Annotated in this window: 104 protein-coding genes, 5 tRNA genes, 2 pseudogenes and 2 riboswitches (2 of these 113 running past the window's edge); of the genes and pseudogenes, 70 read left to right on the top strand and 41 right to left on the bottom strand. The window is 66.4% G+C overall.

The features are described from left to right. Window positions 1–107: the 5' end (the start) of a LapA family protein gene (locus AC1DC5_RS08995; RefSeq protein ID WP_441406633.1), read on the bottom strand. Its footprint begins 388 nt before the window's first position; only the first 107 of its 495 coding nucleotides appear in the window; the start codon lies at window positions 105–107; the stop codon falls past the left edge of the window. Between the two features lie 246 nt (window positions 108–353). Between AC1DC5_RS08995 and AC1DC5_RS08990 the strand changes: the two genes are divergently transcribed. Continuing rightward, window positions 354–1,370, top strand: a complete 1,017-nt coding sequence (locus tag AC1DC5_RS08990) for a magnesium and cobalt transport protein CorA (protein WP_441406632.1) — start codon at window positions 354–356, stop codon at window positions 1,368–1,370. Window positions 1,371–1,452: 82 nt separating this feature from the next. On the opposite strand, the gene AC1DC5_RS08985 is transcribed toward AC1DC5_RS08990, so the two are convergent. Continuing rightward, a tRNA-Arg gene (locus AC1DC5_RS08985) sits at window positions 1,453–1,528 on the bottom strand. A gap of 177 nt (window positions 1,529–1,705) precedes the next feature. On the opposite strand from AC1DC5_RS08985, the gene ssb reads away from it, so the two are divergent. Both ssb and ettA read left to right on the top strand, forming a co-directional pair. Then, a complete protein-coding gene (ssb, locus tag AC1DC5_RS08980) occupies window positions 1,706–2,278 on the top strand; it encodes a single-stranded DNA-binding protein (protein ID WP_441406631.1) in 573 nt (190 codons plus the stop codon). Between the two features lie 114 nt (window positions 2,279–2,392). Beyond that, the gene (ettA, locus tag AC1DC5_RS08975) at window positions 2,393–4,075 is read left to right on the top strand and encodes an energy-dependent translational throttle protein EttA (RefSeq protein WP_441406630.1); all 1,683 of its coding nucleotides are present in this window, start codon (window positions 2,393–2,395) and stop codon (window positions 4,073–4,075) included. An 89-nt stretch (window positions 4,076–4,164) separates the two neighbouring features. Here ettA and AC1DC5_RS08970 read toward each other — a convergent pair whose 3' ends face one another. Then, window positions 4,165–5,145: an acyl-CoA thioesterase gene (locus AC1DC5_RS08970; RefSeq protein WP_441406629.1), complete on the bottom strand. Its 981-nt coding sequence runs from the start codon at window positions 5,143–5,145 to the stop codon at window positions 4,165–4,167. Window positions 5,146–5,208: 63 nt separating this feature from the next. Here AC1DC5_RS08970 and AC1DC5_RS08965 point away from each other — a divergent pair, with 63 nt between their 5' ends. Further along, entirely contained in the window at window positions 5,209–5,880 is a 672-nt protein-coding gene (locus AC1DC5_RS08965; RefSeq protein WP_441406628.1) for a DUF8185 domain-containing protein, read from the top strand. A gap of 20 nt (window positions 5,881–5,900) precedes the next feature. On the opposite strand, the gene AC1DC5_RS08960 is transcribed toward AC1DC5_RS08965, so the two are convergent. The 3 genes from AC1DC5_RS08960 to AC1DC5_RS08950 form a co-directional block, all read right to left on the bottom strand. After that, window positions 5,901–6,344 (bottom strand): GNAT family N-acetyltransferase, encoded by a 444-nt coding sequence (locus tag AC1DC5_RS08960; RefSeq protein WP_441406627.1) that lies wholly within the window; start codon window positions 6,342–6,344, stop codon window positions 5,901–5,903. Window positions 6,345–6,492: 148 nt separating this feature from the next. Then, the gene (locus tag AC1DC5_RS08955; RefSeq protein WP_441406626.1) at window positions 6,493–6,951 is read right to left on the bottom strand and encodes a globin; all 459 of its coding nucleotides are present in this window, start codon (window positions 6,949–6,951) and stop codon (window positions 6,493–6,495) included. Between the two features lie 4 nt (window positions 6,952–6,955). After that, on the bottom strand, window positions 6,956–7,621 hold the full coding sequence (locus AC1DC5_RS08950; RefSeq protein WP_441406625.1) for a mechanosensitive ion channel family protein: 666 nt from the start codon (window positions 7,619–7,621) through the stop codon (window positions 6,956–6,958). Between the two features lie 136 nt (window positions 7,622–7,757). Between AC1DC5_RS08950 and AC1DC5_RS08945 the strand changes: the two genes are divergently transcribed. Continuing rightward, window positions 7,758–8,783 carry a Rossmann-fold NAD(P)-binding domain-containing protein gene (locus AC1DC5_RS08945; RefSeq protein ID WP_441406624.1) on the top strand — a complete coding sequence of 342 codons (1,026 nt, stop codon included), beginning with the start codon at window positions 7,758–7,760 and terminating at the stop codon, window positions 8,781–8,783. A 19-nt stretch (window positions 8,784–8,802) separates the two neighbouring features. Here AC1DC5_RS08945 and AC1DC5_RS08940 read toward each other — a convergent pair whose 3' ends face one another. Continuing rightward, window positions 8,803–9,288 carry an OsmC family protein gene (locus AC1DC5_RS08940; protein ID WP_441406623.1) on the bottom strand — a complete coding sequence of 162 codons (486 nt, stop codon included), beginning with the start codon at window positions 9,286–9,288 and terminating at the stop codon, window positions 8,803–8,805. 75 nt (window positions 9,289–9,363) lie between these two features. After that, complete coding sequence (pepN, locus tag AC1DC5_RS08935; RefSeq protein ID WP_476864893.1) at window positions 9,364–11,919, bottom strand: aminopeptidase N; 2,556 nt, start codon at window positions 11,917–11,919, stop codon at window positions 9,364–9,366. Between the two features lie 158 nt (window positions 11,920–12,077). Here pepN and AC1DC5_RS08930 point away from each other — a divergent pair, with 158 nt between their 5' ends. From AC1DC5_RS08930 to AC1DC5_RS08920, 3 genes are all read left to right on the top strand, one after another. Next, the gene (locus AC1DC5_RS08930; protein ID WP_441406622.1) at window positions 12,078–13,079 is read left to right on the top strand and encodes a hypothetical protein; all 1,002 of its coding nucleotides are present in this window, start codon (window positions 12,078–12,080) and stop codon (window positions 13,077–13,079) included. A 120-nt stretch (window positions 13,080–13,199) separates the two neighbouring features. Continuing rightward, window positions 13,200–13,691 (top strand): ribose-5-phosphate isomerase, encoded by a 492-nt coding sequence (locus tag AC1DC5_RS08925; protein ID WP_441406621.1) that lies wholly within the window; start codon window positions 13,200–13,202, stop codon window positions 13,689–13,691. Then, window positions 13,691–14,632, top strand: a complete 942-nt coding sequence (locus tag AC1DC5_RS08920) for an Fpg/Nei family DNA glycosylase (RefSeq protein ID WP_476864892.1) — start codon at window positions 13,691–13,693, stop codon at window positions 14,630–14,632. The genes AC1DC5_RS08925 and AC1DC5_RS08920 overlap by 1 nt, the downstream gene beginning before the upstream one ends. Window positions 14,633–14,847: 215 nt before the next feature. On the opposite strand, the gene AC1DC5_RS08915 is transcribed toward AC1DC5_RS08920, so the two are convergent. Further along, window positions 14,848–14,918 (bottom strand) — tRNA-Gly (locus AC1DC5_RS08915). Window positions 14,919–15,052: 134 nt separating this feature from the next. Here AC1DC5_RS08915 and AC1DC5_RS08910 point away from each other — a divergent pair. The 7 genes from AC1DC5_RS08910 (at window position 15,053) to AC1DC5_RS08880 (ending at window position 21,198) form a co-directional block, all read left to right on the top strand. Further along, window positions 15,053–15,127: transfer RNA gene (locus tag AC1DC5_RS08910), tRNA-Pro, on the top strand. 67 nt (window positions 15,128–15,194) lie between these two features. Then, window positions 15,195–16,598, top strand: a complete 1,404-nt coding sequence (gene tig, locus AC1DC5_RS08905) for a trigger factor (RefSeq protein WP_476864891.1) — start codon at window positions 15,195–15,197, stop codon at window positions 16,596–16,598. A 246-nt stretch (window positions 16,599–16,844) separates the two neighbouring features. After that, a complete protein-coding gene (locus AC1DC5_RS08900; protein ID WP_476864998.1) occupies window positions 16,845–17,474 on the top strand; it encodes an ATP-dependent Clp protease proteolytic subunit in 630 nt (209 codons plus the stop codon). A gap of 38 nt (window positions 17,475–17,512) precedes the next feature. Beyond that, window positions 17,513–18,172: an ATP-dependent Clp protease proteolytic subunit gene (locus AC1DC5_RS08895; protein WP_441406673.1), complete on the top strand. Its 660-nt coding sequence runs from the start codon at window positions 17,513–17,515 to the stop codon at window positions 18,170–18,172. A 149-nt stretch (window positions 18,173–18,321) separates the two neighbouring features. Further along, on the top strand, window positions 18,322–19,602 hold the full coding sequence (gene clpX, locus AC1DC5_RS08890) for an ATP-dependent Clp protease ATP-binding subunit ClpX (protein ID WP_476864890.1): 1,281 nt from the start codon (window positions 18,322–18,324) through the stop codon (window positions 19,600–19,602). 103 nt (window positions 19,603–19,705) lie between these two features. Continuing rightward, the gene (locus AC1DC5_RS08885) at window positions 19,706–20,338 is read left to right on the top strand and encodes a mycothiol-dependent nitroreductase Rv2466c family protein (protein WP_476864889.1); all 633 of its coding nucleotides are present in this window, start codon (window positions 19,706–19,708) and stop codon (window positions 20,336–20,338) included. 566 nt (window positions 20,339–20,904) lie between these two features. Next, window positions 20,905–21,198, top strand: a complete 294-nt coding sequence (locus AC1DC5_RS08880) for a putative quinol monooxygenase (RefSeq protein ID WP_476864888.1) — start codon at window positions 20,905–20,907, stop codon at window positions 21,196–21,198. A gap of 91 nt (window positions 21,199–21,289) precedes the next feature. Here the strand turns inward: AC1DC5_RS08880 and valS are convergent, their stop codons facing one another. Further along, entirely contained in the window at window positions 21,290–23,908 is a 2,619-nt protein-coding gene (valS, locus tag AC1DC5_RS08875) for a valine--tRNA ligase (protein WP_476864887.1), read from the bottom strand. 71 nt (window positions 23,909–23,979) lie between these two features. Here valS and AC1DC5_RS08870 point away from each other — a divergent pair, with 71 nt between their 5' ends. Together AC1DC5_RS08870 and AC1DC5_RS08865 are read left to right on the top strand one after the other, a co-directional pair. Beyond that, complete coding sequence (locus tag AC1DC5_RS08870) at window positions 23,980–24,339, top strand: DUF488 domain-containing protein (protein ID WP_476864886.1); 360 nt, start codon at window positions 23,980–23,982, stop codon at window positions 24,337–24,339. Window positions 24,340–24,357: 18 nt separating this feature from the next. Next, window positions 24,358–25,134 (top strand): SDR family oxidoreductase, encoded by a 777-nt coding sequence (locus AC1DC5_RS08865; RefSeq protein ID WP_441406613.1) that lies wholly within the window; start codon window positions 24,358–24,360, stop codon window positions 25,132–25,134. 104 nt (window positions 25,135–25,238) lie between these two features. Here the strand turns inward: AC1DC5_RS08865 and AC1DC5_RS08860 are convergent, their stop codons facing one another. Then, on the bottom strand, window positions 25,239–26,273 hold the full coding sequence (locus AC1DC5_RS08860; protein WP_476864885.1) for an endonuclease/exonuclease/phosphatase family protein: 1,035 nt from the start codon (window positions 26,271–26,273) through the stop codon (window positions 25,239–25,241). Window positions 26,274–26,609: 336 nt separating this feature from the next. Between AC1DC5_RS08860 and ileS the strand changes: the two genes are divergently transcribed. Genes ileS through ndk form a run of 4 tightly spaced genes read left to right on the top strand, consistent with a single transcriptional unit; the run spans window position 26,610 to window position 32,228 of the window. After that, window positions 26,610–29,960, top strand: coding sequence for an isoleucine--tRNA ligase (ileS, locus tag AC1DC5_RS08855; protein ID WP_476864884.1), 3,351 nt, complete (start codon window positions 26,610–26,612; stop codon window positions 29,958–29,960). A gap of 3 nt (window positions 29,961–29,963) precedes the next feature. Further along, window positions 29,964–31,322: a bifunctional folylpolyglutamate synthase/dihydrofolate synthase gene (locus AC1DC5_RS08850; RefSeq protein ID WP_476864883.1), complete on the top strand. Its 1,359-nt coding sequence runs from the start codon at window positions 29,964–29,966 to the stop codon at window positions 31,320–31,322. 3 nt (window positions 31,323–31,325) lie between these two features. Continuing rightward, a complete protein-coding gene (locus AC1DC5_RS08845) occupies window positions 31,326–31,769 on the top strand; it encodes a DUF4233 domain-containing protein (protein WP_441407200.1) in 444 nt (147 codons plus the stop codon). Window positions 31,770–31,808: 39 nt separating this feature from the next. Next, complete coding sequence (gene ndk / locus AC1DC5_RS08840; RefSeq protein ID WP_476864882.1) at window positions 31,809–32,228, top strand: nucleoside-diphosphate kinase; 420 nt, start codon at window positions 31,809–31,811, stop codon at window positions 32,226–32,228. 108 nt (window positions 32,229–32,336) lie between these two features. Here the strand turns inward: ndk and AC1DC5_RS08835 are convergent, their stop codons facing one another. Beyond that, entirely contained in the window at window positions 32,337–33,008 is a 672-nt protein-coding gene (locus AC1DC5_RS08835) for a vitamin K epoxide reductase family protein (protein WP_476864881.1), read from the bottom strand. Window positions 33,009–33,479: 471 nt separating this feature from the next. Here AC1DC5_RS08835 and AC1DC5_RS08830 point away from each other — a divergent pair, with 471 nt between their 5' ends. The 13 genes from AC1DC5_RS08830 to AC1DC5_RS08770 all read left to right on the top strand — a co-directional run bounded on the left by AC1DC5_RS08830 (window position 33,480) and on the right by AC1DC5_RS08770 (window position 47,329). After that, window positions 33,480–36,734 (top strand): Rne/Rng family ribonuclease, encoded by a 3,255-nt coding sequence (locus AC1DC5_RS08830; RefSeq protein ID WP_476864880.1) that lies wholly within the window; start codon window positions 33,480–33,482, stop codon window positions 36,732–36,734. Window positions 36,735–36,838: 104 nt separating this feature from the next. Beyond that, window positions 36,839–36,936: riboswitch (TPP riboswitch) on the top strand. Continuing rightward, window positions 36,919–38,583 carry a bifunctional hydroxymethylpyrimidine kinase/phosphomethylpyrimidine kinase gene (locus AC1DC5_RS08825; RefSeq protein WP_476864879.1) on the top strand — a complete coding sequence of 555 codons (1,665 nt, stop codon included), beginning with the start codon at window positions 36,919–36,921 and terminating at the stop codon, window positions 38,581–38,583. It overlaps the preceding riboswitch by 18 nt. Window positions 38,584–38,936: 353 nt before the next feature. Continuing rightward, the gene (rplU, locus tag AC1DC5_RS08820; RefSeq protein WP_024368343.1) at window positions 38,937–39,245 is read left to right on the top strand and encodes a 50S ribosomal protein L21; all 309 of its coding nucleotides are present in this window, start codon (window positions 38,937–38,939) and stop codon (window positions 39,243–39,245) included. Window positions 39,246–39,306: 61 nt separating this feature from the next. Further along, window positions 39,307–39,570 (top strand): 50S ribosomal protein L27, encoded by a 264-nt coding sequence (rpmA, locus tag AC1DC5_RS08815; RefSeq protein ID WP_009372867.1) that lies wholly within the window; start codon window positions 39,307–39,309, stop codon window positions 39,568–39,570. A gap of 117 nt (window positions 39,571–39,687) precedes the next feature. Continuing rightward, window positions 39,688–41,277 (top strand): GTPase ObgE, encoded by a 1,590-nt coding sequence (gene obgE / locus AC1DC5_RS08810; RefSeq protein WP_476864878.1) that lies wholly within the window; start codon window positions 39,688–39,690, stop codon window positions 41,275–41,277. After that, complete coding sequence (gene proB, locus AC1DC5_RS08805; RefSeq protein ID WP_476864877.1) at window positions 41,267–42,451, top strand: glutamate 5-kinase; 1,185 nt, start codon at window positions 41,267–41,269, stop codon at window positions 42,449–42,451. The genes obgE and proB overlap by 11 nt, the downstream gene beginning before the upstream one ends. A 26-nt stretch (window positions 42,452–42,477) precedes the next feature. Next, complete coding sequence (locus AC1DC5_RS08800; protein WP_476864876.1) at window positions 42,478–43,881, top strand: glutamate-5-semialdehyde dehydrogenase; 1,404 nt, start codon at window positions 42,478–42,480, stop codon at window positions 43,879–43,881. 80 nt (window positions 43,882–43,961) lie between these two features. Continuing rightward, window positions 43,962–44,201 carry a hypothetical protein gene (locus tag AC1DC5_RS08795; protein ID WP_476864875.1) on the top strand — a complete coding sequence of 80 codons (240 nt, stop codon included), beginning with the start codon at window positions 43,962–43,964 and terminating at the stop codon, window positions 44,199–44,201. Window positions 44,202–44,256: 55 nt separating this feature from the next. Continuing rightward, the gene (gene nadD / locus AC1DC5_RS08790) at window positions 44,257–44,901 is read left to right on the top strand and encodes a nicotinate-nucleotide adenylyltransferase (RefSeq protein ID WP_441407210.1); all 645 of its coding nucleotides are present in this window, start codon (window positions 44,257–44,259) and stop codon (window positions 44,899–44,901) included. Between the two features lie 7 nt (window positions 44,902–44,908). Next, window positions 44,909–46,198: a hypothetical protein gene (locus tag AC1DC5_RS08785; protein ID WP_476864874.1), complete on the top strand. Its 1,290-nt coding sequence runs from the start codon at window positions 44,909–44,911 to the stop codon at window positions 46,196–46,198. An 87-nt stretch (window positions 46,199–46,285) separates the two neighbouring features. Then, entirely contained in the window at window positions 46,286–46,687 is a 402-nt protein-coding gene (gene rsfS / locus AC1DC5_RS08780; protein ID WP_441404307.1) for a ribosome silencing factor, read from the top strand. Window positions 46,688–46,827: 140 nt separating this feature from the next. Beyond that, window positions 46,828–46,900: transfer RNA gene (locus tag AC1DC5_RS08775), tRNA-Ala, on the top strand. Between the two features lie 356 nt (window positions 46,901–47,256). Further along, window positions 47,257–47,329: transfer RNA gene (locus AC1DC5_RS08770), tRNA-Ala, on the top strand. A gap of 61 nt (window positions 47,330–47,390) precedes the next feature. Here the strand turns inward: AC1DC5_RS08770 and AC1DC5_RS08765 are convergent. Beyond that, entirely contained in the window at window positions 47,391–47,906 is a 516-nt protein-coding gene (locus AC1DC5_RS08765) for a DoxX family protein (protein ID WP_476864873.1), read from the bottom strand. Between the two features lie 89 nt (window positions 47,907–47,995). On the opposite strand from AC1DC5_RS08765, the gene AC1DC5_RS08760 reads away from it, so the two are divergent. The 4 genes from AC1DC5_RS08760 (at window position 47,996) to AC1DC5_RS08745 (ending at window position 52,072) form a co-directional block, all read left to right on the top strand. Then, the gene (locus AC1DC5_RS08760) at window positions 47,996–48,349 is read left to right on the top strand and encodes a zinc ribbon domain-containing protein YjdM (protein WP_476864872.1); all 354 of its coding nucleotides are present in this window, start codon (window positions 47,996–47,998) and stop codon (window positions 48,347–48,349) included. 6 nt (window positions 48,350–48,355) lie between these two features. After that, window positions 48,356–49,537 carry an NAD(P)-binding domain-containing protein gene (locus tag AC1DC5_RS08755; protein ID WP_476864871.1) on the top strand — a complete coding sequence of 394 codons (1,182 nt, stop codon included), beginning with the start codon at window positions 48,356–48,358 and terminating at the stop codon, window positions 49,535–49,537. Window positions 49,538–49,561: 24 nt separating this feature from the next. Next, complete coding sequence (locus AC1DC5_RS08750) at window positions 49,562–50,734, top strand: class I SAM-dependent methyltransferase (protein WP_476864870.1); 1,173 nt, start codon at window positions 49,562–49,564, stop codon at window positions 50,732–50,734. An 84-nt stretch (window positions 50,735–50,818) separates the two neighbouring features. Continuing rightward, complete coding sequence (locus AC1DC5_RS08745) at window positions 50,819–52,072, top strand: ROK family transcriptional regulator (protein WP_476864869.1); 1,254 nt, start codon at window positions 50,819–50,821, stop codon at window positions 52,070–52,072. Between the two features lie 49 nt (window positions 52,073–52,121). On the opposite strand, the gene AC1DC5_RS08740 is transcribed toward AC1DC5_RS08745, so the two are convergent. Next, window positions 52,122–52,319: a hypothetical protein gene (locus AC1DC5_RS08740; RefSeq protein WP_441404301.1), complete on the bottom strand. Its 198-nt coding sequence runs from the start codon at window positions 52,317–52,319 to the stop codon at window positions 52,122–52,124. A 434-nt stretch (window positions 52,320–52,753) separates the two neighbouring features. Here AC1DC5_RS08740 and AC1DC5_RS08735 point away from each other — a divergent pair, with 434 nt between their 5' ends. Both AC1DC5_RS08735 and metE read left to right on the top strand, forming a co-directional pair. After that, the gene (locus AC1DC5_RS08735) at window positions 52,754–53,713 is read left to right on the top strand and encodes a methylenetetrahydrofolate reductase (protein WP_476864868.1); all 960 of its coding nucleotides are present in this window, start codon (window positions 52,754–52,756) and stop codon (window positions 53,711–53,713) included. A 27-nt stretch (window positions 53,714–53,740) separates the two neighbouring features. Continuing rightward, on the top strand, window positions 53,741–56,083 hold the full coding sequence (metE, locus tag AC1DC5_RS08730) for a 5-methyltetrahydropteroyltriglutamate--homocysteine S-methyltransferase (RefSeq protein WP_476864867.1): 2,343 nt from the start codon (window positions 53,741–53,743) through the stop codon (window positions 56,081–56,083). A gap of 103 nt (window positions 56,084–56,186) precedes the next feature. Here the strand turns inward: metE and AC1DC5_RS08725 are convergent, their stop codons facing one another. Both AC1DC5_RS08725 and AC1DC5_RS08720 read right to left on the bottom strand, forming a co-directional pair. Then, entirely contained in the window at window positions 56,187–56,954 is a 768-nt protein-coding gene (locus AC1DC5_RS08725) for a hypothetical protein (protein WP_476864866.1), read from the bottom strand. A 38-nt stretch (window positions 56,955–56,992) separates the two neighbouring features. Then, the gene (locus AC1DC5_RS08720) at window positions 56,993–57,499 is read right to left on the bottom strand and encodes a DUF2004 domain-containing protein (RefSeq protein WP_441404297.1); all 507 of its coding nucleotides are present in this window, start codon (window positions 57,497–57,499) and stop codon (window positions 56,993–56,995) included. Window positions 57,500–57,598: 99 nt separating this feature from the next. Here AC1DC5_RS08720 and AC1DC5_RS08715 point away from each other — a divergent pair, with 99 nt between their 5' ends. Beyond that, a complete protein-coding gene (locus tag AC1DC5_RS08715) occupies window positions 57,599–59,005 on the top strand; it encodes an aldehyde dehydrogenase family protein (protein WP_476864865.1) in 1,407 nt (468 codons plus the stop codon). Window positions 59,006–59,024: 19 nt separating this feature from the next. Here the strand turns inward: AC1DC5_RS08715 and AC1DC5_RS08710 are convergent, their stop codons facing one another. Further along, window positions 59,025–59,957 carry a LysR family transcriptional regulator gene (locus AC1DC5_RS08710; protein ID WP_441404295.1) on the bottom strand — a complete coding sequence of 311 codons (933 nt, stop codon included), beginning with the start codon at window positions 59,955–59,957 and terminating at the stop codon, window positions 59,025–59,027. 173 nt (window positions 59,958–60,130) lie between these two features. Between AC1DC5_RS08710 and AC1DC5_RS08705 the strand changes: the two genes are divergently transcribed. The 7 genes and pseudogenes from AC1DC5_RS08705 to nrdF all read left to right on the top strand — a co-directional run. Beyond that, window positions 60,131–61,543, top strand: a complete 1,413-nt coding sequence (locus AC1DC5_RS08705) for an NAD(P)/FAD-dependent oxidoreductase (protein ID WP_476864864.1) — start codon at window positions 60,131–60,133, stop codon at window positions 61,541–61,543. Next, window positions 61,540–62,271, top strand: coding sequence for a DUF1365 domain-containing protein (locus tag AC1DC5_RS08700; RefSeq protein ID WP_476864863.1), 732 nt, complete (start codon window positions 61,540–61,542; stop codon window positions 62,269–62,271). The genes AC1DC5_RS08705 and AC1DC5_RS08700 overlap by 4 nt, the downstream gene beginning before the upstream one ends. 2 nt (window positions 62,272–62,273) lie before the next feature. Then, window positions 62,274–63,629, top strand: coding sequence for a class I SAM-dependent methyltransferase (locus AC1DC5_RS08695; RefSeq protein ID WP_476864997.1), 1,356 nt, complete (start codon window positions 62,274–62,276; stop codon window positions 63,627–63,629). A 537-nt stretch (window positions 63,630–64,166) separates the two neighbouring features. Next, the gene (gene nrdH, locus AC1DC5_RS08690) at window positions 64,167–64,412 is read left to right on the top strand and encodes a glutaredoxin-like protein NrdH (protein ID WP_056429759.1); all 246 of its coding nucleotides are present in this window, start codon (window positions 64,167–64,169) and stop codon (window positions 64,410–64,412) included. A 38-nt stretch (window positions 64,413–64,450) separates the two neighbouring features. After that, a complete protein-coding gene (gene nrdI, locus AC1DC5_RS08685) occupies window positions 64,451–64,957 on the top strand; it encodes a class Ib ribonucleoside-diphosphate reductase assembly flavoprotein NrdI (protein ID WP_476864862.1) in 507 nt (168 codons plus the stop codon). Between the two features lie 77 nt (window positions 64,958–65,034). Continuing rightward, window positions 65,035–67,155 (top strand): class 1b ribonucleoside-diphosphate reductase subunit alpha, encoded by a 2,121-nt coding sequence (gene nrdE, locus AC1DC5_RS08680; RefSeq protein ID WP_441404334.1) that lies wholly within the window; start codon window positions 65,035–65,037, stop codon window positions 67,153–67,155. 96 nt (window positions 67,156–67,251) lie between these two features. After that, window positions 67,252–68,217, top strand: a pseudogene (gene nrdF / locus AC1DC5_RS08675) (class 1b ribonucleoside-diphosphate reductase subunit beta); the annotation flags it as partial. An 828-nt stretch (window positions 68,218–69,045) separates the two neighbouring features. Here nrdF and AC1DC5_RS08670 read toward each other — a convergent pair. Then, a complete protein-coding gene (locus AC1DC5_RS08670; RefSeq protein WP_441404291.1) occupies window positions 69,046–70,053 on the bottom strand; it encodes a hypothetical protein in 1,008 nt (335 codons plus the stop codon). Between the two features lie 947 nt (window positions 70,054–71,000). On the opposite strand from AC1DC5_RS08670, the gene AC1DC5_RS08665 reads away from it, so the two are divergent. Then, entirely contained in the window at window positions 71,001–71,399 is a 399-nt protein-coding gene (locus AC1DC5_RS08665) for a DUF898 family protein (RefSeq protein WP_476864861.1), read from the top strand. 514 nt (window positions 71,400–71,913) lie between these two features. Here the strand turns inward: AC1DC5_RS08665 and AC1DC5_RS08660 are convergent. Then, on the bottom strand, window positions 71,914–73,425 hold the full coding sequence (locus tag AC1DC5_RS08660; protein WP_476864860.1) for a GMC family oxidoreductase: 1,512 nt from the start codon (window positions 73,423–73,425) through the stop codon (window positions 71,914–71,916). Between the two features lie 289 nt (window positions 73,426–73,714). Here AC1DC5_RS08660 and AC1DC5_RS08655 point away from each other — a divergent pair, with 289 nt between their 5' ends. Continuing rightward, entirely contained in the window at window positions 73,715–74,422 is a 708-nt protein-coding gene (locus tag AC1DC5_RS08655) for a hypothetical protein (RefSeq protein ID WP_476864859.1), read from the top strand. 691 nt (window positions 74,423–75,113) lie between these two features. Here AC1DC5_RS08655 and AC1DC5_RS08650 read toward each other — a convergent pair. The 5 genes from AC1DC5_RS08650 to AC1DC5_RS08630 form a co-directional block, all read right to left on the bottom strand. Next, window positions 75,114–75,479 (bottom strand): hypothetical protein, encoded by a 366-nt coding sequence (locus AC1DC5_RS08650; RefSeq protein ID WP_441404287.1) that lies wholly within the window; start codon window positions 75,477–75,479, stop codon window positions 75,114–75,116. A 748-nt stretch (window positions 75,480–76,227) separates the two neighbouring features. Then, complete coding sequence (locus tag AC1DC5_RS08645; protein ID WP_441404285.1) at window positions 76,228–76,371, bottom strand: hypothetical protein; 144 nt, start codon at window positions 76,369–76,371, stop codon at window positions 76,228–76,230. A 43-nt stretch (window positions 76,372–76,414) separates the two neighbouring features. After that, window positions 76,415–77,188 (bottom strand): hypothetical protein, encoded by a 774-nt coding sequence (locus tag AC1DC5_RS08640; protein WP_441404284.1) that lies wholly within the window; start codon window positions 77,186–77,188, stop codon window positions 76,415–76,417. Window positions 77,189–77,357: 169 nt separating this feature from the next. Beyond that, window positions 77,358–78,380, bottom strand: coding sequence for an alpha/beta fold hydrolase (locus tag AC1DC5_RS08635; RefSeq protein ID WP_441404283.1), 1,023 nt, complete (start codon window positions 78,378–78,380; stop codon window positions 77,358–77,360). Continuing rightward, the gene (locus tag AC1DC5_RS08630) at window positions 78,377–79,789 is read right to left on the bottom strand and encodes a DJ-1/PfpI family protein (protein ID WP_476864858.1); all 1,413 of its coding nucleotides are present in this window, start codon (window positions 79,787–79,789) and stop codon (window positions 78,377–78,379) included. Before AC1DC5_RS08630 ends, AC1DC5_RS08635 begins: the two co-directional genes overlap by 4 nt. Window positions 79,790–79,900: 111 nt before the next feature. Between AC1DC5_RS08630 and AC1DC5_RS08625 the strand changes: the two genes are divergently transcribed. Both AC1DC5_RS08625 and AC1DC5_RS08620 read left to right on the top strand, forming a co-directional pair. Further along, window positions 79,901–80,842, top strand: coding sequence for a GlxA family transcriptional regulator (locus AC1DC5_RS08625; RefSeq protein WP_476864857.1), 942 nt, complete (start codon window positions 79,901–79,903; stop codon window positions 80,840–80,842). Window positions 80,843–80,900: 58 nt separating this feature from the next. Beyond that, window positions 80,901–81,698, top strand: a complete 798-nt coding sequence (locus tag AC1DC5_RS08620; protein ID WP_476864856.1) for a dioxygenase family protein — start codon at window positions 80,901–80,903, stop codon at window positions 81,696–81,698. A gap of 104 nt (window positions 81,699–81,802) precedes the next feature. On the opposite strand, the gene AC1DC5_RS08615 is transcribed toward AC1DC5_RS08620, so the two are convergent. After that, window positions 81,803–82,573: a hypothetical protein gene (locus AC1DC5_RS08615; protein ID WP_476864855.1), complete on the bottom strand. Its 771-nt coding sequence runs from the start codon at window positions 82,571–82,573 to the stop codon at window positions 81,803–81,805. A 284-nt stretch (window positions 82,574–82,857) separates the two neighbouring features. Here AC1DC5_RS08615 and AC1DC5_RS08610 point away from each other — a divergent pair, with 284 nt between their 5' ends. Then, the gene (locus tag AC1DC5_RS08610; RefSeq protein ID WP_476864854.1) at window positions 82,858–83,475 is read left to right on the top strand and encodes a hypothetical protein; all 618 of its coding nucleotides are present in this window, start codon (window positions 82,858–82,860) and stop codon (window positions 83,473–83,475) included. An 81-nt stretch (window positions 83,476–83,556) separates the two neighbouring features. Continuing rightward, entirely contained in the window at window positions 83,557–83,901 is a 345-nt protein-coding gene (locus AC1DC5_RS08605; RefSeq protein WP_476864853.1) for a hypothetical protein, read from the top strand. A 31-nt stretch (window positions 83,902–83,932) separates the two neighbouring features. Here AC1DC5_RS08605 and AC1DC5_RS08600 read toward each other — a convergent pair whose 3' ends face one another. Further along, a complete protein-coding gene (locus tag AC1DC5_RS08600; protein WP_476864852.1) occupies window positions 83,933–85,567 on the bottom strand; it encodes a PucR family transcriptional regulator in 1,635 nt (544 codons plus the stop codon). A gap of 148 nt (window positions 85,568–85,715) precedes the next feature. Here AC1DC5_RS08600 and AC1DC5_RS08595 point away from each other — a divergent pair, with 148 nt between their 5' ends. Genes AC1DC5_RS08595 through AC1DC5_RS08575 form a run of 5 tightly spaced genes read left to right on the top strand, consistent with a single transcriptional unit; the run spans window position 85,716 to window position 90,132 of the window. Then, complete coding sequence (locus AC1DC5_RS08595; RefSeq protein ID WP_476864851.1) at window positions 85,716–87,026, top strand: alpha-hydroxy acid oxidase; 1,311 nt, start codon at window positions 85,716–85,718, stop codon at window positions 87,024–87,026. Continuing rightward, entirely contained in the window at window positions 87,026–87,973 is a 948-nt protein-coding gene (locus AC1DC5_RS08590) for an ABC transporter substrate-binding protein (RefSeq protein WP_476864850.1), read from the top strand. Before AC1DC5_RS08595 ends, AC1DC5_RS08590 begins: the two co-directional genes overlap by 1 nt. A gap of 12 nt (window positions 87,974–87,985) precedes the next feature. Then, window positions 87,986–88,933 carry an amino acid ABC transporter permease gene (locus AC1DC5_RS08585; protein WP_476864849.1) on the top strand — a complete coding sequence of 316 codons (948 nt, stop codon included), beginning with the start codon at window positions 87,986–87,988 and terminating at the stop codon, window positions 88,931–88,933. Continuing rightward, window positions 88,933–89,697, top strand: a complete 765-nt coding sequence (locus AC1DC5_RS08580; protein ID WP_476864996.1) for an amino acid ABC transporter ATP-binding protein — start codon at window positions 88,933–88,935, stop codon at window positions 89,695–89,697. The genes AC1DC5_RS08585 and AC1DC5_RS08580 overlap by 1 nt, the downstream gene beginning before the upstream one ends. Before the next feature lie 54 nt (window positions 89,698–89,751). Then, entirely contained in the window at window positions 89,752–90,132 is a 381-nt protein-coding gene (locus AC1DC5_RS08575) for a RidA family protein (RefSeq protein WP_476864848.1), read from the top strand. Between the two features lie 62 nt (window positions 90,133–90,194). On the opposite strand, the gene fmdA is transcribed toward AC1DC5_RS08575, so the two are convergent. From fmdA to AC1DC5_RS08560, 3 genes are all read right to left on the bottom strand, one after another. Then, the gene (gene fmdA / locus AC1DC5_RS08570; RefSeq protein WP_476864847.1) at window positions 90,195–91,451 is read right to left on the bottom strand and encodes a formamidase; all 1,257 of its coding nucleotides are present in this window, start codon (window positions 91,449–91,451) and stop codon (window positions 90,195–90,197) included. Between the two features lie 35 nt (window positions 91,452–91,486). Then, window positions 91,487–91,774 carry an FmdB family zinc ribbon protein gene (locus tag AC1DC5_RS08565; protein WP_476864846.1) on the bottom strand — a complete coding sequence of 96 codons (288 nt, stop codon included), beginning with the start codon at window positions 91,772–91,774 and terminating at the stop codon, window positions 91,487–91,489. Between the two features lie 235 nt (window positions 91,775–92,009). Further along, window positions 92,010–93,524 (bottom strand): M1 family metallopeptidase, encoded by a 1,515-nt coding sequence (locus AC1DC5_RS08560; protein ID WP_476864845.1) that lies wholly within the window; start codon window positions 93,522–93,524, stop codon window positions 92,010–92,012. Between the two features lie 229 nt (window positions 93,525–93,753). Here AC1DC5_RS08560 and AC1DC5_RS08555 point away from each other — a divergent pair, with 229 nt between their 5' ends. Next, the gene (locus tag AC1DC5_RS08555) at window positions 93,754–94,266 is read left to right on the top strand and encodes a mycothiol transferase (RefSeq protein WP_476864844.1); all 513 of its coding nucleotides are present in this window, start codon (window positions 93,754–93,756) and stop codon (window positions 94,264–94,266) included. Here AC1DC5_RS08555 and AC1DC5_RS08550 read toward each other — a convergent pair. The 3 genes from AC1DC5_RS08550 to AC1DC5_RS08540 form a co-directional block, all read right to left on the bottom strand. Further along, the gene (locus AC1DC5_RS08550) at window positions 94,263–94,805 is read right to left on the bottom strand and encodes a hypothetical protein (RefSeq protein WP_476864843.1); all 543 of its coding nucleotides are present in this window, start codon (window positions 94,803–94,805) and stop codon (window positions 94,263–94,265) included. The genes AC1DC5_RS08555 and AC1DC5_RS08550 overlap by 4 nt on opposite strands. Window positions 94,806–94,807: 2 nt before the next feature. After that, the gene (locus tag AC1DC5_RS08545; protein ID WP_476864842.1) at window positions 94,808–95,365 is read right to left on the bottom strand and encodes a hypothetical protein; all 558 of its coding nucleotides are present in this window, start codon (window positions 95,363–95,365) and stop codon (window positions 94,808–94,810) included. Between the two features lie 132 nt (window positions 95,366–95,497). Further along, window positions 95,498–97,678 carry a transglycosylase domain-containing protein gene (locus tag AC1DC5_RS08540; RefSeq protein ID WP_476864995.1) on the bottom strand — a complete coding sequence of 727 codons (2,181 nt, stop codon included), beginning with the start codon at window positions 97,676–97,678 and terminating at the stop codon, window positions 95,498–95,500. Window positions 97,679–97,985: 307 nt separating this feature from the next. Here AC1DC5_RS08540 and AC1DC5_RS08535 point away from each other — a divergent pair, with 307 nt between their 5' ends. The 3 genes from AC1DC5_RS08535 (at window position 97,986) to AC1DC5_RS08525 (ending at window position 99,618) form a co-directional block, all read left to right on the top strand. After that, window positions 97,986–98,444: a universal stress protein gene (locus tag AC1DC5_RS08535; protein ID WP_476864841.1), complete on the top strand. Its 459-nt coding sequence runs from the start codon at window positions 97,986–97,988 to the stop codon at window positions 98,442–98,444. A gap of 224 nt (window positions 98,445–98,668) precedes the next feature. Further along, complete coding sequence (locus AC1DC5_RS08530; RefSeq protein ID WP_476864840.1) at window positions 98,669–98,989, top strand: GYD domain-containing protein; 321 nt, start codon at window positions 98,669–98,671, stop codon at window positions 98,987–98,989. Between the two features lie 122 nt (window positions 98,990–99,111). After that, complete coding sequence (locus AC1DC5_RS08525) at window positions 99,112–99,618, top strand: DNA alkylation repair protein (RefSeq protein ID WP_476864839.1); 507 nt, start codon at window positions 99,112–99,114, stop codon at window positions 99,616–99,618. Window positions 99,619–99,635: 17 nt separating this feature from the next. Here AC1DC5_RS08525 and AC1DC5_RS08520 read toward each other — a convergent pair whose 3' ends face one another. Next, entirely contained in the window at window positions 99,636–99,905 is a 270-nt protein-coding gene (locus AC1DC5_RS08520; RefSeq protein ID WP_476864838.1) for a hypothetical protein, read from the bottom strand. Between the two features lie 200 nt (window positions 99,906–100,105). Further along, window positions 100,106–100,276, top strand: a riboswitch (cyclic di-AMP (ydaO/yuaA leader). A gap of 5 nt (window positions 100,277–100,281) precedes the next feature. Here AC1DC5_RS08520 and AC1DC5_RS08515 point away from each other — a divergent pair. Continuing rightward, the gene (locus tag AC1DC5_RS08515) at window positions 100,282–101,007 is read left to right on the top strand and encodes an NlpC/P60 family protein (RefSeq protein WP_441404262.1); all 726 of its coding nucleotides are present in this window, start codon (window positions 100,282–100,284) and stop codon (window positions 101,005–101,007) included. A 58-nt stretch (window positions 101,008–101,065) separates the two neighbouring features. On the opposite strand, the gene AC1DC5_RS08510 is transcribed toward AC1DC5_RS08515, so the two are convergent. Next, window positions 101,066–101,653, bottom strand: a complete 588-nt coding sequence (locus tag AC1DC5_RS08510; protein ID WP_476864837.1) for a dihydrofolate reductase family protein — start codon at window positions 101,651–101,653, stop codon at window positions 101,066–101,068. A 319-nt stretch (window positions 101,654–101,972) separates the two neighbouring features. On the opposite strand from AC1DC5_RS08510, the gene AC1DC5_RS08505 reads away from it, so the two are divergent. Both AC1DC5_RS08505 and AC1DC5_RS08500 read left to right on the top strand, forming a co-directional pair. Continuing rightward, complete coding sequence (locus AC1DC5_RS08505) at window positions 101,973–103,016, top strand: serine hydrolase (RefSeq protein WP_476864836.1); 1,044 nt, start codon at window positions 101,973–101,975, stop codon at window positions 103,014–103,016. Window positions 103,017–103,108: 92 nt separating this feature from the next. After that, window positions 103,109–103,297 carry a DUF1918 domain-containing protein gene (locus AC1DC5_RS08500; RefSeq protein ID WP_476864835.1) on the top strand — a complete coding sequence of 63 codons (189 nt, stop codon included), beginning with the start codon at window positions 103,109–103,111 and terminating at the stop codon, window positions 103,295–103,297. A 4-nt stretch (window positions 103,298–103,301) separates the two neighbouring features. On the opposite strand, the gene AC1DC5_RS08495 is transcribed toward AC1DC5_RS08500, so the two are convergent. Next, a complete protein-coding gene (locus tag AC1DC5_RS08495; protein ID WP_476864834.1) occupies window positions 103,302–104,759 on the bottom strand; it encodes a DUF5129 domain-containing protein in 1,458 nt (485 codons plus the stop codon). Window positions 104,760–104,898: 139 nt separating this feature from the next. On the opposite strand from AC1DC5_RS08495, the gene AC1DC5_RS08490 reads away from it, so the two are divergent. Together AC1DC5_RS08490 and AC1DC5_RS08485 are read left to right on the top strand one after the other, a co-directional pair. Next, window positions 104,899–105,555, top strand: coding sequence for a DedA family protein (locus AC1DC5_RS08490; protein ID WP_476864833.1), 657 nt, complete (start codon window positions 104,899–104,901; stop codon window positions 105,553–105,555). A gap of 251 nt (window positions 105,556–105,806) precedes the next feature. Continuing rightward, window positions 105,807–106,019: a YegP family protein gene (locus AC1DC5_RS08485; protein WP_441404256.1), complete on the top strand. Its 213-nt coding sequence runs from the start codon at window positions 105,807–105,809 to the stop codon at window positions 106,017–106,019. Between the two features lie 18 nt (window positions 106,020–106,037). Here the strand turns inward: AC1DC5_RS08485 and AC1DC5_RS08480 are convergent, their stop codons facing one another. The 3 genes and pseudogenes from AC1DC5_RS08480 to AC1DC5_RS08470 form a co-directional block, all read right to left on the bottom strand. Further along, entirely contained in the window at window positions 106,038–107,042 is a 1,005-nt protein-coding gene (locus AC1DC5_RS08480; RefSeq protein WP_476864832.1) for a SulP family inorganic anion transporter, read from the bottom strand. A 133-nt stretch (window positions 107,043–107,175) separates the two neighbouring features. After that, window positions 107,176–107,529: pseudogene (locus tag AC1DC5_RS08475) on the bottom strand (SulP family inorganic anion transporter); the annotation flags it as partial. Between the two features lie 138 nt (window positions 107,530–107,667). Further along, window positions 107,668–108,378, bottom strand: coding sequence for an endonuclease/exonuclease/phosphatase family protein (locus AC1DC5_RS08470; RefSeq protein ID WP_476864994.1), 711 nt, complete (start codon window positions 108,376–108,378; stop codon window positions 107,668–107,670). A 258-nt stretch (window positions 108,379–108,636) separates the two neighbouring features. Here AC1DC5_RS08470 and AC1DC5_RS08465 point away from each other — a divergent pair, with 258 nt between their 5' ends. Beyond that, window positions 108,637–109,443 (top strand): thioesterase family protein, encoded by an 807-nt coding sequence (locus AC1DC5_RS08465; protein WP_476864831.1) that lies wholly within the window; start codon window positions 108,637–108,639, stop codon window positions 109,441–109,443. A 30-nt stretch (window positions 109,444–109,473) separates the two neighbouring features. On the opposite strand, the gene AC1DC5_RS08460 is transcribed toward AC1DC5_RS08465, so the two are convergent. Continuing rightward, a complete protein-coding gene (locus AC1DC5_RS08460; protein ID WP_476864830.1) occupies window positions 109,474–109,857 on the bottom strand; it encodes a DUF2177 family protein in 384 nt (127 codons plus the stop codon). On the opposite strand from AC1DC5_RS08460, the gene AC1DC5_RS08455 reads away from it, so the two are divergent. Beyond that, window positions 109,850–110,623, top strand: a complete 774-nt coding sequence (locus AC1DC5_RS08455) for a lipoate--protein ligase family protein (protein WP_476864829.1) — start codon at window positions 109,850–109,852, stop codon at window positions 110,621–110,623. The genes AC1DC5_RS08460 and AC1DC5_RS08455 overlap by 8 nt on opposite strands. A 69-nt stretch (window positions 110,624–110,692) precedes the next feature. Here the strand turns inward: AC1DC5_RS08455 and AC1DC5_RS08450 are convergent, their stop codons facing one another. Both AC1DC5_RS08450 and AC1DC5_RS08445 read right to left on the bottom strand, forming a co-directional pair. After that, window positions 110,693–111,340, bottom strand: coding sequence for an MBL fold metallo-hydrolase (locus AC1DC5_RS08450; protein ID WP_476864828.1), 648 nt, complete (start codon window positions 111,338–111,340; stop codon window positions 110,693–110,695). After that, on the bottom strand, window positions 111,337–111,800 hold the 3' end of the coding sequence (locus AC1DC5_RS08445; RefSeq protein WP_476864827.1) for an S-(hydroxymethyl)mycothiol dehydrogenase. The gene runs 622 nt beyond the window's last position; only the last 464 of its 1,086 coding nucleotides appear in the window; its start codon lies off the right edge, out of view; the stop codon is at window positions 111,337–111,339. Before AC1DC5_RS08445 ends, AC1DC5_RS08450 begins: the two co-directional genes overlap by 4 nt.

Below are 111,800 nucleotides of genomic sequence, written 5' to 3'. Positions count from 1 at the left end.
TGGGGGCTGTAGCCCTCCTCTGCGGTGGCGTCAGCTGCCCCCGGGTGCTGGGTGCTCAAGGCGTTTGTGGGATCGTGGGGATCAAATCCGCGGGGCGTCTGGGTCATGGCGGCCGTACCTTTCGGTTGCGGACAGGCACAGGGGCTTTCCCGGCGGCCTGCCTGTCTGGTCAATACTAAGCGTGCTGATGGCTGACGGCGACATGACGTGCGGGTGCGCTGCACGGGACTCACCGATCGCGCTGGAGGAACCTGCCGGACGGCGATGGCCCACAGGAAGCCGGGGCTGTTGGCACGGGGCGGGCGACGGTATAGCGTCGCAGCCAGGGAATGCCTTGTGGAGGAGGCGCGGGCGTGAGCATTGTCGACAACGCCGTCTACGTGGACGGATACCGGACAGCGGACCCGGAGAGCCTGGACGAGACGTACTTCGTGTTGCGGCAGCGCCAGGGCATGGCCTGGATCGGGCTCTACCGGCCCGATGCCGAAGAGCTGCATTCCGTGGCCGAAGAATTCGATCTCAACCACCTGGCCGTGGACGATGCGCTCGCCGGGCACCAGCGGGCCAAGCTGGAACACTACGGCGAAACACTTTTCCTGGTCCTGCGCCCCGCCCGGTATCTGGACCATCTGGAAAAGGTTGAGTTCGGCGAGATCCATGTCTTCCGCGGGGCGGACTTCGTGGTTACGGTGCGCCGGGCCGAATCGCCGGATCTGGCCCGGGTGCGCCACCGGATGGAGTCCCAGCCCGCATTTCTTGCCCTCGGTCCGGACGCTGTGCTTTACGCGATCCTGGACCAGGTCGTGGATGAGTACGAGCCTGTTGTTGCCGGCCTGGAAAACGACGTCGACGAGATCGAGGACGACCTCTTCGCCGCGGACCCGGGCGTGTCCCGGCGGATCTACGAGCTCTCCCGCCAGGTCATCATGTTCCAGCGGGCGACGGCTCCGCTGATAACCATCCTGCAGTCGCTGATGGCCGAAACGCCGGACCATCAGCCCCTTCCCGAGCTGCAGGACCACTATCGGGACGTCCTGGACCATGTGCTGCGGCTGAGCGAACGCATCGCCGCCTTCCGCGCCCTGCTGCAGAATGCGCTCGCCGTGAATGCGGCGCTGGTGGCGCAGCGGCAGAACGACGAAATGCGGCTGCTGACGGAGTCGAGCTTCGCCCAGAACGAGCAGGTCAAGCGGATATCGTCGTGGGCGGCCATCCTGTTTGCGCCGACGCTGATAGGCACCATCTATGGGATGAATTTCCGCAGCATGCCTGAACTTGACTGGGTTTTCGGCTACCCGATGGCGCTTGGCCTGATGATCGGTATGGGCCTGGTGCTGTACTGGACGTTCAAGCGCAACAAGTGGATCTAGCGGCCGCCGCGATTGCAGGCACCTGGCCCGGGGGATCGCGGCCCTGACCTGCGGAATGTTCCGGCAGGCCAGAGCCGCACTCTGGTGCCCCAGGAGGGAATCGAACCCCCGACCGGCGGATTAGAAGGCCGCTGCTCTATCCCCTGAGCTACTGGGGCATGCCGGCGTACCAGCCCGGCAGCTGCCGGGGGACGCCTCAAAAAGCTTACCGTGCCCTGCGGCTGTCTGATGTCAGGGTTTTCCACATGGCGCGCCCGGGCCCTCGCGCAGGTCCGTCCGCGGCGCGAAGCTGAAGGGGCCTGCTAGGGCACGACATTTCGAGACAGGACATAAGCATGAGTGACAACATCACGGTCCGCGGCTTCGTCGCCACGGAGCCCAAGAGTTCGACGACGCCGGGCGGCGTGGCGACGGCGTCGTTCCGGCTGGGCTCAACCGACCGGCGCTACGACCGCGCCAAGGACGCCTGGGTGGACGGGAACACCAACTGGTTCACCGTCCAGGGCTACCGGCAATTGGCGGGAAACATCGGCTGCAGTATCAAGAAGGGCCAGCGGGTCATCGTTATGGGGCGGCTCAAAATGAGGAGCTGGGAAAATGACGGCCGGATCTACCACGTGGCCGAGATCGCCGCCGAGTCCGTCGGCCACGACCTCATGTGGGGGTCCGCCAACTTCATCCGCACCGCCACCAACGGCCCCCAGGACGCTGCCGGACAGCCCGGGTCGGCCCCGGCCTTCCCAGACAGCGGCCGTGAAAGCCAGGAGGATGACGAGTCGCAGGAAGGACACAGCGACGACAGCGCCGGCGACGGGGCCGGATCCCACACGGTTTTCATCAATGACGTCAGCGGCGAGGCGGAAGAACTCGACCAGGAGACGGGCGAACTGAAAGGGGCAGCCGCCTGACAGGGCACCCGCAGCCGGGGTGCGGCGGCTGAGGCCGCATCCTGTCCGCCGGCGGGTGGACATCAGGACCCCATGAATGTGAGTTATCCCGGCTGAACCACTAGATTTGTACCCATGGCGGAATTTATCTACACAATGACCAAGGCCCGCAAGGCCGTTGGCGAAAAACTTATCCTCGATGACGTAAGCATGTCCTTCTTCCCGGGGGCCAAGATCGGCGTCGTCGGACCGAATGGTGCAGGTAAGTCCACCATTCTCAAGATCATGGCCGGTCTGGACACGCCGTCGAACGGTGAAGCCCGGCTCAGCCCCGGCTACACCGTCGGTATCCTGCTGCAGGAGCCGCCGCTGAACGAGGACAAGACCGTCCTGGGCAACGTCCAAGAGGGCGTCGGCGAGATCTTCGGCAAGATCCAGCGCTTCAACGAGATCTCCGAAGAGATGGCCAGCCCCGACGCTGACTACGATGTCCTCCTTGAGGAAATGGGTCAGCTGCAGGAAGCGATCGACGCGGCCGATGCCTGGGACCTCGATTCCCAGCTTGAGCAGGCCATGGACGCCCTCCGCTGCCCGCCGCCCGAAGCCGACGTCACCTTGCTCTCCGGTGGTGAGCGCCGCCGCGTCGCCCTCTGCAAGCTCCTGCTCCAGAAGCCGGACCTGCTGCTCCTCGACGAGCCCACCAACCACCTCGACGCTGAGAGCGTGCTCTGGCTCGAGCAGCACCTCTCCGCATACCCCGGCGCCGTCCTCGCCGTCACCCACGACCGGTACTTCCTCGACCACGTGGCCGAGTGGATCGCCGAAGTGGACCGCGGCCACCTGTACCCGTACGAGGGCAACTACTCCACGTACCTCGAGAAGAAGCGCGCCCGTCTGGAAGTCCAGGGCAAGAAGGACGCCAAGCAGGCCAAACGGCTCACTGAGGAACTCGAGTGGGTCCGCTCCAACGCCAAGGGACGCCAGACCAAGTCCAAGGCCCGCCTGGCCCGCTATGAGGAGATGGCTGCCGAGGCCGACCGCACCCGCAAGCTGGACTTCGAAGAGATCCAGATTCCGCCGGGACCGCGCCTGGGCGGCCTCGTCCTGGAGGCGAAGAACCTGCAGAAGGGCTTCGAGGACCGCACCCTGATCGACGGGCTGTCCTTCACCCTGCCGCGCAACGGCATCGTCGGCGTCATCGGCCCCAACGGCGTCGGCAAAACCACCCTGTTCAAGACCATCGTCGGGCTCGAGCCCCTCGACGGCGGCGAGCTGAAGATCGGTGACTCCGTCAAGATCTCCTACGCGGACCAGAGCCGCGGCGGCATCGACCCGAACAAGACCCTGTGGGAGGTCGTCTCCGACGGCCTCGACTACATCCAGGTCGGCCACGTCGAAATGCCGTCCCGCGCCTACGTCGCCGCCTTCGGCTTCAAGGGCCCGGATCAGCAGAAGAAGGCCGGTGTTCTCTCCGGTGGTGAGCGCAACCGCCTGAACCTGGCACTGACCCTCAAGCAGGGCGGAAACCTGCTGCTCCTCGACGAGCCGACTAACGACCTCGACGTCGAGACGCTCAGCAGCCTCGAAAACGCCCTGCTCGAATTCCCGGGCTGCGCCGTCGTGGTCTCGCACGACCGCTGGTTCCTGGACCGGGTGGCCACCCACATCCTGGCCTACGAAGGCGACGAGGAGAACCCCTCCAAGTGGTACTGGTTCGAGGGCAACTTCGAATCCTACGAGGAGAACAAGATCGAGCGCCTGGGCCCGGATGCGGCCAAGCCGCACCGCGTGACCCACCGCCGCCTCACCCGCGACTAGTCCGCGAGGCACGAAGTGCAAAACGAAGGCCGGCTCCCGCAAGGGAGCCGGCCTTCCGCATGCCAGCGGCGTGCAGGTGGCGCCGCGGATTAGCCGCGGTCAGCCTTGCGCATCTGGTGCTGCAGGACCTTGGACTGGACGGCGCCCTTGACCTTGTTTTTGAGGTCCGTCGGAATCCGGATCATGCCCTCCTGCGCCACCGTGGCCACGTGGACGCCGTCTCGGCTGAAGATTTTGCCGGTGGCCAGGCCGCGGGCGCCCTGGGCGCTGGGGGACTCCTGCACGTAGAGCAGCCACTCGTCCACGCGGAGGGGACGGTGCCACCACATGGCGTGGTCCAGGCTGGCCACCGACATGCCCGGGGTAATCCAGCTCATCCCGTGCTTGCGGAGGATGGACTCCAAAATCGTGTAATCGCTCGCATAGGCCAGGGCCGCCCGGTGCAGCTCCGGATCATCCGGCATCGGCCCGAACGTCTTCATCCAGACCGCGTTGCGCGGTTCCTTGTCGCCCTTGGCCGAGACGTACAGGGCCGGGTCGACGTGCCGGATATCGAAAGGCCGCTCGTAAGCCCAGTGACGGGCCACCGGGTGGTCGTACTTGCCCAGAAGATCAGCCGTGCTGGGCAGCGACTCCGGCCCGGGAATGCCGGCCGGCATTTCGGTCTGGTGCTCGATCCCCTCGTCCTCGTCCTGGAAGGACGCGATCATGGACAGGATGGGCATGCCCTCCTGGTACGCGTGCACGCGCCGCGCCGAGAACGAGCGGCCGTCCCGGAGCCGCTGGACGCCGAAGGTGATGGGTTGGTTGGCGTCCCCCGGACGCAGGAAATAGCCGTGCATGGAGTGCACGCCGCGACCCTCAGGAACGGTCCGGCTCCCGGCGATCAGCGACTGCGCCAGCACCTGGCCGCCGAACACGCGGTGCCGGGGCTGCTGCTGCGACGGGCCCATAAAAATGTCCTCGTCCGTCCGGGCACCCTCGAGCTCCCCGAGGTTCAGCAATTGGAGGAGTGAGGAGGTGGGGTCCTGTGTCGGCGGCCCCTGCAATCCGGCTTCGGCTTCAGTCATGGTTCGACTCTAGACGTCACTCCGGCGCCGTCCCAAAGAGGCACAGCCGGTAGAGTCGAGATTGTGTCTGACGTCCTCACCCAGCCCCTCCAGTTCACCGATCCCCGCGACCTCGCCGATCTGCGCACTTTCGCCACCCGCGCCAAATCGATCGACGACGGCGCGATCCGCCTCCAGGCGTCCGGCCCCGTGCTCGCCGCCTACGTCTGCGTGTTGCGGCCGCGGCTGCTGGGGGAGTCGACGCCCACCATCCTCGGACTGCGGACCATGGCCCTGGCCCGGCCGGCGGACACGGATGTCACCGTGCCGATCTCTGCGGTGCTGGACCGGCTGGCACGTGCCGGGGAGAACGACGTCGAGCTGCCGCTGCCGCCGGTAACCGTCACCGAATCCTGGGCCGGCGTCGGGGCCCCGCGGGGCGGATGGGAAGCCGTCGGCACGCTGCAGGATTCCGCGCTGCGCCAGTCCGCCGAGGCCGGCATCACAGAGATCGCCGCCATCATTCCGGACAAACCCGGCGCGTTGATCGTCAACAACGCCCGCGCCACGGTCTGGGGGAGGGAGCTGCCGGGAGCCGCCGGGCTCCCGCTGGGGGCGGCCTTCGCGGCCCTCACCCTCGGCTTCCTGGCCGACGGCGAACAGCAGCTCTACCGGGCCGGACGCTGGTTCCGCCTCAGCGGTGACCGCGGGCACGTCCTGGCCCGCACTGGCTCGGGACTCGACCTTCCGCTGTAACGACGGTCTGTGGCACCACGTCAGAACCGGAGGACGCGAAGCTCGTCGGCCGCCTGGAAGCCCAGCCGGGCATAGAAGTTGCGTGAGGCCGGAGACGGCGAAAGCACCATCCGCGCGGCCTTGATGCTCTGCGAGAACTCAATCGCCGCCCGCACCAGCCGGGCTCCGATTCCGGCATTCCGGAAGTCCGGCAGCACATAGACGTTGCCGAGATAGACCCACCGGGAGGGGTGCTTCCCGGGCTTCGGCATCCGCTCGAAGATCATCAGGTTCAGCATCCCGACCAGTTCGCCGTCCACCTCGGCAACAAAGAACTTTCGAGGGTTGGCCTCCAACCAGCCGCTGTAGACGGCGTCGAAGTCCGGATCGTCGTCGAGGCCCGGTTGCTGCTCTGCTGCCCACGTCGCCCTGAGCGCGGCAAGGGCGGCCCGGTCATCTGTGGAGTCCTCGCGAATTATCGGCATGCGACATACCCTACGGCGTTCGCAGACTGCCTCGGCGGGATTCTAACTGCGGGGAACTTGCCGCCCAATACCCTGCCGGGTATTCTGAACGCAGAAAGACCCCGGAGGCATTCCCCCAAGTGCCTCCGGGGTCTTTCCATGTCGGCTGTCAGGCCGTGGACGGGCTGTTCACCATGGACAGCGCCGCACGCTCCATGTAGTCCCAGAGGGTCCCCTCATACAGGGGCGGGAGGTCCAGGGAATCCACCGCGGTACGCATGTGGAGCAGCCAGCGGTCCTTCGCTTCGGGGGTGACCTGGAACGGCATGTGGCGCATCCTCAGCCGGGGATGGCCGCGCTCCTCGCCGTACGTCGTCGGGCCGCCCCAGTACTGCTCGAGAAACATCAGGAAGCGCCGCTTCGCGGGGCCCAGGTCCTCCTCCGGGTACATCGGCCGCAGCAGCGGATCGGCCGCCACGCCGTCGTAGAACACGTCGATGAGCTTCACGAAGGTCTTGTGGCCGCCCACGGCGTCGTAGAAGTTGTCCGTGTAGCCGGGCTGGCTGAACGGGTCGTTCTGCAGGAGCTGCTTGGGCTGGCGGGGTTCGCCGGCGCTGGGAATTGTCATGCCTCTATTCTCCGGCCTTCTGCTGGGGGGCACTGTCCGCCCCGCCCTCCGGCGGTGTTACGGGCGGAATGTAGGTGCCCTGGGAGCGGTTGCCCACGCGCAGGATTTCGCCGTTGCGCAGGTACCAGATGGTGCCGTCCTCCGCCCGGACCCGGGTGATCCGCAGGTTCATGGCCTCCACCGTGCCCACCACCTCGGAGGTTTCGATGACGTCGCCGATGCCGTACTGGTCTTCGATGGTGATGAAGATGCCGGCCAGGAAGTCCCGGATCAGCTGCTGGGCGCCGAAGCCGATGGCGATACCGAGGATCCCGACGCTGGTCAGGATCGGCGCGACGTCCACGTTCAGGTTCTTGAGCACGTACACGCTGGTGAGGACGGAGATGAGGACGCCGACGACGCTCCGGAGCAGCGCTCCGATGGTGTGGGCCCGCTGGACCCGGCGCTCGTGCTCCAGCGCGCGGAGCGCGGGAGCGGCCCAGCGGAAGTACGGCTTCTTGAAGAAAGTGGATCCCGCGGCGATGCGCTTGGTAATGACGGAGATCACGAAGGAGGCCGCCAGCCACAGGGCGATGCCGACCCCCAGGCTGATGAGGACACCCGCCACGTTGATCTCCGACACGGCCGACATGTCGGGCGGGGTGATGGGTTCGGTGGTCATGCTGAACATCGGCGGGGGTACTCCTTGTAGCTGTGTTTCTGTTGCCGGCCGGTAGCGCCGGGCTGTGCGTCCTGAGGGGCGGCCGGCGTTCGCCGGGCGCATAACGCTCTGGTCTCATTCAACATTAGCGCCGTACCGTGGCCCCATGCGCATCCTGGTTCTCGGCGGCACCGCCTTCCTCTCCGCAGAAATTGCCCGGCAGGCCGTGGCCGGCGGGCACGACGTCACCTGCCTGGCGCGCGGAACGGTTTCCGCCCCGCCCGACGGCGCCACCTGGCTGCGGGCGGACCGTTCGCAGGGCGCGGCCGCCTACGCAGCCGCCTCGGAGGGCGCTGCCTCCGGCGGCGCGTGGGACGCCGTCGTCGACGTGTCGCGGGACCCCGGCCAGGCGCGGGAGGCGCTCGAGGCGCTTGCCGGCTCTGCCCGGCACTGGACCTTCGTCTCCAGCTGCTCCGTCTACGCAGACCATTCCGTGGCCGGGGCGGCCGAAGACGCCGGCGTCCTGGCGCCGCTCGCGCCCGGCACGGAGCTCAGCGCCGGGAACTACGGCGAAGCGAAGTCCGCGATCGAGCACTGGACCGCGGAGCTCGCCGGGGACAGGGCCCACCTCTGCCGGGCCGGGCTCATCGGCGGCCCGGGCGACGGTTCGGACCGCTACGGGTACTGGCCGGCGCGCTTCGCCCGGGACGCCGATCCGGTCCTGGTCCCGGACATCCCCACGGACGCCACCCAGATCATCGACGTCCGCGACCTCGCTGCCTGGATCCTCACCGCGGCCGAAGACGGAATCACCGGGGCGCTGAACGCCGTCGGCGAGCCGGTGCCGTTTGCCGCCTACCTCGAGGAATCCCGGCAGCTCGCCGAGGGCGAAGCGGACGTCGTCGTCGCACCGGAGGACTGGCTGGCGGCACACGGTGCGAACTACTGGGCCGGTCCGGACTCGATGCCGTTGTGGCTGCCGCCGGGCCACGACGGTTTCGCGACCCGCAGCAATGCCGCGGCCCGTGCCGCCGGTCTGCGCACGCGGCCCTGGATGGACACGCTGCGGGACACCCTCTCGGATGAGCGCAGCCGCGGGCTCGGCCGCGAACGCAAGGCCGGGATGAGCCCGGAGACGGAAGTCCGGATCCTGGCCGAGTACAGGGCAGGGGCCCCAGCCGGACTCGACTGACCGGGCCTGCGGAACGTGCTCAGCCCGCTGGGCTCTCGACCACAGTGCTCGGCTCGTGCAGCACCGGGAAGTTGACGCTCCGGGCGATGAAGCAGACCGCGTTCGCCCCGGCGTGCAGTTCCTCCATGAGTTCCTCCGCCGCCGGAGCCGCCAGGGTCACCCGGGGCTTGAGCGTCACCGATTCAAACTGCCCGCTGCCGTCCCGGTTGGTCCGCATCAGTCCCTCGGCCCGGTCCTCGTACGCCGTCACCACGACGCCCTGCTTCACGGCGACGTGCAGGAAGGACAGCATGTGGCACTGGGACAGTGCCGCCAGCAGCAGCTGTTCCGGGTTGTAGCGGGTCCGGTCGCCGTGGAAGGTCGGGTCCGCCGAGCCCTGCAGCACGGGCAGCCCGGGGATCTCGATGTCGTGGTCCCGGGAATAGCCGCGGTACGACGCCGTCCCCTCGCCAAGGTTCCCGGTCCAGCGGACTGTCAGCGCATAGCGGTGCTCATCGAGGCTCATGGGTCCAGCCTAGAACGAAGGAACCCCGGCGCCACACAGGGGCGCCGGGGTTCCTTGGGTTCCGGAGGCAGATGCCTACCCGGCGTCGGCCTGGCGGGCGCGCAGGGCGCGGGCCACGCCGTCGCGGTTCTCCAGCATCATCCGCCGCAGGGCCGCGCTGTCCTCCGGCAGGGCGGCCAGGAATTCATCGGTCCGGTCGACGGTCGCCTGCGTGGTCAGCTGCGCAGGGTAGAGCCCGACGACGATCTGCTGCGCCAGCGCGTGGGTGCGTTCCTTGACGATGCCCGGGACGGCGTCGAAGTACTTCTCGGCGTACGGCTCCAGCAGGGACGTGTCCAGCACCCGGGTGAAGCCGGTGACGGCCGAGCCCTGGAGCGCGTTGGACAGATCGCCCTTGACCACAATCGAGGCCCAGGCGGCGGCTTTGGCCTCCGGCGTCGGAATCGCGGCCGTCGCGAGGGCCGCAGCGTTCTGGCCGGTGGCGGTGTTGTCGTGCTCGAGCTCGGCGTCGATCTGCTCCTGCCCGGCGCGGCCGCCGGCCACGAGGGAGGTGATCAGCTCCCACCGCAGGTCCTGGTCCACGGCCAGGCCCTCCAGCGTCAGGCCGCCCTCCAGCAAGCCGGACACGGTGTCCAGCTGGGACGCGCTGCGTGCCAGCAGGGCGTAGGACTTGACGAACTGCAGCTGCGCGTCGGAGCCGGCCGGGACGCTCGACGCGAGGTCCCAGAGCCGGTCCGCGGCGGCGACCGCCGTGGCTTCCTTGTGTTCCGCGGCCACATAAAAATTCAGTGTGGTGGCCAGCTGGCGCAGCTGGACCAGGATCACGGAGGAATCGGATTCCTCGGCGATGTTGGCCAGGATCAGTTCCACGTAGCCGCGGGCAGGGGTTTCGCCGTCGCGGGCCGCATCCCAGGCCGAGCCCCACACCAGGGTGCGGGGAAGGCTCTGGCCGAAGTCCTTCAGATGCGCCGTGGCGGTGGCCAGGGAAGCCGGGTCAAGACGGACCTTGGCGTAGGCGAGGTCGTCGTCGTTCAGCAGGATCAGGTCCGGCTGCGCCAGTCCGGCCAGGGCCGGCACGTCGGTGCGCCCGCCGTCGACGTCGAGCTCCTCGCGGTGGACGCGCTCCAGCTTCCCGGAGCCGTTGAGGTTGTAGAACCCGACGGCGAGCCGGTGCGGGCGGAGGGTGGGCTGGCCCTCGGTGGCGGACTGCAGGATCGCGAAGGAGGTGATTTTGCCGTCCGGGCCCACGGACAGCTCGGGCTTGAGCGTGTTGACGCCGGCGGTCTCCAGCCAGAGCCGGCCCCACTCGTCCAGGTCGCGGCCGCTGGCCTTTTCGAGTTCGGCCATCAGGTCGCTGAGCTCGGTGTTCTGCCAGGCGTGCTTGCGGAAGTACTCGCGGACACCGGACATGAACTCCTCAGGACCCACCCAGGCGACGAGCTGTCGGAGCACTGAGGCGCCCTTGGCGTACGTGATGCCGTCGAAGTTCACCTCGACGTCCTCGAGGTCGTTGATCTCGGCGAAGATCGGGTGCGTGGTGGGGAGCTGGTCCTGGCGGTAGGCCCAGGACTTCTCCACCGAGGCGAAGGTGGTCCAGGCGTGGTCGAATGCGGTGTTTTCCACGGCGGCCAGGTGGGACATGTACTCGGCGAAGGACTCGTTGAGCCAGAGGTCGTTCCACCAGCGCATCGTCACGAGGTCCCCGAACCACATGTGCGCGAGCTCGTGCAGCACGGTGATGGCGCGGCGCTCCACCTGGGCGTCGGTGACCTTGCTGCGGAAGACGTAGCCTTCCAGGATGGTCACGGCCCCGGCGTTTTCCATGGCCCCGGCGTTGAACTCGGGGACGAAGAGCTGGTCGTACTTCTCGAACGGGTACGGGCAGCCGAACTGGGCCTCGAAGAACTCGAAGCCCTGGCGGGTGAGTTCGAAGATGTTGTCCGCGTCCAGGTACTGCATGAGCGATTTGCGGGCGAAGACTCCCAGCGGGGTGACCTTCCCGTCGGCGGAGACCACTTCGCTGCGGACGGACTGGTACGGCCCGGCGATCAGGGCCGTGACGTAGGACGAGAGCCGCGGTGTGGGAGTGAATTCCCAGACGGAGCGGGCGCCGCCGTCGGCGCCGGGGATGGTCTCGACCCGCACCGGGGTGGGGGAGTTGGAGATGACTTCCCAGTGCGAGGGCGCGATGACCGTGAACGTGAAGCTGGCCTTGAGGTCGGGCTGTTCGAACACGGCGAACATCCGCCGGGAATCCGGAACCTCGAACTGCGTGTAGAGGTAGACCTCCTGGTCCACCGGGTCCACGAAGCGGTGGAGCCCTTCGCCCGTGTTCATGTACGGGGCCTCGGCGACGACCAGCAGCTCGTTGTCCGCTGCGAGGTCCGGCAGCTGGATGCGGACGCCGTCGGACACCTCCGCCGGGTCAAGTTCGACGCCGTTCAGGGTCACGCTCTGCACGGCGTCGGTGACGGCGTCGATGAAGGTCGAGGACCCCGGCGTGGCCGTGAACTTCACGGCGGTGGTGGTGCCGAACACTTTTTCCCCGCGGGTCAGGTCGAGTTCGACCTCGTAGGAGTCGACGGCGATCAGGTCGGCGCGCTCGCGTGCTTCGGCGCGCGTCAGGTTCATTCCGGGCAAAGGGGGGCCTCCAAGGATGCTTAGGGGTGGGAACTCGATACTGTGAAATTATTCTTTCACTTCTGCGGCGCTTGGCAAGTTGCCTGGGTCACACCAAGTTACCGGACGCCGGGCCGCCCGGTGCAGGATCCCAGAGTAGCGTTGGGGATATGGGAAAGCTTCGAGACTCCGTCGACGCGAGGGCGCTGCGCTTCGCCGTGGGGTTCCCCCTGATGCTTGCAGCCGGGTTTACGGTGTGCGCTTTCCTGATCCGGCCCGATCTGCCCGAGCCGCTGGCGGTCCGCTGGGCCGGGGGAGCCGCCGTCGACTTTGCGCCGTTCGGGGCTGTCGTGGGGGTCGGTGCGGCCATGATCGTGCTGATCGGCTGGGCCGTGCTGGTGCAGGCGGTCCCGCTCTCCCGGCCGGCCATCATGCGCCGGATCATGATGGGGACCGGACTGTTCGTGACCCTCTTCATCGCCACCGTCCTCGCCGCGGTGCTGGTTGGCCAGCTCGGACTGGAAGACCCCGGCCAGTCGCAGGTGGACGTCGCCGTGCTCGCCATGGGCAGCGGCGCCGCCCTGGGCCTGGGCGTCGTCATGGGCTTCGTCTTCAAAGCCGACGAGCGCTGGTCCACGGACGACGACCGTGCCATGGCGGAAGCCCTGGCCCGTGAACTCGATCCCGACCTGGCCCGCGATTCCGTGAGCCTGTGGGTCCACGCCCGCAGTTCGGTCTTCGTGATGCTGGGGATCGCCACCCTGCTTCCCGCCGCCCTCCTCACGATCGCGGTGCCCTGGCTGGGCGCCCTCCTGGTCGCCCTGGCCCTGCTGGCCGCCGCCTGCCTGTTCGCCCGCATCCGGGTGGACCGCAGCGGCCTGCGGGTCTTCGCCGCGGGGTTCGTCCGGGTCATGGACGTGCCGGCCGCTGCGATCTCGGCGGCGACGCCGAAAGAGGTCAGGGCTGCGGACTACGGCGGCTGGGGCTACCGGAGCCACGGCTCGGCGACCGCCCTGCTGGTCAGCAGCGGGCCCGCCGTCGTCGTCGACCGCTCGGACGGGCGGACCCTGACCGTCAGCGGCGGCAGTGCCACGACCGCGGACAACGTCGCGCAGGTGATCTCGCGGGTGGCCGCCCGGGCGCGCCGGACCGGCGACGCCGCCGACGTGTGAAGCCCGGGACGCCGGCCGAACAAGCCTCCCGGCCCGTGCCCTAGTAGGCTGGGAACAGCCCCCACCCTGCACCAGCAGCCCACGTGACCGCACCGGACTGCCCGACTGAACGGATACGCCGTGACCCCCTCCGACTTCCCGCGCGTGCACATCGCCACCGACCACGCCGGCATGGAACTCAGCGCCCACCTCGTCAGCCACCTCACCGCAAAGGGCTACGACGTGGTCGACCACGGACCCCAGGCCTACGACGCCCTGGATGACTACCCGTCCTTCTGCATCAACGCCGCCCTCGCGGTGGTGGCGGACCAGGAAGCCGGCACCAACGCCCTCGGGATCGTGCTGGGCGGCTCCGGCAACGGCGAGCAGATCGCCGCCAACAAGGTCAAGGGCGCCCGCGCCGCGCTGGCCTGGAACCTGTCCACCGCCAAGCTCGCGCGTGAGCACAACGACGCCAACGTGGTCGCCGTCGGCGGCCGCCAGCACAGCGTTGCCGAGGCCACCGAAATCATCGAAGCGTTCCTGGCCGAACCCTTCAGCAACGACGAACGCCATGTCCGCCGGATCGGCAAGATCGCCGCCTACGAACGCACCGGCGAGGTCATCGAGTAGTGCCGGAAGGGCATTCCGTCCACCGGCTGGCCCGCCAGTTCGGGGACGTTTTCATGGGGGAGCGGCTCGCCGTCTCCAGCCCGCAGGGCCGGTTCACCCAGGGCGCGGCGCTGCTGGACGGCCACACCCTCGTCGGCTCCGTGGCGCACGGTAAACACCTCTTCCTGGAGTTCGAGCACGGGCTGTTCCTGCACGTCCACCTCGGCCTCTACGGCGCCTGGGACTTCGGTGGCGACGACGGCTTCCGTGGCGCGTCCAGCATCGGAGCGCCCCGCAAGGTGGGGGAGCGGGAAGAGTACGACGCCGTCGGTGGGGATGCTGCCGGGCCGGCCGGGGCGTACGCGGGCCCGCCCGCACCGGTCGGGGCCGTCCGCGTCCGGCTCGCAGGCGCCCACGGCTGGGCCGATCTCCGCGGCGCGACCACGTGCGAAACGATCACGGACGCGGAGGCCGGGGCCGTGCTGGCGCGGCTCGGCCCGGACCCGCTGCGGAACCTTCCCGGCGACCGGGACTCCTTCACCGCCGCGGTCCTGGCCAAACGCACGCCGCTCGCCGCCCTGCTGATGGACCAGAAGGTGATTGCCGGCGTCGGGAATGTCTACCGCGCCGAACTGCTGTTCCGGCAGGGCCTGGACCCGTGGCTGCCCGGGAAGGGACTCTCCACGGAGGCGGCCCGGCGGCTCTGGGACGACACGGTCGCCATGATGTCCGACGGCGTCCGCGACGGCCGGATCATCACCACACCGCCAAGCTACTGGACCGCGTCCGACGGCGGCGTGCCCGCGGCCGGCGGACCCCGCGGCCTCCTGCCCGCCCCGGAGCAGTCCCACTTCGTCTACCGGCGGCAGGGACTGGACTGCCGCGACTGCGGCACGCCGGTGGCCCTGACGGATCTCGGCGCCCGGAAGCTCTACTGGTGCCCGTCCTGTCAGCATGGCTGACGCAGGAGGGCATGTGCCGGCGTCCCTCCGGGGCGCCTTTGGCCGCGGTTCCCGGCTTTGGCCCGGCTATCAGCGGCGTGTCCGTGTCAAAGTGGCCCCGGTCCGCGTCCAGGCCGAAGAAGCCTGGGCAGGCGCCGCGGTCCCGGTGCCGGCCGCTGGACCCGGACACAAAAAAAAGCCCCTCCGCGGAGGGGCTTTTTTTCGTCATATTTCGGAGGGGACGACGGGAATCGAACCCGCGTAATCAGTTTGGAAGACTGAGGCTTTACCATTAAGCTACGTCCCCGGGGTATTCGCAGGAACTTTCCTGCAAAACTTCCGGGCGGCTGTTGAAGCCGGATACAACTAAACCCAATTCAGGGCCCCGCTGTCAAATGTGCAAACCGGCACAATATGACCGTAGACTGTTCTGTGCACTTACGGGGTGTAGCTCAGCTTGGCTAGAGCACCTGCTTTGGGAGCAGGAAGTCGCAGGTTCAAATCCTGTCACCCCGACTCTGCGAGTACCGCCAGGCTTTGGCGGTGCAGAACCCCACCCCCTAAAACCAGGAGTACTTAGACTGTGAAGAGCGCTGTCGAGAACCTCACCCCCACGCGGGTCAAGCTCAATGTTGAGGTCCCCTTTGAGGAATTGAAGCCCAGCATCGCAGAGGCATACAAGACTGTTGCTTCGCAGATCCAGGTCCCCGGCTTCCGCAAGGGCAAGGTCCCCTCCAAGCTCATCGACCAGCGCGTTGGCCGCGGCTACGTGCTGGAGACGGCCATCAACGACGGCCTCAACGGCTGGTACCAGGCTGCCGTGCAGGAAACCGGCATCCGCCCGCTGAGCCGTCCCGAGGTCGAAATCACCGAGGTTCCGGACCCCTCCGCCACTGACGGTGAACTCAAGTTCCACGCCGAGGTTGACGTCCGCCCCGAGATCGAACTGCCTGACTACGCCGGCATCAAGGTCGAGGTCGCAGCCGCCGAGTCCACCGACGCCGACGTCGACAAGGCCCTGGACGAACTGCGCGGCCGCTTCGGCACGCTGAAGTCCATCGACCGCCCGGCAGCCGACAAGGACTTCCTGACGATCGACATCACCGCCTCCATCGACGGCGCCGAGGTTGATTCCGCTGCCGGCCTGTCCTACCAGGTCGGCGCCGGCACCATGCTCGAAGGCCTTGACGAAGCCGTCACCGGCCTCAGCGCCGACGAGGACGCCATCTTCGACACCACCCTCGTGGGCGGCGAGCACGCCGGCGAGTCCGCACAGGTCAAGGTTGTGGTCAAGTCCGTCAAGGAGCGCGAGCTTCCCGAGGCTGACGACGACTTCGCCCAGCTGGCCTCCGAATTCGACACGCTGGCCGAGCTGCGCGAGGACCTCGCCAAGCAGGCCGCAGAGTCCAAGGTCGTCGAGCAGGGCGTCGAAGCCCGCGACAAGGTGCTCGACAAGCTCGTTGAGCTCGTAGAGGTTCCCGTCCCGGAATCCGTCGTCGAAGAGCAGCTCGAGCAGCACTTCAACGCCGAGAACGCCCACGGCGAAGGCGAGCACGACACCGAGGAGCACCGCGCCGAGGTCAAGGCCAACACCGAGCGCGCCTTCCAGAACGAGATCATCCTCGACGCCATCGCGGAAAAGGAAGAAGTCAACGTCAGCCAGAACGAGCTGATCGACTACATCGTCACCACCGCCGGCCAGTACGGCATGGACCCGAACCAGTTCGCCCAGATCATCGATCAGAGCGGCCAGGTCCCCATGATGGTTTCCGAGGTCCGCCGCCGCAAGGCACTGGCCGTCGTCCTGGGCCAGGCCGAGGTCACCGACTCCGAGGGCAACAAGGTTGACCTCAGCGACTTCGTCCGCCCCGGCGGCGAAGAGGCGCCGGTTGAGGCAGTAGCCGGGACCGAAGACGACGTCGAGGAAGCCGCTTCCGAGGAAGCTGCCACCGCCAAGAATGATGACCCGGCAGCAGTGAAGTTCTAACACTTCCTGCTCCTGCAGTTCCCGCCCGCACCCCCGGATCCATGATCCGGGGGTGCGGCTTTTTAAGCCCACGATGAACCCTCCCGGGCAATCGTGCGCCGTCAGCGAACAGCCCCGCGCCTGAGCACAAAGCGGGCCGGAAAACCGTTAGTGTCCATGTAGGAAAGTTCAGTGATGTCGTCCAGTGGCGTCACCGTCGCCAGCGAGAGGTAAGTACACATGTCACAGCAAGCAGGGGCACCCCGGATGGCTACTGTCGATCCGGCCGCCCAGGATAACTACATTTACAACCGCCTGCTGAAAGAGCGCATCATCTGGCTCGGCTCCGAGGTCCGCGACGAGAACGCCAACGCGATCTGCTCGCAGCTGCTGCTCCTCTCGGCCGAGAACCCCGAGAAGGATATCTACCTCTACATCAACTCGCCGGGCGGCTCCGTCACCGCCGGCATGGCCATCTACGACACCATGCAGTTCATCCCGAACGACGTCGTCACCGTCGCCACCGGCCTTGCCGCCTCGATGGGACAGTTCCTGCTCTCCTCCGGCACCAAGGGCAAGCGCTACGCCACCCCCAACGCCCGCATCCTGATGCACCAGCCCTCCGGCGGCATCGGCGGCACGGCCTCGGACATCAAGATCCAGGCCGAGCTCATCCTGCACATGAAGAAGGTCATGGCCGAACTCACTGCCGACCAGACCGGCCAGTCGGTTGAGACCATCCTCAAGGACAACGACCGCGACAAGTGGTTCACGGCCAAGGAAGCCCTCGAATACGGCTTCTTCGACAAGATCGCGGCGCACGCCGGGTCCGTGGCCGGCGGCGGCGGAACGAACGCCAACGGCAGCGGCTCCACCGACGCAGCCACCGAGAACTGACCGGCACGTAGACAGCAATGAATTCAGGAGCAATGAACATGAACTACAACTTCGGTTCGACTGCCGGTAACCTGCCGAGCAGCCGCTACGTGCTGCCGCAGTTCGAAGAGCGGACGCCTTACGGCTTCAAGCGCCAGGACCCGTACACCAAGCTGTTCGAGGACCGCATCATCTTCCTGGGTGTCCAGGTCGACGACGCTTCCGCCGACGACGTGATGGCGCAGCTGCTGGTGCTCGAGTCCACCGACCCGGACCGCGACATTACGCTCTACATCAATTCCCCGGGCGGCTCCTTCACTGCCATGACGGCGATCTACGACACCATGACGTACATCCGCCCGGAGATCCAGACCGTCTGCCTCGGCCAGGCCGCCAGCGCCGCAGCCGTGCTGCTCGCGGCCGGCACGCCCGGAAAGCGTCTTGCCCTACCGAACGCCCGCGTGCTCATCCACCAGCCGTCGCTGTCAGGCGGCCAGGGCGGGCAGGCCTCGGACCTGGAAATCCAGGCCGCCGAGGTCATGCGGATGCGCTCCTGGCTCGAAGACACGCTGGCCAAGCACTCCGGCCGGACGCCGGAGCAGGTCAACAACGACATCGAGCGCGACAAGATCCTCACCGCAGCCGAGGCCATGCAGTACGGCCTGATCGACCAGGTGCTGGATTCCCGCAAGATGAAGCCCCAGGCCATTGCCAAGTAGCGCAACAAGTAAGTAACAAGCAGTTTCCGACGCCGGTGCGGCCCACTTTAAGTGGCCGCCCCGGTGTCGGCATTCCACCCAACCGGCCTAAAGTGACCTAGAGTGGAACATGTCACAGGCGGCAGCAAGATACTAAAAGGGGTTCACATATGGCTCGGATTGGCGAGAGCACGGATCTGCTGAAGTGTTCTTTCTGCGGAAAGAGCCAGAAGCAGGTTCGGAAGCTTATTGCCGGGCCCGGCGTCTACATCTGCGACGAGTGCATTGAACTCTGCAACGAGATCATTGAAGAAGAACTCGCTGAAGTAGCTGACCTGGGAAGTTTCGAGCTGCCCAAGCCCCGCGAGATCTTCGACTTCCTGCAGGAATATGTGATCGGCCAGGAGCCCGCCAAACGCTCGCTCGCCGTCGCCGTCTACAACCACTACAAGCGCATCCAGGCCGGCCACGCCCCCAAGAGCGGCAGCCTCGCCGAGGGCGTCCACCACGACGACGTGGAGATCGCCAAGTCCAACATCCTGCTGATCGGCCCCACCGGCTGCGGCAAGACGTACCTCGCGCAGACCCTGGCGCGGCGCCTCAACGTACCCTTCGCCGTCGCCGATGCCACCGCGCTGACCGAAGCAGGCTACGTCGGTGAGGACGTCGAGAACATCCTCCTCAAGCTCATCCAGGCCGCCGACTACGACGTCAAGAAGGCTGAACAGGGCATCATCTACATCGACGAGATCGACAAGATCTCGCGAAAGAGCGAAAACCCCTCCATCACCCGGGACGTCTCGGGCGAGGGTGTGCAGCAGGCCCTGCTGAAGATCCTCGAAGGCACGGTCGCCTCCGTTCCGCCGCAGGGCGGCCGCAAGCACCCGCACCAGGAATTCATCCAGATCGACACCACCAACGTGCTGTTCATCGTGGCCGGCGCCTTCGCCGGGCTCGAGGAGATCATCGGCTCGCGGTCCGGACGCAAGGGCATCGGCTTCGGCGCCCCGCTCAACGAGGTCAAAAACAACACCGACTCCTACGGTGAGGTCATGCCCGAGGACCTGCTGAAGTTCGGGCTCATCCCCGAGTTCATCGGCCGCCTCCCGGTGATCACCACGGTGTCCAATCTGGACCGGGCCGCGCTCATCCAGATCCTGTCCACCCCCAAGAACGCCCTCGTGAAGCAGTACCAGAAGATGTTCCAGCTTGACGGCGTCGAGCTGGTCTTCGATGACGAGGCGCTGAACACGATCGCCGACCAGGCACTCGAGCGCGGCACCGGCGCCCGCGGGCTCCGCGCCATCATGGAGGAAGTCCTGCTTCCTGTGATGTTCGACCTGCCCAGCCGCGACGACATCGCCACGGTGGTCATCACAGAAGGCGTCGTCTCCAGCAAGGCAGCGCCGACGATGATCGCCCACGACGTCAAGCGCCGCAAATCCGCCTGATCCGGAATAAATGTTCTGCGCCTGCCGCTGTTAACTTTGATGCGCCCGGTCACTGAGCCGGTGGCGCACCTTTCCCCAGCAGACTTCCCTTAGGAGATCACCTGTGCCTGAAACCCTGACCACCCCAGCCGAGACCAACAAAGCCGACTTCTGGTTCGACCCGATGTGCCCCTTTGCCTGGGTGACCTCCCGCTGGATCGGCGAGGTGGAAGAAGTCCGCGACATCAAGACCGAGTGGCACGTGATGAGCCTCGCCGTGCTCAATGAGGGCCGCGACGAGCTCCCCGAGCAGTACCGGGAGTTCATGAAGAAGGCGTGGGCTCCCGTCCGCGTCATCACTGCTGCCGCTGAACAGCACGGTGCCCAGTACATCAAGCCGCTCTATGACGCCATGGGCACCAAGATCCACAACGAAGGCAACAAGGACATCGACGAGGTCATCGCCAAGTCGCTGGCCGAGGCAGGACTGCCGGCCGAGCTCGCGGCTGCCGGCCAGAGCGACGAATTCGACGCGCAGCTCCGGACAAGCCACGAGGCGGGCATCTCCCTGGTCGGACAGGACGTGGGCACGCCCGTCGTCGCCTTCAACGGCACGGCCTTCTTCGGCCCGGTCCTGACCCGCATCCCGCGCGGCGAGGAAGCCGGCCGGATCTGGGACGCCACAGTGACCCTGGCGTCGTTCCCGTACTTCTTCGAAATCAAGCGCAGCCGGACCGAAAGCCCGGTCTTCGACTAGGCCCGTAGACGCCGCGCCGGGCACCTGCCCGGACCGCCAAGAGCCCCGGAAGAATTACTGTGATGTAGTTCTTTCGGGGCTCTTGTGCATCGGGAACGGCGGGACAACAATGGAACTTACCCACTTCGAAAGAAGAGGGACGCAGGAACCAAAGATTCAGTGACACTCATCCGACGCAGCCTTCGGCAAAGTCAGATGATGGCTACCAGTGACGAGGTAGGAAGACCTGGAAATCCAAGGATCCCGCCAGATTGTCTAAGACGTCACGTGACAATCGAAAAGTCGAAGCCCCACCAACGGCAAAACGCTGATGGGGCTTCCCCTTTGCCCAAAACCTGGTCGGGCCCAAAACCTGGTCGGGCCCAAAAACTGGTCAGAGTCTAAAAACTGGTCAGGGGGCGGGGCTATGACCTTGCAGAGACAGGCAAGCACCCGGCCCGCGGATCAGGGCCGAAGGAACAAGCCCGACTGCGCCGCTGTTGCTTCCAATGACAGGGCAACGATGCCGTGATTTCCACACATCCGGCCGGTACTGTCCTGTGTCCACCTGCGAACTCTGGAGCGCCATGCCCATCACTGCCCACCTTGACTTGAACCTTAAAGCGGAACACCTGCCCACAGCGCCTGCCGCTCTCCGCGACATGCTCTCCGATACAAGGGCGTTTGACGGCTGCCTCGGTGTCCATGTGCTGGTCGATAGCACTGATCCGGCGCACTTTCTCGTCGTGGAACAGTGGGCCTCACTGGAGCACGACTCCGCCTACCGCGCCTGGCGGGCAGGCGAGGGAGCGAGCGGGCTGGGAGAGCTCCTGGCCGCCCCGCCGGTGCTGACACGCTTCGAGACCTCCTTCGAGATCTAAGGCGCCCGGAAGGCAAAGCCCCGTTCAACAAAACGGGGCCGCCGCCCGGCCTGAGCCGGGCGGAAGCCCCGTGCCTGGTTGTCGCAGCCTGCTAGGACTGGGCGGCCGGCTCGACCGGCGCCAGGACGACGTCGCTCACAGCCAGTTCGCCGTCGCCGCCCACCAGGGTCAGTTCCCGCGCGTTGGCGGCGGCCTTGAGGTCGCCCAGCCCGGCCTTCAGCTGCGTGGTGAGGGATTCCGAGGCCGTGATGGTCGCGGACAGGACCTCGGTGCGCTGCTTGACCTTGGCCTCCGATTTGGCCTTGCGGATACCGCTCAGGGCGGTGCCCACTGTGGCCAGGAGGGTGGTGTCGCCGTCGACCGCGACGGCGGCCGGCCAGTCGGCACGGTGCACCGAACCGGTGCGCCACCAGCTCCAGACTTCCTCCGTGGCGAAGGGCAGGAACGGGGCGAAGAGGCGCAGCAGCGTGTCCAGGCTCGTCGCCAGCGCGGCGAGGACGGAAGCCTGCTCGGCCTCGCCCGCGGCGCCGTAGGCACGGTCCTTGATGAGCTCCACGTAGTCATCGGTGAAGTGCCAGAAGAAGCTCTCCGTGATCTGCAGGGCCCGGGCGTAGTCGTAGCTTTCGAACGCCTTTGTGGCCTGCTCGCCCACCTCGGAGAGTTGCGCCAGCACGGCCCGGTCCAGGGGGTTGCCCAGCACGGACAGGTCCGCGGACACGACAGAATCCTCGGTGGCGCCCAGGTTCAGGACGAACTTGGAGGCGTTGAGGAGCTTGATGGCCAGGCGGCGGCCGATCTTCATCTGCGCGATTTCGTAGGCCGTGTCCGCACCGAGCTTGGCCGAGGCCGCCCAGTAACGGACGGCGTCCGAGCCGTACTCCTCGAGCACGTCGGTCGGGACGATCACGTTGCCCTTGGACTTGGACATCTTCTTCCGGTCCGGGTCCAGGATCCAGCCGGAAATCGCGGCGTGCTTCCACGGCGCGGAGTCCTGCAGGGCGTCGGCGCGCACTGCGGAGGAGAAGAGCCAGGTCCGGATGATGTCGTGGCCCTGCGGGCGCACGTCGAAGGGATACACCTTGGCGAACAGCGCCTCGTCGGTGCTCCAGCCGCCCACGATCTGCGGGGTCAGCGAGGACGTCGCCCAGGTGTCCAGCACGTCGGCGTCGCCGGTGAAACCGCCCGGCACGTCGCGCTGGGCCTCCTCGTACCCGGGGGCCGCGTCCGCCGCGGGGTCCACGGGCAGCTGCGCGTCGGACGGAACGATCGGGGCCGCGAAATCCGGGTTGCCGTCGGCGTCCAGCGGGTACCAGACCGGCACCGGCACACCGAAGAAGCGCTGGCGGGACACGAGCCAGTCGCCGTTCAGCCCGGAGATCCAGTTCTCGTAGCGTGAGCGCATGAACGCCGGGTGGAAGTCGATCTCGTGGCCGCGGGCAATGAGCCGCTCACGGCGTTCAGCGTCCCGGCCGCCGTTGCGGATGTACCACTGGCGGGAGGTCACCACTTCGAGGGGCTTGTCGCCCTTTTCGAAGAAGTTGACCGGGTGCATGATCTTCTTCGGCTCCCCGTCGAGGAGTCCGGCAGCGTTGAGCTGTTCGACCACTGCTTCCTTGGCGCTGAAGACGGTCTTGCCGGCGATCGCCTCGAAGGCGGCGCGGCCTTCGGCGGTGGTGATCCACTCGGGGGTCTCGCCGATGATGCGGCCGTCGCGGCCCACGATCGCGCGGGTGGGCAGCTGGAGTTCGCGCCACCAGGTGACGTCGGTGAGGTCACCGAACGTGCAGACCATGGCGACGCCGGAGCCCTTGTCCGCCTTGGCGAGCGGGTGGGCCTTGACCTCCACCTCGACGCCGAACAGCGGGGAGGTGACCTTCTTGCCGAACAGCGGCTGGTACCGTTCGTCGTCGGGATTCGCCACGAGGGCGGCGCAGGCGGCCAGCAGCTCCGGGCGGGTGGTCTCGATGTAGATCTTCTCGCCGTCTTCGGTGAAGAAGGGGTAGCGGTAGTAGGCGCCCGCGACTTCGCGGTCCTCGAGCTCGGCCTGGGCCACGGCGGTGCGGAAGGTGACATCCCACAGGGTGGGCGCCTCCGCCATGTAGGCGTCGCCGGCGGCGAGGTTCGCCAGGAAGGCGCGCTGGGAGATGGCGCGGGACTTGTCATCGATGGTGCGGTACGTCAGGTCCCAGTCCACGGACAGTCCGAGCGTCTGGAACAGGTTCTCGAAGACTTTCTCGTCCTCGACGGCGAGTTCCTCGCAGAGTTCGATGAAGTTCCGGCGCGAGACGACGTCGAAGTCGCGCTGGTTCTTCGCGGGCTCCGCCGGCGGACGGTATCCGGCGTCGTACGCGGTGGTGGGGTCGCAGCGCACGCCGTAGTAGTTCTGCACGCGGCGTTCGGTGGGCAGGCCGTTGTCGTCCCAGCCCATGGGGTAGAACACGTTCTTCCCGGTCATGCGCTGGTAGCGGGCCAGGACGTCGGTCTGGGTGTAGGAGAACATGTGGCCGACGTGCAGCGAACCCGACGCCGTGGGCGGGGGAGTGTCGATCGAGTAGACCTGCTCCCGGGTGGTGTCCGGGTTGAACTTGTAGGTCCCTTCGTCAAGCCAGCGCCGGGTGAGGGCGTCTTCCAGCCCCTCAAGGGCGGGCTTGTCCGGAACGTTGATGGGGGCGGTGGTGGGCGTGTCTGTACCCTGAGTGTCTTCAGCCATGGGCCAATTCTTCCACGTCCCGGCGGGTTGACCTGCAGGAGCGTGCGGGCCGGCTTTAGTAACATGCGGAAATGGAAGATTCTGCCGGACGTTTCGTGATCAAGCGCGTCTATGACGAACCCGCCGACGACGACGGCTGCCGGGTTCTGGTGGACCGGTTATGGCCGCGCGGTGTCAGCAAGGAGCGCGCGCAACTGGAGTTGTGGCTCAAAGAGGTGGCGCCGTCGCCGCCGCTGCGGACGGAGTTCGCGCACATGCAGGAGCGCTTCGCCGACTTCCGCACCGCCTATGAAGCCGAACTCGACGGCAACCCCGCCGTGCAGACGTTGCGTGACCTGGCCGCGGAGCACGGGAAGGTGACCTTGCTGTTCGGGGCGAGGGACCCGGAGACCAACCATGCCCGGGTGCTGCTGGAGTTCCTGCAGCGCTAAAACGTTTAGGGTGGTGCCATGACTGAGGAAATCGACAGCAAGACATCAGCAGCCAAATCAGCAGTAGTCACGGGCGCCAGCACCGGAATCGGCGAGGCCACCGTCCGCGCACTCCGGGGCGAGGGCTGGACCGTCTACGCTGTGGCCCGGCGTGCGGACCGGCTGGAGGCGCTCGCCGCGGAAACCGGGGCGGTCGCTCTTCCGGCGGACCTGACCGACGACGCCGACGTCGCCCGGCTCCTCGACGAGGTGACGCGCGCCGGCGGCATCGACACGCTCATCAACATCGCCGGCGGCGCCCGCGGCGCGGACAAGGTGGCCGAGGCCAAGACCGAGGACTGGGAATGGATGTTCGAAGTCAACGTCCTGGGCACCATGAAGCTCACCCGGGCCTTCCTCCCGATGCTGCGCGCCTGCGGTGAAGGCACCGTCCTGAACCTGACGTCGACGGCGGGACTCGCCGCATATGAGGGCGGCGGCGGCTACAACGCAGCCAAGTTCGCCCAGCACGCGCTCACTGGCGCCCTGCGCCTCGAAGAGGCCGAACACAACCTCCGCGTGATCGAGGTGGCGCCCGGCCTGGTCCAGACGGAGGAGTTCGCGCTGAACCGCCTGGGCGGGAACCCGGACGCCGCCGCGAAGGTCTACGCCGGCGTCGAGAAGCCCCTCACCGCGGCGGACGTCGCCGACGTCGTCCGGTACGCCGTCGCAGCACCGCACCACGTCAACCTCGACCAGATCGTGATCCGTCCGGTGGCGCAGGCGGCCAACTACAAGCTGATCCGCAAGGCGTAGCTCCGTACTCCGGCGCGCACGCGGCACCTCTGATGCAACGCGGGGTCACTTCCGGCCCATAAAGCCCCCGTTTATTGGCCGGAAGTGACCCCTCCTTGCTTGGTTTAACCGGCGGCAGGGACGGACAGCGTCACCATGATGGCGGCGTGGTCCGTACCGGGCACCCTGTGCACCGCATAGCCTGCGTTGCGCACGGACGGGCTGGTCACGATGTGGTCGATCGTGATGCCGGGAAGTAACAGGCCGTCCATGGGCCAGGTGGGGATCAGGCGTGAGCCCTGCGCCATCCCCACGTCCACCACCTTCCGGCCGTCACCCTGCAAGAGCTGCCTGAACTCTGCGTGGTCGTAGCTGGCGTTGAAGTCACCGGCCAGCACCACGTTTCCCAGCCGGGAAACCACCTGGCCGAGCGCGGCGAGGTCGCTGCGCCACTTCGGCAAGCCCACCCCCACGGGAGCACGCGTGTGGACGTTCGTCAGCTCGACGACGGCCCGCTTCCCCTGGGACTCGGCGGTGAGCCGGATCAGCGGCATCGAAAAATGGGAGTCGGGCACTGTCCCGGTGCGCTCCAGTTTGTGGGCCGAGTAGACAGCGTTCCCGGCGGCGCGGCCAGCGGGGGCGCTGATCCTGTTCGGGAGCAGCCCGGCCAGTCCGGCCTCGCCAAGCCGGTCTTCGAGGGCCTGGGTGTATTCCTGGATCGTCAGCAGGGTAATGCCGTTCTCGCGGACCAGCCGGACGATTTCCGCCGCGTCCGCTTTGCCGAGCTTGGCGTTGAGGCTCATCACGCGGAGCTCCAGGGTGCCCTGGGCCTTCCCTTCCCCGGCGTCCGCCTCAGCCTGGCCGTAGTCCAGCGGGACCAGCCAGAAGAGCTGCACGGCCACGAGTCCCGCTGCGGCGCCCGCCATCCACCGCCGGCGGCCCAGCACGGCGAACAACAGGGAGACGCTGGCGGGCAGCACCAGCCACGGGGTGAAGGACACCAGCTGGACAACGGTGGTGGGCCATTCCCGCGGCACGGCACGGAACACGGAGACCACCACGACGGGTGCTGCGGCCAACCCCGCCATCACCCGCCAGCCGGCGGCCGCGGGCCGCACGGGTGTCCCTGGGGCAGCGCGGCCCCGGTCCCGGAACATCATGGGACCCAGTGTAGGCATTGCGGACCGATTCCACTTGTTAGACTTCTACTACCAGCTTTGACCCGGCCATCACCGGTGAGCTTCCGGAAGAACGCCCCGGCGCAACGATTGCTTGTAACTGAGCACGCGCCAGGGCCGGTAGAACCGGACGGGTAAGCCCGTCACAGCAGTTAATGAGCGGCCGGTGCAGGTCCAGCTTCTTTTCCCAAAGAAGCGGGACGGGTGCCGGTAAGTGAGGTGGTACCGCGGTGCCGGTGTTGTCGAAAGACAGTGCAGGGGCCGTCCTCGCATCCTGAATGAACCCATTTGTTCACCAGCTCAAACCAGGATGTCGAGATGACTTATTACCCGAAGGCCTCCGCCGCACCTTCCGGCGCCGGCGCCTCTGCTTCCAACACAGGTTCCAACACCTCCGGTGTTTCCGCCTCCGTGAGGTTCCCGGAGATCGAAGAGCGCATCCTCAAGTACTGGGATGAGGACGGCACCTTCCAAGCCAGCATCGACCAGCGTGATGTCGGCCAAGATGGGTCCAACGAATTCGTCTTCTACGACGGCCCGCCCTTCGCCAACGGCCTGCCGCACTACGGCCACCTGCTGACCGGCTACGCCAAGGACCTCGTGGGCCGCTACCAGACCCAGCGCGGCCGCCGGGTGGAGCGCCGCTTCGGCTGGGATACGCACGGGCTGCCCGCCGAGCTGGAAGCCATGAAGCAGCTCGGCATGACGGACAAGACCCAGATCGAAGCCATGGGCATCGACAAGTTCAACGACGCCTGCCGTGCCTCGGTCATGAAGTACGCCAACGAGTGGAAGAGCTACGTCACCCGCCAGGCGCGCTGGGTCGATTTCGAGAACGACTACAAGACGCTCAACGTCGAGTACATGGAGTCCGTGCTCTGGGCCTTCAAGCAGCTGCACGAGAAGGGCCTGACCTACAACGGCTACCGGGTGCTGCCGTACTGCTGGAAGGACGAGACGCCGCTGTCCAACCATGAACTGCGCATGGATGACGACGTCTACAAGAACCGCCAGGACCAGACCGTCACGGTCACGTTCCCGATCACGGCGGGGGAGTCGGAGCTTTCCCGGCAGCTCGCCGGCGTTCAGGCGCTCGCCTGGACTACGACGCCCTGGACGCTGCCCACCAACCTGGCGCTCGCCGTCGGGCCCGCCATCAACTACGTCGTCCTGCCCGCCGGCCCGCACGGCATTAAGGCCGCGTCGGCCGAGGCTCCCGTCGCCGGCAGTTTCCTGCTGGCCGCGGAGCTGCTGGGCGCCTACGCCAAGGACCTCGGTTACGGCGACGGCGCCGAGGGCGTCGCGGCGGCCGAAGCCGCTGTCACCTCCAGCCACACCGGCGCCGAACTCGAGGGCCTGAGCTATCAGCCGCTCTGGGACTACTTCTCCGACGCCGAGAAGTTCGGCACCGAGAACGCCTGGCGCTTCCTCGTCGCCGACTACGTCACCACCACCGACGGCACCGGCATCGTGCACCAGGCCCCGGCCTACGGTGAAGACGACCAGAAGGTCTGCGAAGAGGCCGGCATCCCCGTCGTCCTCTCCGTGGACGAGGGCGCGAAATTCCTGCCGCTGTTCGGCCACGGCGACCTCGCCGAGATCGCCGGACTCCAGGTCTTCGACGCGAACAAGCCCATCACCCAGGTGCTCCGCGCCCAGGGCCGCCTTGTCCGCCAGGCCAGCTACGAGCACAGCTACCCGCACTGCTGGCGCTGCCGCAACCCGCTGATCTACCGCGCGGTGTCCTCCTGGTACGTGGAGGTCACCAAGTTCAAGGACCGCATGTCCGAGCTCAACCAGGACATCAACTGGATCCCGGGCAACGTCAAGGACGGCCAGTTCGGCAAATGGCTCGCCAACGCCCGCGACTGGTCCATCAGCCGCAACCGCTACTGGGGCAGCCCCATCCCGGTCTGGCAGTCCACGGACCCGGACTACCCGCGCACCGACGTCTACGGCTCCCTGGCCGAGATCGAGGCCGACTTCGGCCGCCTGCCGCTGAACAAGGCCGGCGAGGTGGACCTGCACCGGCCGTTCATCGACGAACTGACCCGCCCGAACCCGGACGACCCCCGCACCCCGGAGGAGGGCCAGTCCGTGATGCGCCGCGTCGAGGACGTCCTGGACGTCTGGTTCGACTCCGGCTCCATGCCCTACGGCCAGGTCCACTACCCGTTCCAGAACGAGGAATGGTTCGACACGCACAACCCGGCGGACTTCATCGTCGAGTACATCGGCCAGACCCGCGGCTGGTTCTACATGCTGCACATCCTCTCCACCGCGCTGTTCGACCGCCCCGCCTTCCGCAACGTCATCAGCCACGGCATCGTCCTCGGCTCCGACGGGCAGAAGATGTCCAAGAGCCTGCGCAATTACCCGGACGTCTCCGAGGTCCTGGACCGCGACGGCTCCGACGCGATGCGCTGGTTCCTGATGTCCAGCCCCATCCTGCGCGGCGGCAACCTCGTGGTCACCGAACAGGGAATCCGCGACGGCGTCCGCCAGGTCATCCTGCCGCTGTGGAACGTGTACAGCTTCTTCACGCTCTACACGAACGCCGCTGCAGGTGGTGCGGGGTATGACGCGAAGCTCCGCTACGACGGCTACGCCGACACCCTGGACCAGTACCTCATGGCCAACACCGGCGACCTCGTCCGGAACATGACCGCGCAGCTGGACAGCTACGACATCTCCGGCGCCTGCGACGAGCTCCGCAGCTACCTGGACATGCTGACCAACTGGTACGTCCGCCGCAGCCGCCAGCGCTTCTTCGACGAGAGCGTGGACGCCTTCGACGCGCTCTACACGGCGTTGGAGACCGTCACCCGCGTGGCGGCGTCGCTGCTGCCGCTGGTCTCCGAGGAGATCTGGCGCGGCCTGACCGGCGGGCGCTCCGTGCACCTGGCCGACTGGCCGGACGCGGACCTGTTCCCGGCCAACCCGGGGCTCGTCGAGGCCATGGACCGGATCCAGCAGATCTGCTCCACCGGTTCCTCGCTGCGCAAGGCAGCGAACCTGCGCGTGCGCCTGCCGCTGCAGGAACTCACCGTCGTGGCACCCGGCGCGGACACGCTTGACGGCTTCGCCACCGTCGTCGCCGATGAACTGAACCTGCGCTCCGTCCGCCTACTCGACGCCGAGAGCGCCTCCCCGGAGGAGTTCGGCATCGAACAGAAGCTCGTGGTCAACGCCCGGGCCGCTGGTCCGCGCCTGGGCAAGAACGTCCAGCAGGCCATCAAGGGCTCCAAGTCCGGCGACTGGAGCGTCGACGACGCCGGCGTGGTCACCGCGGGCGGCCTCGCCCTCGAGCCGCAGGAATACACCCTGGAAACCGTCGTGGCGGAAGCCGCCGAAGGTGAAGGCTCGCGCGCCGCGGCAGTCCTTCCGGGCGGCGGCTTCGTGGTGCTCAACACCGAGGTCACACCGGAACTCGAAGCCGAGGGCATCGCCCGCGACATGGTCCGCGCCATCCAGCAGGCCCGCAAGGACGCCGGGTTGAACGTGAGCGACCGGATCCGGACCAACGTCACCGCCACGATGGACATTGTCGACGCGGTGAAGGCCCACGAAAACCTTGTGGTCACCGAAACCCTCACCATGGAGCTTGGCTTGTCCTCCAACGGAAACGGTACTGAACTGCAGATCACCGTGGAAAAGATAGGGGCCTGAACCATGACCGACGAATTTTCCGTAGAGAGCGTCTACGCCGAGCTGCTGGGCCGGGCGCCGGAAAACAAGATGGAGCCCCGGCTTGCCCCGCTGCACCGGGTGATGGACATCCTCGGGGAGCCGAACAGGGCGTTCCCGATCATCCACGTCACCGGCACCAACGGGAAGACCTCCACCGCCCGGATGATCGAGGCAGGGCTGCGCGCTCACGGGCTGAGCACCGGGCGGTACACGAGCCCGCACCTGTCCAAGGTCACCGAACGGATCAGCATCGACGGCGCCCCCGTGCCGGATGAGACCTTCGTCCGGATCTGGGACGAGATCCGCCCGTACCTGGCCATTGTTGACGGCGAACTCGAAGCCGACGGCCAGCCCCGGCTGACCTACTTCGAGTGCCTCACCATCCTCGGCTTCGCTGTCTTCGCCGACCAGCCGGTCAACGTCGCCGTCATCGAAGTGGGCCTGGGCGGCATCACCGACGCGACCAACGTCGGCGACGGCCAGGTCTTCGTGGTCACGCCGATCTCGCTGGACCACACCGAGCTGCTGGGCGACACCACGGAGGAGATCGCGTACGAAAAGGCCGGCATCATCAAGCCCGGCGGCTTCCTGGTCAGCGCCGCGCAGCCCCGTGACGCGGCCCAGGTACTGCTGGAAAAGGCCAAGGAAACCAACGTCCCCTTCCGCTTCGAAGGCGTCGAGTTCGGCGTCGAATCCCGCACCGTCGCCGTCGGCGGCCAAATGGTCACCATCCAGGGCATCGCGGGCCGCTACGAGGACCTGCTGGTCCCGCTGCACGGCGCGCACCAGGCGGAGAACGCCGCCGTCGCGATCGCCGCGCTGGAGGCCTTCTTCGGCGCTGAAAAGGCGCTCGACGCCGAGATCGTCCAGGAGGCCTTCGCCTCGGTCACCTCGCCCGGCCGCCTCGAGGTGCTGCGCACCGCGCCGACCATCATCGTCGACGCCGCGCACAACCCCGAAGGCATCCGGGTCTCCGCCGAGGCCATCCACGAGGCCTTCAGCTTCACCAAGCTCGTGGTGGTAGTGGGCGTGCTGCGGGAAAAGGACGCCGAGGAGATCCTCCGCCAGCTCAAGGAATCCCTGGGCGACCTGGCTGCCGAGTACTGCTTTACGCAGTCCAACTCGCCCCGCGCTGTGCCGGCCGAGGACCTCGCGGAACTCGCCGAGGAACTCGGCTTCGGCGAGGACAACATCCACGTCGCCGAGAAGCTCGACGACGCCCTCGAATGGGCGGTGGAACGTGCCGAATCCAACGACGACCTCGCCGGCGGCGTCCTTGTCACCGGGTCCATCACGCTCGTCGCGGACGCCCGCATCCTGCTCGGAAAGGCGGACGCCTAGACCATGGCGAAACTCACCAAGGCCCAGCGCGAATGGCGCCCGGGCATGCCCAAGAAGCGCCGCTCCACCAAGGTCATGTTTGCCTCCACCGTGCTGCTGCTGGAGGCCTTTGTGGTGCTCTTCGGCACCCTCACCGTCTTCGGGCTGCGGCGGGACGAGTTCCCGCCGGTCCTGATCTTTTCGGTGGGGATCGGGCTGTGCCTCGTGTATGTCTTCACCTGCGCGGTCCTCTCCAAGCCGTGGGGAGTGGCGCTGGGCTGGATCCTGCAGATCGTGCTGATCCTTACCGGCATCCTGGAACCGGCGATGTTCGTGGTCGGCGGACTCTTCGCGGTGGCCTGGTGGTACGGGATCCGCACCGGCATCCGGATTGACCGCGAGTCCGCGCAGCGCGAACGGGAGCAGACCGCCTGGGACGCGGCCCACCCCGAAGAGCAAAGCAACTAGACTTGTTTCCGAATCCCACCCCAACACATTGGAGCAGCTGTGAGCATTGAGCGCACCCTGGTACTGATCAAGCCCGACGGCGTCACCCGCAAACTGACGGGCGGCATCATCGCCCGCATCGAAGCCAAGGGCTACACCCTGTCCGAGCTCAAGAAGGTCGACGCGAGCCGCGAACTGCTGGAGCAGCACTACGAGGAGCACGTGGGCAAGCCGTTCTACGAGCCGCTCGTCGAATTCATGCTCAGCGGCCCCGTTGTCGCCGCGATCTTCGAGGGCCACCGCGTGATCGAGGGCTTCCGCTCGCTTGCGGGCACCACGGACCCGACGACGGCGGCTCCCGGCACCATCCGCGGCGACTTCGGCCGCGACTGGGGCCTGAAGGTGCAGCAGAACCTGGTCCACGGCTCGGACTCCGTCGAGTCCGCGGAACGCGAGATCAAGATCTGGTTCCAGGACTAAGCTCCGGGACCGACCGACCGCCTCACCGAGGTGACAGTAAAGGCCAATGTTCATCGCGAACATTGGCCTTAACTGTCACCTCGCGGCGGTTAACCGGGGTTCATCGGCTTAGTAGCCGGAGGTCCCGATGAAGACCTGGATGAAGGCGAAGAAGATGGTGGCGATCACGGCGACGTAGAGCAGGGCCGTGATGATCCAGCCGGAGTCGCCCAGGATCCTGGTCGGCCCCTCGGGCAGGCGGATCACGCCGTTGGACACATTGCGGACCGTGACCCAGACGAACAGCGGAATCATCGCTGCCCACACAACCATGCAGAACGGGCAGAGGATGTGGATGGAATACAGCGCCTGCGACCAGAGCCACACCACGAACGCGAAGCCCAGGGTCACGCCGGCCTGCAGGCCCAGCCAGTACCAGCGGGCAAACCTGGCGCCGGCCAGCAGGCCCATCGCGGTGGTGATGATGACGGCAAAGGCCACGATGCCGATGAACATGTTGGGGAAACCGAACACCGAACTCTGTGGCGTCTGCATGACCTGGCCGCAGGAGATCCACGGGTTCACATCGCACACGGTCACGTGGCCGGGGTCCTTGAGGACCTCCAGTTTCTCCAGCACCAGGATCCCGGAGGCAAGCCAGCCGACGACGCCGGTGATCAGCAGAAGCCACGCGAAGGGGCGATCGCGGGTCATCAGGGGGAGCGGCCGTTCCGCAGCAGACGTGCTGGAGCCTTGCTGCTGCGCGGCTGCCTCGCCGGTGGCACTGGAGATGCTGGGCATGGAATCAAAGTCCTTCGGGTCGGTGCAACTGGTCCGATTCTATCGCCGGAGACTGGGGGAAGTCCGGGAAGGCTCGTGCCGTCCAGAGTGATTCGGACCAGGCCGCGGTCCGGATGCCTGCTTACGCCTGCTTTGACGGCTCCTGTGAGACAATGATCGTGGCTGGAACCCGATCCACATCCGGGTCCCGGTCCGGCGACTTTGTTCCCAAGACCGCCAATGATGAGCAGGGAGCTACGGATCCTCTGATCCCGGCTGTTCCGCAATGCCATTGGACGGCACCTGGTTGTGGCGTGTAGATCAACGGGTTTCAGAACAATTCCGCCGGCCCTCCAGGGCTGCCGCACCCCACTGCCGGTGCGAACCTGAGGGTATCCAATTGACTTCTGTCAATGCCTGCGGGTGTTGACAAATAATTGCCCCAACGGGTGCCGGATGTGGCGGCATTCAGGGGCAGGAGTGTCGCCACATATGGATAATGACCAGGTTGTAACGGGAAACGAAGACTCTGCCGTTGCCAATGAAGCACCCGAATCAGCTGAAGAAGCTGTAGCCACCCCGCCGAAGCGGCCGGTCCGGACCCCCCGCAAGGCACTGCCCAAGAAGGAAGCCCCCGAGGCCGCGGAAGCAGCAGAGCCCGCAGCTGTTTCCGCCGTGGCCGCAGAGGCTCCCGCTGAGGAGACCGAAGCCAAGGCCAAGGCGCCTGCGCGCCGCTCCCGCGCCCGCAAAGTCGCCGAACCGGCCGAACCCCTGCCGGCCTTCGCCGCTGAAGCCGCAGCAGAGCCGGCGGCCGCCACGGCCGAGGCGCCGGCAGCAGAGGCTGCCGAAGTGCCGGTCGAAAAGCCTGTCCGCCGCCGCGCCAGCCGTGCCAAGGCCGCCGCCCCCGTCTCTGAAGCACCAGGCGCTGAAGTGCCGGCAACGGAGGCGCCCGTCGCTGAAGCCCCGGCCGCCGGGGCCGCGGCAGAGGCAGCAACCACGGAAACGACGGAAGTCTCAGCTGCCGCGCCCGCCGCCGCCGCTGCCCCGGCTGAGCAGGCCGCCACCGCAGCCGAAGCACCTGCCGCAGACGCCCCGGCCGCAGCCTCCTCGCTCTTCCTGGAGCCGGGCGCGGTCACCTCGATGATTTTCCAGGCACCTGACCTGACCGCCGTCGTGCGTCCGGCCCCGGCCGCAGCGCCGGTCGTCGCAGAAGCTGATGAAGAGGAAGAGGGCGAGGAAGGCGAGGGCGAAGACGCCGGAAGCCGCCGTCGCCGCCGCAGCCGCGGGCGCCGGGGACGCAGCAGCCGCACAGGCGGCGAGTCCGAGTCCGAGACCGAGGGCGAGGGCACCTCGGAAGAAACAGAAGAGGGCTCCGAGGGGACGCTCGAAGACGGCGTGACCTCCCGTCGCCGCCGCCGGCGCCGCCGTGGCGACCAGGACCTCGAACTGACCGGCGGGGGAGACGACGATCCGCCCAACACGGTCACCCGGGTCCGTGCGCCCCGTGCCGCCACCGAGGCGCCGGTCAACAACCGCGTCACGTCCCTCAAGGGCTCCACCCGGCTTGAGGCGAAGAAGCAGCGCCGCCGCGAATCCCGCGACACCGGACGCCGCCGCACCGTCATCACCGAGGCCGAGTTCCTGGCCCGGCGCGAATCCGTGGACCGCCAGATGATCGTCCGCCAGCGCGACGACAGAATCCAGATCGGCGTCCTCGAGGACGGCGTCCTGGCCGAGCACTTCGTGTCCAAGACCCAGCAGGATTCCCTGATCGGCAACGTCTACCTGGGCAAGGTCCAGAACGTGCTGCCGTCGATGGAAGCCGCCTTCGTCGACATCGGACGCGGCCGCAATGCCGTGCTCTACGCCGGTGAAGTCAACTGGGAGTCCGTCAACCTCGAGGGCAAGCAACGCCGTATCGAGAACGCTCTCAAGTCCGGCGACTCCGTGCTGGTCCAGGTCACCAAGGACCCGGTGGGCCACAAGGGCGCCCGCCTCACGAGCCAGATCTCGCTGCCCGGCCGCTACCTCGTGTACGTGCCCGGCGGTTCCATGACCGGCATCTCCCGCAAGCTGCCCGACGTCGAACGCAACCGCCTCAAGCGGATCCTCAAGGACCGCCTGCCGGAAGATGCGGGCGTCATCGTCCGCACCGCCGCCGAAGGTGCGTCCGAGGAAGAGCTCACGCACGACATCAACCGCCTCCGCGCCCAGTGGGAAGGCATCGAGGGCCAGTCGACCTCGACCAAGATCCTCGCCCCCGAACTGCTCTACGGCGAACCTGACCTGACCATCAAGGTGGTCCGTGACGTCTTCAACGAGGACTTCTCCAAGCTGATCGTCTCCGGTGAAGAAGCCTGGGACACCATCGAGGCCTACGTCACCTACGTGGCGCCGGACCTCGTGGGCCGGCTGGAGAAGTGGACCAAGGACACGGACATCTTCTCGGCCTGGCGCATCGACGAGCAGATCCACAAGGCTCTGGACCGCAAGGTCTTCCTGCCCTCCGGCGGTTCCCTCGTGATCGACCGCACCGAAGCCATGACCGTGGTGGACGTCAACACGGGCAAGTTCACCGGCAGCGGCGGCAACCTCGAGGAAACCGTCACCAAGAACAACCTCGAAGCAGCCGAGGAAGTAGTCCGGCAGCTCCGGCTCCGCGACATCGGCGGCATCATCGTCATCGACTTCATCGACATGGTGCTCGAATCCAACCGCGACCTCGTCCTGCGCCGCATGGTCGAGTGCCTGGGCCGGGATCGGACAAAGCACCAGGTGGCCGAGGTGACCTCGCTGGGCCTCGTCCAGATGACGCGCAAGCGGATGGGCACCGGGCTGCTCGAAGTCTTCGGCGAACAGTGCGAAGCCTGCGCCGGCCGCGGCATCGTCACGCACGACGAGCCGGTCGAGCACCGCCGCGCCAACGTGGTCGCCGCCGAGCACCACGTCCCGCGGACGGAGCAGCAGCCGGCAGCACGGACCGAACGCAAGAGCCGCCGGCGCGGCCGTGGCGGCCAGGGGACGGACGTCCAGTCCGCCCCGGCAGCCGTGCATGCCGAGCCCACCGACGCCGAGCGTCACGCCAAGGCCGAGGCAACCCGCGCCGCGCTGGCCAACATTGCAGCAGCGGCGCACGCCGCCCACCTGCATGACGGCGAGGCAACCGCCGACGCCGGGACCCGCGAGGCAGCGGTGGAGGCAGCCGTCGAGGCGGCTGTCGAGCTGGCCGCGACGGAGGAAGCGGCCGGACGTCCGGGCGCCGTGCTGACGTTCGGCGGCGAGCAGGTCGCCCTGCCGTTCGTGGAGCACGCAGAGGATTCCAGTGCGCCTGCGCTGACCCTGGACCTGCTGACCGAGGCTTTCGCCAATCTGGGCGAAACCGAAGGAGCCACGGCTCCTGCGGCAAAGGAACCGGCAGCGAAGTCCCCGGCGGCCCGGACGGCAGCGGCCGCTCCGGCCCGCGCCGGCGGAACCGGCCCGGGACGCGCCCAGGCGCCGGGTTCGCAGACTGAGGCGGAAGCCGAAGCCGGCACCTCGCGTGCCCGCCGCGGCCGCCGCAACCGGAGCGCCAGCCGCGCCCAGGGTGCAGCGAATGAGACCTCGGTCGAGCAGCGTCAGGAATCCCGGCAGTCCGCCGCCGTTTCGGTGCACGAGGCCAAGGTCCCGGCAGCAACGTCACCGGCGGCAAAGCCGGCCGCCAGCGAGCCGATCATCCTCGGCGTCGGCGTTCCGGCCTCGGAGCTCTGACTCCGGAACAGTTCAGCAAGGCCGCGGGCGCGGTCCGGACGGCGTAGCAATACGCGCAGTCCGGGCCGTGCCCGCGTCTTCGTTAAGGGATGCGGCTAGGCTGGAGCCCTGACACGGGGTGCCGCGCATCGAGCCGGCTGAGATCCAGACCCGTTGAACCTGTCCGGCTAGCACCGGCGAAGGGATGTCTCTCTTGACCACCGCCTCATCGTTTCTTCCGCCTGTCCCTGCCCCTTCGGCGCCCAGGATCCCGCGGGTGCTGGCGATCGCCGGCTCCGACCCCTCCGGCGGCGCCGGGATCCAGGCCGACCTCAAGAGCATCGCCGCGCACGGCGGCTACGGCATGGCAGCCATCACCGCCCTGACCGCCCAGAACACCCGCGGCGTCAGCGCCGTCCACGTCCCGCCAGCGGCCTTCCTGACCGCCCAGCTGGAGGCCATCAGCCAGGACATCACCATCGACGCCGTCAAGATCGGCATGCTGGGGGACGCCTCCGTGATCGACGCCGTCCGCAGCTGGCTGGAGAAGTCCCGCCCCGCCGTCGTGGTCCTGGACCCGGTCATGGTGGCGACGAGCGGCGACCGGCTGCTGCAGGAGTCCGCCGAGGCAGCCCTGCACGCGCTGTTGCCGTACGCGGACCTGATCACACCCAACCTCGCCGAGCTCGCCGTCCTGCTCCGGGAGGAGGCCGCCAAGGACTGGGCCGGGGCGCTGGAACAGGGCAAACGGCTCGCCGCCCAGACCGGCACCACGGTGCTGGTGAAGGGCGGCCACCTCGGCGGCAGCGGTTCCCGGACCGGCGCCGGCCATGACGACGGCGGCAACGGGTGCCCCGACGCGCTGGTCAACACCGGCGGGCTCCTGGCCCAGGACGTCGTGGTGGTGCCGGGGGAGCGCGTGCATACGCGCAACAGTCACGGCACGGGGTGTTCGTTGTCCTCGGCCATCGCCACAGTGCAGGCTAGAAACACAGTGCAGGCGAGAAATGCAGGGCAGGCAGGAAGTATTGGGCAGGGAACGGGGGACTGGGAGGCCGCGCTCCGCGAGGTCAAGCCGTGGCTGCAGGAGGCACTGCGCGCCTCGTCGGCGCTCGACGTCGGTACCGGCAACGGCCCGGTCCACCACTTCCACCACGTCCAGCAGCACACCCAGGACCACAGCGCCGCCCGGAATGGAACCGCCGCCCGGGAACCCGCCGAAGGCGAGTTCGCCGTCGCGCTCCGGGAAGCGGCCACCGCCGACCTGGAGGCGATCTACGGCCTTGACTTCGTCCGGGCCCTCGCCGACGGATCGCTCCCGGAGAAGGAGTTCGCCTATTACCTCGCCCAGGACGCGCTGTATCTCAACGGCTATTCCCGCGTGCTGGCCCGTGCCGCCGCGATCGCACCCACTGAGGCCGAGCAGCTGTTCTGGGCCCGCTCAGCGCAGAACTGCCTCGAGGTCGAGTCGGAGCTGCACCGGACCTGGCTCAGTACCCGCACAGCTGAGGTGACGCTCGGCCCGGTCACCAAGTCCTACGTCGACCATCTGCTGGCCGCCTCGGTCTCCGGCAGTTACGGGGTGCTGGTGGCTGCCGTGCTCCCGTGCTTCTGGCTCTACGCCGAGGTGGGGGAGACCCTGTACCGGCAGTTCCTGACCGCGGGCGCCCCGGAGTCCCATCCCTACGCCGTCTGGTTGCGCACGTACGCCGACGAGGAGTTCGTCGCCGCCACCCGGCAGGCCGTTGCCTACACCGACGCCGCGGCACGGGCGGCCTCAACGGGCGAACGGGACGCCATGACGCTGGCCTTCCGGCAGTCCGCCCGCTACGAGGTCGACTTCTTCGACGCGCCGCGGCTGCACGCCTGACAGCGGGTGCCCGTGTGGGCCTGTACGATGGGTGGGCACGGTTCCGGAAGTCGTTGCGGCAGGCTCTGTCCATACAGAGTGGCGCCTATCACGTACCTCCCTTCGGAACCAGCCTCATTTGCGGCCGAAGGCAAAATTAGCGTAGTCTAGATCTTCGGTGCTTACGCCAACACTTGGGTTATGACCTTGAGGACGCTCCATCCGATTTCGGATGCGTTTGTCCACGGGATAGCTCATGGATTCCCTTGGGAACTCCACCGGCGTAGAGGCACAGCGTGAGCCGGACCAGATTCGTTGGACCCAGGTTCCGCACGCAAATCTAGTAATAAACGTCGAGAGAAGTGAGTTCCCCAGTGGTGTACGCGATTGTCCGCGCAGGCGGCCGCCAAGAGAAGGTTTCCGTTGGAGACTTCGTTACCCTGAACCGCGTCCCCGGTGGAGCCGGCAGCACCTTTGAGTTGCCCGCACTGCTCCTGGTAGACGGTGACAAGGTCACGTCTGCAGCTTCGGACCTGGCCAAGGTAAAGGTTACGGCTGAGATCCTTGAGGACCTTCGCGGTCCCAAGATCGTCATCCAGAAGTTCAAGAACAAGACCGGTTACAAGAAGCGCCAGGGTCACCGTCAGGAATTGACCAAGGTCAAGATCACCGGTATCAAGTAACTAATCGTTACTGTTCAGGTTTTCAGCAGATTCCCCAGAATTTTAAGGCAGGCATTTCCAAATGGCACATAAAAAAGGCGCGAGCTCCACTCGCAACGGTCGTGACTCGAACGCCCAGTACCTCGGCGTCAAGCGCTTCGGCGGCCAGGTAGTTTCCGCAGGCGAGATCATCGTCCGCCAGCGTGGCACCCACTTCCACCCGGGCGCCGGCGTTGGCCGCGGCGGCGACGACACCCTGTTCGCTCTGACCCCCGGCGCTGTCGAGTTCGGCACCCGCCGCGGTCGTCGCGTTGTGAACATTGTGGCTGCTGCAGCTGCAGAGTAACAACAAGTCTTGAATCGGTGGAGCGGGCCATTAGGTCCGCTCCACCGGTGTTTTAACCGCATTACAATCATCCTGGGCGTCCTTGGCGCCTGAGGGAACAGCACTGAGGAGATCCACGTGGCCAGCTTTGTAGACCGGGTAGTACTGCACGTATCCGGCGGTACCGGCGGCCACGGTTGTGTCTCCGTCCACCGCGAGAAGTTCAAGCCGCTCGGCGGTCCCGACGGCGGCAACGGCGGCAACGGCGGCGACGTCATCCTGCGCGTCGACCCCCAGACCACCACCCTGCTGGACTACCACCACGCCCCGCACCGCCACGCGACCAACGGCGGCCCCGGCATGGGTGACTGGCGCGCCGGCAAACACGGCGAAACCCTGATCCTCCCGGTCCCGATCGGCACCGTGGTCAAGTCCAAGTCCGGCGACGTCCTCGCAGACCTCGTGACCGAAGGCGCAGAATACATTGCGGCCGCCGGCGGCATCGGCGGCCTCGGCAACGCCTCGCTCTCCTCGCAGAAGCGCCGCGCTCCCGGCTTTGCGCTGCTCGGCATCGAAGGCGAATCCAGCGACGTCGTCCTGGAACTGAAGTCCATCGCCGACATCGCCCTGGTGGGGTTCCCGTCCGCCGGCAAGTCCAGCCTGATTGCGGCGATGTCCGCCGCGCGGCCCAAGATCGCGGACTACCCGTTCACCACCCTGATCCCGAACCTCGGCGTGGTCCAGGCCGGCGACGTGCGCTTCACCATCGCCGACGTCCCCGGCCTCATCGAAGGCGCCAGCGAAGGCAAGGGCCTCGGCCACCACTTCCTGCGCCACGTCGAGCGTTGCGCCGCCCTGGTGCATGTCCTTGATTGCGGCACGCTCGAATCGGACCGCGACCCGCTCTCGGACCTGGCCATCATCGAGGCCGAACTCGAGAAGTATGCCGTGGACATGAGCTACAGCGGAGCCGACGGCGAAGTGGTTCCGCTGAACCACCGCCCCCGCCTGGTCGCCCTGAACAAGGTGGACCTGCCCGACGGCAAGGACATGGCCGAGTTCGTCCGCCCGGAACTCGAAGCCCGCGGCTACAAGGTCTTCGAGATCTCGGCCACCAGCCACGAAGGCCTGCGCCAGCTCGGCTTTGCCATGGGCGAAATCGTCCAGGCCGCCCGCGACACCCTCGCCGCCGCGCCGCCCAAGGTGCAGGCCCCGGTCCTGAAGCCGCGCGCCGTCAACGAATCCGGCTTCAAGATCCGCCGCGAAGAGAAGAACCTCGAGCCGCTGTTCCGCGTCCTGGGCGACAAGCCCGTGCGCTGGGTCAAGCAGACCGACTTCACCAACGAGGAAGCCATCGGCTACCTCGCCGACCGCCTCGCCAAGCTGGGCGTCGAAAACGAACTCTTCAAGCAGGGTGCCAAGCCGGGCGACATGGTGGTCATCGGCGAGGACGACGGCGTCGTCTTCGACTGGGAGCCCACCATGATGGCCGGCGCCGAACTGCTGGCCGCACCGCGCGGCACCGACGTGCGCTTCGCCGACATTGGCGACCGCCCCACCCGCGGGCAGAAGCGCGAGGATCAGATCGAACGCCGCGAGGCCAAGGCTGCCGCCCGCGCCGAGCTCGAAGCCGAACGCAAGGCCGGCATCTGGACCGAATCCGTCAGCGGACGCCGTGCCGCCAAGCCGCTCAAGGAGAGTGGACTGGGCGAAACAGATGACGAGTAAAGCCGTCACTGAGCGCGGTGCGGCGGTCACCCCCGACCGCCGCCCGGCAGCGGACACCCCCGTCCCCGACCGGTCCGTGCTGTCCGGCGCGCGCCGGATCGTGGTGAAGGTCGGGTCGTCCTCGCTGACCTCCATCAAGGGCGGCATCTCCGAAGAGGCCTTGACCGAACTCGCCGACGCCCTCGCGCACCAGCGCAACGCCGGCACGGAGATCATCCTGGTGTCCTCCGGCGCGATCGCCGCGGGGCTCGCCCCCCTCGGGCTTGCGAAGCGTCCCCGTGACCTCGCCACCCAGCAGGCCGCCGCGAGCGTGGGCCAGGGCCTCCTGATGGCGCGCTACACGCACGCCTTCGGGGCCCACGGCGTCACCGTCAGCCAGGTCCTCCTCACCGCCGAGGACTTCATGCGCCGCAGCCAGCACACCAACGCCCTGCGCGCCCTCGACCGGCTGCTCAACCTCGGCGTCGTGCCCGTCGTGAACGAAAACGACACCGTCGCCACGCACGAGATCCGCTTCGGCGACAACGACCGGCTCGCGGCCCTCGTGGCCCACCTGGTCCGCGCCGACGCGCTGGTGCTGCTCTCCGACGTCGACTCCCTCTACGACGGACCTCCCGCGCACGGCGCAAAGCGGATCTCCCATGTGACCGGCCCGCAGGACCTCGACGGCGTGACCATCGGACGCACCGGCAAGGCAGGAACAGGCACCGGGGGAATGGTCACCAAGGTCGAGGCGGCCACCATCGCGGCAGGCTCTGGCATCCCTGCGCTGGTCACCTCCACCGGGAACGCTGCCGCCGCGCTGGCGGGCAAGGACGTGGGGACCTGGTTCTCCGTCAACGGCTCCCGCAAGCCGGTCCGCCTGCTCTGGCTGGCGCACCTCGCCTCCGTGGAGGGCACGCTGGTGCTCGACGACGGCGCCGTTAAGGCCGTGCGTGACCGCCGCACCTCGCTCCTGCCGGCCGGCATCTCTGCCGTGCACGGGGACTTCGAAGCCGGCGACGCCGTCGAGATGGTCGCACCCGACGGCACGGTCATCGCCCGCGGACTGGTCAACTACGCCGCGGCCGAACTCCCGCAGATGCTGGGCCGCTCCACCAAGGAACTCGGCGAGGCGCTCGGCCGCGGATATGACCGGGTTGTTGTTCATGTTGACGATCTGGTGCTGGTCTAAGCCTCCTGTCCGCCTAAACTGGAAGCATGACTGAGGCCCTGACCCCCCGCTCCGCCGTGCTCGCCGAAAAGCTGTTCGCCGAAGGTCTGCTTCCCGCGGACGGACCGGCTGAGGGCAGCGTCGTGGCCGGTCCGGAGGCGTCTCCGGACACCGCAAGCACCAGCGAAGCGACCGACGTTGAGGCTGCCGTCCACGCCATCGCCGACCGCTCGCGCCACGCCGCGCGCAGGATGGCCCGCGCCAACCGGGCCTGGAAGGACCGCGGGCTGCGTGCCATCGCAGCCGCGCTGCTGGAGCGCAAGGCCGGGATCCTCGCCGCCAACGCCAAGGACGTCGCCGCCGGAAAGGCCAACGGCACGTCCGCGGCCCTGCTGGACCGGCTCACCCTCACGGGCACCCGCATCGACGGCCTCGCGGCAGCCCTGGAAAACCTCGCCAACCTGCCGGACCCGGTCGGCAACGTGGTCCGCGGCCAGACCCTGCCCAACGGGCTCCGGCTCCGCCAGATCAACGTGCCCATGGGCGTTGTCGCCGCCATCTACGAGGCGCGCCCCAACGTCACCGTGGACATCGCCGGACTGGGCCTGAAGAGCGGCAACGCCGTCATCCTGCGCGGCGGAACCGCCGCTGCCGCCACGAACGCCGCCCTCGTCACCGTGCTCCGCGACGCCCTCGATTCGGTGGGCCTCCCCGCCGACGCCGTGCAGAGCGTGGACCAGTACGGCCGCGACGGCGCCAACGCCCTGATGCGTGCCCGCGGACGGGTCGACGTCCTGATTCCCCGCGGCGGCCGGGAACTGATCCAGTCCGTCGTGAACAACGCCAGGGTTCCCGTGATCGAGACCGGGGAAGGCAACGTGCACATCTTCCTGGACGCCTCCGCGGACGAGGAAATGGCCGTGGAGATCCTGCTGAACGCCAAGACCCAGCGGCCCAGTGTCTGCAATACTGTGGAAACCCTGCTGGTCCACTCGAAGTCGACAGTGCTGCCCGCCGTCGCCGCTGCTTTGCGCGCCGCCGGTGTCACGCTGCACACCGACGACAGGGTCCGGGCCGCTCTGCCGGGGTCGGTGGATTCGGTCCCCGCCACCGATGAGGACTGGGCCACCGAATACATGGACCTGGACCTCGCCGTGGCCATGGTGGACAGCCTGGACGACGCCGTCAAGCACATCCGCAGGTGGTCCACCGGCCACACCGAAGCCATCCTGACCAATGACCTCGGCAATGCCGAGCGCTTCATCGCGGAGGTCGATTCGGCCGCCGTGATCGTAAACGCTTCCACCCGCTTCACCGACGGCGGGGAGCTGGGCCTGGGCGCCGAAGTGGGCATTTCCACCCAGAAGCTGCACGCCCGCGGCCCGATGGGTCTGACGGAACTGACCACCACGAAGTGGATCGTCCAGGGCGAGGGCCAGATCAGGGCCTAGCAACGCTGTAATATGGAACAGAAGTCCGGAACGGTGGGGTCACCCGCCGTCGTCAATTCTTGAACTTACTAGGGGAGAACATGCTGTCGCAGCAGATCGCCACCATCGTCGCAGCCGCCGGCGGATCAGGCCACGAGGAACTCGCGCCGCTTATTGCACCGCCGTTCGTCATCGGCGGCATCATGTTCGTGGTCCTGATGACCATGCTTTTCATCACGCTGTCCTACTCCAACCTGGGCAAGCGTCACGAAGCCGTTGAGGAGCACGCGGATCCGCACCGCCAGCACCCGAACAAGCACGATCACGGCCAAGGGCACTAATATTTCCGCCACCATGAGGCAGCGCGGCGCCAAGCGCCGCCTGCGTCTGGGTGTGATGGGTGGCACGTTTGATCCCATCCACCACGGCCACCTTGTCGCGGCCAGCGAGGTCGCGGCCAAGTTCGACTTGGACGAAGTGGTCTTCGTGCCTACGGGCCAGCCGTGGCAGAAGATGAGCAAAAAGGTCAGCGAGGCCGAGCACCGCTACCTGATGACCGTCATCGCCACGGCGTCGAACCCGCGTTTCACCGTCAGCAGGGTGGACGTGGACCGGCCCGGGCCGACGTACACCATCGATACCCTCCGGGACCTGCATACCCTGCGCCCCGAGGCTGACCTGTTCTTTATCACCGGAGCCGACGCCCTGGCCCAGATCCTGTCCTGGAAGGACATCGACGAGCTGTGGACGCTCGCGCACTTCGTCGGCGTCACCCGGCCCGGGCACGTCCTGGACGGGATGGGCCGCACGGACGTCAGCCTCCTCGAGGTTCCCGCCATGGCGATCTCCTCGACCGACTGCCGCACGAGGGTGGCGGCAGGCAACCCCGTCTGGTACCTAGTCCCCGACGGCGTTGTCCAGTACATCGCCAAGTACGGACTGTACGGCGGTGACCCGGAGACCGGGGACACCTCCGCCGGCAATGGCGCCGCACGCTATGACCGAAGTACCGAGATAGCCCAACCCGCCAGCACCGAATGAGTTTGCAATGAGTCAGGAACAGCCACCAATCCGCAGCCGTCGCGAACTGCGACAGGCCAGAGATGAACGCCTGGAAGCCAACCAGGAGGCCGGTACGCCAGGTCCCGGTGCGGTTCCCCCTGCCTCCAATGATTTTCCCGACGGCACCCAGCGGCCCGCCGGCGACGTTGACCCCGGCGAGCCTACCGGGGCGGAAATTACTGGCCGCCGCCGGATCCCGGGCCCCGTGGACTCGGTCAGCAGCACCGCCGGCTCCGAACGTTCCTCGCAGGTCCGCGCCCGGGACCGTGCCACGTTGCGCACCATCAAGGAACTGGCCGAAAAAGAGGGCAACCTCGCCGGCGGGGGACCGCCTACCCGGCGCCAGCTCCGGCTGCTGCAACTGGCGGCGGAAACATCCCCGTCGACCTCCGCCAACCTGATCGTCCCCGCCTCCCCGCGCACCCGGGCCACGCCCGTTGTTCCCCGGCCCGGCGTGGAGTCCGCTCCCGCTGACAGTGCCACCGGCCAGAAGGCCGACGTCGGCCCGAACTCCGGCGGTGCCAAGGCCCCTGGCGGTAAGGGCCCCGAGGGAATGACCGTTGAACAGGCCCTGGCCGCGCGGGAACTTCTGGCCCAGCAGGCCCAGAACCAGCTGGCCAAGATGGAACACATCAACGCCACCGACCCCGACGCCGTCGATCCTGCCGTACTGGCGGAACAGATCGCCCTGGCCGAGCGGGCCGCCGTACTGAACCGCCGGGCTGCGGCCAAGCAGAAGCTGGCCGAGCAGAACAGCAAGCCGGAGCCGGCGCGGAATGATCCCAGCACGGCCAACAACCTGGCCATGGTCACACCCCTGGAGTTCGTCCAGGTCCCCGGCGTGGAGCGGCCCGTCATGAAGCGCCCTGCCACGTCCCACGTTCCGGTGGCAACCAACCCGGGCCCCCGGGTTGAACCGGCCCGGAAGTCCGGCACCCGCCGTCCGGCGTCGTCCCGCCAGCGGGGCGGCGCCTCCGCAACGGGCCGCGGCGGTGTGCTCGCCCGCGCCGAGGCGGCCGCCAAGGCCGCCTCCGCGCCCCACGAGACGTCCCGGCCGGCCGCGGGGAACCCCGCAGCAGCCCAGTCCGAAGAGGACTTCACGGGCAGGACCCCCGTCGCGGCGAACTCGGCCTATGGTCTCGACCCCCTGGACGCGGCCACTGCCGGCCTCGGCAGGGCACGCCGCCTCCGGCTCGTGCAGCTGGTGGTGCTGGCCCTTGGAGTGATTGCGCTGATCGCCGGCATCACCCTGATCGTCACCGGCCTCGCCGGCTAGGCAGCTTCGTCTTGGCCCTGCCGACCTGTCAGGCGGCCATTCCACGTATTTTCAACAACACAAGATTTTCACCCAACAAGGAGTCCCGTGACTGCAACAGAATCAGCCATCGCCACAGCCCGCCACGCAGCCCGAGCCGCCGCGGAAAAACTCGCCGAGGACATCGTCGCCATGGACGTCAGCGAGCGGCTGGCCCTGGCCGACATCTTCCTGATTGCCTCGGCGCCGTCCGAGCGCCAGGTCAACGCCATCGTGGACGGCGTTGAGGACGAACTTTCCAAGTTCGAGCTCAAGCCGATCCGCCGCGAAGGACGCTCCGGCGGCCGCTGGGTCCTGCTGGATTACGGCGACATCGTCATCCACGTCCAGCACGAAGAAGACCGCGTGTTCTACGCCCTCGAGCGTCTCTGGAAGGACTGCCCCGTCGTGGACCTCCAGCTCGGGGACGACGCGTCCGCTAAGGCAGCAGCAGCTTCCGACTCGGAGTAGCCGCCGGGAGGAAACCGGAATATGCCCGATTTGGAATTTTCCGAAAGGCTGTTCTAAGATATTTGAGTTGCTTCGGAGAAATCCGGACAAAGAACCGGAGCCGAAAGCGCAAGCTGACGGGGTCGGAGCAACGAAAATTCGGGGCTGTGGCGCAGCTGGTAGCGCACCTGCATGGCATGCAGGGGGTCAGGGGTTCGAGTCCCCTCAGCTCCACCGGATAATCCGCCGGAATCGAAAGATTCCGGCGGATTTTTTTGTGCGGTTTTGGTGGGGAAGATTTGGGTCAGCGGCCACGACGTGTCTACCGCTGGCAGGTCCCGCCCGGCCGCTGCGGTCCGGGGGGCACTTTGACACGGGCGCGCCGCGGATACCGGACCCAGGGGCAGGAATCGTGTCCAAAGGCGCCCCGGACGGCGAAGGCAGTGCGCGGGGCTCGGAAAAAGGTGAGGCCTCGCCCGACTTTTCCGCCCCAACGTATGCCGATTAGCGCGAACCGGAAATGTAGTTTAAGATAAACAGGTTGCTTCAGGGAAGACGGTCCTTCGCAGGAAGGATTCCCTAGCGATTTCGGGGCTGTGGCGCAGCTGGTAGCGCACCTGCATGGCATGCAGGGGGTCAGGGGTTCGAGTCCCCTCAGCTCCACCGAAGAGGTCCTGCTCGCTGAGCAGGGCCTCCTTTGTTTTGTGGAGTCGGTGACCCGGGGTCAGCGGCGGCTCCGGGACTGCCGCCACGCCCGCCAGGCGCCTGTGGACCACAGCGCCCACACCACCAGGAGCGGCTGGAACAGCAGGCGGATCCCGCGGCTCTGGTCCGAATTGAGGCCGAACGAATCGGTGCCCGTGGCGAACTGCGAGATGTTGCCCGGGAAGACCGCCACGAAAAACGCCGCCACAATCCAGCCGAGCGCCACCCGCCGCCGCCTGAGCAGCAGCAGAGCCAGACCCAGGGCAATCTCCACCAGTCCGGACGCCACCACGGTGAAGTCCCTGTCCAGTGGCAGCCAGGGCGGCACCTGCGCGTAGAACGCTTCCCGGCTCCAGCCCAGGTGGCTGACCCCGGCAAAGATGAGGAACGCGCCCAACAGCAACCGGCCGGCAGTCCGCCAGCCGGAGCGCAGCCGGGAATCCCCGTCGGGGCCCTGGTCCCGGACTGGACCATGTGGCCGGACCGGGCCCTCTGACTGGCCTGGCCCCTCGGATTGAACTGGACTGTCGGCCATGCGGCGCCGCCTTCGCTGGGGTTACAGCAGCTTAGCAATCCGGCGTCTACACGGCTGTCCGCGCCGGCCGCTCGACTAATATTGGGGACGTGGATGAGACCCTGCCCCCGTGCCCCGAATGCTCCAGCGAATACACGTACGAAATGGGGGCGCTCCTGGTCTGCCCCGAGTGCGCGCATGAGTGGTCGCCGGCTGCGGAGCCGGAGGCCGGGGACCAGGAAGTGAAGCCGATCAAGGACGCCGTCGGCAACATCCTCGCCGACGGGGACACCGTCACGGTCGTCAAAGACCTCAAGATCAAGGGCAGTTCCACCGTTATCAAGGTCGGCACCAAGGTCCGCGGCATCCGGCTCGTCAACGGCGTCGGCGACCACGACATCGACTGCAAGGTCGACGGCGTCGGCCCCATGCAGCTGAAATCCAGCGTGGTCAAGAAGATCTGAGCCGGCATGTCTGCAGCGATTGACGGCCGGGTCCGGGTTGCCGACGTCGTGGTGATCGGCGCCGGTCAGGCCGGGCTCTCCGCGGCCTACCACCTGCAGCGCCGCGGCTTTGTCCCGGCCCGGAAGGTGCCGGAGGACCGGGATGAGGCCGCAGGGCCGGCCCGGAGCTACATCGTGCTCGACGCCGAGGACGGCCCCGGCGGGGCCTGGCGCCACCGCTGGAAGAGCCTCCTCATGGCCACCGTGAACGGCATCAGCGACCTGCCCGGCATCCCGCAGCCCGCCGTCGACCCGGAGGAAGCAAGTTCAAGCTTCCTGGCCCGCTACTTCGGCGGCTACGAAGACCAGCTGGCGCTGGCCATCGAACGTCCCGTCAAGGTCCGGTCCGTCGCCCGGGAGGACAACGACGACGGCGGGCGGCTGCGGATCGCCACCTCCCGCGGCGGCTGGTCGGCCCGGGCAATCATCAACGCGACCGGCACCTGGACCCGGCCGTTCTGGCCGATCTACCCGGGCCAGGCGTCCTTCCGCGGACGGCAGCTGCACGTTGCGGACTACGTCTCCGCAGAGGAGTTCAGCGGCCGGCACGTGATAGTCGTCGGCGGCGGCATCTCCGCCGTCGGCCTACTGGACGAGATCTCCAAGGTCACCACCACCAGCTGGTTCACCCGCCGGGAACCGGTCTGGCGGGACGCCGCCTTCGACCGGCAGGCCGGGCACGACGCCGTCGCCCTCGTCGAGGAGCGCGTTCGGCAGGGCCTTCCGCCGCAAAGCGTCGTCGCGGTGACCGGGCTGATCTGGACCCCTGCGCTGCGCGCGGCCGCCGCCCGGGGCGTGCTGGAGCGCCACCCCATGTTCACCGGAATCGAGCCCGGGGGAGTGCGGATGGTAGACGGCAACTTCCTGGCCGCCGATGTGATTCTCTGGGCCACCGGCTTCCGCGCGGAACTTGAACACCTCGCACCGCTGCACCTGCGCGGCCCCGGCGGCGGGATCGCCATGGACGGCACGCAGGTGGCCGCCGAGCCGCGGGTCCACCTGGTCGGCTACGGACCGTCCTCGTCCACGATCGGCGCCAACCGGGCCGGCCGGGCAGCAGTGGCAGGCATCCTGCGTTTGTTGGAGGAGCAGGATAAGTTTGCAGAGGACCTCAACACCGGGGACTCGAACTCCTTGACCCACCCCTGACTCACAAAAGGCGGCAGCTCGCGCGTGGCGGACCATAATCTTGACTCCCATTTCTCCCGGCTGCGCAGGTTCCCGGATGTGGAGGCGGCCAACCTCCAGGCCTGGGACGCCACGGACAAGCTTCTCCTGGAAACCGCCGCGGACATGCTCGCGGCCGGATCCCTGCACCCCGGCAGCAGGCTTGCCGTCGTGGGGGACCGCTACGGTGCGCTGACGCTCGGTGCCCTGGCTCGCGACGACGCCGCCGGCAGCTGGAACGGCCCCGTCCGCGCGCACCAGGACCTCATCACCGGGGAGCAGGCCCTCCGGCTCAACGCAGAGACGCTGGGCGTGGCGGCCGGGTTCGAACAGCACCCGCTCGGGGCCGGGCTGCTGGCCGGGGCGAACGTGGTGCTCCTCCAGCTACCCAAGTCCCTTGCGGAGCTGGAGGAAATCGCCGACGCCGTCGCCCGCCACGCCGCCCCCGACGTCGTCCTGCTGGCCGGCGGCCGGGTGAAGCACATGAGCCTGGGCATGAACGCAGTGCTGGACCGCTACTTCGGCGAAGTCCAGCCCCAGCTTGCCCGGCAGAAATCCCGGATCCTGCTGGCCCGCAACCCGCGGCCGGTTCCCGGCACGCCTCCGTTCCCGGTCAGAGACGTCAACAGCGAACTGGGACTGACCGTGTGCGCCCGCGGAGCCGTTTTTGCCGGCACCGGGCTGGATATCGGCACCAGGTTCCTGCTGGAGTTCCTGCCCCGGATCCCGGCGGCGCGGCACGCCGTCGACCTGGGCTGCGGCACCGGAATCCTCGCCGCCATGTACGCCCGCGCCAACCCCGGCTCCCGGGTCACGGCCACGGACCAGTCCGCGGCCGCCGTCGACTCCGCCGGCGCGACGGCGGCAGCCAACGGGCTCTCGGATCAGGTCACGGCGCTCCAGGACGACGCCATGGGCACGCTGCCGGACGCCAGCGCCGATTTGATCCTGCTCAACCCGCCCTTCCACGTCGGCGCGGCGGTTCATGCGGGGGCCGGCATCAAGCTGATTGAGGCGGCGGGGCGGGTCCTGGCTCCGGGCGGGGAGCTCTGGACGGTGTTCAACAGCCACCTTCACTACCAGCCGGCGCTGCAGCGGCTGGTCGGCCCCACCCGCGAGGTCGGACGGAACCCGAAATTCACGGTCACGGCCAGCACCCGGCAATCAGCGGGAGTGTGAAGCGCGGGGTGTGGGCGGTCACACGTGCGTAACGTACGATTCTGAAATAAGCAGTGCGTGGCCAAAGACGTTTAGGGGTTATCAGTGACTGAGATCCGCCAGCCCTCGCCGAGGCGCGGAACCAACTTGCCCCGGATGGGCGATTTCAACCTCACGGTGATCCTCGACGCCATCCGGCGTTCCCCGGCCGGCCTGAGCCGGGTAGAGCTGGCCCAGATCGTGGGGCTTTCCCCGCAGACAATCTCCAACATCTCCCGCAGGCTGCTGGACCAGGACCTGATCTATGAAGCGGGCAAGGAAGGCACGGGGCCGGGCAAGCCGCGGACCATGCTCCGGCTCAATTCCTCCGGAATGTACGCCGTCGGTGTCCACCTGGATCCGGCGGTGACAACGTTCGTTGTGTTGGACCTGGTCGGGGCCGTGGTCAAGCATTCCCGGATCAAGACCCCGGCCGGCACCGACCCCGGGGCCGTCATCGACACCATCGCCGCCGAAATCAGACAGCTCATCTCGGACTCCGGCGTCGACCCGTCCCGCATCGCCGGCCTGGGGATCGCCTCGCCCGGGCCGATCGACCTTGAAGAAGGCACGGTGGTGGACCCTCCGCTCCTCGTTGGCTGGGACCGTGTCCCGCTCCGCGACGCCCTGGCCGCGGCCACCGGCCTGACCACCATCGTGGACAAGGACGTGACCAGCGCCGCCGTGGCCGAGACCTGGGCGGGCGGCCCGAGCGGCGCCGGAAGCTTCGTCTTTATGTACATGGGCACCGGCATCGGCTGCGGAATCGTACTCAATGATGAGGTGGTGCGCGGGACCTCGGGGAATGCCGGTGAGATCGGGCACATCATCGTTGATCCTGACGGGGCACCCTGCGACTGCGGAATGCGCGGCTGCGTCAAATCCTCGTGCATTCCCCAGGTTCTGGTGACCCGTGCCGTCGAAGCAGGAGTGCTGGACGGCCCGGTGGACGCCGTGACCGGTCCCGCCCTCCAAGACAGCTTCGCCGCCCTGTGTGCCGCCGCCGGCGCCGGAGACCAAAGGGCGCAGGACATCATCGACAACTCCGCAGTGCTGGTGGCCCGGGCCGTCTCGGCCGTCACCAACGCCCTGGACGTGGACAGGGTGGTGTTCGGCGGACCGTTCTGGACCTGCCTCTCGGAGCGCTACCTGGAACGGATCCCGGATCTGGTCCGGGAAGCCAGCGCCACCCGGAAGATCCATGAGATCGAGGTGGTGGGCACCGGCGTCGGCGAGGACGTCGGCGCGATCGGCGCCGCCTGCCTCGTGCTGGAACACACGCTCGCGCCCCGCTCCCAGCGCCTCCTGCTGGAGGGCTAGGGCCGCAGGGTAGAGCCGCGGGTCCCGTCGACAGGATTTCCGCAACGACTCAGTCGATATCTTCCAGTATGGTGCCGAACGGGATGGTGTCATCCAGGTGCGCCTGGTGGCCGTGCGGAAGCACCAGAATCCGGACGCCGTGGCGTTTATCCGCAGCGGACTGCATCAGGATGGGCCGGACCGTGTTGATGAAACTCTCGCTCTTGCCGGCGAGATACTCCTGGTAACTGGCTGGAAGCTGGATCATGGCAAAAGGATAGTCCTGCGCGGGCACCTTGGGGAGTGGTGCGCCGGTAATGCCGGACCAGCCACAGACAGCCCCCGGCGGCACACCGAGCGAAGAATATTCTGCCCGGGCATGAAATATGCCGTAAAAGTGCGTCTTAATTCGGGAGGCGACTTGAACGGCTTCCCGGAGGGCCCGTAGAGTTCTAACCAAGTTACCTCAGTAACGTGTCAGCGATCCTCCGCTCAAGGCGGGCCCTTGGGAAATACCATGGCCAGCCCAGGAGGGTGTGGGTGCCCCCATGTGGGCCTGACATTTGCTCACGGACAACTTCGTATCAGGCGTAACAGTCGCGGCTGCGTCCTGCTGGAGTTTCCTCCGTGTTCCCCAAACTCAATTCACCGACGGGTCCCGTTTCCGGGCAATTCCGTCAGTGTTCACAGCCAAGGACGCAAATGTCTCCACCCAGCCTTATTGACACCCACCCAAATCTTGCCGGCACGGCCCCTGTTGCCCTGTCCTACGAGTTGTTCCCGCCCCGGTCGGCCGCGGCCGCGGAGTCGCTCTGGACCACCATTGGCGAACTGGAAAGCACGGACCCGGACTACGTCTCCGTGACCTACGGCGCCAGCGGCTCCAACCGGGACACCGCCGTCGAGCTCATCAACCGCCTCGTCCAGGAAACGACCCTGCGGCCACTGGCGCACTTGACCTGCGTGGGGAACTCCCCGCAGGAGCTCGCGGAGATCATCGGCGAACTGCTCGACGTCGGCGTGCGCGGCATCCTGGCCCTGCGCGGCGACCAGCCCAAGGACGGCGGCGTCCCTCCCGAGGGATCGCTGCGCTACGCCCAGGACCTGATCGAGCTCATCCGCCGCGTCGAACAGCGCCGCTCCGCGCTGCTGTGCGCCGGCAAGGTGGCCGTCGGCGTCGCCGCGTACCCCACCCGGCACCCGGAATCCCCGAGTGAAGCGCACGACGTCGAGGTGCTGCTGGCCAAGCAGCGCTCCGGCGCCGACTTCGCCATCACCCAGGTCTTCTTCCACACCGAGCAGTACGCGGACCTGCTGACCCGGGCCCGCCGTGCCGGCGTCACCATCCCGATCATTCCGGGCGTTATGCCTCTCACCAGCATTCGCCGGCTCACCCGCCTCGGCGAGCTGACCGGCGTCGAACCGGCACCGGAACTCATCGAACGGCTCGCCGCCGCCGATTCCGACGCCGAACGCACCCGGATCGGGGTCAACGCCACAGTGGACCTCGCCAATGCGGCCCTGGCCGCCGGAGCCCCCGGACTGCACCTCTACACCTTCAACGAACATGCGGCCGCGCTCGACGTGCTGGACAAACTTGCGCTGGCGCGGCCGCAGCGCAGCCACCGGCACACCGCGGGCCGCCGCCAGCTCGCCAGCTAATCACCCACCAAAAACTTAGGACTTCCCATGACTGAAAAGAACATGCTCAACCCCACACCCTTCCCGGCAGCCTCGATCCTCGGCTACCCGCGCATCGGCCGCCGCCGCGAACTGAAGAAAGCCGTCGAGGCTTACTGGGCTGGCAAGATCGACGCCGCCGCCCTGGACGCCGCCGCCAAGGAAATCCAGCTCGGCACCGCCAAGCGCCTCCAGGGCCTGGGCCTCACCGAAGCCGCCGCAGTCCCAGGCACCTTCTCCTACTACGACCAGGTGCTCGACGCCGCCGCCCACCTCGGCGCCGTGCCCGCACGCTTCGGCAACCTCCTCGACGCCGACGGCCAGCTCGACATTGACGGCTACTTCACCCTGGCCCGCGGCAACAAGGACCAGCAGCCGCTGGAAATGACCAAGTGGTTCGACACCAACTACCACTACCTCGTGCCGGAGATCGGCCCGGAAACCAGCTTCTCGCTGACCTCCAGCCGCATCGTCGAGGAATTCGAATACGCCCTCGCCAACGGTGTTGAGACCCGTCCGTACATCGTCGGCCCGGTCACGTTCCTCCTGCTGAGCAAGGCCTCCGACGACGCCCCGGCCGGCTTCAGCCCGCTGTCCCGCCTCGAGGACATCCTCCCCGTCTACACCGCCCTGCTGGAGAAGCTGGCCGCTGCCGGCGCCGGCTGGGTCCAGCTCGACGAGCCCGCCCTCGTGGTGGACCAGGACACCCCGGCCGGGGAAATCCAGGCCGCCGTCGCCCGCTCCTACGAGGTCTTTGCCGCCGCGGCCAGGCGTCCGCAGCTGTTCGTTTCCACCCCGTACGGCGCGCTCAACGGCCAGCTCGGCACCCTCGCCGCCACCGGCATCGACGCACTGCACCTGGACGTCTTCAAGGGCGAGGTTCCCTCCGCCGCGGCCCTCGCCGCACTGGGCAACAAGACCCTGGTCGCCGGCGTCGTGGACGGCCACAACATCTGGCGCAACGACCTCGCCGCCTCCGCGGAGAAGATCGCCGAGCTGAAGAAGTCCGTCGCCAGGCTGGCCGTCAGCACCTCCACCTCCACCCAGCACGTCCCGCACGACGTCGACGAGGAAGTCCAGCTCTCCGCGCAGCTGCGCAGCTGGCTGGCCTTCGCCGACCAGAAGGCCACCGAGGTTGTCACCCTCGCCGGCCTGCTGACCGACCCGACCGCGGTCCAGCCGGCCATTGATGAGGCCACCCGCATCATTGCCGACCGCGCCGCAGCCGACGGCGTCCGCCGCGCCGAGGTCCGGAACCGCACCGCTGCCCTGACCGAGGCCGACTTCAGCCGCTCTGCCTACGGCGTCCGCGAGGCCGCGCAGACCGAGGCCCTGCACCTGCCGCCGCTGCCCACCACCACCATCGGTTCCTTCCCGCAGACGGGCGAAATCCGCACCGCCCGGGCCCGCGCCAACAAGGGTGAGCTGAGCACGGAGCAGTACGAGCAGCTCATGAACGACGAGATCAAGCGCGTCGTGGAGCTGCAGGAAGAGCTCGGCTTCGATGTCCTGGTCCACGGCGAGCCCGAGCGCAACGACATGGTCCAGTACTTCGCCGAGAACCTCGAAGGCTTCGACGTCACCGTCCACGGCTGGGTCCAGTCCTACGGCTCCCGCTGCACCCGCCCCTCCATCCTGTGGGGCGACGTCACCCGCAGCGCCCCGATCACGGTGGAATGGGCCCGCTACGCGCAGTCCCTGACCAACAAGCCGATGAAGGGCATGCTCACCGGCCCGGTCACCATCCTCGCGTGGTCCTTTGTCCGCGACGACCAGCCGCTCGGCGAGACCGCCAACCAGGTGGCACTGGCCCTCCGGGACGAGATCGCGGACCTCGAAGCCGCCGGCATCCAGGTCATCCAGGTGGACGAGCCCGCCCTGCGGGAACTCCTGCCGCTGCGCAAGGCCGACCAGGCCGCGTACCTGGACTGGTCCGTGAAGTCGTTCCGCCTCGCCACCGCCGGCGCCGGGGACGCCACCCAGGTCCACACGCACCTGTGCTACTCCGAGTTCGGTGCAATCATCGACGCGATCGACGGCCTCGACGCCGACGTCACCTCGATCGAGGCCGCCCGCTCCCGCATGGAGGTGGTGCACGACCTCGAGTCCCACGGCTTCGGGCGCGGCGTCGGCCCGGGCGTCTACGACATCCACTCGCCGCGCGTCCCGGGCGAGCAGGAAGTCACCGAGCTGCTCAGCACCGCCGTCAAGCACGTCCCGTCCCGCCAGCTCTGGGTCAACCCGGACTGCGGCCTGAAGACCCGCGGCTACGTGGAGACCGAAGAGTCCCTGCGCAACCTGGTCACGGCCACCAGGACGGTCCGCGCGGAACTGCTCGAAGCGGCCAAGTAACAAACAACCGGCGGCTGGGGGAGCGGAAATCCTCTCAGTGGTTGAGTCTTTCAAAACCCGGTTTTGACAGGCTCAACCACTGAGCTCGGGGGAGGACATGTCCTCAGGCCACCGGGCCTGCCCGCTCTTTCAACCGCCAGGCGCTGATAAGCAGCCACACTGTCCAGACGACGGTGAGGATTATCCCGAACAGCGTCGGCACCGCATTCGCGGCTGTGAACCCTTCGGCTCCGATGATCCATCCCTGCGCCAGATAGGACACGCCGGATAGCCCCATAAGGATGCCGATCGTGCGGGAGACCCGGCGTGTGGCCAGGATGACCACGCCGGAAATAATCAGGGCGCTTCCGAGCAGGAAGCTGTGGTAGCTTCGCATTCCCCACTCCAGCCAGCGGATTCCTTCCGCGGTGACAAAGCGCATTGCCTTCTCCGGCTCTGCAGCGGACGCCCAGGCATTCACGGCGTGCTTCAGGGCGACGCCGTCCACGGCCTGGAGCGCGCCATAGAGCGCAATGGCAACAGCCGCGGAGAGGGCGCCGAAACGGGCTGTCAGGGCGAGGCCGCCCTGCGGCACATTCAGGGCGGCCAGCAGCGCGATCATTCCGCCGGCGAAGAGCGCCATGCCTACGAACTGGCCCAGGTGCACCCCGATCCAGACGTCGCTTCGGGCATACTCGGTGAACGAGGCAACATGGTCGTTTGCGCTGGCCGCATCGGCATGAAATAAGCCGGCCACCAGTGAAATCACGACGCCGCCAAAGATCAGCATCGCGGCAATACGTAAAGCCCCTCTGTCCACCGTGCGCGATCCGGATGATTCAAGGGGGACCGAACGCGTGCTATCGCTGTGATTTGGTTGGATATCGTCCATGGTGGCCGCCTTTGTTCGGCGCCGAGAAAAAGCTGGATTCAGGATTCCCAGAGGATCTCGTCATCGACGACGCCGTCCTCGTCCGCGGAGGCCACCAGGACCTCGTCGGTGAAGTGCGAACCCAGAGTGAAGTCCAGGACAAAGTAACGTTCCGGCTGGCCGGGGAAGATGCCCACATGGCCCAGCTTTAGTGCCTTGAGGAAAACCGCGTCGGTGAGCTGGCTCTTGTCCTCGACGCCGAACACCTTCCGCAGGTGCTCGTCCTTGATCGCGTTGCAGTGGAAATGCCGGTACTCCTGCGGGCTGGTGCCGTCCTGCTCCAGCTCCTCGGCGATCATTTCGCGGACCTGGTCCACGAGCTCGGGCAGGAAACGCAACCGGTAGTCAACTTTGTGCATGGCCGCTTCGTCGAAATGGTCATGCGCGTTGACATTCAGGTCGAGCTCCACGATCTGGCCCGCCAGTTCATGCTTGGCGGTGAGGTTGTGGTCCCGTCCGTGGTTGAGCTCGACCTCTCCGAAGTGCTTGCTCGCTACCTTGTTCATATCTTCAACATAGTCCTCAAAACCGGCCCGTTCCAGCATTCCCAAGGTTTTATCCGGCACTCCACCCGGGCGGGCGCCCGGTGCCGGTACATTGGGCGGATGCAAACAGTTGGCCCCGCCGTCGCCCGCGCCCGCGAACTCTACGACTCCGGAACGACGCGTCCGCTGGCCTGGCGGCTGGAGCAACTGCGCAGCCTGCGCCGGATGCTGGCCGAGCGCCGCACGGAGTTTGCCGAAGCATTGGGCGCCGACCTGGGCAAGCACGCCACCGAGTCCCTGCTGACAGAAATCGGCTTTGTCAGCGCCGAAGCTGCGCACCTGGAAAAGAACCTCGAGGCCTGGCTGCGGCCCCGCCCGGTGGCGGTGCCGCTCGCCGTCCAGCCGGCCAAGGCCTGGACGGAACTGACCCCGCTGGGCGTGGTGCTGGTGATCGGCCCCTGGAACTACCCGCTGCAGCTGCTCCTCGCCCCGCTGGCCGGTGCCGTCGCAGCCGGCAACACCGTGGTGCTCAAGCCCAGCGAACACGCCCCTGCCACCTCGGCGGCTCTGGCTCGCTGGATCCCGGAGTACCTCGGCGGCGCGGCGGAGGTGGTCCAAGGCGGCATCCCGGAAACCACGGCCCTGCTGGCTCAGCGCTTCGACCACATCTTCTTCACCGGAGGCGAAACCGCGGCCAAGGTGGTGCTCCGCGCGGCGGCGGAGCAACTGACGCCGGTCACCCTGGAGCTCGGCGGGAAGTCCCCGGCCTACGTGGACTCCACGACGGATCTGGCCAAGGCGGCCAAACGGCTCGCGTGGGGCCGGTTCATGAACGCCGGGCAGACCTGCGTGGCGCCCGACTACATCCTGGCCACCGAGGACGTGCTGGTGCCGCTGGAGCGCGAGCTGGTCAAGGCGATCGGTGAGCTCTTTGGCCAGGACTCCTCCCGCAGCACGTCCTTCGGCCGGATCGTCGACGACCGCCACTTCGCAAGGATCGCCGCCCTCGCCGACGGGAGCACCGTGGTCCACGGCGGGGAACGGGACGCCGCTAGCCGCCACTTCGCCCCGACCCTGCTCCGGCCCGCCCCCGGGGACACGGTCATGGGGGAGGAGATCTTCGGGCCGCTGCTCCCTCTGGTCCCGGTCGCCGGACGGGACGAGGCCATCCGGATGATCAACGACGGCGCCAAGCCGCTGGCGCTGTACGTGTTCAGCAACGACGCCGGCACGCGCCGGGCCTTCGCCGAACGCACCTCCTCGGGGGCGCTGTGCTTCGACGTCCCGGCGGCGCACCTGATGGTCCCGGGCCTGCCCTTCGGCGGCGTCGGCGGCAGCGGCATGGGCGCATATCACGGGGAACACTCGCTGCGGACGTTCTCGCATGAGCGGGCCACCCTCGCCAAGCCGCAGCGCCCGGACACCCTCGCGCTGATCTACCCGCCCTACAGTCCGGCCAAACACCGGATCATCAGCGCCCTCGCCGGGACGGGAACGGGACTCCGCCAGCGGCTCCGCCGGCGCTGAGTCGACGCCTCAGTCCGGGTCAGCCCTTGCGCGGGATGGCCTGCTTCAGGGTGGAGGAGTTGAACGTGTCGGCCAGCAGCTCGACGAACAGCTGGACCTGAGCGGTCTGCTTCTCGTTGATCAGCAGGGCAAAGACGTTGCGGGCCAGCCGGATCTCCGGAACGTCCAGCACCACCACCCCGGCCGGGCGGTGCAGCAGGGCCAGCTCCGGAACCAGCGCCGCGCCCAGCCCGGCCGCGGCCATCTCGAGGCTCGCATGGAAGTCATCGCTGTACGCGACCACGCGCGGGTGCAGGTTGCAGCTGGCGAAGAGCCGCTCAATCACGGTGGCGTCGGACGTGCCGGGGTGGTGCACAATCCACGGCATGTCGGACAGGTGATCCGCCGCGACCTTGGACTCCGTGCCGATGCCCCAGGCCGCGGGCAGCACCACCCGGAAGTCGTCGTCGCCGATCCACTGCCGGTTCACGGTGTGCGGCCACGCGAGGCCGGACTGCCCCACCTGGTACACCAGAGCGACGTCGAGCTCGCCGCCGGCGCGCAGGCCCTGGATGGTCTGGGCGGGCTCCGCCACGGATACCCGCAGGTCGATGCCGAGCTTCTTCCAGGCCGGGTTTTCCAGGAGCCGCGGCAGCACATACGTGGCCAGGCTGGGGAAGATGCCCAGACGGAGTTCCTGCCGGGCGGGATCCCCGGTGCGGGAGGCTGCCGCCATGAGGGTCTCGATGTCCGTGAGGACCTTGGCCGCATGCCGGGTCATGACCAGGGCCGCTTCGGTCGGGTGGATGCTGCGCGCCGAGCGCTGGAACAGCTCGACGCCGGTGTCGCGTTCCAGCGCCGACATCTGCTGGGATACCGCCGACGCCGTGTAGCCGAGCCGGGTTGCGGCCGCCGCGAAGGATCCCAGCCGGGTCACTTCGACAAGGGTCCGCAGGTGGACGGGATTGATCAAAGTGCTGCCCTTCGCAGGTTCCGGTGAGGCGGGACCACAATCCCGCTTCATTCTGGCACATTGGTGGGAAGCAGAATGTTGGAAAGTCGCACTCATCCGTCGGCCCCTCGGCGACGAATTGCCCATAGACGATTCACCAGGACGATTCAGGCGAAGCCAACAGGAGCAGATCAGTGTCAGATGCAGCAGGGATTCCCCAGGGCCGGCGAGTAGCCGTGATTGGCAGCGGCGTGGCGGGACTCACCGCCGCCTACGTCCTGAACCGGCAGGACACCGTCACCCTCTTCGAAGCCGATTCCCGGCTCGGCGGCCACGCCCACACCCACGACGTGCCACAGGACGGCGGCCCGGTGCTGGGGATCGACACCGGCTTCATCGTCCACAACGAGCGGACTTACCCCACACTGCTGAGGCTCTTCGCCGAGCTGGGCATCGAAACCCAGGACTCGGAAATGAGCATGTCCGTCCGCTGCGACGGCTGCGGCCTGGAGTACGCCGGCGCCCGGGCCAAGGGCCGCGGCATCCTGCCCCGTCCCTCCACCGTGCTGCGCGGCCGCTACCTGCTGATGCTGCTCGAGGTGATGCGCTTCTACCGCAGGGCCCGCGCGCTGCTCGCCGAAGCGGCGCCCGCCGGGAAAAACCCGTCCGGGGAACCGGAACTGACCCTGGGGGAGTTCCTGGCCCGGGAGAAGTTCAGCAGCTACTTCATCTCACACTTCATGACCCCGGTGGTGAGCGCGGTCTGGTCCTGCGACCCCACCACGGCGCTGGCCTACCCGGCGCGCTACCTTTTCACCTTCCTGGGCCACCACGGCCTCCTCGGCGTCTCGGGCTCGCCGCAGTGGCGCACCGTCACCGGCGGCTCGCGCACGTATGTGGACAAGCTCGCCGCCACGCTGCCGGACGTCCGCCTCTCCAGCCCAGTCACCGGAGTGCGCCGCCACACGCACGGCGTCGAGCTGACGGTCGGGGAAGGGAACAGCGGCGTCCGCACCGAAAACTTCGACGCCGTCGTGATCGCCACCCACCCCGCCCAGGCACTGGGCATGCTCACCGACGCCTCGGACGCCGAGCGGGACGCTCTCGGCGGGATGCCGTACTCGGTCAACCACACCGTCTTCCACCGCGACGCCGCCGTGCTGCCGTCCAGCGACAACGCCAAGGCGTCCTGGAACTACCGCCTGCCCGCCTGCGACGCCCGGCCGGACAAGGTCCTGGTCAGCTACGACATGACGCGGCTGCAGCGGCTGGCCCCCGCGGACATGGGGCGCTACATCGTCAGCCTGGGCGAATCCGAGCTGATCGACGACGACACTGTGATCGAACGCATGGTCTACGAACACCCGCAGTACACTCCCGAATCCCTGAAGGCCCAGCAGCAGATCCTCGCGCTCGGCGACGGCCGGCTGGCCTTCGCCGGCGCCTACCACGGCTGGGGTTTCCACGAGGACGGCGCGCTCTCCGGCGTCAAGGCTGCCGAGCGGCTCGGACGTTCCTGGAACGGCCCCGCCGTCGACCTTAACGAGGAGTACCGCGCCGTCGCCGTCGACCCCGACCTGCAGACCGTCTCCGCGGAGGGCTCATGAGTACCACGGCCGCCATCTACCGCACGTCCATCGCGCACGTGCGGCGCACCCCGCTCAAGAACGCGTTCACATACCGCAGCTACAGCTGGTACGTCGACGTCGACCGGCTGCCCGCGGTGCCCCGCCTGCTCCGGCCGCTCGCCGGCTTCAGCGTGGCGGACCATCTGGGCGACCCGGACGGGACCCTGCGCGGAAACGTTGAGGCGTTCCTGGCCACCCGGGGGATAACGCTCGACGGCGGCAGGATCACCATGCTGGCCAGCGCCCGGGTGTTCGGCCACGTCTTCAACCCGCTGAGCCTGTTCTGGTGCCACGACGCCGCCGGGGAGCTGCGCTGCGTCCTCGCCGAAGTCCACAACACGTACGGCGAACGGCACTGCTACCTCCTCGAAACGGACGACGCCGGCCGGGCCAGCGTGCCCAAGGCGTTCTACGTCTCGCCGTTCAACGACGTCGAGGGCGAGTACCGGATGAAACTCCCGGAACCCGGCGAACGGCTCGCCGTCTCGATCGTCCTCGAGCGCGAGGGGCAGCGGCCCTTCGTTGCCAGCATGGACGGCGAACGGCACGACGCCACCGTGCGGAACATCCTCGCCGCGGCGCTTGCGGTCCCGCTGGCACCCCTGCGCGTCTCAGCCCAGATCCGCTGGCAGGGAATTAAGCTTTGGGCACGTCGGCTGCCCATCATCAAACGACCACACCATCCCTCACAGGAGGCAGTTCAGTGACAATGACCGAAGCGACCGGATCGGGCGCGGCGCGCCGGACGAACGAGGCCGCAGCCCCCTACACCGTCCCGCAGCCGCCCGCCGTCGTCGACGCCGCTATCTGGCCCAGCATCGCCACGGTCCCGTCCGGCCTGAAAACAGCCGTGGCCGGCCGCGTTGCCGAGGCCATCTTCAAAGCAGCCGTCCGCCGGCTTCCGCTCGAAGTCCGCTACCCCGACGGCACCGTCCTCGGCAAGGCTGCCGTGCCCGGCCGCACGTACCCCGTCATGACCATGAACCGTCCCGAGGCCTTCGCCGCGCGGCTCGGCGACGGCGGCCTGATCGGCCTGGGCGAGTCCTACATGGCCGGAGACTGGGACGCCGACAACCTCACCGCCGTGATGGAGGTCTTCGCCGCCCGCGTCGGGACCCTGGTGCCCGAGCCGCTGCAGAAACTGCGGGCGCTCTACCTGCCGCGCCAGCCGCGGAAGGAACGCAACACCGAGCAGAACACCCGCTCCAACATCTCCCGCCACTACGACCTCTCGAACGAGCTCTTCGGCACGTTCCTGGACCAGACCATGACGTACTCCAGTGCGCTGTTCCCCGAATCCGGCGCGGCGCTGAAGACCGTGGCCTGGGACGGCTTCGCCGCCGCGCAGCAGGCCAAGATCGACCGGCTGCTGGACAAGGCCGGCGTCGGACAGGGGACCCGGGTGCTGGAAATCGGCACCGGCTGGGGCGAGCTCGCCCTCCGGGCCGCCCAGCGCGGCGCCACCGTCTACTCCGTCACCCTCTCCAGCGAGCAGCAGGAACTGGCCCGCAAACGTGTCGCCGACGCCGGCTACACCGACGCCGTCACTATCGAGCTCAAGGACTACCGCGCCGTCGAAGGCGAGTACGACGCCGTCGTCTCCGTTGAGATGATCGAGGCCGTGGGCTTCGAGTACTGGGCCACCTACTTCCAGACGATCGAACGGGTCCTGGCCCCCGGCGGGAAGGTCGCCATCCAGGCCATCACCATCGCGCACGACCGGCTGCTGGCCACCCGTTCCAGCTACACCTGGGTGCACAAGTACATCTTCCCGGGCGGCGTCATCCCCTCCGTGCGGGCCATCGAGGACATCACGGAGAAGCAGACCGGTCTCCGTGTCCGCGAACGCCTCGCCATGGGGGAGCACTACGCCCAGACGCTGCGGCTCTGGGAGGAACGCTTTATGGCCCGCTCCGCCGACGTCCAGGGACTGGGCTTCGACGAGATCTTCCAGCGCATGTGGCTGTTCTACCTCTGCTACTCCCGCGCTGGCTTCGAGACCGGCTACCTCGACGTGCAGCAGATCGTGCTGGACCGCCGGACGGCGGGCGAGGCGGCCGGCTGAGCGTCGCTGTAAGACTCCTCACGCAGTGGAAGGCGGGCACCCCCGGGGGTGCCCGCCTTTTTCGTGTTCCCGGACACTACATACGGTGTTTAACCGCACCGCGGGCAACTGCGCGCCGCACCGCGACACGCCGTCTCCCACGCGACACGCAGGGCAGTTAATTGTGCAAAGGTACTCCACAGCCTGTGGATTTCGTCCGGCAAAATGGCGGAAACACGGACATTTTGAGGCACCCTGCCTGTGGACTGGCGGTGCATTAAATGACATACTTGTAATACATCATCTTGGGGTCCACATCGGGCTCTTGCACTACATGTAGTATCGACATACAGTTCCAGAGCAGCAGTTAGAGACGCAGTTCAGGAGCAGCAGTGCCCGCCACGTGCGGCCAGTAACGGATAAGGATTCCTGTCCCGGACCGGCCCGCCCGGACAACCGGCACCAAAGACGCAGCAGAGACTCAGCTCAACAGCATCAGCTCCGACGCAGCACACATTTTGCAGTACCAAAGACTTCAACAAAAAGGGGACAGGGACCATGACCGTTACGGTTTACACGAAGCCGGCCTGTGTTCAGTGCAACGCGACATACCGCGCGCTGGACAAGAAGGGCATCACCTACCAGAGCGTCGACATCTCGCAGGATGCGGATGCCCTCGAGCGCCTGAAGGCCCTCGGCTACATGCAGGCTCCGGTCGTCGTCACGGACCAGGACCACTGGTCCGGTTTCCGCCCCGACAAGATCGAAGAACTGGCCCAGGCTTCCGCCGTCGCGGTGGCCTGAAACGCTTCGAACGAAGACAGTCAGATGAGGTGACTCCCATGGCACTGGCAACCGCCGGTACGACGCCGGCAGCAGACGCAGCGCCGCTGGCGGACGATGGCAGGAACCCGGACGCAGTCCGGACCACCGGCAGCCACCTCGTCTACTTCTCCTCCACCTCCGAGAACACTGCACGCTTCATCAGGAAGCTGGGCATCGACGCCGCCCGGATACCCCTCCACTCGAGGGAACCCGCGCTCGTGGCCACCGAGCCCTACGTGCTGGTGCTTCCCACCTACGGAGGCACCGGGGGAGAGGGATCCGTTCCAAAGCAGGTCATCCGCTTCCTGAACGATCCACGCAACCGGCAACAGCTCCGGGGAGTGATCGGGGCGGGCAACACGAATTTCGGGGACAACTACTGCATGGCCGGCGACATCATCGCCGCTAAATGCCGGGTACCCCACCTATATCGATTCGAACTCATGGGGACGCCGGAAGACGTCAGCCGAGTACAACAAGGATTGGAAGAATTTTGGACACGACTGTCGAAGACACCGAAGTGACCGAGGGTTCCCCCCTCGGCTCCGCCGAGAAGACCAGCGCCGTCGAGAAGCACACCGTCCCCGGTGAGAAGCCGGCCATGCCGGCCGCCTACCAGGGCCTGGGCTACCACGAGCTCAACGCCATGCTGAACCTCTACGGCCCGAACGGGGAGATCCAGTTCGAGGCGGACCGCGAGGCGGCGCACCAGTACTTCCTGCAGCACGTGAACAACAACACCGTGTTCTTCCACGACCTCGAGGAAAAGCTCGACTACCTCGTCAAGAACGAGTACTACGAGCGCGAAACCCTCGACCAGTACACGATGAACTTCATCCGCGAGCTCTACAACCGCGCGTACAAGAAGAAGTTCCGCTTCGAGACCTTCCTGGGCGCCTTCAAGTTCTACACGTCCTACACGCTGAAGACGTTCGACGGAAAGCGCTTCCTGGAGCGCTACGAGGACCGCGTCTGCATGGTGGCCCTGCACCTGGCCCGCGGCGACGAAAAGCTTGCCACCGCGATGGTCGACGAGATCATCGAAGGCCGCTTCCAGCCGGCCACCCCCACGTTCCTGAACGCCGGCAAGAAGCAGCGCGGCGAGCTGGTCTCCTGCTTCCTGCTCCGCATCGAAGACAACATGGAGTCGATCGGCCGGTCCATCAACTCGGCGCTGCAGCTGTCGAAGCGCGGCGGCGGAGTGGCGTTCGCGCTGACCAACATCCGCGAGGTCGGCGCGCCGATCAAGCAGATCGAGAACCAGTCCTCCGGCGTCATCCCCGTGATGAAGCTCCTCGAGGACAGCTTCTCCTACGCGAACCAGCTCGGTGCCCGCCAGGGTGCCGGCGCGGTGTACCTGCACGCGCACCACCCGGACATCTACCGCTTCCTGGACACCAAGCGCGAGAACGCGGACGAGAAGATCCGCATCAAGACCCTCTCCCTCGGCGTCGTCATCCCGGACATCACCTTCGAGCTGGCCAAGAAGGACGAGGACATGTATCTGTTCTCGCCGTACGACGTCGAAAAGGTCTACGGCATGCCGTTCTCCGACGTCTCGGTCACCGAGAAGTACTACGAGATGGTGGACGATTCCCGGATCAAGAAGACCAAGATCAAGGCGCGCGAGTTCTTCCAGACCCTCGCCGAGATCCAGTTCGAATCCGGCTACCCGTACATCATGTTCGAGGACACCGTGAACCGGGAAAACCCGATCGACGGCAAGATCATCATGTCCAACCTGTGCTCCGAGATCCTCCAGGTCTCCCAGCCCACGACGTACCACGATGATCTGTCCTACGACCAGACCGGCAAGGACATCTCCTGCAACCTGGGTTCGCTGAACATCGCGAAGGCCATGGATTCGCCGGACTTCGGCCTGACCATCGAGACGGCCATCCGCGCGCTCTCGGCGGTCTCGGACATGTCCAACATCACCTCGGTGCCCTCGATCGCCCGCGGCAACGACCAGAGCCACGCGATCGGCCTGGGCCAGATGAACCTGCACGGCTACCTGGCCCGCGAGCGGGTCCACTACGGCTCCGAAGAGGGCCTGGACTTCACGAACATCTACTTCTACTCGGTGGTGTTCCATGCCGTCCGCGCCTCCAACCTGCTGGCCATCCAGACCGGGCAGACCTTCGGCGGCTTCGAGAAGTCCAAGTACGCCTCGGGCGAGTTCTTCGACAAGTACACGAACCGGGAATGGGTCCCGCAGACCGCCAAGGTCGCCGAGCTGTTCAAGAACATCCACATTCCGACGCAGGCCGACTGGCAGGAGCTGAAGGCTTCCGTCATGGAGCACGGCATCTACAACCAGAACCTGCAGGCTGTTCCGCCGACCGGCTCGATCAGCTACATCAACAACTCCACCTCCTCGATCCACCCGGTGGCGTCCAAGATCGAGATCCGCAAGGAAGGCAAGCTGGGCCGCGTGTACTACCCGGCGCCGTACCTGACGAACGACAACCTGGAGTACTACCAGGATGCGTACGAGATCGGCTACGAGAAGGTCATCGACACGTATGCCGCCGCGACGCAGCACGTGGACCAGGGCCTGTCCCTGACGCTGTTCTTCAAGGACACTGCCACCACGCGCGACATCAACAAGGCGCAGATCTACGCCTGGAAGAAGGGCATCAAGACCATCTACTACATCCGTCTCCGCCAGCTCGCGCTGGAAGGGACCGAGGTGGACGGCTGCGTCAGCTGCATGCTGTAACCGATATCGGTTGATTTTGCTTCAGTACGACGGCGGGCGCCCGCCCGCCGTCGTACGCTTTAACTAGAGAACCAACCCAACTTTTTAGGGGATGACATGACCGAAAAGGTCAAGCTGCTTAGCCACGTTGAAGCCATTAACTGGAACCGCATCCAGGACGACAAGGACGTTGACGTCTGGAACCGCCTGGTCAATAACTTCTGGCTGCCGGAGAAGATTCCGCTGTCCAACGACGTTCAGTCCTGGGCAACGCTGACCCCGGACGAGCAGCAGCTCACCATGCGCGTGTTCACGGGCTTGACCTTGCTGGACACCATCCAGGGCACCGTCGGCGCCGTCTCGCTGATCCCGGACGCGCTCACTCCGCATGAAGAGGCTGTCTACACGAACATCGCCTTCATGGAATCCGTGCACGCCAAGAGCTACTCCTCCATCTTCTCCACGCTGGCTTCCACCAAGGAGATCGACGAGGCATTCCGCTGGTCCACCGAGAACGTGAACCTGCAGAAGAAGGCCCAGATCGTCATGGACTACTACCAGGGCGACGATCCCCTGAAGCGCAAGGTGGCCTCCACGCTGCTGGAGAGCTTCCTGTTCTATTCCGGCTTCTACCTGCCGATGTACTGGTCCTCACGGGCCAAGCTGACGAACACGGCCGACCTGATCCGCCTGATCATCCGCGATGAGGCCGTCCACGGCTACTACATCGGCTACAAGTTCCAGAAGGGCCTGGAGGGCCTGTCCGAGGAGCGTAAGCAGGAAATCAAGGACTACACCTTCGAGCTGCTCTTTGAGCTGTACGAGAACGAGGTCCAGTACACGCACGACCTCTACGACTCCGTCGGCCTGGCCGAGGACGTCAAGAAGTTCCTGCACTACAACGCCAACAAGGCGCTGATGAACCTGGGCTACGAGGCCATGTTCCCGGCCTCTGTCACCGACGTGAACCCGGCCATCCTGTCGGCCCTGTCGCCCAACGCGGACGAGAACCACGACTTCTTCTCGGGTTCGGGTTCGTCTTATGTGATTGGCAAGGCTGTCAATACTGAGGAGGCCAACTACTGTGATCGAGGCCGACCGAATTGCGTTTGTGAAGGCCGTCCAGATCGTCAAGCATGCGCCCCCCGAGAAGCCCCGGAGCAGAGACGCTGGGGCTTCCCGACTGGGCCAGGGCAGAGACCGGGGGATCGAACGCCTGCAGCGCGTCGGTGGCCCAGGCCGGTCCGCGGGCAGTGAGTTTCGCCCATGGACCTGCCAACGGATGGTCTTCGCTGAAAGAGGTCATCGGGCAGTCCGGGTCCGGCATCGCCAGACGCGTTTGGCCCACAGGAACCGAACGGGCCGGCCGAAACGGGTAATGTCATGGAGCCGGGCCTGGCGGCGGCCGCGGCCGATCGCTACGACACCGCAGTCCGGACAACCTGCGAGTTCCTCGCCAATTTCAACGCCCGGAACCAGGCCAGTCCCGGTTGCCGAGACGGAATGGACGTGGACACCCTCGATACCCAGCAACGCATCTGCACGCGTGCACCAGCAACCATAGGAGCAAGACATAAAGTTTTTTATGTCAGGGTCGCTTTTTGGTTGCTTGGTCGCTACCAATTCAAAGAGTCCCTGAGAACCCGTTCCTGCCGCATCACGCCGCCAGCACGGAATACCCACGCGACAGCGCCATCCTCAGACCCGGCATCTACGCTTATCTGCGAAGGCCCACTATTCTTCGTGTTCCCTAGAGCCCTCTAACCACCTCTTGAGGAATCATCAAAGCATCTCATTCGTCCAATGATTTTCTGCGACTTTTCGTCAAGTTCAGCACTGCGAAAGGTGGCACCGTAACGATCCTGATCGTCTGGTCAGGATCTACAACTCCACCTGTCCACATCTTGACAATCAAGATCCGTCACAATGTGGCACAAAGACAGCAGATGCAATCACGCCTTGATCCACGGGGCTGTGATATCGGCCAGTCATGAAGCTCCCGTCAGGTGCGATCACCTTCGGCTTGAAGCACATGTCCAACCGCACACCATCAGTTCTCACCAGTTCAAACATGAATTCACTGGTGTCCTGGCTCCCGGTCTTAAGATCCAGCTGCTCGCGCGAGGTCCTATCAACGACTCCGGTGACTGAAGCCCTCAGCATCCCCAAAGTGTCTGGTTCTAGCAGTGGTTTTAGACTCGTGAAGGCGGGCACCTGAGGGGCGTCATTCTCCGGGTCCTTAGTCGACCGCGAGTCCACATCAAATCCTGTAACAGCCATCGTCACCGCGGTCGCCCCACAACTCGGTTGAGCGAGCATATAGGTTTCAATTCGACCAGTGACCAGTTGTGCAACCTGGCCTTGGCCGATGTATTTTAGTTGTTGGTTGGCCCGATAACACGCTTTGCCGGCCTTATCCTTGAGGATGAAGTCGACAGTGACCGTTTCCCAATCGTAAGAACTGGTGTTCGTTACCGAACCGGTCACACGATTCGCGCCTGACGTGTACGTAATGAGCTCTACATCGCTGAGTACGTATTCCTTGGCAGACGGCGCGTGGAGATCGGATGGCGAACCAGCAGTCGAGACACCAAAACCAATCATGCTGAATAGCAGCGGAAATAGCACCGAAATTTTGAAGAGCGACAACACGAACGACCCAAGCGTCACTAACATCCCAGTTCTCGTCATCCAGGTAATTCCGAATACCGATTTTCGTGCCCCGACGTGCAGAGCAGTCACAACAGCCAACAGCAAGAAGAGAAGGATGCTGTCGGTGGGAAGCAACATGCCCATCGCCACGTCCCCCGCGCTTTGCTGCTTCACCAACTCCGCGTCATCGTAAGAGAGCCCGGCCGAATAACCGAAAACTTCGGAGACCCCGAAAGCCGTATAGATCGCATAAACAGCAATCAACATGCTGACAAGTCCAACACTCAACCACGACCAACGCCGACGAGAGCTATGAAGCGATTGATTTGGCTGTGGTGGATGTGGCACCCTCGTTTGTTGGCGCTGGGGTTCGAAGTAAACCAATGTCTCTGCTCTCAATGAAGTCCAAAAAAACTTAGGCATCTTTGCCATCTCTCCGGGGACGGCCAGTAGCGGATTGGCGGCTGTTTACGCTGAATGCACTACTCGGCGGTCAAAACGGCGTCTCGCCAGATGAGACGCCGTCGCCCGAGCCTCTATGTTACCCACGAGTTCGTCAACGAATGGGGCTGCCCCGGGTTTGCTTGACTGCTGAATCGTGAGGATTTGTTTCTTGCAGCAAGGATGTTCACATGCGGAAGCCTTTCTCGCGGGACTAACTCATTATTACCGGGGTATCCGGCGTTTTCATGTGGTAGTTCTCAGGTGCCGGGAATCGGTTGCTGAAAGTGATGGCGAAGGCGTTCAAAGCGGGCTTCCAACGAGCGGGCCATCGTGGACAAGGGGCCCCGAAAGGCGCTCCGGTCACGGGAGGAAATTGCACGGAAAGGCCCCTGAGGCAGCTCCGGCGTAATCACATGTCGAGCTGAGTTTTAGTACAGGCCTCGGCCGGGAAAACCGGGAACGATGGCGGAACAGGGAACCCCTTACCAGTGACGGGCCAGCCCCGCACTGACCCCCGCGGTCAAGGCCGCAACGTTCTTCCCGTCGCCGAGTTGCGGCTAGAGGATCCGGACTGTTTATAAGAGCCGCCCGACGTTAGAAAGCACACTGGAGACAGTCTGGCTGTCTTTGCTCCGAGAGGTCTCCACGACTCCACCAACAGAAAAATTCTGGGCCAGGGGGTGTTAATAAGGGGGAGTCAGTGGCGCCTGGTTCCTTTGGGGTCTATATAGTTCGACTGTTCGCTTTCGCACTATCAATTGGGGGATTTTATGAGCATCAAAAACGAGCAAGTTTTACCTTACGGGGCGATGCCTGCCGCAGGCCTCGGAACCATCGTTCCCACCGGCGCCGGAACCGTTCCCGGGGTACAGATCTACCAATTCCGCGGCGGAGCCGCATCCTGGTTCGGCACCCAGATCCTAGGAGCCCTGATCATGATCTGCACCCTTGGGATCTGCTACCCGTTTGCCATTGTCCTGATCGAACGGTGGAGGGCCAAGAACACCTATCTCCACGGCCGGCAGCTTCGGTTTATCGGCACGGGGTGGGGCATCTTCGGCCTGTGGATCAAGTGGCTGCTGCTGAGCATCATCACGGTGGGCATCTATACCTTCTGGGTCTACCCGCGGATGATGCAGTGGAAGGTTGAGAACACCGTTCACGCGTAGGCGGAATGGCCCTGCGCACTCTGGCGTGCGGGGCTCTCTACTTTCGGTGGTACGGTCGTGCCGTTACCACCGAAGTGCGCCCGAGCTTGAATGCCGACACCTACGAGGGCGGTGGCCCTGCGCCGCCGTTCTTCCGAGCCCATCGGCCAGCTACGTGAAGGCAACCCCGCCGCCGCCGGGATAGTGCCAGAGCCGCCCTTCGAAATCGAGAGCATCCGGGGCGAACCTGGCGGCTATGACTTCGAGATCGGTCTGGGGGACTGGGGGACGACATCGCCCACGAACAGTCGGCCGACGTCGATCGGCTTGTCCGCGAGCTATCCCGTGAGGACGGCATCCACGAGGTCCACCGGGAGAACCGGGAACTGATCCTGGTGCGGGCGCCATCGTGGAGCATCGACGCGCTCCATGAGTGGGTCACACAGCGCATCTGATGGTCGGCTGCGCAGAACAACCGGCTTCCCGACGGCAGGCCGAGACCATGCCGACCAATGTGGCACACCTCCTACGTTCCTCAGCGTCCCGCCCCGACCCAGCGACGCCGGGCCGCGATGTGCTCGGCGGCCATGATCGTGGGGATGTTGGTGTTGGCCGACAGCGGTTCAGGAAGGATCGAGGCGTCAACCACCGAGAGGCCCGGCACTCCGTACACCCGTCCCGACGTGTCGACCACGGCGCCGGCCCGGGGGTCCATTCCCATCGCACAGGTGCCCACGGGGTGGTGGTAGGTCGTGGCCGTGGCCTTGATCCAGGCGCGAACGGCGACGGCGTCAGTGACCAGGTCCTGCCGGGGTGCGAGCCGGGAACCCCGGGTGATCCGGGTCAGCTGAGGGCGGGACACGGCGGCGTCCGCGAGCTGCAGGCCTTCCACCAATCGGTCGATGTCCACCGGATTGCGGAAGTACCCGAGGTCGATGGCCGGTGCGGCGTTCGGGTCGAGTGTGTGGAGCCGCACCTCACCGCGCGACGCCGGCTTCAGCAACGCTGCGGCGAGCATGCAGTGGTACCCGTCCTCGAGCCGGTACGGTCCGCATACCATCAGCTGGAGATCCGGGGGATCCGCAGCGGATCCCCGGCTGCTCCGGGCTGTCGCCATCACCTGGAAGAGCGGAGGGTCGCCCAGCGGTTGGAGACAGGGCAGGTCGATCGCCACCCAGGGGTGGTCGGCGAGATTCGATCCGACACCGGGCAGGTCCATCGTGACGGGCCCGCCCAATGCGGCTACGTCCGCGGCGGGGCCGATGCCGGACCGGATGAGCAGCGCGGGCGAGTGGTAGGCGCCAGCGCAGACAATCACCTCATCCGCCGCGATGATCTCGCCGTCGGAGGTCCGGACGCCTATCGCACGCCCGTGACCCATCACGACGTCGGCGATCGGACAGGCCGCGCGGATCGTCAGGTTGGGCCGGGAGCGGACGGGATCCAGATAGGCCCGCGCGGTGCTGACCCGGACGTCTTGCACACAGTTGACTGGCAGCGCCGAGAGGCCCACGGCCCCCGGGGCGTTGTGGTCTGGAATTCGCGGGATGCCCACGTCCGCGATGGCGTCCTCCATGGCGAGCGTGAGCTGGGACCGTTCGTCCCCCCGGTAGCGGCGGATCGGCACCGGGCCGTCGTCCCCGTGATAGGGCGACGAACCGAAGTCCAGGTCATGCTCAAGGCGGAGGAAAGACGGCAGCACGTCCGCGAACGTCCATCCCGGCAAGGCCCAGCCGTCGTAATCGGCCGGATGGCCGCGCAGGGCGAAGGTAGCATTGACGGCTGACGAGCCCCCGGTCACCCGCCCTTGTGGAAGGTCCAAGGCAGGTCCGCCGGCGACGCCCGTTCCATGAAGCCCCCAGTCGTGCGAAGCCGTGCTGGTGCCATGGATGCCGTCCGCGAGGTCGGCCGGAAGCGTCTCCGCCGGATAGTCCGGCCCCGCTTCGAACAGCACCACCTCGCGGTCCGGGTCCTCGCTGAGCCGCGAAGCCAACACGCAGCCTGCACTGCCCGCACCCACCACGGCCACGTCAATCCGGCTCTTCATCTCTTGCCCTCGCTTCCGATTCCAGTCTCGGACGGCAGCCGGGATATTTCCAGATCGAATTCGAACCGGCCCAGAGAGGTCTCCGGGCTGCGATCAACGCCGACGGCGCGGATGCCACCCGGATCCAGCCTCAATGACCGTAAGGAGGCCAGGTGCAGATCAACAGGTCTTCGATCGGCGCGGGTCTCTGCCCGGGAACATGCGTAGACAGCCGAGCGGCGGGAGAGCGGCCGGCGTCCTTTCCCCGGCTATGCTGGGGCCAAGTAGCCATTTGGGTGGGGGGACCTCAATGACAGATCTGCAGCACGCAGAGACAGCCGAACGCACAACGGAGTGGTCCCGGCGCTGCCGGCGGATGAACGTGGCCTATGTGATCACCGTCATTGTCGTCCAACTGCCGTTGGCTGCTGGGCTCTTCCTGGTCAGCTTCTGGCTCCTGAACGTCTGCGGGCCGCTCCTACGGGGCGACGTCGCCTTCGGCCATCCGGCCTACGGGTATTTGCAGGGCTCGAAGGACCTCCTAGCCATTGCTCTTGGTGGACTGACCGCAATACTGGTCCTCACATCTGTCCTGCTGCATCGCTGGTGGAAACGCTCGGCAGCAGCGTTGGGGCCAATGCCGGCGGAACTGCGTCCGAAGACCTTCAAGGCCTGGAACCGGCAGAGGCGAATGATGCGGGGGAGCCACCTCGCGGGTGCGGCATCACTCCTGTGGTTATCCGCGCTGCTGGTGACCAGCATTGTCTCCGGAGTGCAGGAGTTCGAAGCGTGGTTGGCCCGGGGCGGATCCGCCTACGACGATCCAGGCTACGACGAAGCGCACGCCCTGCTGGATTTGTCCGTTGTCCAGGGCTGTGCCGGTGGCATTGCCCTGATACTCCTTAGTGTTTCCATGTGGCGCAGTTACGGACGGGCCCAACAGTGGCTGGGCCCGCAGCCGGACCGGGTCGCAATCCGCGAGCTGGAGGACGGCACGGCGCCCTGGAGGAGCGACTAAGTGATTGGGTCCGTCGAAGGAAACATCGTTGCGGTGCGACGGCGACGCCGGATCAGCGGACGTTTCGCGGGCCTGGCTGTCATCGCCGGTGTCATAGCTTTGGCAGATCCAAGCAGCCACTCGAGCTACGTCCTCGTGCAAAACCTGAATCCGTATTTCATCGGCGCATTTTCCATCGCTGCGGCTGTTACTGCGGGGGCGTTCTCGTCGGGCCGGCTCAGCGAACGGTGGGCGGGGGGCATTTTACGCGGCTGCGTGGCAGTGGGCTTGCCGCATCCTCCCACCGACCGGGTGTCCGGTCACCGCGCTAAGGCCGAGTCTTATCCCACCGACAAGAAGGAGAGGCGCGGGCGCCGGGTGAGTCGGTGAGCGGATCTTCGCAGGCGGTACATTCCTTGCGCCGCTCAACCGTGCTTTCAGCGATCAGCCCCAGCCCGTCCGGGTATGCGCCAGGCCGGGTGGTACAGCGTGCCGGCATACGTCACGTAAACCAGTCCGGGCTCGAGCCGGGGGGATGCGGTGCACCCTCAACCGGCTCGGATGGACCTTGATGATCGGGCCAAGGTCCTGGGCGTCCTTGTGCGCCTGGCGGGCGTACCCACCCGGGACTTCGGACGATGCGGCGGCGGGGTGCGGTACCGCCGGTGCAGTTCGCGGATGTTGCCGGAAGAAACCGGGTCCTACAGGACCATCATTCGACGGTGATTTCTATGCCGGCGACCGCGCCCGTCCATGCGCCGCCGTCCGGGTGAAGTCGGATCAGATGCGCACTTACGGACCCTTCATTAAGGTGGACGACCTGCGATTGGGTTCCCTTGCAATCCAGCTGAAATTCCGTGTGTTCGATGCCTCCGACAATTTGCTGGGAGAGCCAGACGAGGGCTCGGGGAGCACCCACGCACGCGACCGTCACAGTGTGCGGGCCGGCGGTTGTCACCGTCGCGGACTTGCTGAATCCCACGCCGGTTCCGTCGGCCGGGCCGGAGACGGCCAGCAGCACCGGTTTGGCCGCGCCCGCCAGACGCTGCTCCAGCTCAGCATAGTTGCGCGTTTCCACCGCCAGTATGTCCGCCCCCTTCGAAGGCAAGATTGCCGCCGGCCGGACACTTGAGCTGGCTTCCGTTGGCGGCGGATTGCCCTCGTCCTCATAGGCGCACCCGGCCAGGGCAACGGCGGCTATCACACCAACGAGCACTAGAACACCGCGGACTATTCTCGTTCCCCCAGGACCAGCCATGGGCTGAGTCTACGTTCAGCCCACCGGTTGGCAAGCCATCCGCTCCGGTCGGGCCTGGTGGTGAACGTGATCCACCCCCACGAGCGGCGGGTCTCGCAAAAGCTAGGCTATTAAACACCGCCCTGCCCAGCCCCGCCGCTCCGCGAGGACAAGCGTAGGATCCTGAGTCATGTGAGGAGTCGGGGGCCTGTTCGCCGTGGCAGCGTTTCTGCTGGTGATGACAGGATGCGCGGAGAACTTTTCGGAGGATCAGAAGGTGCAGCTGCGGTCCGCCACCAGCCCGTACCAGCAAGAACCGCTTGCCGACCTCCGCGTCTCGGAGCAGGAGTATAGGGCGGCGGTATCCGAGGCCCACCGCTGCGTGGCGGCAAGCGGCGCCGTCCCTGACCCGGTGACCCAGGTGGACGACAGCCACCTGGGTTTCGGGTTCGCCGTTACCGCTCCCGACGAAGCTGCCGGGGCCAGAATCACTGACAAAGCACACCGCTGCCAGTCGGACTACATGGACGTCGTGGCGCGAATCTGGGGGTCCCAGCGGCAGCGCCTCACGGAGCAGTTGCCGCGCGAATCAGGCGGCGTGGGCCAGATACGCGATCGGGTGCTGCTGGAGCTCGGTCGGGTGGGTGCGGACGAGGGCGTCGATGGCCTGGAAATGGGTGTCGCCGTGCTGCTTGACGATGGTGAACCGGCCGAACGGCGAAATTGTCTTCAAAGCGCTGGGTGAGCGACTAGATGGGATTCCGTAGTCAGGTGGCCTACCTCTGGGGCACTCCGGCGGCGGCTTCGGCTACAGACAGCGCCGTGCCGAACGCCGCCACGGCGGACTGGTAGTTCGCCGTGTTGCCTTCTGACTTCGCCTGTTCGGCCCTCCGCCTCGCCCTGATCATGGCCGCGGTGGCGGGGAAAGCAGTATCGGACATCGCCGGAAAATCGAACTGCAATTTCGGGTCCACCTCGTAGGCCAGCCACCGGCTGTCGAGAAGTTTGTGCCGGGCGGCAATTGAGCTGAAGGCCTGAGCGTCAATCAACGATACGCCGCTCAGGCTTCCGGGGGTCACGCCAGCGGCCTCCTCGGATTTCCGGGCGGCCTCTTGTTGACGCTGAAGTGCTTGTTCGGTCCCCAGCCCTCCGGAGCCCTTGAGCCGGTGCTTGAGAACCATGTTGTTCTCGTAGACCCGGACTTCCTCCGGGGTCATGCTGTCGAGCTCCGTAGCGCTTCGACTGACCACATCGGCAGGGCCCCTCCGGCTGGCGATGCTGCTGTCCGGGACGGGGAAGAGGTACTTGCCGCCCAGGAAGCCCCCGAGCAAAACACCCAAGACAGCCCAATCCGGCAGGTCTGCTGAGCCTGTCGACCCGGCAACAAAAAAGGCGCTCAGGTTGGTTATGCCCTGGCCTGTGGTGAAGGTCAGGCGGGTCTTTCCAAGGCGTCTGACCTTGCGGTGTCTGCTGCGCTGTTGGAAGTGAAATGAACGGGCTTTTGCGATCCAATCGCGTGCTCGGTTCACCAGTTGCGGGCTTTCAGTCATGATGACGAGGTTACCGGTCACCTCAGACACTCGACGGACGTCGTCCCTCGGCCTGTCTCCGGTCGAGGTGACACGGGAAGGGCTTTGCAGGAACCCGCAGGCTGGCCCAGCCGGCGTCGTTACCTTTGGGGCCGTGCCGCAGGCGGTCCGCCCGCGGCACCGGCTTCCATCACCCGGGAACCTGGCTGAGGAAGGCCGTGATTTGCTGCGCCATGGCCGGTGCCTGCGTCCAGTGGAGGTAGTGTCCGCCCGGGAGCACAACCACCGCATGCTGCCTGACGTTCTGTAGGCGCTCCTCGTGCACAGCGAGGTTCGGCGGGGATTCCTTGTCGCCGGCCAGGAATGTCAGGACGGGCAGATCGTCCGGGTAGCGGAGTCCCTGCACCTTGTGGGCATTCTCCGCGATCCGGTTTGTCTCGTCGGCGACGGCGGGATTGCCGTAGTTCCAGCTGGTCATCCGGCGCATCTGCTCACGTTCGGCCGCCGAGTATGCGTCGCCGTCCGGTTCGACCAGCGCGGGGGCAAGGGTGCTGGCCCAACGGACGATTCCCGTGGTGGAGAGCAGGCGGCCCCAGTTGACGCCGTCCGGAGCGGCCCCGGCGTCCGCATGACCGGCACCGACAGCGGGGACTGTGGGATCTATGCCGACGACGGCCGACACTTCCGTCCGGTACTTGTTGGCGTAGAAGAGGGTGTAGAAACCAGCGATGGAATGACCTGCGAGGATGTACGGTCCGCCGACGTGCACTTTCGACAGGGCTTCATGCAGTTCTGAGGTGATGTTCTCGACAGTCCGTTCCCTGGGGGACAGGTCGCTGTACCCGTAGCCGAATCCCTCGACGACCACCACGTCGTAACCGCCCAGCTCCCGGATAAGCGGCGCGAAGTCGAGGGCCGGTGCCGCAGTGCCCAGCCCGCTCAACAGCACGATGGTTTTGCCGGTGCCGGAGGTTCCCGCGCCCGGTTCGCCGGGTCCGCGGCCGACGGCGGTGCGGTAAACGTTCAGCGCTCCGTGGCTGACCTGCACCCTTTCCCCGTAGGGTGCGGTCGAGGAACGCTCGGCGTGTTCGATCACCAGGTTGGCCGTGGTGGACGCGGCAACCAGCCCGGCCAGGGTGGCCAGGACGACACAGAGGTTCCGGATTCTGCGTGATTTTCGGCTGGGGGAGGAGGCAGGGGCGGTGATGGTCATGACATTCCACTTTCAGGGCTGAACGTACGGTGGGGTGCGGGTGTTTTTGTGGTCGCCGTTTTGCGCCCGGCGGAGCGGATCAGTCCGGGGAGCGCGCCGATGCCGACCGCGGCCACCACCGCCAGAGCGCACAACCACAGGGAGCGGGTGTCCGTCGCGTCGGTGTGCAGCCGGAGCCCGGCCGTGGGGTAGTCAATAAATTTGGCCGTCGAAGCAGCCGCAGCGCTGCCCGCATGCCGGGACAACTCTTCGAGGGCCGCATCGAAGGCCGTGCCCTGGCGCGAACTTTGCGGCAGGGCGGTTGTGCCGAGGGACCATTTCGCTGCCCAGGCGGTGAGCCGCGCGTCGTCGGCGGCGGTGCCTGGCAGGATCAACCGGTCCATCGCCGGCCCGTCAGTGGACGGAAGCGTCGTGAGCAGGACCATGCCGTGTTTGGTGGTGATGGACCGTGTGGCGGCAACAGCGACCGTTCGCGCGGCACCGGAGACGGCGTACACCTCGAAGGGCGCGACGGCGTCGATCTCGCCGATTCCGTCGGTCAGGCCGATGCCGACGGTGGGCCGGAACCAGGGGAGGGCGGCGTTGAGCGCGACGGGCGCGTCGCTGGCGCTGAAAGCCTGTTCGGGGATGGCCGTGCTGCCCGACGGTGACCAGCCCGGATAACCGACCTCCGCGCCGACCCGCGCAGCTTCCGCCGGCCCGGCGAGGTCGTGGATCAGCTGCAGTGCCCCGGGGATGCCGGAAGTCACGCCAGCCGTCGTCGTAATTCGGCCGTCCTGGACGAAGCGCTGGCCGCCCACCCACTGCACGCCCGGCCGACTCTTTTTCAGGGAACCGATCCGTGACCAGTGCGAGGTGGCGCGGTGCCCGTCGAGCACCCCGGTCTCGGCGAGCAGCACTGACCCGGCGCAGATCCCCAGGATATTGATGCCCCGGGCAGATTGCTGAGCGATCCAGGATCTTGTAGCGGCTTCGCTGTCCCCGGACGGGTTCTCGACGGCGGGCACCACCAGGAGGTCCGGCGCGGACGCCGCACCGCTGTCCACCTCGGAGAAGGTGCTGGCGGGCATGACGGCGGGACCTCCCACCAGCTGGACGGGCAGCCTGGTTTCGGCAACTGTCGATACAGTGAATTTGGGTGACCGGGCGAAAACCTCATACGGGGCCAGCACATCGGCCGCCTCGGTCCCGCTTCGACCCAAAACGAAGGCAACGTGGATCGTCCCGGCGGCCGGGTGTAGGACGCTGGCAGCAGCCTCGACGGGACCGGCCGCCGGAGCGTCCAGACCGTTGTCGTGCCTGATCACCGCGGTGCCGGCCAGCAGGACGGAGGCGAGGGTCGCGCCCGCGAGCGAGACGGCCAAGGCGGCGCGCCCCAGCCGGTGCAGTGCCTTTGAATATTTGTTCATAGGTCAACGCTGGCAGCTTTGGCCCGACCGTGAGAGTGGTAAAAACGCCTACGTTGAAAAGAATCCTGCTTTCGGAGCTGCCGGAGCCGGCCACGTGGGTACAGTATCTGCATGCATCATGTCGTTGCGCTGGCGCTGCCCGGGGTCGTTGCCTTCGACCTCGCCATTCCTGCGCAGGTCTTCGGCCACCAGGACGAACGGAAACGCTATTCGTTCCGGATCTGCGCGGCAGAGCCCGGCATGATTGCCACGACATCGGGATTCTCCATCTACGCGCAAGAGGGACTCGACGCATTGGCTACTGCCGACACGATCGTGGTGCCGGGGTTCGAACCCCTCAGCGACCCTCCTGAACTTGTGTGCGACGCGCTTCGTCGGGCGGCCGCCGGCGGGGCCAGGGTGGTCTCGGTGTGCACAGGTGCTTTTGCCCTGGCAGCTGCGGGGCTCCTGGATGGTAAACGGGCAACCACCCACTGGAGGAATGCGCAGCAGCTCCAGACCCTGCACCCTGCGGTGACCGTTGATCCGGAAGTCCTCTACGTCGACGACGGCGCCATCAGCACCAGCGCCGGCGTGGCCGCCGGCATCGACCTGTGCCTTCACCTGGTCCGCAAAGACTATGGAACAGAAGCTGCCAACCGCATCGCCCGGCGCATGGTGGTTGCGCCCCATCGCGAGGGCGGCCAGGCCCAGTTTATTGAACGTCCGGTTGCTGTGCCGCTGGCCCAATTCGGCTCAACATGCACCTGGGCCCGGCAGCATCTTGCGGAGCCGCTTTCTGTGGGGGACATGGCCGCCCACGCCGGATGGGCGCCGAGCACGTTCGCCCGAAGATTCCTCGCCGAAGCCGGGACGACGCCGCTGCGCTGGCTTACCGGCCAGCGGATCGCCGAGGCGTGCCGGCTGCTGGAAACGACCGATCTGACCATGGAAGCGGTCGCAGCCAGGAGTGGGCTGGGAACAACGGCTAACTTCAGGCTGCACTTCATGCGTGAACTCAACACGACACCGTCCAGTTACCGGCGCCTCTACCGGGGCCGTACACGTCCTTAGGACGCAGCCGAGGTTCTAGACACTTGAACCTTCAAGTAAAACGGAGTACGATGAGGTCATGACATCGACGCTCGAACGCCCTCCGGTTCTCTTCCTCAGCCATGGTGCGCCGCCGTTGGCCGACGACGCCACCTGGACCCGCGAACTCAACGAATGGTCCGGCACCTTCGACAAGCCCAAAGACATCCTGATGGTGTCCGCCCACTGGGAAAACGCCCCGGTCACGCTCAGCGCCACCGGACGCAACCCGGGACTGGTCCACGACTTCGGCGGCTTCCCCCAGAAGTACTACGACGTCACCTACGACGCCCCGCAGGCCCCCGGGCTGGCCGCCGAGGTGGAGAAGCTCGTGGCCGGCCACGGCCACCACGTTGAGCGCGACGAGTACCGCGGCCTGGACCACGGCGCCTACGTCCCGCTCAAGGAGATGTTCCCGGACGCGGATGTACCGGTGGTGCAAATGTCCATGCCCACCCTTGATCCGCAGGGTCTGTTCGATCTGGGCAAGTCGCTGGCGCCGCTGCGCGACCGCGGCACGCTGATCGTCGGGTCGGGGTTCACCACGCACAATCTGCGCTGGTTTAACCCAGCCGGCGGACCCGACAGCACGCCGCCGTCGGTCTCCCGTGAGTTCGATCAATGGGCCGAGGAGGCGATGGCGCGCGGCGACGTCGACTCGATCCTGGACTTCCTGCATAAGGCCCCGGCGGCCCGCGAGGCCCACCCCCGCAGCGAACACTGGGCCCCGCTGTATGTCGCGCTCGGTGCGGCTTACGAGTCCGGCGACCTGCACGCCAAAACCGCGATTGACGGGTTCTGGTTCGGCCTGTCGAAGCGTTCCTGGACGCTGACGTAAGCTGCGGCGGCGGGCAGCGAGTCACCCGGCAGCGCAAACGCGAAAGCCCTGCACCCGGTTGGGTTCAGGGCGTTTCGCATCCGCCGCGGGTTGTCCAGCCAGGCTCAGGCGTATTTCAGGCTCAGCAGCAGGGCCTTGATCTGGGCGTACTGATCGGTCGCCATCCATGCTTTGGCCGCGCCGTGGTTCGGGAAGCCGGGGTCGTTGAAATGAACGCGGGTGAAAAGGCCGCCGTTCGCCGTGGGGATCAGGTTGCACCAGGACGAGACGCCCTCTCCTTCCTTCAGCGACCGGGGATCGGTGAGTCCCATGAAATACGCCTCGCCGTTCGCATAGTTTTCCGCAACGAATCCGAAGCTGGGTTCCGTGCCGTTCGGGGCCTTCATTCCCGGAACCGACGCCTGGTCCAAGACCTGGCGCGACACGGGGCCGCCCGCGCACCCGGCGGTGACGCCGTTGGCCAGGGTCAGGAGTTCGTTTCCCGCGGCGTCAGCGACGATCGCTTCAACGCCGGGAAGCCCGGCTGGAGGGAGGCCGGCCGGCGGCTGTACCGTCCGCACCGTCCACTTCTCCGGATAGGCGAACGAGATGTGCCCGTCGGGGAAGGTGAAGGTCTTCAGCCCGGGAGTCACATGCTTCTGCGGTGAGGCGGGAACCTTCGACGCCGGCACCGCACCGGTGGCGGGGGCCTCCGGCGCCGCGGTGGACGTCGATGCGACGGTCAGCGTTGCCGTGCGGTCGGCCGTGCTACTCACGGCAGGGTTCGAGGCGGCGGCAGGAGTGCCTGTCTGCGGCGCGCAGCCGGCAAGGGCCAGGCTGACGGCAAACCCCGCCATGGTGACGGTTGCGGCGAAGGCGGTGCGCTTGGATTTCATTGTGTAACCCCCATGTTCTTTGACGGCGGGCTGGTCGTCCCGCTCACTGACTAGGTTTCCCGGGCATGGCCCGGCATTACAGTCGGGGCGGAAGTTCTGCCCGCAACGCCAGCTTGGACCCGGTCAGGGACGTTGCCTGCGGCCGAGGACTCTTCCGCGGGCATGGCGCAGCTGATAGACCGATAGTGCTTCATGAAGTATCCGGGCGAAGGGGAGGAACGATGACGCTCCGCGCGGCGAAACGGTCCGCACGGGCCGGAGCGGCTGCTGGGGCGGTTGGTTTGGTGACCGCCTACGTGGCCTTTGTGCGGCCTCGCCTGCTGCGTGCCGGCGCCACCGCAGGCGAAGCCGCCGGGCCCTATCCGGGGGACGGGCTTATCCCGGGCGGTACCCGGAGCGCCACCATGGCGGTGACGATTGATGCGCCCCGCTCGCGCGTGTGGCCCTGGCTGGTGCAGATGGGGACCGACCGGGGCGGGTGGTACAGCTGGGACCGGCTGGATAACTTCGGGCGCAGCAGCACTAGGTCTATTCGCCCCGAGTGGCAGGACCTCGCTGTTGGCGACCATTTGGCGGGCACGCCGGACGGAAGCCAGTGGTGGGAGGTCGCGGCACTGGATCCGGAGCGGTTCCTGGGCCTGCGCATGTCGCTTGATCTGCGGGGCCGCCCGTTCGATCCCGTGGGGGAGCGGCCTCGTTATTTCACCGACTCGCTGTGGGGATTCGAGCTGAAGGACGCGGCAGGCGTACGCACCCGGTTGGTCGTCAGCGGGTACTGGTCATTCCGGCCGAAATGGCTGCAGCCTGTTCTGAGTATTGCGTTGCTGGAGCCCTCGCACTGGGTCATGCAGACCCGGCAGTTTGCGAACCTCAAACGCCGGACCGAGTCAGGAAGCGCCTGAGTGGCTGCGGAATCTTCCGCCCCCAACGCCATATGCTGTGACCGCAACCATCGCCAGCAGCACGGAATACCAGGGGGACCAATGTCGACCAGCCAGTACGGACCGCAATACGCTTATCGGAACCAGGACCAGCAACCAGTGACCATGGGTCAGCTGCGCTGGTACATGGAGGGCATGCGGCACGCCCGGCTGGCCACAGTGTTTGGCATCCTGTCGATCTTCAGCCTGGGGGTCCTGTTCGGGCCGTTGGCGATCATCCGGTCAAAGAAGGCTGAAGCCTACGGAGTGCCTGCGCCCGAGGGGCGGGTGCTGGGTTGGGTGGGGATTGGCTTGTTCGTCCTGTGGGTGGTCTTCTTCATCTTCTATATGGCCCTGATCTTCACGATCATCGGGAGCCTCCCGGAGTCGGGCAGGATGTCCGCGTAGCGGGAACCGGCGAGATACTCGGCCCGGGTCGCTAGGCTGTGAGGTCCATGGTTGTCAGGCGCAGCCAGAGCCAGAGCCGTCTCTGCGAGTCGTCCAGATCGATCTCAAAATCCTTGGCAAGGCGTCCGACGCGGTAGCGGACGGTGTTGTTGTGCACGTGGAGCCGCTCCGCCATCGCGGAGATACTCCCGTTCGATTCCAGGTACGCCCGCAGGGTTTCCAGATAGTCGGTCTGCTGTTCGGCGTCGTGGGCCTGGATTCTGGTGATGTCGTCGACGTCGGAGAGCCCGGCGTCGGCGATGAACTCCCCGATCTTCAGGAGATTCAGCGGGACCCGGTAGTCCTCGAAGAGCACCGCGGACGCGGCTGATTGCCCGCCGCCGGAACCCGGTCTGGCTGGGTGCCGGAGCAGATAGTGCAATGTATCCAGCGCTTCAGATCTGGACCGTGGCAGGTCCTCAACGCCAAGGGCGATACCGCCAACGGCGGCGATGAGCGGGTAGGAGCTGATCGTGTGGGCGTACGCGCCGATCTCCTGGACTACGCGCCGATGCACGGCCCGGGGACTGGATCCTTCGCAGGGCAGCAGGGCGTAGACGACCGAGCCGATGAGGGCACTGTGGCCGGTGTTGAACTGGATGTTGCAGACTGTCGTCACCAGATGAAGCAGCCGTCGGATTTCCCGCACGGTTTCAAGACTCCCGGTTTCGGGGCGGACGATCGAAAACGCCGCGACGGCGAGCCCATGGGCTGCATCGAGTCCCAGCTGGGCCGCGGCAAATGAGGCATGGGCGGTGTCGTCCATGAGCGTGCGGATCAAGTCCCCGTTCCGGCGTTCGCCGAAGTCGGACGCCGAGCGGGCATGGAGCATGTGGAGCCCGGCCAGGGGAGCCATCCGGTCGAGTGCTTCCAGTGCGGCCCCACGCTTTTCTTCGCCCGGGTCAATGACCCAGATCGAGCCGAGCAGTTCGCCGCCGGCTCTGACCGCGAGGGCCAGCCGTGCCATCTCCTCGCCTGCCGCGGGGATGAGGACCGCGCTCGCGGATCCGTAGACGATTTTGAAATCCGTATCGAAGGCGGGCGGCTTGATCTCTTGCAGGGAGAGCGTCGTGACGCGGCGCAGTTCATCGACGGGCTGGCCCGGCAGCGTGGAGTATCCGAGCACCCGACCCAGCGGATCGACGATGCTCGTGGCGCCGCTGGTGATGGACGCCGCAGCGTTCGCGAAGGCGTAGAGGTCACCGAGCCGGACCCCTGAAACCGAATCTGCGGCCGCCCCCGTTACGGAGGCCCTGGCCAGTGCGACCAGGCGCGTCCAATCCATGCTGTCCGGTGCCACCAGGACTGCCAGGCTGTGGCGGACGGCGGCGGATCGGAGCTGCTCCAGGGACGCCCCGTGGGCCTTGACTATGACTGCCGCCGCGTTGCTGTTCGAGGCCCGGTGGAGCAACTGGTCAAAATCTGCGGAACCGCAGGTCAGGCCCACCGCCAGGATGATGCGGTCATCGGCACTGGTCCACTCGTCCAGCGGGTCGTACATGAGGACGTCAGAGACGGGGTGGGCGAGGTTCTCCGGCGTGGAATTTGCCTGCACCAGATCGGCTTGCATCAGCTCGAGGCAGTCCGAGAGCCGTACGACGGCCCGCTGTAGATCGGCCTCTCCCAAGCTTTGATTCTGGATATCCATACATGGAAGTTATCACAAGCTCACTGTCACTCTTTTGGTGAAATTCACATATAGACGATGAGAGATCTACGTCACCATTGGGGAAGGAATCGACAGGCGTTCCAGCAAGAACCAGAGGATACGGCGAATGAAATTCAAAGATATCAAGGCACTGACCGCAGGGCAGGGACCGGCCCGGTCCGCCTCCGAGCGTTTGTCCCGGCGCTGCCACAGCGTCGAGGACATGCGGCTACTGGCCGCGAAACGCCTGCCCGAAAGCGTCTTCGAATACATCGAGGGCGGAGGGGAGGACGAGGTTTCCCTGCGACGCAACCGGTCATCGTTCGACGACTGGACGTTCCTTCCCAGGTGGGGGTCGGTGGCGAACCATAGCCTCAGCTCAACGCTCCTGGGCGGCCCGGTCGCAATGCCACTGACGCTTTCCCCCACGGGTGGCACAAGGCTCTTTCACCCCGACGGCGAGACCGCCGTCGCCCGGGCCGCGCTCGAAGCTGGCATCCCGTACGGGCTGGCACATCTGAGTACCACCACCATGGAGGCCGTCAGCGCCGCGGCGCCAGGGCTTCGGCGGTGGTTCAACCTCGAGCCCATTGCCGACAAGGTCCTCCTGCAGGCTGTCCTGGACCGGATCTCGAATGCCGGTTACGAGGCCCTCCTGGTCAACGTCGACTGCCGGGCCATCGGCCACAGGGAACGCGACTATCGCAACGGATTCACCGCGCCGCCGTCGATCAAGCCCAGGACCGTTATCGAAGGGGCACTCCACCCCCGGTGGGCGCTGGGGTTCCTTGCCAACGATGCGATCGCCTTCCCGAACCTGGACGCCGAGATTCCCGACGGCCCGCTCTCCAGTACTCCTGACATGTGGCGGACGCTGCTGGCGGGCTCGTACGAACCGACGGACTGGGACGACATCAAGGACCTCAGGGCACGGTGGAACGGTCCCATCATCCTGAAGGGAATCGTCAACCCCCGCGACGCCGTCACTGCGGCCGATATCGGCATCGATGCCATCCAGGTCAGCAACCACGGCGGCCGCCAGCTGGACCACATGGCCTCACCCCTGGATGTGCTCCCCGACATTGTGGACAAGACAGCCGGCCGGATCGAAATTATCGTCGACGGCGGCATCCGCCGGGGATCCGACATTGTCAAGGCTCTCGCCCTCGGCGCCGATGCCTGTTCCATCGGCCGGCCGTACCTCTACGGTCTGGCGGCCGCGAGCCAGGCCGGCGTCGCCCACGTCCTGAAAATGTTCGCTGCGGATATGACACGCACCATGATGCTCCTCGGGGTAACCACGGTCGAGGAACTGCGTGGTGAGGGCCGTGAGCTGATCCGGCACCGCAACGAAGTCTTTACCCGCACGCTTCCCACCGAAATCCCCTCTGCCCAATTTCCCGCCCAGCTGGCCTACTCCGATCTGAGGACTCCCTGATGAAAATCGCCCAAGCAGCTTCCATGAAGCGCAGTCGACGCGGCGTCCCCGCCGTCATGGCCACGGCCGCACTCCTGCTCGCGGCCACCGCCTGCGCGCCAAGCACGGCCTCCGCACCGTCGACGCCGTCGGGAGACTCCGCCGGGAACGGCACCGGGGTCCCCGCCCTCGCGGTCAACGATGCCGCAGCACAATTGCTCCCGGAACCGATCAGGTCAACAAAGGTCCTGCGCGTTGCGATTCCCACCAACGAGCCGCCGACGCAGTTCTATCGTGAAGGAACCCAGGATATGACGGGGACCAACCCCGATATTGCCCGGCTGCTCGGCGAGGCCTTGGGCGTGAAGGTGGAGATCCAGGTGGCCAATTTCGACTCCATCATCCCGGGGATCGCCGCGGGCCGGTACGACATGACTGTTTCCTCGATGACCCCGACGAAAAAGCGCATGGAGGTCCTGGATTTCGTGGACTACATGCAGATGGGCAATTCCATTGCGGTGGCCAAAGGGAACCCGCAGGGGATCGCCGACCAACACGCCCTGTGCGGCAGGAAGTTGGGCCTCCTGACCGGGTCCTACCAGCTCACGGTGAACGTCCCCGAGTACGACGAGGCATGCACTGCGGCCGGCAAGGACACCATCCAGAGAAGCGAGTTCCAGGACACCCGACAGGCAATCTCCGCCCTCACCAGCGGGCGGCTGGACGCAGTGCTGGCGGATTCGCCGATCCTGAACTTCGCGGCCACGCAGAACCTCCAGATCGAGATCGCTTCAAAGTATGACTTCACGCCGGTCGGCGTTGGTATGCCCAAAGACTCCGGGCTGGTGAAATCCGTCTCCGCTGCGCTCTCCGGCGTCATCAAGAGTGACTCCTACCTCAAGGTGCTGGGCAAGTACGGCCTCGAATCCAGCGCCATCACCGACGCCCGCGTCAATTTCGCCCAATAGGAGGTGGCAACGATGCAGCAACAACACTCGCTCCCCGACACACGCTTGAACACGTCGGCTGCGCCGGGCGAATCCATCCCGGTGGTGCCGCTCAGGCACCCGGCCAGGCTGGCGATCGCCGTTGTCCTGATCTTGCTCGCGGTTGGCGCCGCCTGGGACGTGGCCGTGAACCAGCGGTACCACTGGGACGTCGTCGTCTCCTATCTTTTCGCCCCGCAGATCATCGCCGGGGCCGGGCTGACCGTCCTTCTTACCGTGGTGTCGATGGCCGTCGGTATCGCGCTGGGCACGGTCCTGGCGGTGATGCGGCTTTCGGCAAACCCGATCCTGAGCACTATCAGCCGGGGCTATATCTGGTTCTTCCGCGGCACACCCCTGCTGGTGCAGCTGATCTTCTGGTACAACATTGCGGCCCTGTACCCGGTGATTGCTTTCGGTCTTCCCTTTGGCGGTCCTTCTTTGGTCCTCGGATCGGCCAACGTCCTGATCTCCCCGCTTGCTGCAGCGCTGCTGGGACTGTCCCTTAACGAGGCCGCCTACATGGCCGAGATCATCCGGGGCGGCATCGGATCCGTGGACAAGGGCCAGTACGACGCGGGCCGGGCTCTGGGGATGAACAGCGGCAAGCTCATGCGCCGGGTCATCCTTCCGCAGGCCATGCGGGTGGTCCTGCCGCCGACCGGCAACCAGGTCATTTCCATGCTCAAGGGCACGTCCCTGGTCAGCGTCCTCGCGATCTCGGATCTGCTCTATTCGGCCCAGATCATCTACGCCAACAACTACCAGACGATCCCGCTGCTCATCGTCGCCAGCCTCTGGTACCTGCTGATGACAACCATCCTGAGCTTCTTCCAAACCAAACTCGAACGACGCTACGGCCGCGGCTTCGACGTTGCGCCGCGACCGGCCCGCCGTGCGAAAAACCAGCGAAAGTCCCAGCCAAAGACAAGGACAGCATGATGAACACCGCGATGGTGGAGGCCCAGGGAGTCCGCAAGAGCTTCGGCTCGACGGAAATCCTCAAGGGCATAGATCTGAGGATCGAACGGGGGTCGGTGACCTGCCTGATCGGCCCGTCCGGTTCCGGGAAGACGACCTTTCTGCGGTGCATCAACCACCTGGAGAAGGTCGACGCCGGACGCCTGTACGTGGACGAACACCTCGTCGGCTATTCGGAGCGCAACGGACGGCTCTACGAAATGAGGGAACGGCAGACAGCGCGTTCCCGGCTGACGGCGGGGATGGTCTTCCAGCGTTTCAACCTCTTTCCCCACATGACCGTGCTGGAGAACATCGTGGAAGCACCCGTCCACGTGCTCGGCCGGCCCCGGAACGAAGTCACCGCAGAGGCGCAGACGCTTTTGGACCGCGTCGGACTTGGCAATCGGGGACACTCCTACCCCCGGGAACTCTCCGGCGGGCAGCAACAGCGGATCGCGATCGCACGGGCGCTGGCCATGAAACCTAAGCTCATGCTCTTCGACGAACCCACGTCCGCGCTCGATCCGGAGCTCGTCGGCGAGGTCCTCGACGTCATGAAATCCCTGGCCGAGGCCGGGATGACGATGGTGGTGGTCACCCACGAACTCGGCTTCGCCCGCCAGGTCAGCGACCAGGTCGTTTTTATGGACCAGGGCGTGGTTGTCGAAAGTGGAGCCCCCGCGGACGTCCTCGGTTCACCGCGGCACGAACGCACCCAGGCCTTTCTTTCAAAGGTCCTCTAGAAGATCATCAAACAGGCAGGCGGCATCGCCTGCCACCAGAAAGGAACAAGCCCAATGGCTCGACAGCAGGTAACCACAGACCTCGCCCCCAGCCCGGCCGGCCCCTACTCCCAGGGCATCGCCGCCAACGGATTCCTCTTTACAGCGGGCCAGACACCCCACGACCCCGTCACCGGCCACACTGTCGGGACCACCATCGAGGAGCAGACAGTCCAGACGATGAAAAATCTGGCAGCCGTCCTGGCCGCGCACGGACTGGACTTCTCCCACGTCGTCAAAGCCACGGTGCACCTGCATCACCCCGGCCGGGACTTCGCAGGGTTCAACGCCAGCTACGAAGAGTTCGTGGAAGCCCCCTACCCGGCACGAACCACCGTGGGTTCGTTCTTGGGTGACTTCCTCGTAGAAATCGACGCCGTCGCTGCCATGCCCTGACGACCCGAGGAACGCCGAGCGCCTCCCGGCACGCTCGTCCAGCGGAATTGCCGGGCGGGCGCCTACCTGTTGCTTGCCTTCGGCACTCCCATGCCTGGGTCGATTTTGTGGGGTCCGCTCGCGGAGGGCCGTACATCGAAGTCGAAGACGGCTGTCGGAATGTAGACCGTGGAACAGGAGTTCGGGATGTCCACCACCCCGGACAGGCGCCCCTCGATGGGGACGGCGCCGAGGATGACGTACGCCTGCTCCCTGCTGTAGCCGAATTTGCTGAGGTAGTCGATGGCGTGGAGGCACGCCCGCTGGTAGGAAAGGTGCGAGTCGAGGTAGCGTTGTTCGCCGTCCAGGGTCACCGAGGTGCCGGAGAACGCCAGCCATTGGCTGAACTGGGGGTCGACGTTGCCGGGCATAAAGATGGCGTTTTCGCTCACCCCGTAGGTTTCCATTCCACCTTTGATGATCTCGACCCTGAGGTCTATGAAGCCGCCCATCTCGATCGCCCCGCAGAAGGTGATCTCGCCGTCGCCCTGCGAGAAATGCAGGTCGCCCATGGACAGATTGGCTCCGTCGACGAACACGGGGTAGAAAATGCGGGTGCCCTTGGACATGTTCTTAATGTCCTGGTTGCCGCCGTTTTCCCGTGGAGGGGCGGTCCTGGCGGCTTCCGCGGCGACCCGGTCGAATTCCGACGGCGGAAGGTGCCCCAGCACCGCATGTTCGGCCTCGGGCGGCAGGGCCAGGGGAGGGACCCTGTTCGGGTTCGTGGCGATCAGGTCCCCTTCGCGCTTGTTCCATTTCGCGAGCAGTTGCGCCGAGGGGGCTGTTCCCATCAGACCGGGGTGGATCAGCCCGGTGAAGGAGACGCCCGGCACGTGCCGGGATGTCGCGGTTTGTCCGGTGAAGTCCCAGATGGCTTTGTAGGCGTCGGGAAACTGTTCGGTGAGGAAACCGCCGCCGTTGCTGGTCGCGAAAATGCCGGTGTAGCCCCAGCCCTGTCCGGCGAGTGGTCCGGAATCTTCCTGGGGAATGGGGCCGACGTCCAGGATGTCGACCACCAGCAGGTCGCCGGGTTTGGCGCCCTCAACGGCGAAGGGGCCGCTGAGTTTATGGACTGTCAGCAGCGGGGCGTTAAGGACGTCCTCGGCGGAGTCGTCATTCACGATCGCGCCGTCGAACCACTCCCGGCAGTCCACGCGGAAGGATTCACCAGGTTTGATGGTTGCCACGGGGGGAATTTCAGGGTGCCACCGGTTGTGCCCGATCTTCTCCTGATCTTCGAACCTCTTGCTGGAGTCCAAGGTGAATTTCTTGGCTGGCATTTCATCTCCTTTGACTGGCGCCGCTTAGGTACTCGCTAGGGTCGCGGCAGCATCCGGTGGAACGGGTTGGATGAATACGGCTGGACACGGCGCGGGCTTCCGGGGATCCGGGAAATCACGATCTCGGGTTCGGCCGCGCTGCGGTTGGTGGAGTCAATGAGCCGGAAGGCGGGCGATCCCGTCCTGGAAAGGTGCGGGGCGCTGATGACCCGGCGGGATGGTTCCCCGCAGGCGGGGCAGGGCGGGGCGTCCGGGGCCCGCCCGATTGGGTGCGATTCCTCGAAGTGTGTGCCGTCGGGGCAGCGGTACTGATAGGTGGCCATTGACCAGGTCCTCTCTTGTCCACGAACCAGAACGTGCCGAATACCGGATGGGTGACCAAGGGGATCTGCAGGACCTCGATCACGCGGGCGGAGCAGGAAAACGCGAGGCGGGCAGATTGGAGCTGTACGCAGCTCCGGAACCAAGATGTCCTGTCAGAATAGACCCGGCCCGGGAACATGATCAGGGGCTTTGGGCCCTTCCCCGGGCCGGCTCCGGACGGCGGTCCGCTAAGGCCTAAGGCATCGCAGGGCGGTCCCCTTCACGCAGCCAATCGTCGAAGAACCTGTCGAGCTGCCGGCCCGAAGCCTTTTCCATGACCGCCTCGAAGTCCGCTGTCGTCGCCGTCGAGTCTTTGTGCCTGGTGAGCCACAACCGGGCGCCCGCGAGGAACGCCTTGTCTCCGATCTTTGCCCGCAAGGCGTAGAGAGCCGCGGCTCCGCGGAGATAGACCTGGCCGGCGAACAGGTTGTCACGGCCCGGGTCGGCAATGTTTAGCGCCCAGCGGTTTTCCGCATCGAGGTAATCGACAGCGTCCGAGAACTGCCGCGGCATCGTCGCCACGCCCTGGTGCTCGGCCCACAGCCATTCGAGGTAGGTGGCCCAGCCCTCGTTCAGCCAGATGTCCCGCCAGTCGGAGGGGCTCACGCTGTTGCCGAACCATTGGTGCCCCAGTTCGTGCAGTACCGTGTACTCCCTCGCGATTCCCGAGTAGACCGGCCGCGTCTGCGTCTCCAGCGCGTACTCGACCGTGTCGTCGTCGACAATCGCACCGAACGCTTCGAACGGGTACCGCCCGAACTGGTCCTCCAGGAACGCGATCATCTTCGGCTGCAAGGCGAGTGACGCCGTCGTCTCCGCCAATTCCGCGCCCGTCACGCCGGCGTCGATTGCGTTGATGATCGGCAGCCCGCGCGGGCCCTTGTAGTAGGACAGGGCAAAGTCGCCGACGCTCGCCGTCGATAGGTAGCTGGCCATCGGGTCTGATGCTTTCCAGGTCCACGTCGTCCATCCGGCCTTCGTCGCCGGACGGCCGGAAGGCAGGCCGTTGGCCACGGCCGTCTTGCCTTCCGGCACCGTGATGCGGAACGTGTAGGTTGCCTTGTCTTCCGGGTCGTCGTTGACCGGATACCAGGTCGCAGCGCCCTCGGGCTCGTTGACGACCATGGCGCCGTCGGCAGTGGTGACCCAGCCGTACAGGGCCCCGGTGGTGTCGAGCGGCCGGCCGGTGGTCCCGCCGTACTCGATGACGATCGTCGTCTTTTGTCCGGCCTTTAGCTTCGGTTGTAGCCCGATGGTGAGTTCCCAGATGCGGTTCGCGTCGTCCTGCTTCTGGGACCATTCGGCGCTGTCTCCGCCTTGCGACTGCCCTTGCTTCGCCGCCTTCCCGTCGACCCGGACCAATGTGACGTTGAGCCCCCGCAGGTCGAAATTGAGGGACTTCAGGTCCTGCTTCGCCCGAAGGGTGACGGTGGCGACGCCGGTGAGGCGGCCTTCGAGCACCCCGGGATCCGCCGGCGGGGCGTAGCGGAGGGCGAGGTCATAATTCAGAACGTCGTAGCCGCCGTTGCCGGCATAGGGAAAGTACGCGTCGCCGCTGCCGGGCGCGCCCGCCACGTAGCCGGCACCGTCGTTCTTGGGGGCGGCCTGCGCCGTGCCGCTCACCGCACCGACCCCGGCTGCCGCCAGCACGACGGCGATCGCCGTTCGGCGCAGGCGGCCGTTCCTTAGATGGCTTCGGTTTTCGATCATCTGCCGGTCCTCTCACGCAGGGGGACGTCCAAGGTAGATCTGGACCATAGCCCTCCAGCGGTATCGAGCGGAAGAGGTCCCTCAAGCTGGAGGGAAATAGTCCGGGAGCCGGCGGCATCAGTTTCCACCCTGGAGTGGAGGGTGACCTTGCCGGGACACCTTGCGTGGCGGGGGACCGGTCCCCGTGCAACTATGGGGACTCACCGACAATGCACCGTGAGGGGGCTCGATGAAATCCAACGAACTGCTGCTGGACGCCTTTGGCCGGATCCGTGAGACCGTGGCGCGAACTCTTGAAGGGGCGGACGGCGAGACCCTGGTCCGTCGGCCTGCAGGGAACGGAAACTCGATGGCATGGCTGATCTGGCACCTCAGCCGGGTCGAGGATGCGCAACTCTCTTCCGTTGCCGGCCTGGAACAGGTCTGGACCTCGCAGGGATTCGCCGGACGCTTTGATCTTCCGCTGTCTGAACGCGACACGGGTTACGGCCACACAAGTGGCCAGGTCGACGCCGTGAAGGCCGAGCCGGAGCTGTTGCTCGAGTATTACGACGCCGTTCACCGTCAGACGGTGGCGTTCCTGACGGACCTTGGCGACGACGACCTTGACCGCATCGTCGATAGGCGCTGGGATCCTCCCGTCACGCTAGGGGTGCGGCTGGTCAGCACCATTGCCGATTGCCTGCAGCACGTCGGGCAGGCCGGATATGCCAGGGGCTTGAACTCCGCGCCCCAAGCCTAGGAAGCGGTGGCACCGCCGCGGCCTGCATCCATTGCGGCAGCAACCAGGCGATCAAAACTTTCGGTCCCGTTTTCCGGCGGGACCACGGTGAAGACAGCAAGCCATTTCTCGGGGGCGTTGTTGTCCAGTGATCCCATCCGCTCGACGTGCAGGTTCAACCCGGGCACCCCGTTGACGAGGAGCTGCCGGCGCTCGCCGCTCTTGACCATGCGCTGAAATTCCTTGACCGACAATTGGTCGCCAGGGGTGGTTGTCACCTCGGCAATGGTGTCGTTGACCCGTTTGGTCAGCCCGACCATGAATGTCCTCCGGCCCTTGACGGTGGGAACGGTGAGCAGGGCGGCGAAGAAACCTGTAAACAACACGACGGCACCGAAATTCCTGAGGCCGGGTATGAACATCATGAGGACGAGGCACAGGATGAGGCCGAAGACGCAGAACAGCAGGAACTTGATCACGGGACTTTCGCCGGGCTTCCGCGACCACCGCACAAGAGCGACGGTGTTATTGCGGGGCGGATCGACCGGTGAATTTTCCATGATTAGTACCCCTTCAATTCCATCAGCGCTTCGGCCAGGATGACTGCCTCGCGTGCTTCCCTAAGATCGCTCAGCAGCCCCATATCCGGGTGGGCCGAGACGGCAACGGCAGAGCCGGCGAGTGCAGAAAAGATGCTGCTCAGCTTTTCCCGGTCCTGTGACAGCATGCGGGACGAGTTCAGTTTCAGCCGGCTCAGCTCAAGGTCCAGCAGCGACTTGTCGATGGCCTCGCGACGACCGTGCATCACCGCCAACTTGTCCTGGACGCGCTGGACCCGGCCGCGAAGCATCGATTCCATCTTTACTGCCACGTCGTGGAGTTCGCTCAGCGCGGTGAGTGACTGCGGCGGCCCGGAGTGCCCGGCGAGCTGCTCGCCGACGTGGCGGCGCCGTCGTTCCCACTTCCGGACGGCGGATTCGTAAGGTCCCAAGAGCAATGAGACGGCTGCCAGCGCCCTGTCCAGCGCTCCGGCCCGTGTGCTCAGGCTCGTGGTGGCGGCGTCCAGCCTCGACAGGAAGGCGTCGTAATTGTCTGGAGGCTGGGCGCTAGAGGTATCCACGGGCCGCTCGCACGAAATGGCGCGATTCCCCTCGCCGGAACTTGCCCCCAACTCTCATGGCAAGAGAATAGAGGCTTCGGGCCTCGCGGCATAGGGTGCGGGCCGGAATCACGGCCTTCACCAACCGCAGGGTCATCGCTTCCTGCTCGCGGGCTCCGGCTGCTTCTTTGTCATGGATTCCGGCGGCGGGGGGAAAGACTTGGCAGGGTAGAGTCCTGCCACCTCGAGCATGTAGTTCGCCCACTGCGGACCGGCGAGCATGTAACCGTCAATGCCCCTGTAGAACTTGCCGTTGATGGTGACGTTCTGGCCGGGCCGCTTCTGGCCTTCCAGGGTGTCTCCGAAGAAGGATGCGGTGGCCATGCCAGAGGTGTAGCCGACCACCCACGTGGCGCCGTTGTTGTTGGAGGTGCCGGTCTTCGCCGCCACTGGGAACTGGCTTTGGACCTTGGGCTTGATATAGACGCCGGACCCGCGTTTCAGCACGTCCTGGAGGACGGAGTTCACGCCGCGGGCAACGTCGGGCTTGACGGCATTCCGGCAGTCACTGGTCTCCGCCGGGAACTTCCGCCCCGCGGGGTCGGTCACCTCCACAATGGCGATCGGGGCGCAGTACTCGCCGTCGTTGGCGAACGTGGCGAACGCATTGGCAAGGTGGAGCGGCGCTACTCCAATGGCACCCAACAGGTTGCCCAGCTGGTGCATGTTGATCTGGGCGTTGTCCAAACCGCTGTGGAGTCCGACGGTGTCGACCATCTTCTGGATGTTGCAGAAATCCAGCTGGGCGGCCTCCGCGAAAGTTGCCGTGTTGATGGAGTTGTAGAGCCCGTAGTCAACGGGCATGCGGCGGTAGTAACCCTCGTCGTTGTTCTGGAGGTCGTCCGTGGCGTCGAGTCCGGCCTTTTTCTCCTTGGTGCTGTAGGCGCCGCGCACCTTTCCGCAGCTGGATTTCCAAGGAAAATCGAGCGGATACGTCCTCTTGGAGGCGTCCACCATGGCCGTCAGGGTCTTCCCCGAGTTGAGCCATTCCGCGAATGTGAACGGTTTCATGGTGGATCCGGGCTGGAATCCGCCGGCGCCGTTCAGGTCATTGCCGTCCGCGTCCTTGGAATCGACGTTGAAGTTGAGCTGGGTATCAAATTTTCCGGGGTCGGGGAGGAACACGGTGTTCTGCGCCATCGCGAGGATTTTGCCCGTGCCGGGCACGACGGAGACCAGCGCCGCACCCCATTTGTCCGGGTTGGTCCCGGCTGTGGCGTCCACCTGCGCCTGCGCGGCCAGCTGCAGCCTGCTGTCCAGGGTGGTGGTGATGGTGAGGCCTCCGCGGTACAGCTTCCGCTGCCGGGTGGCGAGGTCGACGCCGTAAGCCGGATTGTTGAGGATGAGGTGTGAAACGTAGTCGCAGAAGTAGGGTGCAATTTCCGCGCCGGCGCAGCCCTGCCGGCCCGGCGTGATCTTAAGGTCGACGCCGGTGGCGATGGCGGCGTCGTAGTCGGCTTGGACGATCATCCTCTGGCTGAGCATCTTGGCCAGGACCTCGTCGCGGCGCCGGAGGGAGTTGTCCGGATAGACGGAGGGGTCGTAGAAGCTGGGGCTGTTCACCAGGCCGGCGAGCAGGGCGGCCTGCGGGAGGGTGAGTTCCTTCGCTGTGGTGCTGTAGAAGTAGCGCGCCGCGGCCTCAATGCCGTAGGCGTCCCGGTTGAAGAACACGATGTTGAGGTAGCCCTCGAGGATCTGATCCTTGCTGTAATTTTTCTCCAGTTCGATGGCCAGCTTGATCTCGCGGATCTTGTCCCCGACGGTCTTCTGGCCCCCGCGGATAACCTCGTCGCCGCGGTCCGCCGACACGAGGGACTCGGTGACGACGTTGGCGACGTACTGCTGGGTCAGCGTGGACGCGCCCTGCCGGCCGCCACCGGTGAGATTGGAGGACAGCGCCCGCAGTATCCCTTGGGGATCTACGCCGGCATGTTCGTAGAAGCGCCGGTCCTCGACGGCGATGATCGCATCCTTGATGTACGGGGACATTTCGGCCAGGCTGACCCGCACACGGTTTTCTGCGTAGAAATTGGCGATCAGTTTCCCGTCCGCACTCAGCACTTTGGTTGACTGCGACGGCGGATCAACCGTCAGCCCCGAGGGGAGCTGGTTGAAGAACTTGATTGAGTTGCTGCCGGCAACTCCGGCGGCGGCAACACCGGGGACCACCAGGCCGGCAACCAGGACGCCGCAGAGCGCGCTCACTGTGAAGTAGCCGAGAATTGCCCAGAGAGCCACGGCGAGACGAGATCGGGTTCGTCTTCTCAGCTCCATCTTTCCCCCACTTGTCACGCTCGAAATATGTGGTCAGAAATGCCCCGCTTCACCCCTGTCCGGATCGATTCAGATCCCGGAGCGCCTCACCGCCGTCGTCGGCTGTGGCGTTCCGCCCGGTGCCGCAGTAATCCCATGTCCATAACATAGGACCGCCTGCCCGGCCGGCGCCACACCCTGACCGGATGAACCAGGCAGAACACACGGAGAACCCGTGTTCTCCGTGGTGATGCCTTGACACTGACTTTGGCCCACGCAGAAACTGAAAGGTCCAGGCTGCTCAGTGAAGCTAGGGAATGGAAAGACAATGGCCGGTACAGATTCGTTCGTGATTGTGGTTGGTTTTGACGGTTCCGAGAATTCTCAGAATGCGCTGACGTGGGCTGTGGATGAGGCCCGGCAGCGCAACGGCCAGATCCGTCTGGTCACGGCCTGGAGCAAGCCCCCGCTTGCCTGGTATGCGGCGGTCCTGGAAACGGCCGCCGGCGAAATCGTGGCAGAGGATTCCCCGCAAGGAATCGCGGAAACCCTGCAGGCCGACGCCCTAAAAAGGGCCGAGGACGCGGGAGTCGAAGCCACCGGGCAGGTCGTTCACAACGATTCACCGGCAGCAGCAGTAGTCGACGCCGCCAAGGATGCGGATCTGGTGGTGGTCGGCTTCCGCGGGCACGGCGGATTTCCCGGCCTGCACCTGGGCTCGGTCGCCACCCAGATCATCAGCCACGCACCGTGTCCGGTTCTCGTCGTCCGGCCCAAAGCCGCCTGAGGCGCGGACCGTCGTCGTCCGCAGTCGCTTGTGCCACCGGGAGCCCGGGCGCACAATGGCCTGCCTGCCGGGGGAGTCTTCAACAACCGTTGAAAGGGTGCGGGGGAGCGCCTACGATGTGGCCACAACCCCATTCTGGGGACCAACTCCGGGACCCGCCGTCAAAGTGGCTTTGACACACTTTGCCTTGCCCGAGTCCTGGATATGACAGGACGGGAAGGGTCATGACTAAGTATCTGTTCGAAGCGAATTACGTGGGCGACGGCATCAAAGGTCTCATGCGCGAAGGGGGAACGAAGCGCCGTGACGCGCTGGTCGATGCCCTCAAATCCGTGGGCGGATCGCTCGAATGCTTCTACTACGCCTTCGGGGAGAGGGACGTACTGGGGGTCTTCGAGGTCCCGTTGCCGTCCGATGCCGCCGCGCTTTCGCTTCTTATCAACTCATCGGGCTCTGTGAACGTGCGCCTGAAGCCGCTCCTGACGCCGGAGGATCTGGACGACGCGGCCAAGAAGACGCCCACGTACCGGGCACCGGGTCAGTAGGGCACCGGGCCTGGCCGACACCGGACTTCGCTGCCCCGCGGTTACGGGGTAGACAGGGCACGACGGCGTCGGGCCACTTGGGTGCTGGGCCTCCCCGCCGCAGGATGCGAAACAATGGCCCCATGAGTGATGCCGGCGACTTCATTGACCTTGCGCTCCAGCGCGAGTCGTCGTGGGGCCGGGCCGAGGAGTCCGAGGCCAGGCACGGAAGTGGCCACCGGTACTACGGCGCATCCGTCGGAGCCGTGCGCGGAACTGTCCGCGATGCCCTCCGGCGCTATCCGGACCTCACTCACGATGACATCACGGCGCTTAGCTCCGAGCTGTGGCAGGTGCCGGTCTTCGAACGCCGCCTCGCCGCCGTCGTCCTCCTGCAATCGAGCGTCCGGCTGCTGACCAACACAGACCTGACGCGGATCGAAGGCTTCGTCCGGAGCGCACAGCTAAGCGCCCTGGTGGATCCGCTCGCCACCGACGTCGTCGGCCCCCTGATGGCGGGTCTCGACGTCGTCGGCAGGGTCCGCGCGGACAGCGTTCTGGACCGCTGGGGGAGGGATCCTGACGGCTGGCTGCGCCGCGCCGCCGAGATGGCTAGACCCGGCCGGAACCTGACTTCTGACGGCCCGTAACGCCCGGGGAAATCTCCCTAGCTTCCCGGCCGGCGCTCCACCACGGCGTAGGCCTTTTCATCGAAGAACTCCCAGTCGGTGACCACCATGAAACCCAACGCGTCCACGCGGTCGTTGAGGACGTGGACATCGAAGCCGCCGTCACGGGGCTCAGCGTCCCAGGTGGAGACGAGGACCTCCCCGTTTTCCAGTACCAGCAGCTCGGTGTTGACGTTGAAGTCCTCCGGCGGTTCATTGCTCAGCTGGCAGATGGCAACGCAGTGCGTGTTGACGTCGGGATTGTTCATTTGGGGCCTCCGCTTCTGGGAACCGTGATGCCAATATCCTATTCCCGAATCGGCGTCTGGCGTGGGGAAAGACCGCCCGCAACCCCTTTCCGCCGTTACCTCAATGTGACATGCCGTGATCATTCCGTTACCGTTGTTAGGTGCCTGTTGTTTCCGAGACGGGCTCTCCCCAGCCGATTGCCTAACTCTGCCGCGGCCGTGGGGATAACTCGCAGCAACGTCCGGCAGAGACGGGGAAACCACTATTGACCCACTGTTAGTCAGGGGTCTTGGGGTGAAGCCGCACGGCCCGCAATGATCGGGCCCGAGTGCGGCCGGGTGCCTCCCATCCGAATCCGACAGCTCACCTCGCAGGCATTGGGAGAGGCTCCTTTTAATGATTTCCAGCAATACCCATGCGCCCAAGCGCGCCGATCTTCGCAGCAAACGCCGTACCGCCGGGACCATCGGCCGCCAGGCCGCAGTTCTCGTCGCCGCTTCCGGAATGGTGCTTAGCGGCGCCATGGCCGCCAACGCAGCCGATGCGCCGGCCAAGCGCGACGCCGCCCCGGCGTCGTCCGTTGACGTCAAGGGCCAGGTCGGCGCACCGGTCATGGCGGACTCCGCTGTCCAGATTACTTTCGAGCGCCCCGCCGTTGAAACAGCACCGGCGCCCGTGGTCGAGGCCCCCAAGCCCGCGGCCGCTCCGAAGGCCCCGGCAGCACCGGCCGCCGCAGCTCCTGCCGCTAAGGCGACGGTGAAGGTCCAGTCGGCCCCCGCCCCCGCCGCTGCCCCGGCAGCCGGTGGAGTCAACGCCACACTGCTGTCCATGGCATACGGCCAGATCGGCATCACCCAGGACTGCACCGCCATGGTGGAGAAGGCCCTGAACGCTGCCGGCATCCCGGTCGGCGACATCGGCCCGACGGCCTTCCTGAAGTACGGCCAGGTCGTCTCCACTCCGCAGCCCGGCGACATCATCGTCCAGTCCGGCCACGTTGCCATCTACGCCGGCAACGGCCAGGCAATCAGCGGCGGCATGAACGGCGTCAACGCCACCATGGCGCACCCGCTGTCCTGGCTGACGGCCACCGGTCCCGTGACGTTCGTCCGCGCCGGCTAAGCAGTACCGCTAACAGCACGCAGGAGACCGGTCGATCGGGTGCCTTGGGGGCAGCGGATCACCGGTCTTTTGCGTGTCCGCCATCCGGCTCGGCCGCGTACCGCAGCAGAATTACGCCGTTCCCGAAGGTGCGGCTCTCCAGCAGCCGGAGCGAAGTCAGGGCATCCGTCTCCTTGAAGAGGGGCGTCCCGCGTCCAACCAGAACCGGATGGACGTAGATCCGGTACTCGTCGATCAGGCCGAGCCGTCTGAACGCCGCCGAGAGGGTTGCGCCGCCGAGTGCGAGGTCGCCGCCGGGCTGGTCCTTGAGTTTCATGACGTCCTCGACGACGACGTCGCGCACCACCTCGGTATTCCAGCCCGCCTTCGCAAGGGTCCTGGAGTAGACGATCTTGGGCATGTCCCGCCAGATTCCGGCGAACTCGCTCTCGGGGGCTGAGTTCGAGGGGTCCTGGTCCGCCGTCGGCCAGTACTCGGCCATCATCTCGTAGGTGACCCGGCCGTCCAGAAAGCCGCCCATCGTCCGCAGCAAGTCGTTGAAGTGGGTGTGCAGTTCCTCATCGACCCGATGCCAGCTCAGGTCCTGGTCCGGGCCCTCGATGAATCCGTCCAGGGACACTTGCATCATCAGAATGACCTTGCGCATCGCGGACTCCTTCAGTGGGCTTCAGGGGTTCCAGCGTACGACGCCGGGCGCGGAGGCGGCATGGGGATACTGCCCGACGCCGGGCGGCAGCATACTGCCGGATTGGCCATCTCTGGGTCGGACGCGGGGCAAATGGCATCGGCTGACACACACGCCCTGCGGGCGCCGAACCTTGCGCTCAGGCCGTGCCCGGGGCAGAATGCATTAGATTTAGAGCCGCACCGCGGTTCCTTTCGTTCGAAGGAAGAGTATGCCGGCGAACCTGCCTGTGGCGTTTGCGGACTTTGCGCCGCCACCGATGTGCCGGCGGTGAGGCCCGGTGGATTCCTGGGGGCCCGGCCGGCATTACAGCAGCGGCCGACACACACATGAGACCACCGAGGGTGCGGGGCCGCGTGCGCTCCGGCGCCTTGGCGGAATCCGCCCGCAGTTCCTGATCATGCTGGTGACGGTCCTCGCCCTGGTGTCGGCCGTGAGCGTTTACGCCACCGTCCAGTCCCGGGTAGCGGTCGACGCCGTCGTTCCGCAGGCAGCGACCGAATCCGCCACTGCGGGTGCCGCCGGAGGGGCCGACGCACGGTCGGTCACCGGCGGGGCGCCGTCGGCAGCGACTCCGTCACCGACTGCTTCGACGCCGGCCCCGACGCCCGCCGCCGTCGTTCCTCCCAAGAGCCTCATCGGACCGGCGCTCGACGCGGAAATTAACGCGATCATCCAGGCCAACAGCGCCTACCGGGTCGGCGTGGCCCTGATCGATCTCAGCGACGGCGAGGTCCACGAGTACGGGGAGAAGACCAAGTTCGTGGCCGCCAGTACCGGGAAAGTCCTCGCCGCCGAGGCCTACTACCATCTGGTGGAAACCGGTAAGGCGTCGCTGACGGCCCGGATGGGGTCGTCCACCGCGGGCCAGCAGATCCGGCAGATGATTCAGCAAAGCAACAACGAATCGTGGGCGCTGATCCTTGCCGCCGTCGGCCACAAGGGACTGACCGACTACGCGGCCTCGCTGGGCATCCCCTATGACCGGACGGTAAACGGCCTGACTCCGGCAGAGATGGCGAAGACCCTCTCCGGGCTGTACAGCGGCCGGCTGCTCAACGCCGCGAACACCGCCCAGTTGCTGTCCTACATGCAGAACACCAATTACGAGACGATGATCCCGGCCGCCGCACCCCCGGGGATAAACGTCTTCCATAAGTACGGTCTGCTCAACGGCAATCTCCACGACGCGAGCATTCTGGTGCAGGGGGAGCGGGCCGTCGTGTTTGTGGTCTACACCCTGGGCCGGGACATGTCGGACATGGCGGCACGGACCCGTGTCATCCAGCAGCTCACCGGCAAGGTCGCCGCCGGGGTCTTTTGACGAAGCACCGGCTTCCCAACCGGGCCGTTCACTAATCGGCCCGTTCCCCTAAATGACACAGAATCGTAGGCTGGAGAAGGGAGGTGAATGCCATGAAGGCAGCACAGGGAGACCGCATCATCATCCGTGGCACCACGGTGGAATCATCGGACCGGCACGGGGAAATTCTGGAGGTCAGGGGCGCCGACGGAGCCCCGCCGTATCACGTCAGGTTCGACGACGGCCACGAAACCATACTGTTCCCGGGCGGTGATTTCGTCGTCGAACGCAGCAAGACCTGACCCGCTAGAAACTCGATGAGCTGCCGGAGCCGGAGAAGCTCCCGCCGCTGCCGCCGTAACCGGTGGTGCTGCTGCCGCCGCCCCGGGCGCTGCTGACACTGCTGACGCCTGTGGTGAATCCGGAGTTGAACGTGGGTACGGAGAAGAAGTAGTAGGCGGGGTACACGGTGCCCAGGATGCTGGGCTCGTAGGTGCGCCCGTACTTGGCCTTGCTTCCGGCCTGCGCACTCTCCATTTCCTGGCGCATGAGCCGGGCTTCCTTTTCGTTCTTGGCGTAGCCCTCGATGACGGTGTCGGCATGGTTCTTGAGCAACTCGGACAGATGCGTGCGCGCGTCCCGCAGCCGGTCCAGGGCCGTCTCCGGAGTGATCGTTCCGTCCGAGAGTTCCGAGGTCCACCGTTCGAGCTCCCGGTGGCTTTCGTCCCGGAACGAGCGCAGCGCCGCCGCGGACGCGGAGTCGCTCTCGGCGTCGCGCTTGGTGAGCATCTGTTCGATCGCGGCCAGGTCGGCGCGGAAGGGGGCCAGCTGGCGGTCCCAGGCGGGCGCCCAGGCGGAGCCGCGGTTGAGCAGGGCGTTGGTGTCCGAGATGACGTCGTCGAGGGCATCCAGTTCGGCGGCGGCGTCGGCGTAGCTCCGGACCAGCTTCAGGTTTGGCCGCCTGCTGAGGCCTTTCGGCGACAGGGCATGGACCTGGTTGGAAAGGCCGGTGGCGGCGTTGTACTTCGTCATGAAGGTCCTGTGCTTCTCCAGCACCGTGCTGCCGTACCGGGAGGCGTCCGGGATGGTGCTCGCATTCAGTTCCGTGACCTGCAGATCCATGCTGACGTTGGCATAGCTGGCGTCGCCGCGGGCCAGCTCCTTACGGCTGCTGACCCGGGTCCGCCAGCGCACGATCAGCCAGGTGGCGGCGCCCGCGACGGCGGCAACCACGGTGGTCCAGGCAGCGACGAGGAAGGCAGTGGACCGGTACCACGGCTGGTTGATCAGCTCCGCCCCGCGCTGGATCCCGGCGATGGTGCCGTCCGTCCACTGGGCATCACGGAGGAGTTCCTTGGAGGCATTCTGGATATCCTCGCGCTGTCCGGGCGAGACCTTCCGGTCCTCACCCATGTACGTCCCCACATGCCGGCCCACAGGGTCCAGAGCAAAGATAAAGAGCCCGTCCGCCCATTTCTGCCCGTCCGCGCTGATCCACTCCGGGCGCTCGGCCCGGGCAAACCGCAGGACCTCCTCGTTGAGGTTGTCCGAGGCCGAGCCGCTGTAGGTATAAACGGCCACCTTGGTGGGCTGGTAAAACTCGATCGCCCGGACGGCGGGCAGAAGCGTGTTTTGGTCCAGCACCCCCGCCCGGTCCTCCACGACGACGTCGACCGGGGTGACGGCCAGCGCCGCCGGCGCCAAACCCACCAGCCCGGTCACCACCAGCAGGAGGACACAGAGGACTTTCCGCACGATTCCCATTTCCTGAGCGTAGTGCTTGCCGCGGGCCGGCGTCGACGGACGCGCGCCGTCCCCGCGTTGCCGTTTCGGCTAGGCTGGCCGGGTCCGACGTGGAAGGGAATGCGGCAGTGTCCGAGGAAACTGAACGGCCGGGGCAGCCATGACACCCGCCACTCCGGTCGACGAACTGGGCGGTCTGGTCGGTTTCGCCGCACAGGCCGTCGACGCGCTCGGCGAGTGGGGCGTGGGGCTCTTCACCCTGGCGGAGACGGTCTTTCCACCCATCCCCAGCGAGGTTATCCTTCCCCTGGCCGGTTTCCTCACGCGCCAGGGGACCATGAACCTGGTCCTGGTCCTGGTCACCAGCACCCTTGGCGCCTACGTGGGCGCGCTGCTGCTCTACTGGCTCGGGGCCCGGCTGGGGCTCGAGCGGTCGATCCGGTGGCTGTCGCGGCTTCCGCTCATGGACCGCGAAGACTTTGAGAAGGCCGCCGACTGGTTCCGGCGCCACGGCAGGTCTGCGATCTTCTTCGGGCGGCTGCTTCCGGGTGTGCGCAGCCTGATCTCGCTGCCCGCCGGAGCCGAGCGGATGCATCTCGGCACGTTCAGCGCGTTCACGATCGCGGGAAGCGTCATCTGGAACGGGCTTCTGATCGGCCTCGGCGCCCTGCTCGGGGCACAGTACCGGCTCATCGACGAGTACTCGCGGTTCCTCAACTATGCCGTCTATGCGGCCCTGGCAATCGTCGTCGGCTCGCTGACCGTGAGGAACCTCCGGCGGCGGCGAAACAGCAGGTCAGGGCCGGACGGGGCCTAAAGGCACCGTGACGGCGGGCCCTGCCTGCTACATACTGGCGGCCTGAGCCCTGAGGCGAAGGAACCCGGGCCGAACCGGCCAGAACCGGCCGTGGGTCCGGCTCCTGCACCCGGTCCGGCAACAGAGCATCGCCGGCCAGACCGGTCCCTGCTAGGGGCGCCGGACCCACTGTTCAGGCCGGTCCCGCAGCGGTAGATTGTGGCTAACGGCCCACCCGGCCGGCTCCACCGACGCAACATCAGGGGTGCAAAATGGCTGGAAAATTTGAAGTCTACAAGGACAAGTCCGGCGGCTTCCGCTTCCGGCTCAAGGCCGCCAACGGCGAGGTGATCGCTTCCTCGCAGAGCTACAAATCGAAGGCCAGTGCCATGGGCGGGGTCGAATCGGTCAAGAAGAACGCAGCCGGCGACGTCGTCGACCTCACCGAAGAGGCGCCGGGCAGCATCGCCGGTGTTGCCGGCTAGACACGGTTCAGGCAGGCCCTAATCCTGCTGGTCCAGGCCGAAAATTCTTTTGTAGCTCCGCACCGCGTTGGTCACGGTCGGGAAGAAGTGGTCCGGCCCAAACCGGCTGCTCACGCCAAACCGGATCAGGCGGTCCTTGATGGGGCCTTTCATCTCTGCGAAGACCAGACTGACCCCGCGCTTCGCGAGCTCGTCGTCGAGCGCCACGAGGTCATCCAGCGCGGTGGTGTCGAGGCCGGTTATGGCCTCTGACGCCACGATCACCCACCGAACCGGGGCCGGGGCCTTGTCCACGAGCGTCCTGATGTGTTCGGTAAAGACGGCGCCGTTGGCAAAGAACAGCGGGGCGTCGAAGCGTGCGATCACGAGGCCGGGAATACGGTGGCCCTCGGGGTGCCGGCTCAGGTCATGGTAGCCGGGCACGTCTCCCACACTGCCCAACTCGGTGCGGTAAGGGTCCAGGGCGCGCAGCACAAAAGCGACCAGGGACAGGCCGATCGCGACCACGATGCCTTCGAGCACCCCCACAAAGGCGACGCCCAGGAAAGTCGCGGCCAGCAGGGCGGCCTCGGTCCGGCTCATCCTGAGCAGCCGGCGGAACGTCTTCAGGTCGAGGATCGACGCCGCGGCCACCATCACGACGCCGGCCAGCACACTGGAGGGCAGGAACGCCGTCACCCCGGGCGCCACGATCATGAACAGCGCCACAAGGGCGGCGGCAACGGCTCCGCTCAGGGGGCTCTTGGCGCCGGCAGCGAGGGCGATCGGGGTCCGCGAGGCGCTGCCGGAAATCGGAAAGCCGCCAAAGAGGCCGCTGGCCACGTTCGCCACGCCGAGGGCACCCATTTCCTGGTTCCCGTCGACCTGGACCCCGCTCCGCGCGGCGAAGCTTTTCGACAGGACCGACGTATCGGCGAAGGCGATCAGGGCAATGCCGGCCGCCGGGCCGAGCAAGGCAATGACGTCGTCCAGGCTGATCCCGCCGAGGGCGGGGGACGGCAGGCCGCGGGGCAGGGAACCCACGGTGGGGAGCGCCGTCGTCAGGTCCAGCGCCGCCGTCAGCGCCGAACAGCAAAGCGAGCGGATTGATGGCGCCCTGGGCCACCGCCTGGGCGGTGCCGGCCGCGGTGCCGGCCAGTGAGCCGCCGGTGCCCGAGATGCCGAGCAGCTTCGGCAGCTGGCTCAGCATGATGACCAGGGCGATTCCGTTGAGGTAGCCAACCCGGATGGGTTTGGACAGCAGCCCGGTCACGAAACCCAGTTTGAAGACCCTGCCGGCCAGCAGCAGCCCGCCGATCATGAGCGCCAGTACGCCGGCCAGGGCCACTGCGTGATCCGGTTCCGTGGCGGCCAGGGGCAGGATGGCGGCCGCGATCATGGGGGCCAGGCTTGAGTCCGGACCGATGATCAGGACCCGGGAGGGTCCGAACACGGCGTAGGCAAGCAGGGGGATGATCGAGGCGTAAAGTCCCGTGACGGCCGGAAGCCCGGCCGCCTCGGCATATGCCATGCCGGCCGGAATGAGGAACGCGCTGAGGGCTGCGCCGGCGGCCAGGTCGGATTTCAGCCAGGGACGCTCATAGTCCCGCACCATTGCGAGGCCCGGCGGGAGTTTCAGTGCCCGGGCGCCTCTCACGGTGGACCCGGGCTACGCGGCAGGGTACGCGGAGCCGTTGGCCAGCGGAGCGTCCTGGCCGTACTCCGCCGAAATGAGGATCGGGAGGTGGTCCGATGCCCCGCGCGGAAGGGTTTCGACACTCTCGATGTTGAGGCCCTGGGACGTGGCGAAGTCAAAGTGGCCCTTGAACACCTTGTACCGCGTGTAGGTCCGCCGGTCGCTGAGCGTCAGGTCGTAGCCGGCGTCCTTCATCTGTTCCGTGAGGGACTTCGTGAAGAACGGATAGTTGAAGTCGCCCACCATCAGCGACATCAGGCCGCCGCCCATGCTCAGCAGCTCCGCGTGCGCGGCGTGGATCTGGTTCCGCCGCAGCGAGTTCGACGCCGTCAGCGGGGCCGCGTGGAACGAAGCGATCACGAGGTCGTGGTCCGTCTCGTTGTCGACCACCCGCGTCCCGATGAGCCGCTCGTGGGCGGGGGACAGGACGCGGTCATGCAGTGACTTCTTCAGGGCGAATGCCTTGGTTTCGTAGGCCCTGAACCGGTCCATGCGGTAGTAGATTGCCAGGCCCAGGCGGTTGCCTTTGGTGGAGTCGGCGAGGTGCAGATCACCAATGGTGTCCGGCAGGTCGTTGGTGTCGCACTCCTGCAGACACAAGGCATCAATCTCAAAATCGCGGGCCAGATCAACCAGCTCACCGCTGGCATGGTGCTTACGCAGGTTGTAGCTGATGACTCGAATCAGGGGAACACCTCTTCGGTGGATAGTCGCGGACAGTCTGGTTCCGAGTCTACCCAGTCCCGTGAATCGCGTGGCAACGTGGGAACGGGGTCTAGCCTGCGCCGTGGCATTGAGGGGCCGTCCGGAGGTTGAGCCGGGGCCGCCCCGCGCGTGCGGGCCTAGCGGCCGCCGGACCTATGCCGGCCAGAGGCGGGCTATAGCGGGAGCTGTGAAGCGATAGTGTGTTCAGGGATTACCAGCCACGCGAAAGGGCAGACATTGACGACTGCTGAACTACCGGAGCTTGCCGAGGGCGATTTCTACTACGAGGTCTTGGGGGAGGGGCGCTTCCGCTCCACCATCCACGCCCAGGGCGCCTGGAACGAGCACGAGCAGCATATGGCGCCGGCGTCCGGCATTCTGGCGGACTGCCTGGACCGGCACGAACCGCGGGACGACATGCGGATGGCGCGCCTGAGCTACGAGATCCTCGGGCTGATCCCCGGCGGCGAGTTCGAGGTCGTCACCACCACACTCCGCCCGGGCCGGACGATCGAGCTGGTGCAGGCCGAGCTGGTCGCCGGGGGGCGGGTCGCGATCCGGGCGACGGCGTGGCGGATGATCATGTCCGACACGACCGCCGTCGCCGCCTTCGAGGACCCGAAGATTCCCGCGCCGGAGGACTGCAAACCCTACGACGCCTCGACCATCTGGCCGGGCGGCTACATCGCTTCCCTGGAGATGCGGATTGCCGAGGGGCACCGCGCCGGGTCCGGGACCGTCTGGCTGCACACCGAACACCCGCTGACGGACGAGAAGGGCAGCAGCGACCTGGCCCGGCTGATCGGCCTGGTGGACACCGCCAACGGGATCGCCGCCCGGGTTCCGCCGGGCAAGGGCAGCTACGCCTTTCCCAACTTGGACCTCCAGGTCCACATGTACCGGCGCCCCGAAGGTGACTGGCTGGGCCTGGACAACGAGGTCTCCTTCGGGACGGACGGGATCGGCCTGACCTCGACCGTGCTGCATGACCTCCAGGGCCCGTTCGGCCGCGCCGAGCAGATCCTGACGCTCCGGAAATCCTGATCGATCATCCGGCCGCTTCAGGCCCTCCGGCTAGTGGAAGACCAGCCAGCCGACGACCGTGGCCAGGCCGGTCAGCACGGCGCCCCAGGCGATGTCCGCCACCACGATAACGAGCGGCCAGTTCTTCAGGGTCGCCGCGTTCGTGAGGTCATAGGTCGCGTAGGCGAAGGTGCCCAGCGCGGCGCCGTAGCCGAGCGCCGTGAGCCAGCTGCCGCCGTCGAGCGCGGGCTGGAGGGCGAAGAAGACGATGCCTGCGATGTAAAGGACGTAGAAGACGACGGCGTACCCTAGATTGGGCTTGTCCGCCATGAGGTGCCCCAGATGGTTCCGGTAGAACTTGCTCATTGACTTGAGCCAGACGGAATCGATGACGGCGAACGCGGCGGCTACGACGAGGAACTGCAAGATGACCATAAGGGAGCATAACAACATGCCGGAGGCCGCGGTGGCACCACGGACGCTGACGATATTCCGGCAGGAGGAATCCCTGGGCGCCGCCGCAGACCTGGACCTCGCCCTCGAGCTGCTGCGGAAGGTCAAAACCGGCGAGGTGGGTCCCATGCTCCGGCTCTACCGGCCGGCGCCCACCGTGGCCTTCGGGCAGCGGGACACACACCTGCCGGGCTTCAACGCCGCGGCGCAGGCCTGCCGCGACCTCGGCTTCGAACCGCTCGTCCGCAAGGCCGGGGGCCGTGCCGCCGCGTACCACCAGGGGACCCTCGTGATCGATCACCTGGAACCGGACACCGACGCGATCGCCGGTGCCAAGGGACGGTTCTCCTTCTTCGGCGAACTGCTGGCCCACGCCCTGCGCAGCGCCGGCGTCGACGCCGCGGTGGGGGAGATCCCCGGCGAGTATTGCCCCGGCGAATTCAGTGTCCACGGCCAGGATCCGGAGTTTCCGCAGCACCAGCTCAAGCTGATCGGAACGGCCCAGCGGGTGGTGGCCGGCGGCTGGCTGTTCAGCTCGGTGATCGTGGTGGAGAACTCGGCCCCGATCCGCGCGGTCCTGGAGGCGAGCTACGCGGCCCTGGGCCTGGATTGGGATCCGGCCACGGCCGGCGCCGTCAACGATCTTGTCCCGCACCTGGACGTCGACGCCATCGAGGCGGCCGTGATCGACACCTACTCCCGCTATGCCGCCCTGGACTACGGCGACTTCGGCAGCCTGCTGGGCTGAGAGGGTCGCAGGCATGGAGAAGGCCGGGCACCACTGGTACCCGGCCTTGTCCACGCCTGCGGCTGGAGCCTAGTGCCCGCGGGCGATCCATTCCTCGAGCTGCGGCGCCTCGGCGCCGATCGTCGTCGGGTCGCCGTGACCGGTCCGCACCACGGTGTCCGCCGGGAGCGTCAGCAGCCGGCCCTTGATGGACTCGATGATGGTCGGGAAGTCACTGAAGGACCGGCCGGTGGCGCCCGGGCCGCCCTGGAACAGCGTGTCGCCGGTGAAGACGGTGCCCTCGCTGGCCAGGTAGAAGCTCACGGATCCGGGGGAGTGACCCGGGGTGTGCAGCGCGACGAGCCGGGCACCGGCGACGTCGAAAGTGTCCCCGTCCGCGATCGCGTGGTCCGGTTCGGTGCCCGGGAACACGCGCTCCCACAGCATCCAGTCCTCGCGGTTGAGGTACACCGGGGCGTTGACGCGCCCGCGGAAAGCGCCCACTGCGGCGATGTGGTCATCGTGACCGTGCGTCAGCAGGATTGATGTGACCTTTCGGCCGGCGACGGCTGCCTCGATGGCGTCGGCGTCGTGCGCCGGGTCGATCACGATGCATTCCGCGTCGTTGCCCACGATCCAGACGTTGTTGTCGACGTCCCAGGTGCCGCCGTCGAGCGAAAAGGTGCCCGAGGTGACCAGCCGGTCGATCCGGAGCCCGTCCACGGAGCCGCCGCTCACAGTTCCACCACGGAGCGCAGCACCGAGCCGGAGTGCATCTTGTCGAAGGCTTCCTCGATCTGTTCGATCGTGATCCGCTCCGTGACGAACGCGTCCAGGTCCAGTTTGCCCTGCCGGTACAGGTCGATCAGCATGGGGAAGTCGCGCGAAGGCAGGCAGTCGCCGTACCAGGAGGACTTGAGCGAGCCGCCGCGGCCGAAGACATCCAGCAGCGGCAGGTCCAGGGTCATTTCGGGGCTCGGGACGCCCACCAGGACCACGGTGCCGGCGAGGTCGCGGGCGTAGAAGGCCTGCTTGTACGTCTCGGGGCGGCCGACGGCGTCGATCACCACATCGGCGCCGAAGCCGCCGGTGAGTTCGCGGATCGCCTCCACCGGGTCGACGGCGGAGGAGTCCACGGTGTGGGTGGCGCCGAGGTCCTTGGCGCGGTCGAGCTTATTCGGGTCGATGTCGACCGCGA

It is taken from the genome of Arthrobacter sp. 10L424 (genome assembly GCF_056395325.1).
The sequence above is the reverse complement of the archived record's forward strand: the minus strand, read 5'-3'. Positions and strand labels throughout refer to the sequence as shown.

What these genes read in the sequence shown, in the direction of transcription:
- AC1DC5_RS08620 (WP_476864856.1), top strand. Translation starts at nt 80,901, where the DNA reads ATGACATCGACGCTCGAACGCCCTCCGGTTCTCTTCCTCAGCCATGGT.
- ettA (WP_441406630.1), top strand. Translation starts at nt 2,393, where the DNA reads ATGGCGGAATTTATCTACACAATGACCAAGGCCCGCAAGGCCGTTGGC.
- AC1DC5_RS08495 (WP_476864834.1), bottom strand. Translation starts at nt 104,759, where the DNA reads ATGGGAATCGTGCGGAAAGTCCTCTGTGTCCTCCTGCTGGTGGTGACC.
- nadD (WP_441407210.1), top strand. Translation starts at nt 44,257, where the DNA reads ATGGGTGGCACGTTTGATCCCATCCACCACGGCCACCTTGTCGCGGCC.
- AC1DC5_RS08630 (WP_476864858.1), bottom strand. Translation starts at nt 79,789, where the DNA reads ATGAACAAATATTCAAAGGCACTGCACCGGCTGGGGCGCGCCGCCTTG.
- AC1DC5_RS08565 (WP_476864846.1), bottom strand. Translation starts at nt 91,774, where the DNA reads ATGGCCACCTATCAGTACCGCTGCCCCGACGGCACACACTTCGAGGAA.
- rpmA (WP_009372867.1), top strand. Translation starts at nt 39,307, where the DNA reads ATGGCACATAAAAAAGGCGCGAGCTCCACTCGCAACGGTCGTGACTCG.
- AC1DC5_RS08845 (WP_441407200.1), top strand. Translation starts at nt 31,326, where the DNA reads ATGGCGAAACTCACCAAGGCCCAGCGCGAATGGCGCCCGGGCATGCCC.
- fmdA (WP_476864847.1), bottom strand. Translation starts at nt 91,451, where the DNA reads ATGCCAGCCAAGAAATTCACCTTGGACTCCAGCAAGAGGTTCGAAGAT.
- AC1DC5_RS08485 (WP_441404256.1), top strand. Translation starts at nt 105,807, where the DNA reads ATGGCTGGAAAATTTGAAGTCTACAAGGACAAGTCCGGCGGCTTCCGC.
- AC1DC5_RS08955 (WP_441406626.1), bottom strand. Translation starts at nt 6,951, where the DNA reads ATGACAATTCCCAGCGCCGGCGAACCCCGCCAGCCCAAGCAGCTCCTG.
- AC1DC5_RS08945 (WP_441406624.1), top strand. Translation starts at nt 7,758, where the DNA reads ATGCGCATCCTGGTTCTCGGCGGCACCGCCTTCCTCTCCGCAGAAATT.
- AC1DC5_RS08575 (WP_476864848.1), top strand. Translation starts at nt 89,752, where the DNA reads ATGGCTCGACAGCAGGTAACCACAGACCTCGCCCCCAGCCCGGCCGGC.
- ssb (WP_441406631.1), top strand. Translation starts at nt 1,706, where the DNA reads ATGAGTGACAACATCACGGTCCGCGGCTTCGTCGCCACGGAGCCCAAG.
- AC1DC5_RS08500 (WP_476864835.1), top strand. Translation starts at nt 103,109, where the DNA reads ATGAAGGCAGCACAGGGAGACCGCATCATCATCCGTGGCACCACGGTG.
- AC1DC5_RS08850 (WP_476864883.1), top strand. Translation starts at nt 29,964, where the DNA reads ATGACCGACGAATTTTCCGTAGAGAGCGTCTACGCCGAGCTGCTGGGC.
- AC1DC5_RS08755 (WP_476864871.1), top strand. Translation starts at nt 48,356, where the DNA reads ATGTCTGCAGCGATTGACGGCCGGGTCCGGGTTGCCGACGTCGTGGTG.
- AC1DC5_RS08525 (WP_476864839.1), top strand. Translation starts at nt 99,112, where the DNA reads ATGAGTGATGCCGGCGACTTCATTGACCTTGCGCTCCAGCGCGAGTCG.
- AC1DC5_RS08825 (WP_476864879.1), top strand. Translation starts at nt 36,919, where the DNA reads ATGTCTCTCTTGACCACCGCCTCATCGTTTCTTCCGCCTGTCCCTGCC.
- nrdH (WP_056429759.1), top strand. Translation starts at nt 64,167, where the DNA reads ATGACCGTTACGGTTTACACGAAGCCGGCCTGTGTTCAGTGCAACGCG.
- AC1DC5_RS08950 (WP_441406625.1), bottom strand. Translation starts at nt 7,621, where the DNA reads ATGTTCAGCATGACCACCGAACCCATCACCCCGCCCGACATGTCGGCC.
- AC1DC5_RS08700 (WP_476864863.1), top strand. Translation starts at nt 61,540, where the DNA reads ATGAGTACCACGGCCGCCATCTACCGCACGTCCATCGCGCACGTGCGG.
- AC1DC5_RS08595 (WP_476864851.1), top strand. Translation starts at nt 85,716, where the DNA reads ATGAAATTCAAAGATATCAAGGCACTGACCGCAGGGCAGGGACCGGCC.
- AC1DC5_RS08670 (WP_441404291.1), bottom strand. Translation starts at nt 70,053, where the DNA reads ATGTTGATTGCTGTTTATGCGATCTATACGGCTTTCGGGGTCTCCGAA.
- AC1DC5_RS08785 (WP_476864874.1), top strand. Translation starts at nt 44,909, where the DNA reads ATGAGTCAGGAACAGCCACCAATCCGCAGCCGTCGCGAACTGCGACAG.
- AC1DC5_RS08460 (WP_476864830.1), bottom strand. Translation starts at nt 109,857, where the DNA reads ATGGTCATCTTGCAGTTCCTCGTCGTAGCCGCCGCGTTCGCCGTCATC.
- AC1DC5_RS08660 (WP_476864860.1), bottom strand. Translation starts at nt 73,425, where the DNA reads ATGAAGAGCCGGATTGACGTGGCCGTGGTGGGTGCGGGCAGTGCAGGC.
- AC1DC5_RS08740 (WP_441404301.1), bottom strand. Translation starts at nt 52,319, where the DNA reads ATGATCCAGCTTCCAGCCAGTTACCAGGAGTATCTCGCCGGCAAGAGC.
- AC1DC5_RS08530 (WP_476864840.1), top strand. Translation starts at nt 98,669, where the DNA reads ATGACTAAGTATCTGTTCGAAGCGAATTACGTGGGCGACGGCATCAAA.
- AC1DC5_RS08830 (WP_476864880.1), top strand. Translation starts at nt 33,480, where the DNA reads ATGGATAATGACCAGGTTGTAACGGGAAACGAAGACTCTGCCGTTGCC.
- AC1DC5_RS08940 (WP_441406623.1), bottom strand. Translation starts at nt 9,288, where the DNA reads ATGAGCCTCGATGAGCACCGCTATGCGCTGACAGTCCGCTGGACCGGG.
- pepN (WP_476864893.1), bottom strand. Translation starts at nt 11,919, where the DNA reads ATGAACCTGACGCGCGCCGAAGCACGCGAGCGCGCCGACCTGATCGCC.
- AC1DC5_RS08835 (WP_476864881.1), bottom strand. Translation starts at nt 33,008, where the DNA reads ATGCCCAGCATCTCCAGTGCCACCGGCGAGGCAGCCGCGCAGCAGCAA.
- AC1DC5_RS08550 (WP_476864843.1), bottom strand. Translation starts at nt 94,805, where the DNA reads ATGGAAAATTCACCGGTCGATCCGCCCCGCAATAACACCGTCGCTCTT.
- AC1DC5_RS08900 (WP_476864998.1), top strand. Translation starts at nt 16,845, where the DNA reads ATGGCTACTGTCGATCCGGCCGCCCAGGATAACTACATTTACAACCGC.
- ileS (WP_476864884.1), top strand. Translation starts at nt 26,610, where the DNA reads ATGACTTATTACCCGAAGGCCTCCGCCGCACCTTCCGGCGCCGGCGCC.
- AC1DC5_RS08490 (WP_476864833.1), top strand. Translation starts at nt 104,899, where the DNA reads ATGACACCCGCCACTCCGGTCGACGAACTGGGCGGTCTGGTCGGTTTC.
- AC1DC5_RS08865 (WP_441406613.1), top strand. Translation starts at nt 24,358, where the DNA reads ATGACTGAGGAAATCGACAGCAAGACATCAGCAGCCAAATCAGCAGTA.
- AC1DC5_RS08655 (WP_476864859.1), top strand. Translation starts at nt 73,715, where the DNA reads ATGACAGATCTGCAGCACGCAGAGACAGCCGAACGCACAACGGAGTGG.
- AC1DC5_RS08455 (WP_476864829.1), top strand. Translation starts at nt 109,850, where the DNA reads ATGACCATAAGGGAGCATAACAACATGCCGGAGGCCGCGGTGGCACCA.
- proB (WP_476864877.1), top strand. Translation starts at nt 41,267, where the DNA reads ATGACGAGTAAAGCCGTCACTGAGCGCGGTGCGGCGGTCACCCCCGAC.
- AC1DC5_RS08695 (WP_476864997.1), top strand. Translation starts at nt 62,274, where the DNA reads ATGACCGAAGCGACCGGATCGGGCGCGGCGCGCCGGACGAACGAGGCC.
- AC1DC5_RS08540 (WP_476864995.1), bottom strand. Translation starts at nt 97,678, where the DNA reads ATGGAGCTGAGAAGACGAACCCGATCTCGTCTCGCCGTGGCTCTCTGG.
- AC1DC5_RS08615 (WP_476864855.1), bottom strand. Translation starts at nt 82,573, where the DNA reads ATGAAATCCAAGCGCACCGCCTTCGCCGCAACCGTCACCATGGCGGGG.
- AC1DC5_RS08930 (WP_441406622.1), top strand. Translation starts at nt 12,078, where the DNA reads ATGGGAAAGCTTCGAGACTCCGTCGACGCGAGGGCGCTGCGCTTCGCC.
- AC1DC5_RS08715 (WP_476864865.1), top strand. Translation starts at nt 57,599, where the DNA reads ATGCAAACAGTTGGCCCCGCCGTCGCCCGCGCCCGCGAACTCTACGAC.
- AC1DC5_RS08725 (WP_476864866.1), bottom strand. Translation starts at nt 56,954, where the DNA reads ATGGACGATATCCAACCAAATCACAGCGATAGCACGCGTTCGGTCCCC.
- AC1DC5_RS08735 (WP_476864868.1), top strand. Translation starts at nt 52,754, where the DNA reads ATGTCTCCACCCAGCCTTATTGACACCCACCCAAATCTTGCCGGCACG.
- AC1DC5_RS08520 (WP_476864838.1), bottom strand. Translation starts at nt 99,905, where the DNA reads ATGAACAATCCCGACGTCAACACGCACTGCGTTGCCATCTGCCAGCTG.
- metE (WP_476864867.1), top strand. Translation starts at nt 53,741, where the DNA reads ATGACTGAAAAGAACATGCTCAACCCCACACCCTTCCCGGCAGCCTCG.
- AC1DC5_RS08895 (WP_441406673.1), top strand. Translation starts at nt 17,513, where the DNA reads ATGAACTACAACTTCGGTTCGACTGCCGGTAACCTGCCGAGCAGCCGC.
- AC1DC5_RS08795 (WP_476864875.1), top strand. Translation starts at nt 43,962, where the DNA reads ATGCTGTCGCAGCAGATCGCCACCATCGTCGCAGCCGCCGGCGGATCA.
- AC1DC5_RS08765 (WP_476864873.1), bottom strand. Translation starts at nt 47,906, where the DNA reads ATGGCCGACAGTCCAGTTCAATCCGAGGGGCCAGGCCAGTCAGAGGGC.
- AC1DC5_RS08580 (WP_476864996.1), top strand. Translation starts at nt 88,933, where the DNA reads ATGAACACCGCGATGGTGGAGGCCCAGGGAGTCCGCAAGAGCTTCGGC.
- nrdE (WP_441404334.1), top strand. Translation starts at nt 65,035, where the DNA reads ATGCCGGCCGCCTACCAGGGCCTGGGCTACCACGAGCTCAACGCCATG.
- AC1DC5_RS08720 (WP_441404297.1), bottom strand. Translation starts at nt 57,499, where the DNA reads ATGAACAAGGTAGCGAGCAAGCACTTCGGAGAGGTCGAGCTCAACCAC.
- AC1DC5_RS08960 (WP_441406627.1), bottom strand. Translation starts at nt 6,344, where the DNA reads ATGCCGATAATTCGCGAGGACTCCACAGATGACCGGGCCGCCCTTGCC.
- AC1DC5_RS08970 (WP_441406629.1), bottom strand. Translation starts at nt 5,145, where the DNA reads ATGACTGAAGCCGAAGCCGGATTGCAGGGGCCGCCGACACAGGACCCC.
- AC1DC5_RS08880 (WP_476864888.1), top strand. Translation starts at nt 20,905, where the DNA reads ATGCCCATCACTGCCCACCTTGACTTGAACCTTAAAGCGGAACACCTG.
- AC1DC5_RS08860 (WP_476864885.1), bottom strand. Translation starts at nt 26,273, where the DNA reads ATGATGTTCCGGGACCGGGGCCGCGCTGCCCCAGGGACACCCGTGCGG.
- valS (WP_476864887.1), bottom strand. Translation starts at nt 23,908, where the DNA reads ATGGCTGAAGACACTCAGGGTACAGACACGCCCACCACCGCCCCCATC.
- AC1DC5_RS08665 (WP_476864861.1), top strand. Translation starts at nt 71,001, where the DNA reads ATGAGCATCAAAAACGAGCAAGTTTTACCTTACGGGGCGATGCCTGCC.
- clpX (WP_476864890.1), top strand. Translation starts at nt 18,322, where the DNA reads ATGGCTCGGATTGGCGAGAGCACGGATCTGCTGAAGTGTTCTTTCTGC.
- AC1DC5_RS08560 (WP_476864845.1), bottom strand. Translation starts at nt 93,524, where the DNA reads ATGATCGAAAACCGAAGCCATCTAAGGAACGGCCGCCTGCGCCGAACG.
- AC1DC5_RS08605 (WP_476864853.1), top strand. Translation starts at nt 83,557, where the DNA reads ATGTCGACCAGCCAGTACGGACCGCAATACGCTTATCGGAACCAGGAC.
- AC1DC5_RS08800 (WP_476864876.1), top strand. Translation starts at nt 42,478, where the DNA reads ATGACTGAGGCCCTGACCCCCCGCTCCGCCGTGCTCGCCGAAAAGCTG.
- nrdI (WP_476864862.1), top strand. Translation starts at nt 64,451, where the DNA reads ATGGCACTGGCAACCGCCGGTACGACGCCGGCAGCAGACGCAGCGCCG.
- AC1DC5_RS08515 (WP_441404262.1), top strand. Translation starts at nt 100,282, where the DNA reads ATGATTTCCAGCAATACCCATGCGCCCAAGCGCGCCGATCTTCGCAGC.
- AC1DC5_RS08555 (WP_476864844.1), top strand. Translation starts at nt 93,754, where the DNA reads ATGAAATCCAACGAACTGCTGCTGGACGCCTTTGGCCGGATCCGTGAG.
- AC1DC5_RS08590 (WP_476864850.1), top strand. Translation starts at nt 87,026, where the DNA reads ATGAAAATCGCCCAAGCAGCTTCCATGAAGCGCAGTCGACGCGGCGTC.
- AC1DC5_RS08535 (WP_476864841.1), top strand. Translation starts at nt 97,986, where the DNA reads ATGGCCGGTACAGATTCGTTCGTGATTGTGGTTGGTTTTGACGGTTCC.
- AC1DC5_RS08640 (WP_441404284.1), bottom strand. Translation starts at nt 77,188, where the DNA reads ATGACTGAAAGCCCGCAACTGGTGAACCGAGCACGCGATTGGATCGCA.
- AC1DC5_RS08510 (WP_476864837.1), bottom strand. Translation starts at nt 101,653, where the DNA reads ATGCGCAAGGTCATTCTGATGATGCAAGTGTCCCTGGACGGATTCATC.
- AC1DC5_RS08870 (WP_476864886.1), top strand. Translation starts at nt 23,980, where the DNA reads ATGGAAGATTCTGCCGGACGTTTCGTGATCAAGCGCGTCTATGACGAA.
- AC1DC5_RS08585 (WP_476864849.1), top strand. Translation starts at nt 87,986, where the DNA reads ATGCAGCAACAACACTCGCTCCCCGACACACGCTTGAACACGTCGGCT.
- AC1DC5_RS08635 (WP_441404283.1), bottom strand. Translation starts at nt 78,380, where the DNA reads ATGACCATCACCGCCCCTGCCTCCTCCCCCAGCCGAAAATCACGCAGA.
- AC1DC5_RS08625 (WP_476864857.1), top strand. Translation starts at nt 79,901, where the DNA reads ATGCATCATGTCGTTGCGCTGGCGCTGCCCGGGGTCGTTGCCTTCGAC.